Genomic DNA, 112,669 nt, shown 5'->3' on the forward strand with positions numbered 1-112,669 from the left:
TTCGGATCATAGACCGGCCAGCTGGCCATGCCGAGGATCTCGCCGGTATGCACGTCCGTGACGAGACCCACGGCGCCCTTCGGCGTGAACTCGTGGACCGCCTTCCAGAGTTCGTCCTCGAGCGCCCCCTGCACCCGCAGGTCGATGGACAGCGGGATCTGCCCGCCGGCGGCGGCGCGGATGTCTTCGTTCAGCGCCGCCTCGGCGCCCGAGATGCCCTCGCCGCCCGCATCCGAGAAGCCGACGATGTGGGCCGCGGACGGTCCCAGCGGATAGACCCGGCGCTGCTCGGGCTCGAAGCTGACGCCGGGCAGGCCCAGACCATGGACCTTGTTGCGCTCTTCGGGCGTCAGGGCGCCCAGCACGAAGATGCGGCGATTGCCCCTCAGCGCCCGCTCCAGCCGGTTGGCGTCCAGGTTCGGCAGGGCCGCCAGCAGCGAGCGCCGGGTCTCCTCGGGCTCCCAGATCTCGCGCGGATCGATGTAGAGGCCGTAGTGCAGCAGGTCGGCCGCCAGCAGCATGCCGTTGCGGTCGACGAGGTCGGCCCGCGTCGTGGCCGCCGGCGCGATGCGCCCGTCGGTCTTGGCCGCGTCCGAGAATAGCGCAGCGCGCGTGGCCCCGATCGCCAGGGTCACGAAGCCCAGCGAGAACAGCGCCAGGACGAAGAAGATGCGCAGGCGGGTGTCGTCCTCGGCCTTGCCGGAGGCGCGGGCGCGCTCGAAGGCATGCTCCAGCCCCCAGACCCGCGCCGACAGCCAGCGCGACAAGGGCGCCCGCAGCGAGGGCTGCCCGAGGCTCATCGTCCCGCCTCGGCCACGCGGAGGGGAGCGGCTTCCGGCGGCGGCGGCGGCGGCACGCCCGGCACGGCGTCGCCGCCGTTGACCATCGCAGCCACCACGGAGACCGCCTTGTCCTTCTTCGGCGGTCCGGCGCGGGCCAGGTCGATGATCTGCTCCGGCGTCGCCTCGCGGCTGGCCGTCACCGGCTCCAGCTTCAGATAGCCGACGGACAGGCGCTCGATACGGCCGGGTTGCTCCAGGTGGGCGACCTCGGCCTGCAGCAGACGGATGCGGGTCTTTTCGGTCTTGATCTGACGCTCGATGGTGGCGATCTCGGCGCGCTCGCGGCCAGCCATCGTCTTGGCGAGATAGACGCCCACGATGATCATCACCAGCAGGCCCACGCCCACCAGATCCACCAGACGGAAGCCGCGAATCCTCCGGCTCAGCAGGCTCATGCCGCATCCCTCCAGACCGGCGCATCGGTGCGCACGGCCGCTCTCAGCTTCGCCGAACGGGCTCGGGGATTGGCCGCCACCTCCGCCTCCGACGGGCCTCGGGCGCCGTTGAAGAGGAGCTGGAAGCTCGGCGCCGGGCCCTTTTCGACCGGCGGCGCGTGGCGCGATCCCGCCGGCGTTCTACCCGCTCGCACCTGCAGGAAACTCTTCACGATTCTGTCTTCCAGCGAATGGAACGTGACGACGCAGAGGCGTCCGCCCGCCTTCAGCACGCGCTCGGCGGCGGCGAGACCGGCCTCCAGCTCGGCAAGCTCCTCGTTCACCGCGATGCGGAGGCCCTGGAAGGCCCGCGTCGCCGGGTGGATCTTGGCGCCCCGCCGGCCGCCCAGCGCCTTCTCGATGAACTCGGCGAGTTCCAGGGTGCGGCTGAACGGCTGCTCTTCGCGGCGCTTGGCGATCGCCCGCGCGATCCGACGGCTCTCCCGTTCCTCGCCGTAGACGAAGAAGATCCGCGCCAGCTCCGCCGGATCGGCGGTGTTGACCAAATCGGCGGCGGTCGGCCCCGCATCGCCCATTCGCATGTCCAGCGGCCCGTCCTGCATGAACGAGAAGCCGCGCTCCGGCTGATCGATCTGCATGGAGGAGACGCCGATATCCAGGACGACGCCGTCGACGGCCGTATCGCCCAGCGCATCGCCCATCTCAGAGAAGCGGGCTTCCACAAGCCGGAAGCGGTCCTGGGGCAGACCGTCGGTGAAGCGCTTCACGGTCGGATCACGGTCGAAGGCGACCACGCCGGCGCCCGACGCCAGGATGGCCCGGGTGTAGCCGCCCGCGCCGAAGGTGCCGTCGACGATCGTTTGGCCGGGCGCAGGGGCGAGCGCGTCCACGACCTCGTTCAACAGGACGGGGACGTGCGGAGCGGTCATCCGGCGGCGCCCAGCTTGGCGGCCCGTTGCTGGGCGCGCAGTTCGGCCAGGCCTTGCCGGGCGAGCTCGCGCTGCGCGGCCCGATGGGCGTTGAAGGCTTCGCGTTCCCAGATCTGGAAGCGGTCGCCGAGGCCGACGATCACCACCCAGTCGGTCAGCCCGAACATGTCGCAGAGGCTCTCCGGGAGCGTGATGCGACCGGCCGTGTCGAACGAGAGCCTGGCCATTCCACCCAGCACCGAGGTCTCGAGAGCCGAGCGCAGGGGGTCGCCGAACTCCAGCTCCTCGATGACGCCGTTGTAGCGGTCGAACAGGGCCTTGCCGCCGCCTTCGATGCAGTCGGCCTCGATGGAGGGGAAGCAGAACACGCCGTCGAAGGGACCGGCGGCAAGCGCGCGGAATTCCTGCGGCACGACGATGCGCCGCTTGGCGTCCAGCTGCTTCTCGAAGGTCGAGAGAAACATCTCGCCCCAGGTCCCCTGCCACTCTCGCCTGAACCCGCAGGGCCGCCCCAACGCAGCTTTTGGTTAGCGAGACGTTGATTGGGGTATCATGGGATCAATTGGGATACAATGACTCTGGATGACTATTTCGGGCCAATTCAGGCGCTGCCGAGGTCAGTATGGTTAACGATTTCTACTTATCCACAGAACATACCTGGAACGACTAGCCTTCGGGTGAGCCGCACGCCGGCCCGGTGTCATGCGGGCCCAATCCAGCGCGTCGGATCGCCTGAGAAAGGGGCTCGGCATTGTGAGGCGAGACGGATCAGACGGCCTGTAAGCCGGGTTCTGTGCCGCCCTTGCGGGCGCGGCGATCATTCCTCTGGACCGCCCCTCGCGGGACGGTTCTCGCGACCAACCCGGATCCCTCGGGCCGACGACGGCCCTGCCGGATTTCTCCGGCGCAGGATCCCTATTCGGTCTTGCTCCTGGCGGGGCTTGCCGTGCGGCCTCTGTTACCAGCGACCCGGTGGGCTCTTACCCCACCCTTTCACCCTTACCTCCGCAAGCGGAGGCGGTTTGCTTTCTGTGGCGCTATCCCTGGGGTCGCCCCCGGCGGGCGTTACCCGCCGCCATGCCGTCGTGGAGCCCGGACTTTCCTCGAGCCCCGAAAGGCCCGCGACCGCCCGGCCGTCTGATCCGCACGGAAAGTGGGCGCTTGGCCCCTTGGGGTCAACCTGGCAGTCGCAGCAGGGCGATCAGCCGGGCGCGCGTCTCGCCGTCGGCGACGCCGTCGAACCGCTCGGGCCGCCAGTGCCGTTGGAAGGCGCTGACCACCGTCGCGGTGTCCTTGTCGAACTTGCCGGACGGCGGCAGGTCGTAGCCCAGCCGCGTCAGGCCCGCCTGCAGGGCGAAAACGGCCGCGCCCTCCTCGCCCTCGCCGATGGCCGCGCCGGGCGCGGCCGGCGCTTCCGCCCACAGGCCGTGGCCCGCCTCCGCTAGCCGCTTCCACGGGAACAGCTCACCGGGGTCGATCTTGCGGTCCGGCGCGATGTCCGAATGGCCGACGATGCGGGCGTCTTCGATCATCCAACGCGTGCGGATGTCGGCGACCAGCGCGACCACCGCCTCGATCTGGGCGTCGGGGAACGGGCGGTAGCCGAACTCGTGGCCGGGGTTGACGATCTCGATGCCGACCGACGTGTCGTTGAGGTTGCGCTGCCCCTTCCAAAACGAGACGCCGGCGTGCCACGCGCGCCGCTCCTCGGGCACGAGCCGGAAGATCCGGCCGTCCTCTTCCACGAGATAGTGCGACGAGACCTTCGCTTCAGGATCCCGCAGACGGTCGAGAGCGGCCTCGCCTGTTTCCATGCCGGTGTAGTGCAGGATCAGCGTATCCGGCGGCGCCGTGCGGGCGTTGAAGTTCGGCGACGGCGCCTCGATGAAGGTCATTGCGAGCGGTTCCAGACGGCGAGCAGCAGGGGCATCACCTGATTGCGGCGGAGCGCGATGATCAGGACGCCGGCAAGCGCCAGAGCCGTGCCGACCACCATCCGCGGGCCGAACGGATCGCCCAGCACCGCCACGCCAAGCCCGATGGTGGCCAGCGGGGTCATCAGCGTCAACGGCGAGATCAGCGTCGCCTCATAGCGCTGGATCAGCAGGTAATAGGCCGTGTGTGCGCCCACCGAGACGACGAGCGCCGAATAGACCGCCGCAGCCCAGAACCGCCAGCCCGCCTCCGACGCCGCTCCGAGCGCTCCAGGCTCGAAGATGGTCGACAGCAGCGCCAGCGGCAGCACCGACGAGAGGCCCACCCAGGCCTGGAACTGCAACGGCTTCACGCCTTCCATCTGCTTCATCATCACGGCGCCGAGCGAGCCCGCAAAGGCCGAGGCGACCACGAACATCAGCCCGGTCGACAGCGCAAAGCCATGGGGATCCCACATCACCGCCAGGGCGCCGGTCAGCGTCAGCGCGATGCCCAAGGCGCGGCGCCAGCGGATCTTCTCGCCCAGCATGAGGACGGAGAGCAGCGTCGTGATCGGCACCCCGACCTGCCCCACCACGGCCGCGGCCGATGGAGTGGTCATCTTCAGACCGATGAACAGCAGCGCGAAGTTCCCGCCGCCCATCAGCAGGCAGACGGCGATCATCCTCCACGCGGGGCGCGGCATCGGAAACAGCCAGGGAAACACCGCCAGCGCCACGACGGCGAACCGCACGACGGCATAGAACAGCGGCGGCGCGTCCAGGTAGCTCACGACGTACTTCGAGATGATGTTGTTCGACGCCCAGAGCAGGCAGACGAGCACCAGCAGTCCGAAGTCGCGGAGAGACATCATCTTCGGTTAGGGCGGTGCGCCGCCGGTCGCAACCTCAGTCGGCCTTCGGTCGCACGAAGCGCAGCGCCGTCAGCGTGTCGGAGAAGCCGACCACCTTGTTGTCGACCAGTCCCGCCCCTCTGGCCGCGGCGAGGACATGGATATCCTTCACCGTGGCGGCCTTGCCCTTGCGCGAGACGACCCACAGCGCTCCGCCCGGTCCCAACGACGGAACAAGCTCGGCGATGCGGTCGAGCTCGGCCTGGCTGTCCGCTCCGTAGAAGAGAAGGTCCAGCTCCTTCAACGCCTCGACCGGAACAGCGCCCCGGTCCGCCAGTTCGGCGGTGAAGGTTTCGTCCGTCACTCCAATCACCGCCGCCCGCATTCCCGGCTTAACGCCGATCTTGTCGAGTCTGCCCTTGGGATTGAGGATCGCGTCGGCCCAGCTCTTCGCCTGCCGCTCACCAAGCTCGAAGCGCGAGCCGTCGGCCAGCACCAACTCGGCGCCCTGCGCCTCCACGCCCTTCAGCGCATCGGCGTCGAACACGCGGCGCTCGCGACCGCGGAAGACCAGCTTCGGCGGTTCGTACTGGAGGCGACCCTCGTCCGCGCCGTCGGCGAGGACTGCGCGGACGTGGGCCTCCTTGCCCAAGGCCTCAGGCCGCCTGACCGAGGCTCAGGAACTCGTAGCGGGCGAGGTGATGGTCCACCGAGCCGAACGCGCTGGCGATCATGGTGGCGCGCTTGAAGTAGTGGCCGATCGCCATCTCGTCGGTCATGCCCATGCCGCCGTGCAGCTGGATCGCCTGCTCGCCGACGAACTTGCAGGCCTTGCCGATCTGCACCTTGGCGGCCGAGGCGGCCTTCGCGCGCTCGGCGTCGTCGGCCAGCTTGATGTTGGCCATGTAGGTCATCGAGATCGACTGTTCGAGGTTGATGAACATGTCGACCATGCGGTGCTGCAGCACCTGGAACGAGCTGATCGGCACGCCGAACTGCTTACGCTGCTTGGTGTACTCGACCGTGCCTTCCTGCAGGCGGCGCAGCACGCCGCAGGCCTCGGCGCAGGTCGCGGCGATCGCCTCATCGACCACCTTCTCCACCAGCGGCAAGCCGTTGTCGGCCGGTCCGATCAGGGCGTCGGCGCCCAGCGACACGTTCTCGAAATAGACTTCCGAGGCCAGGAAGCCGTCGACCGTCGGATAATCGCGGGTCGAGACGCCGGCCGCGCCGCGCTCGACGAGGAACACGGACACGCCCTGCGCATCGCGCTGCCCCCCGGCGGTGCGCGCGGTGACGATGAAATGGGTGGCGTACGGCGCGCCGATGACGACCGCCTTGTGCCCGTTCAGGGTCCAGCCGGCGCCGTCCTTCTTCGCCGTGGTCGAAAGGTCGGCCAGGTTGTAGCGGCCCTTCGGCTCGGCGTAGGCGAAGGCGAAGATGTTCTGGCCGCCGATGATGCCGCCGATCAGGTCGGCCGCGCCGGCGTACCCCGAGTGCTTCAGGAAGCCGCCGCCGATCACGACGGTGGGCAGGTAGGGCTCGACGACCAGCGCCTTACCCAGCTCCTCCATCACAACCATGTTCTCGATTGGGCCGCCGCCCAGGCCGCCCAGGTCTTCCGAGAACGGCGCGCCCAGGATGCCCAGCTCCTCGGCGAAGGCCTTCCAGACATCCGGCCGCCAGCCCGGCTCCTTGGCGAGCGCGGCGCGGCGCTTGTCGAAATCGTAGTTGTCGGCCAGGTAGCTCGCGACCGTGTCGCGCAGCATCGACTGTTCTTCGGTGAAGCTGAAATCCATCGGAGAGACGCTTCCTCAGAAAATGTGTGTGTCTGCGAAATTCGGGTGCTGAGCCTTAGAGGCCCAGCACCATCTTGGCGATGATGTTGCGCTGGATCTCGTTGGACCCGCCGTAGATCGAGGTCTTCCGGCCGTTGAAGTACTCGCCGGCCAGGCCGTTCGCGTACTCGGGGCCGACGCCCAGGTTCGAGCCGCGCAGGTCGCGCAGGAACGGCGCGCCGTAGTGGCCCACCGCCTCCAGAGCCAGCTCCTGCAGGCGCTGCTGGATCTCGGTGCCCTTGATCTTCAGGATCGAGCTTTCCGGGCCCGGCCCCTTGCCGCTCGATTCACCCGCCAGCGTACGAAGCTCGGTGAACTCGAGCGCCGTGAGGTCGATCTCCAGCTCGGCCACCTTGCGACGGAAGAAGGCGTCGCCGATCAGCGAGCCGCCGGCGTCGGACGTCTCGGTCGCGGCGATCTTCCGCAGCTTCTCGAGGTTGCGCTTCGAGCGCGCGACGCCGGCGATGCCCGTGCGCTCGTGCGCCAGCAGCGCCTTGGCGCAGGTCCAGCCCTGGTTCTCGTGGAAGATGCGGTTCTCGACCGGCACCTTCACGTTGTCGAGGAAGACGTCGTTGACCTCGTGGCCGCCTTCCAGGGTGATGATCGGGCGCACGGTGATGCCAGGCGTCTTCATGTCGATCAGCAGGAAGGAGATGCCCGACTGCGGCTTGGCGTCCGGGTCGGTGCGGACCAGGAAGAAGCCCCAGTCGGCGTACTGGCCGAGCGTCGTCCACGTCTTCTGGCCGTTGACGATGTAGTATTCCTTGCCGTCGTCCGCGGTGATCCGCTCGGCGCGGGTCTTGAGATTGGCGAGGTCCGAACCGGCGCCCGGCTCGGAGTAGCCCTGACACCACCAGACGTTCCCGTTGTAGATGTCGGGAAGGAACTTCTTCTTCTGCTCGTCCGTGCCGAACGTGTAGATCACCGGCGCCAGCATCGACATGCCGAACGGCAGGATCGGCAGGCAGTCGGCCTTCGCGGTTTCTTCCGACCAGATGTACTTCTGGGTAGGCGTCCAGCCCGTGCCGCCCAGCTCCTTCGGCCAGCCCGGAGCGACCCAGCCCTTCTTCGCCAGCACCTTGTGCCAGAGCAGGTACTCTTCCTTCGTCAGCGGCCGATGCTCGTCCTGCGCCTTGCGCAGCTCGGCCGGATAGTTGTCGCGGATGAAGGCGCGAACCTCTTCGCGGAAGGCGTTTTCTTCGGGCGTGAAGTCGAGGTTCATGGCCGTCTCCCTTACAAGCGTTTGAAGCCGCTTCGACGACCCTATACGCGGCCCTCACCGAGCTGGAAAGATGACGCTAACGTCAACGTAAACGTCCGTCAGTTTCGGCGCGGGAAACCCTGGGGCCCCGTCACGGGTTGCCCGACTTGCCTTCGCCGCAGAAGACGGCCAGACCTCCCGCGCACATGCCCCGCATCGTCACCTACAACGTCCATCGCTGCGTCGGGAACGACCGCCGTCTGGACGTTGCGCGCGTCGCCGCGGTGCTCGCGCAGCTCAACCCCGACATCGTGGCGCTGCAGGAGCTGGATGTCGGCCGCAGACGCACGAACTACGCCGACCAGGCGCATGAGATCGCCGCCCACCTCGAAATGACCTGCCACTTCCATGCCGCGCTGCAGGTGGAAGAGGAACGTTATGGGGACGCCATCCTCACCGCCTATCCGGAGAAGCTGGTGAAGGTGGGGCCCCTGCCGGGCTACGACCGCATGAAGGCGCTGGAACCGCGCGGCGCGCTGTGGGTCGAGGTGGAGATCGACGGCAAGCCCGTCCAGATCATCAACACCCACCTGGGCCTCGTTCCCCGCGAACAGCAGATCCAGGCCGCGCACCTGGCGGGCCCGTCGTGGCTGGACCACCCGCATTGCGGATGGCCGACGATCCTCCTGGGCGACTTCAACGCCACCGCCACGTCCGTGGTCTATCGCACGCTGACGGCGAAGCTGCAGGCCGCCCGCCGTCTGGCGCGCCGCAAGACGCCGACCTCGACCTTCCCGTCGCCGCTGCCCGTCCTGCGGATCGACCACGTGTTCGTCTCGCCGGGGATCGAGGTGCAGGACGTGTTCGCGCCGTTCGATCCCTTGACGCGCGTGGCGTCCGACCACCTGCCGCTGGTGATGGACTTCGAAGTCGCCTAACGCACGGCCGAGCCGCCGGCTCGGGCTTCTCCCTGAGCTCGGGCCTCCTCGAACAACCGCTCGCGCCGCCGCCCCAGCCGCCATGAGTCCGAGACGCCCGTCGGGTCGCCCACGTGATAGGCGGCGATGAACTCCTCGAACGCGGACCGCCGCGACGGATCGACGGGGATCAGACGGCCGTCGCGATTAAGGGTGTCTATGGCCGGGACCAGGCCGCCCAGGCTTGTCCGCGCCTTTGCGATGGTGTCGCCGGTCACCGCCAGGAAATGTCCCACAAGTCGGTCGCGCAGGGCGGAGGCGTGCAGGCGGGCTTCGTCCGTTTCGCAGGGCACGCCGAGCTCGATCTCCGTGTCGAACCCGAACGAGCGGTTGTTCAGGTTCGCCGATCCCACCCGCACGATCCGGTCGTCGAAGATGCTGACCTTCGAGTGCACGATGATGTTCGTGCCGCCTGACGTCTGCGGATAGAAGGCCCGGAAGCGGCCGAAGATGTCGGCGGCGCGCAACCGCCAGATCATGGCCCCGCGCGCACGGTCCATTGTGAGCTGGTCGAACCAGCTCGGCGAACGCCCGGTCGTGATCAGCACCACCTCGGGACCATCCGGTTCGCCCAGACGCGCCGCCAGCGCCTCGGTGACGAGCGGCGAGGTCATGTACTGGTTTTCTAGGTAGATGATGTCCCGCGCCTCGGCGATGCAGCGCAGCGTCAGCGCCTTGATTTCCGACACGGCGGGCGCGCGCTTCCAGGCCGGCTCGGTCCGTGCGATCGCCACCTGCGCGCCGATCAAATGCGGCGGGACGTGATCGGGCCACGGGTCTCCGCCCGCGTCCGGCGGCGGGGCCAGCTCTTCCTTCTCCATCCGCCGCCAACGTTCGCGGAAGTGATCCCCAAAGGCGCCGGCCGCCTCGCCGTCGACCATCATCATCACCTCGTGCCGCGGGGCATGGTAATCTTGGTCCGGCATGATCCGGCGCGGGTCGTGTTCGAGGTGACCCGGCGTATCCCAGCGATCGACCGAGATGTCGCCGCCGCCGCAGAACGCCAGCCGATCGTCGATCACCAGCACCTTCTGGTGATGGCAGGCGCCGAACGGCACCTGGTCGTCCAGGCGGAACTTGATGTTCGTGCCCTCGAACCACTTCCGCGCCTTGTGCGGGAAGAACTGCTGGCTCGCGCTGACCGGCAGGGCGGACTTCCAGATCAGCAGCCGTATGTCGAGTTCCGGCCTGGCTTCGGCCAGCCGCAGCAGGATGCGGCCGACTTCGTCCGGGTCGGCGGGCCCGTCGTATCCGTCCGGGAACAGCCGCGTGCGTGGGTCGAAGCCCCACCCGAGCAGGAGGATCGAGCGGCGCGCCTTCTGCATCGCCTCGAAGGCGGCGGTGAAATAGGCCTCGTTGTCGATCAGGAACGCCACGCGATCCGCCCCCGCCGTGCGCCAGCACGTCTCGCCGGGTGTGAAGATCGTCATCCGCGTCCTTGCCCTGGGCCGTCTGGCCTTCAGCGGCCACGCTCCGGAAGAAGCCCTACGGCTCAGGTGCGGTTCCTTCGGTCGTCACGCAAGACAAAAGCGCGCCGCCGGGGTCATCGGCGACGCGCGAGTTGGAGCCTTGACGGCCTTGGCTGGATTTGGAGCTTGCTCAGCGCTTGGCGATGTCGGCCGGAGCGCCCAGGTAGGTCGAGCACGGACCCGTGAGTTCGGCGGTCAGCCGGGCCTTCCGGTCTTCGCTGCGCGCCTCGCGCTTGGCCCGCTCGAATTCGGTCTCGGCGCGTTCGAAGACGGCGGGCGAACGGGCGCTGCGGGCGGCCTTCAGGTAGGCGTCGATGGAGCTGGTGTCGACGACGCCGGTCAGGGTCGTGGCCAGGCCCTTGCAGCGGCTGGCCTTCAGATACTCCATGTCCGACACGCGCTCCGCGGCGACGGCGGATCCGGCCGACGCGACGGTGGCGGCGGCGATGACGATGGCGGCGAACTTCATGAGACTTCTCCCTAGGAACCTGGGCGAAATCTGTTCCCCCGCACTGCCGAACTCAAATGAACAAGCGGCAATGAATAGTATTATGCGATGAATCTTTAGTAATGATACATCTCACGTCACATGTAACAATAAACAACTTGTAATGAAGACGCCCTCAAGCCAGACATCGAGAATGTCATCGCCGCTGCCGAAGCTCGACGCCGCGGGCGCCAACGCCCTGCTTGAGACCGCCTTCCCAGGCATCGCTCGGACGGGCCCACAGGTCGCCTCGGTCCGACCCGGCCGCGTCAGCGTGGTCATGCCCTACCGCGAGGGCCTGCTGCGCCCCGGCGGCGTGATCTCGGGACCGACGCTGATGAGCCTGGCCGATACGGCGGCCTATGCCCTGGTGCTGGCGCACATTGGCGATCAGCTGATGGCGGTCACGTCGCAGCTCAACATCAGTTTCCTGCGCGGCGCGAAGCCCGGCGACATCACAGCCGAGGCCGAACTGCTCCGTCTGGGACGGCGCCTCGCCATCTGCGACGTGCGGATCTGGACCGAAGGCCCTGAGCGGCTGGCGGCGCAGGCCAACGTCACCTACGCTCTGCCCGGATGAGCCAGCCGCCCGCCCCGATCAAGACGCCGTGCATCAAGGTCTGCGTCGTCGACGGTGAAAGCGGCCTTTGCCTGGGCTGCTATCGGCGGCTGAACGAGGTGGCCGGCTGGGCCCGGCTGAGCGACGCCGAGCGCGAGCAGATCATGGCCGAGCTCCCGTCGCGCCGAGCCCTGATCCGCCCCGAGAAGCTCGGAATCTTCTGACGCGCAATCCGTTCACGGCTTGAAAAGGCTGCGCCCGTAGGCTCCGCCGCCTGGATGGGCCGCATGGCCGTCGCGACGGAAAGCGGACGCGTGTCGACGCTCGCGAGATACAGTCTGGTGGCGATCGTGGCCGGCGTCTCCGCCGCCCTCAGCGCAGGGGCCATGCTCGCCTTCGCGCCGGCGCCCCTGCGTGTCGCGCGGCTGGCGGCCCCCGACTTCCTGATGGAGACCGCAGCGCCCACGCCGTCCGCCGCGGTGCTCAAGGGCGCCGACGGCCACTTCTGGGCCCAGGGCCAGGTCAACGGCGAGCCGGTTCGCTTCCTGGTGGACACCGGCGCCACCGCCGTGGCCCTGACGCCCGCCGATGCGGAGCGGCTGGGTTTCAGGCCTCAGGACCTCGATTACGCCTACCGGGTGACCACCGCCGGCGGCCGCTCGCGCGCCGCGGCCGTCACGCTGTCTTCCGTTTCGGTGGACGGCGCCCGCCTCGACGATGTGGAAGCCCTCGTGATCGAGAAGGGGCTCGACACCTCGCTGCTCGGGATGAGCTACCTAGGCCGCCTCGCCCGCTTCGAGGCCACCCGCGAGGCGCTCTTCCTTCAGCCGTGAGGCCTCGACGACCGCGGCCAGAGCCCGGTCGACGACCTCCAGCCCGGCGCCGACCTTCACGCCCTCCACGGTGAGGATCCGCCGCCACGCCCGCGCGCCGGGCACGCCGTGGAACAAGCCCAGCATGTGCCGGGTCATGGCCGCCAGATGCGCGCCTGCCGCGAGCTCGCGGGCGATGTACGACTTGTAGGTCTCCACCGCTTCGAACGGCCCTATCACCTCGCCATCTCCGAAGATGTGGGCGTCGACCGCGCCCAGCAGGTCGGGCGTTTGATAGGCGGCGCGGCCCAACATCACGCCGTCAACGTGCTGAAGGTGCGCCTCGGCCTCTTCCAACGAGCCGACGCCGCCGTTGATGACGATCGTAAGGTCCGGCCGCTCCCGTTTCAGCCGGTAGACCAGCGGATAGTCGAGCGGCGGGATGTCCCGGTTCTCCTTTGGAGACAGGCCCTTCAGCCAGGCCTTCCGGGCGTGGACGACGAAGGTCGTCACTCCTGCCTTGGCGCAAAGATCCACCAGGGTGAAGAGGCTCTCCTCCGGGTCCTGATCGTCCACCCCGATGCGGCACTTCACGGTCGCGGGGACCTTCACCGCCGCGCCGATCGCGGCCATGCACTCTGCGACCAGCTCGGGCTCGCGCATCAGGCAGGCGCCGAACCGTCCCGACTGCACACGATCGGAAGGACAGCCGACGTTCAGGTTGATCTCGTCGTACCCCTCGGCCTCTCCGATCCGGGCGGCTTGGGCCAGTTCGGCAGGTTCTGACCCGCCGAGCTGAAGCGCCACCGGATGCTCGACCGGATCGTACGCCAGGAGCCGCGTCCGGTCGCCGTGCAGAACCGCGCCCGTGGTCAGCATCTCGGTGTACAGCAGCGCCCGCGTCGACAGCGTCCGGTGCAGGACGCGGCAATGCCGGTCCGTCCAGTCCATCATCGGCGCGACGGATAGCCGATGCGCTTGGTATTCCTGCACTTTTCTCATCGTCTCGGCCGGCCGCGCGCGCATGAGCGTTCGCTTTTACGCGATGACGCGACGTTTTTCGCCCCTTCGTTGACAGGGGAGCGCGCCCGTGAACGCCGCCTCCGGATCGCGGCGCGGTCAGTGCGCCGCTGACGGTCTGGAGATCGAACAGACGAAGCTGCTTGCGTCAGCGGTGTCGCCGGTCCCGCGCCACCAGGCTTTCGCCGGGTAGGCGCACAGGGGCCGCTGCATCGCCACGCCCTTGGCGGGCATGCCGTCGACGTAGCGCGTGCTGATGACCTGACGTGGCGCTGGTGCTCCCTCCACCCAGTCGGCAAGGGCGGCGAAGAGGTCATGCTGCGGTGTTGCGGAAGGCGGCGGGATGGCTGCGCCCGTCGCCGAGTTGAACACATCGGGACCCGGACCGCCGGCGCAGTGCGAAAGCCCAGGCGCCATGAACAGCTGAGCGAAGGTTTGGGCCTGTCCGATGCCGCCGGCGTCGCGCGCGACCCGCTCGTAGAAGGCGACGGTCTGGTCGGGCGGGACGAGGCTGTCGGCCCAGCCGTGGTAGATGATCAGCTTGCCGCCGCGAGCCCGGAAGGCGCGCAAGCTTCCCCGCGTGGCGTCGTTCACGACAGGCCCGAGCGCTGCGTCGACCTTGGCCATGTCGCGCTCGACCTGAAAGCTCGACCAATCCCAGTCCCGGCCCAAGACCCATTTGAACAGGCTCACGAACGGCGGCTGTCCGTTCGGCCGCGACTGCAGGAACTTCCAGTCGAAGAACCCGGTCGCCTCGCTGCCCGGCAGCCAGCCGTGGAACAGCGGCCGACCGGCCGGATCGGTCGGGCCCGAGTAGAACGCCCGGGCCGTCGCCACCTCGGCAGGGGTCAGGCAGTCCGCGCGGTCTCCGTCGCGGCAGGTGAGGACCCCGGGATCGAAACGGCAGGCCTTCGGGTCGCCGATGAACGGGTCGCCGCCGAGACCGCTTCCGGCGGCCGCGCAGCGCGCAAGCGCCGCGTCGCTGAGCAGGCGAAGCTTCACGTCGGAGAGCCGGGCGCCGGGCGACGAATAGGCGGCCAGATCGTTCCACAACACCGCCGCGTGTCCCCAGGTGCGGTTGATGACCGGCGCGCCCACCAGGATCCCGTCGTAGTCCTGCGGATAGTACAACGCCTCGATCAGTCCCTCCTGGCCGCCCGTCGAACAGCCGGTGTAGTAGGCGCGGCGCGCCGGAGCGCCGTAGAACGCCTGGGCGATGGCCTTGCCTGCGACGGTCATGGCGTGGGTCGAACGCCGCCCCCAATCCCGCCACTTCTGCGGCTGGCCGATGAGCGCATCCCCGTCCAGGGGTGTGGCCGGAGCCGTCCCGGTGTCGGTGACCGCCGTGGCGTATCCGCGTCGCAGGCCCGCAGTCATGGGCCCATAGCCGGCCGACAGGACTCCGCCGAAGCCACCATTGCCGTTGCCGTGGAAGACGCCTTGCCAGCCGGAAAGCGGCAGCCAGATCTCGAGGCCGACGTCCGAGCCTGGCGACGTTCGGACCGAGGCCACCACGCGGCAGAAGGCCGGCAGGTCCGGCGCGCGGACCGCTCCCATGCCCGCGAAGCCGCCGGCGGGGATCGTATCGGCGCTCCTGATCACGGTGTCAGGGAGCTTGAGGTCGCGGAGCGCCTCGCAGGAGGCCGCCGCGCTGGGGCTTGCAACCGCCAGCGCCAGCAGGCCTCCCGCCGAAGCGAGCAGGCTGCGGGTCGACGCCCGAAGACGGCGCCTTGGAGATGTCTGCGGGTCCATGGGCTGCTCCATCCCTCCTAAGCCGGTTTCGCCTTCCGCGCGCCTTCCAGCCAGGCCGCCGCCTGGGCCTGGTACCAGGCGACGACGCCAGGGTTCTCGATCCCGTCAAGATTGATCACCTTCGTCACCGGCCAGCCCTGGAACAGGCGCTTGACGGGGAGCTCCTGCTTCTTGCCTGACAGCGTGCGGGGGATTCCAGGGGCCGCGATGAAGGCGTCGGGCACGAACCTCGGCGACAGCGCCTCGCGGATCGCTCCGGTCATCGCCGTCTGGAGCCTGCTGTCGAGAGCGCGACCGGCGCGAGGGACGACGAACATCAGCAGCTTGCTGCCGCCCTCCCCGTCCTCGAGGTCGATCACCAGGCTGTCGGCCACGTCCTCCAGGCTTTCGACGGCGGCGTAGAGTTCCGCCGTCCCCATGCGCAGGCCGTTCCGATTGATCGTCGCATCGCTCCGGCCGCTGATCGAGCAGCTTCCGTCCGCCTCGATCTGCAGCCAGTCCCCGTGCCGCCAGACGCCGGGCCACTCACCGAAGTACGATGTCCGATACCGCTCGCCCTCCTCATCGCCCCAGAAGAACAAAGGCATGCTCGGGAACGGACGGGTGCAGACCAGTTCGCCGACGCGGCCGACCACGGGCCTGCCGTCCTCGTCCCAGGCTTCGACGGCTGCGCCGAGATGCCGGCACTGCAGCCGTCCCGGCGCCGGCGGAAGCTCTCGATTGCCCGAAAGGAAAGCCGCGGCGATGTCCGTGCCGCCCGAGATGTTGCACCACCAGATGTCCGGTCGGCCCAGGGCGGCGAAGGCCGCAGTTCCCCACGCCTGGACCTCGGCCGGAAGGGGCGAGCCCGTGCTGCCCAGCGCGCGTATGGTCCCGAGGTCGCCCATGTCGCCCAGCGAGAGGCCGGCCTTGCGACAATTCGTGAAGAAGGCCGCGCCCGCCCCGAACCAGGTCACGCCATGACGGGAGGCGAACCGCCATAGCCGGCCCCAGTCGGCCTCGTGCCTCGAGCCGCTCGGAGCGCCATCGAACAGGCAGATGGTGGCTCCGCTCAGCAGGCCGCCGACCTGCTGGTTCCACATCACCCACCCGGTCGCGCTGTACCAATGGAACCGTTCTCCAAAGGTGTTCGGCGCATAGCTCGGGCCTATGTCGAGGTGCATGTTGCCGACGCAGCTGGTGATGACGACGCCGCCGTGGCCGTGGACGATAGCCTTGGGTAGGCCTGTCGTTCCGCTGGAATAGAGGATCCATAGCGGATGGCCGAACGGCAGCCACTCGGGCTCGAACGCCGCCACCTCTTCGTCCTCCCGCGCCTGCGCTGCGGCGAAGTCGACCCCGCCCTCGATCTCGGCCTCGCCATGGCCTGTGCCGATGACGAAGACCGCCCGGAGGCTCGGCAACCCGCTTCGGATCTCTTGAATGGTGGTGCTGCGATCCCGCGCCCGACCGCCGTAGTGAACCCCATCGACGGCGATGAGCGCCTTCGGTGTCACCTGCCGAAAGCGGTCGAGCACCGCCGGGGTGCCCATGTCCGGCGAACAGAGCGTCCAGATCGCGCCCAGGCTTGCGCAGGCGAGCATGGCGACCACCGCCTCAGGCGCGTTGGGAAGATAGGCCGCCACCCTGTCTCCGCACCCGACGCCGGCGCGGCGAAGTTCCAGCGCGAGGGATGCGGTGCGCCGCCGAAGCTCGGTCCAGCCCACCTGAACGACCCGGCCGCTCTCGTCCTCCGCGATGATGGCCGGCTGGCCGGCGGCTTCCGCCGCCGCGGCGTGGCGGAAGACCTGCCGGGCGTAGTTGACCTGGGCGCCGTCGAACCAGACGGCGTCCGGCATGGCGCCCGTCACGACCGCGCCGTGCCGGGTCGGCGACTCCAATGCGCCGTACGCCCAGATGCTACGCCAGAAGCCTTCCAGGTCGCTTGTCGACCAGGCCCAAAGCTCAGCGTAGTCGCGGAATTGCAGCCCCCAGGTTTCACCCAACCATTTCCGATAGAGGGCGAGTTGGGGAACGATCTCGGCCCTGTCGCGGCTTTGCATAGTAAGTCCTGTGGAAGGCGTGCTTGTCGGCGCGGCCAAGGGTGCGGATGCGGGCCGCCCGCACCCGCACCGCGGCCCCGGCGGGTGGACGGAGCTCAGCCGGGAGGTGGCTAAGCTGTTCCGTCCCCCGTCAGAACTGGTGGGTTAGCGTGACCCCGTACATGCGCGGCAACCCGAGCGAGCCCGTCACGGCGGCGTTGGCCCCGGACCCCGCAGAGCCCTGGCTCACGTAGCGCTCGTCCGCCACGTTCCGGATCCAGGCCAGGAGCGACCAGGCCCGGTCCGTCGAGGCGAGCTCAAGGGAGCCGTTGAGCAGGCCATAGCCGCCCTGCGAGTTCTGAGGATTGTTGTAGATGTCGAAGTAGGTGCGGCTCTGCCACTTGTAGTCGGCCCGGGCGGTCAGGTTGAGGTTGCCGGAGAGCGGGAAGGTGTACTGGGCGGACACGTTGGACTGCCACCGCGGCGCCTGGGTCAGCGTGTTGCCGCGCAGCTGCTGGGCGCCGGCCGGAAGGGGCTGACCGTCCCGGGTCGCCCCGACGCACGAGGGTGACGTGGGGGCGTTCGGATACAGAGGGTCGTTGTTGCAGAAAAAGCCGAACTCGGCGTCCAGGTAGGTGACCGCACCGGTGAGGCGCAGCCCCTGGATCGGCGTCGCTTCCGCTTCGAACTCCACGCCCTTGATCTTCGCCGCCGTGGAGTTCTCGACACGGGGGAAGCGGACCTGCGTGGCGTCGTTGAGACGGAACACCGTCTGCTGAAGGTTCGTGTAGTCGGCATAGAACCCGGTGAGGCCGAGCCGCAGCCTGCGGTCGAACAGCATGGCCTTCAGGCCCACTTCGTAGTTCCAGACATACTCCGGATTGAACCGGTTCACGGGCATCGAGACGTCGCCCAGGGTGTTGAACCCGCCCGACTTGAAGCCCCGTGAGACGCTGCCGTAGATCAGCGTCTCGTCCGTCGGCGTGTAGTCGAGCACGAAGCGCGGGGTGAAGGCCTTGAACTTGCCGGAGTCCGAGCTGATCCGCGGCGCGCCGCCGACCGAGGAATCCATCTGATAGGATTTGTCGTCGATGGTGTAGCGGCCGCCCACCGTCGCCCGCAGCTTGTCCGTCACCTGATAGCGGAACTGGGCGTAGGCGGCGTAGGAGTCCAGCGTCTCCTCCGGCAGATAGACAAGGTAGTTCTTGAACGTCGCCAGGCTCAGATAGAGCGGCTCACTGGACTCGCCGCGCATATAGAAGGCGCCGGCGACGATGTCCGCACGCTCGCCCAGGTTGGCGGTCAGCGTGAGTTCCTGCGTCACCTGCTTGGCGTAGATGCCGATCAGGTCGAAGCGGGCAGTGTTGTACGGCGTCGCGTCGACGTCGAGGTCGGTCAGGTCGATCTCGTGGTCGATGTAGCCCGTGGTCGAGGTCAGGGTGACGTCCGGCGTGATCTCCCAGGTGGCGACGACCGCGGCGCGGACGCTCTCGACATCCCTGCGGTTCGGTTCGTCGAAGTAGAAGGTGAGATTGTCTGGATCGTTGCGCGGATAGGGATAGCCGGCGGTCTCGACCACCGTCGGCCGGGCCGGGTCTGCACGGCCGAGGATCTGGGCGAAGCCGGGGTCGCTGCGGTCGCGGGTGTAGTCGACCAAGGCGCGGACGCTGAACGTATCGGTCGGCGTGAACAGCAGCTGGCCGCGCACCTCCGCGACGTCGGTGTCGTCGTTGCGCTTGCCGATGAAGGCGTTCTTGAGCCAGCCATCCGCCTCTTCGCGCTGGAACGACAGCCGGCCCGCGAGCTGATCCGAGAACACCCTGTTCACGTGCCCTCTCACGCCCCACCGGGACCGGTTCCCGACGGTGACGCTCAGGCTGCCGTCGTTCTCGTCGGAGGGCGCCTTGCTGTAGATGTTGATGGCGCCGCCCGTGGCGTTGCGGCCAGCGATGGTGCCCTGAGGTCCGCGAAGCACCTCCACACGCTCCAGGTCCAGGAACGCCGGGTTCATCATGAAGTGGTTGAGCAGCGGCACGCCGTCCAACGCGACGGTGACGCCCGACTGGCTGCCGATGTCCTGGCCGGCCTGGCCGATGCCGCGCATGGCGATGAAGACGTTCGTCGACCGCGCGCCGAACTGCAGGCTGGGCGTGAGCTGGACGAGGTCGCCGACTTCCTTCGCCCCGGCCCGCTCGAGCGTCGCTTCGGAGATCGCGGTGATGGCGATCGGGATGTTCTGCAGGCCCTCGGCCCGCTTCTCGGCGGTGACGACCACCTCCTCCAGCGCGGCCTCGTTCCGGCCTTGGGCCAGAGCCACGGCTGGCAAGGCAACGCCGCTCAAGAGCGCCGCGGCGCCCAGGGGCAGCACGCCGGCACGGCGGATCACATTGCGGTTCATTGCACCCTCCCTTCGATCGCACGATCGTTTCGACCCGAAGTCTGAAGCTCCGGTCCCTGAGGTTTTTCGTCGGAGAAGCGGCGAACTCAATCGCCGGTCTGACGCGCCGATTTGGCGTAAGTGACCAGCGCCTGGCGCGCGCAGCCTAGAAGACACGGCGTTCGCTCAGGACGGCGGTCGCGCTCGCCAGCCGCGTGGCGTCGCCACCGTATCGGGCGCGGTAGGCGGACGGGGTCATCCCCGCCCAGGCGGCGAACTGTCGGGAGAAGCTGCCGGGGTCGCTGAACCCCAGGGTCAAGCCGATCTGGGTCACAGGGATGTCGCTGGCCAGCAGATAGGCGCCAGCGAGTTCGCCGCGAAGCCGGGTCCGGATCTCCTGGAAGCAGGCGCCTTCCTGGGAGAGGTTGCGGCGCAGGCGACGCGGGCGCGTCCGCAGCCGCGCGGCGACGGCCTCCACGCTTGGCGACCAGTCGCCGCCGCGATGCAGTTCCAGGAGCGCCTGTTCGGTCCGCTCCCGCCAGCCTGGATCTCCTCCAGGGGTCTCGAACCAGTCCGGCCCGCTGGCGTAGTAGGCCTCGTAGTCTCGCAGTCCGCTGTGCGCCAGCGGGGCCGACAGGTCATTCCAGTCGTAGACAAGGGCGTCCACCGGGGCGTCGAATCTCACCGGGCAGCGGAAGATGGCGAAGCGGTCGAAGCCGTTGTCCTGCGAGGGGCGCGGCCCCTGGATCGAGAGGCCCCGCAACGCCAGCGGCCGCCCGATGAGCCAGCTGAAGAAGTGATAGATCCAGAGGAAGCGGATCCAGACGAGGATTTGCCGGTCGAGCCCTTCGATGGTGTGGTACCCGCAGGTGTGGTGGAGCCCCGCGCCGCGTTCCTCGGTGACGGCGGGACCCGCGTCGGCGGACATGGCGTTCGTGAACCGGATGCTGACCCGCAGCGCCTCGCCGAAGGTGGCGCAGCTCATCAGCGAGATGATCCGCTCCGTCTCAAGGGCCAGGCGGCATCCGTTGGCGAAGAAGCCGAGATAGACGTCGTCCAGGGCGAACTGGCTCTGCCGGACCAGTCGGACGAGGGCGCGGCCGTCGATCTCGCGCGTCCGCTGGCCGTAAACCTCGGGGTCGATGCCGGCCGCGCGCAGGAGGTCGCCCGCGTCCTTCCCGCGGCGCACGGCGCCCTGCAGCAAGGCGCGGACCGCCTCCCCGTCGAGCCCCCGAGCCGCGAACGTCTCGCCCTGCATGGCCTAAGCCTCGCCGCCGCTACGCCGCGGAGCCGGCCGCTTCGCTCACCCTGCGGTGAGCGTGGAGCCACGACACGCAGACGATCGAGATAAGACAGGTGGCCGCCATGTAGCCGGCGACCGCCATGCTGTTCTTCGACGCGGCAAACAGAGCGGTGGCGATCATCGGGGCGAAGCCGCCGCCCAGCAGCACGCCCACCTGATAGCCCAGCGACGCCCCCGAGTACCGCACCTCCGTGGAGAACAGCTCGGCGAACAGCGCCGCCTGCGGACCGTACATCATGGCGACGCAGCACAGCGCGACGGCGATCGCCGCCCCGACGCCGGCCGGCGTGCCGGTCTCCAGCAAGGGGAAGAAGGCGAAGGACCACAGCCCGGTGGCGAGGCAGCCCATCCGGAACAGGCCGTACCGGCCGATGCGGTCCGAGGCGGCGGCGACCACGATCAGCGCGGGGATCATGCAGAGGCTGCCGAACATGACGCCGCCCAGCATCAGGTCGCGGGACAGCCGCAGTTCCGTCGTCCCGTATGAGATCACCCAGGTGATGATCACGTAGAAGCACGCGTTGCTGGCGATGAAGGCGCCGCCCGCGAGGAGGATCCGCCGCCAGCTCGAAGCAATCACCTGGAGGATCGGCGATCGGCTGGCGCCGCGGGCTGGGGCGGCGTCCACCCGTCTCGCCGCCGCGGCCACGAACTCCCGCGACTCCTGGATGCGCGTGTTGACGTAGAGCGCCAGGCCGACGACCACGATGCTCAACAGGAAGGGGATCCGCCAGCCCCACGCCTCGAACGCCTCGCGCCCCATCAGACCGTCGGAGAGGATGAAGGCGATGTTGGCCAGGATCACACCCGACGGCACGCCGATCTGCACGAAGCTGCCGAACAGGCCGCGCCGCCCCTCCGGGGCGTTCTCGATGGCGATCAGGGCGGCGGCCCCCCACTGCCCGCCCACGGCGAACCCTTGAGCGAAACGCAGGGCGATCAGCATCAGCGGCGCCCACATGCCGACGCTGGCGTAGGTGGGCAACAGGCCGACGAGCAGGGTCGAGACGCCCATGATCATGAGGGCCGCCACCAGGGTGGCCTTGCGGCCATAGAGATCGCCGAAATGGCCGAACACCACGCCGCCCAGCGGGCGCGCGATGAAGCCGACGGCAAAGGTGCTGAATGCAGCCAGCTGCGCCACGACCGGCGACAGATCGGGGGAGAAGAAGATGTGCGGAAACACGAGCGCGGCCGCGGTCCCGTAGACGAAGAAGTCGTACCACTCGACGCCTGCGGCCACGGAGGAGGTCAGCGCTAACCTGACGGTCGCGCCGCGTCCCGTCTTCGCGTTGGGAGCTCTCATGTCGTTTCTTCCCTGCGCCGTCCGGTCTTCGCCGGTCGCCGCGCCGAGGATGGAAGAAGCCAAGTCACAGTTTGAGGTCTTTGCCGGACAGATATATGTCTTTGCCGGACAAACGAGGCGGCGCATGGCGAGGACACGAGGGTCGGGCGCCCGCACAGGGCTGGCGGGCGGCGAAATTCCGCCCGCGGGCCGGCCGCTTCGGCGTCCCCTGCCGAACCAGAGGATCTTTGCGCCCTACAAGATCGCCACGCTCATCGACGCGATGGCGCAGCACGGGCTGCGCGACGCGGACGTTCTTGCCGGCACGGGGCTCAGCTTAGGCGACGTCCGGGATCCGCATGCGCTTACCTCGATCCGCCAGTATCTGACGGCGTGCGAGAACGTCGTGCGCGCGGGGGTCGACCCGGGCGTCGGCTACGAGGTCGGGGCGCGGCTGCACCTCTCCGCCTACGGCATGTACGGCTATGCGCTCATGTGCTCGCCGACGATGCGGGACTTCTTCGACTTCGCGGTCCGCTACCATCCGCTCGCTACGCCCATCCAGCAGCTGGGCTGGCGGCGCGACGGAGATCTGGCGATCTGGACCTTCACCGAGGTCTACGCCGACCTCATGAGCGATGATCTGCGCAACTTCCTGCTGCGCCAGCAGATGATGATGACCTCGACCCACATGCGCGACGTCCTGGGCCAGGATGCGCGTCCCATCCGAGCGTCCTTCGGCCTCGCGGACATCGGCCGGTCGGAGGCCGACGAGACGGCGCTCGGCTGCCCCTGCCGTTTCGGCCAGTCCGCGCATGAACTGCACTATTCCGCGAGCACCCTCGACCAGGCGCCCGAACTGGCCAACCGCCTGACCCGCGCGATGCTGGAGGACACGTGTGACCGGCTCGTAGGCCAGGCCAAGATGACAACGGGCGTGGCGGGCGACGTCTATCAGCTGCTGATGCTCGCGCCGAACCGGTCCCCCTCCATGCAGGCGATCGCCCAGCGCCTCGGCATGACGGAGAGGACTCTGCGCCGGCGCCTCGACGAAGCGGGCCATTCCTACGCAAACATCGTGGACGATGTGCGCAGGACGCTGACCCTGGAGTACGTGACCACCACCCGCATCAGCGCCGACGACATCGCATGGAAGGTCGGCTTCAGCGACAGCTCCAATCTGAGGCGAGCGGTGAAGCGCTGGACGGGCCGGACCTTCGCCGAAGTCAGGCGCGGGTGACGCAGCCCTGAAGTGCGCGCACCTCGCCAGCGGCGCGCGCGCCGGACCTCATCGAACGGGTGTTGAAGCGCGAGGCCCGGCCGGTGCGTGCCGGGGCAGCGCCGGCAGGTTGCCGACCATCCCCCGCGGCCGGGCCTTGGCCAGCATCCGCTTGTAGGCGGGCCGCGCCTCTATCCTGGTGCGCCAGGCGTTCACGTTCGGAAACTGATCCTTGTCGACGATGTTCAGCTGCATCGCGAAGTTCAGGGGGAACAGCATCATGATGTCGGCGGTCGAGAATTCCGCCCCGCCGAACCAAGGGTGCTTGGCCAGATAATCCTCGGCGAACTGCACGACCTGCTCGGAATCGACTAACCGCGAGCGCTCGGTCGGCGGCTTGATCATCCAGACCCGATAGTCCGCGATCGCGCGGGAAGCCAGCGAGCCCTCGGCGTAGTGCATCCACATCAGGTGATAGGGATAGTCCGGCGAGTTCAGCGGCGGCGTCAGCCTGCCCGGAGCATGACGATTGACGATGGTGTCGATGATGGCGCCCGACTCGACAAGGACCTGGTCGCCGTACTTCACGGTGGGAAAGACCGGCATCGCCGGGTTGATCCCGCGCAGCGCCGCCGAGGTCGCGGCCATGTCCGCAGGCTTGAACTCGAGCTCGTAAGGCAGCCCCAGCTCTTCCATCAGCCAGACGATCCGCTCTGAGCGACGACCCTCCAGGTGATAGATCGTGATCGGCGGCAGGGCGGTCGCCTTCGCTGCCCGCTGCGGCGCCGCTTCGACCGTCCCCGGGAGCGCCGTGGCCGCCAGTGCGAGCGCCAGCCCCGCGATGAGTGGACGTTTCATGGCGTTTCCCCTTGTTCGTTATCGCCGCTTCGCGCTGTCACCAGTCGGCGATTCTCGGGGGTCTGTCTCGAAGCGCCTGCCGCGCAGCGCCAACCCAGATGCGCACGATGTCACTGCGTCGCCCGCGGGGGCGGCAGGGTGCGCAGGTAGGCGATTATGTCCGCCCGCGCCTGCGCATCGGGAACCGCCAGGACCATGCGGGTTCCGGGTGCGAACGCCTGGGGCGCCGCGAGGAAGGCGTCCAGGTTCTCGAGGGTCCAGGTCTGCCCCGACTTGGCCTTCAGCGCCTCGCTGTAGCCGCCGAAGTCAGCGACGCTGGCGATCGGCCGCTCGACGACGCCGCGAAGCGTCGGTGCGATCGAGACAGTGTGGCAGCCCCGGCATTGGGCGGCGTAAAGCTCGGCGCCCGCCTCTTCATCCCCGACAGGCTCGTCGGCCGCCTGTGCCGGCAAGCTCGCCGCGCCCAGCGCGCTTCCCAGGATAGCCAGGGTCGAGATCGCCATCGTCCGCAAACGACCGGTCATCGTCATTTCCGCCTCCGCATGGCTAGCGGACCTAAACGGAATCCCCTATTGGTGCAAATATCGATTGCATTCGAACGGCAAGTCGCCACGGAGCGGCGGCGGGAGGTTGGCATGTCTAGGTTCAGAGGGGCTTTGGCAGCTGCCTTGAGCGTCGGCGTGGCGACCACGGCCCTGGGGCTCGCGGCGCACACCGCCTGGGCGAAGTCGACACAGACCGCCCAGGGCGACGCAGGCATGATCGTCGCCGCGCGCCGGCTCACGGAGAGCCAATACCGCCACGCCGTTGCCGAGGCTTTTGGTGCGGATGTCCGAATTCAGGGCCGGTTCGAACCGGAGCGTCGCGAAGCTGGCCTACTCGCGGTAGGCAGCGGCCAGCTCTCCATCACCCCATCGGGGTTCGAACAGTATTTCCGGCTGGCCGACAGCATAGCGGGCCAGGCCGTCGCTGACGAACGGCGCGCACGCCTGGGCGACTGCCGTCCAGCGGCGGACAAGGCGCCGGACGAGGCCTGCGCTCGCCGCATCATCGCGCGGGTGGGCGAGCAACTCTTCCGCCGGCCGCTGACCGAGGCCGAGATCGCTGCCCGTGTGCGCACGGCGACGCTCGGCGCCGAACGTACCGGCGACTTCTATGGCGGCGTTGCGCTCGCTCTGAAGAGCCTGTTGGTCGCGCCCGAGTTCCTGTTCCGCATGGAGCGTGCCGAGGCCGATCCCGAGCATTCGGGTCAATACCGGCTGGACGGCTCCAGCAAGGCTTCTCGTCTCTCGTTCCTCTTCTGGGACGCCCCGCCCGACGCCGAGCTCCGCCGCGCGGCCGCATCCGGCGAACTGCACACGGCCGACGGTCTCAACCGTCAGCTCGCCCGCCTGGCGTCGTCACCCCGGCTGCAGGACGGCGCCCGCGCCTTCTTCACCGACATGATGCAGCTCGAGCACTTCGACGGCCTGACGAAGGACTCCAAGGCTTATCCCAAATTCAGCCAGGCCGTCGCCGACAGCGCGCGCGAGCAGACCCTGCGCACGACCGTCGACCTGCTGATCAAGCAAAAGCGGGACTACCGCGAGCTGTTCACCGCCAACTCGACCTACATCAACCGCCACCTTGCGGCGGTGTACCAGGTCCCGTTCACCTCGACCGCCGAATGGACGCCTTTCACCTTCCCCAAGGACGCGGAACGGTCCGGCATCCTGACGGAAGTGACCTTCCTGTCGCTGTTCGCCCACCCGGCGGCCTCCTCGCCCACGCGGCGCGGCGTGAAGCTGCACGAGATCTTCATGTGCGAGCCGACGCCCGATCCTCCGGCCGACGTCGACTTTTCGAAGGTGCAGGCGCTGGAGAACGGCACGGTCCGGACGCGCCTGCTGGCGCACATGGAGAATGAAGGTTGCGCGGCCTGTCACCGGGTGAGCGACCCGGTCGGCCTCGCGCTGGAGCACTTCGACGGCATCGGGCAGCGGCGAACGCTGGAGAACGGCCAGCCCATCGACGTCACCGCCGATCTGAACGGGTTCCGCTTCGCCGGGGCGCAGGGCCTGGGAGCCTACCTCAAGCAACAGCGGAAGATCCCCGCCTGCCTGGTGCGCAACGTCTATGCGTACGGCGTCGGCAAGGCCCCTGACGAACGCGACGAAGACTATCTGGCTGATCAGACGGAGGCGTTTGCCAAGGACGGTTACCGCGTGCCCGAGATGATGGTGCGCGTGGCCGCCAGCCCCGAATTCTTCAAGGTGAAGCTGCCGGCGCGCGCCCGTCCGGCCACGAAGGTGGCCACGGCGGCGGCCGGCGATACGGGAGGGATCCAATGAGCCTGCGCTTCAACCGGCGCTCCCTGCTGCGCGGCGTCCTCGGAGGCGGCGCGGTGACGTTGGGCCTGCCCGCCCTCGACATCTTCCTGGACGATCACGGCCGAGCCTGGGCCGACGGCGCCCGGCTGCCGGTGCGCTTCGGAACCTACTTCTGGGGCCTGGGCCTCACCGACACCCCCGCCGGCGGGACGCGCTGGGTGCCGAAGACGATAGGTCCCGGCTACGAGATCACGCCGGAGCTCGAAGCTCTGCGTCCGGTCAAGGACAAGGTCTCGGTGCTGTCGGGCTTCCGGGTCATCGGCGACGGCCGCCCCAACATCGTCCACTGGACGGGCCACGCCTCCATCCTGTCCGGCGTTGCGCCGGCGGTCACCAATCGGATGGATGCGCCGTCCTTCGACACGCGCATCGCCGACGCGATCGGCGGCGGCGTGCGGTTCAAGGTTCTCGACGCGTCCGCGTCCGGCAAGGTCGTGAGCTATTCGACGCGCACGGGCTCGGCGTTCGCCACCCCCGACGCGACGCCGCTCGACCTCTACACGCGCCTGTTCGGCCCGGGCTTCCAGGACCCGAACAGCCCGAACTGGAAGCCTGACCCGGCGATCATGCTGCAGCAGAGCGTGCTGTCTTCGGTGACGGAGCAGCGCCAGGCGCTGTTGGCCGAGGTGGGCCGGAACGATCAGGTCAAGCTCGACCAGTATTTCACCTCCGTGCGCGAACTGGAGCAGCAGCTCGCGCTCGGCCTCGAACGACCCGAGAAGTGCGAGTCCTGCGTCGTGCCCGCCGCGCCCAAGGCGCCGCCGAAGGGCGCTTCCATCGACGTCGTCAACGCCAACACCAGGACGATGGCCCGGCTGCTGGCGATGGCGCTCGCGTGCAATCAGTCGAAGGTCTTCAACTTCGTGCATACGCCGGGCGCGTCCGAGACCTACGTGCCGGGCGAGACCAAGATCTACCACCAGATCACCCACGACGAGCCCACCGACAGCAGACTCGGCTACCAGATCGAGACCAGCAAGCTGGCGGGCCTCGTCATGCAGGGTCTGGGCGACTTCCTCGCCGAGCTGGACGCCATCAAGGAAGGCGACGGGACGCTGCTCGACCGCAGCCTGGTCATGGCCTTCAGCGACACCGGCTACGCAAAGATTCACTCGATCGAGAACATCCCGATCTTCCTCGCGGGCGGCGCCGGGGGACGCCACAAGGCTGGCCAGCACATCGCCGGCAAGGGGGACGCCGTGACGCGGGTGTCGCTCACCGCCCAGCAGCTCGCCGGCGTGCCAGCCGGCGAGTTTGGAGTCGGGGGCATGCGGACCTCCCGCCCGATCACGGAGCTGATGGCATGAGCTTCGCCCGCACTCTCCGCCTGAGTCTGCTGGCCGGCGCGGTCATCGCGGTTCCGGGGCCGGCCCTGGCCGACTGGACGCGGAGCTTCGTCGTCGAGTGGTACGAACCCGCGATGTACTACGGGGCCAAGAGCGGCACGACCGAGCCGGGCACGGACTGTCCCGCGGGGACCAATCCTGAGCCCGACTGGATCAAGGTCCTCACCGATGCGGGCTACACGCGGGAGCAGGCGCTCTGGCTGCGCGATCCCGCGAATCCGACCCGTAGTCCGGTTCACGGCCAGAATCAGATGGCGTTCCGAGGGGAGGGCCGCGCCAATGTCTACATCAATCCGACTTCGACGCCGGACGGCGGCCTGGTCGGCATCAGCGGCCAGATCGCCGAGGGCCTGGACCTCGACGGCGATCCCCGCACGGGCTTCGTGAGCCCGAGTGGAGCCCCTGGCATCGACAACATGTTCTACAAGACCCTCGGCTGCTGGAAGACCTTCCGGGGTCCCCCGCGGCTGTCGAGCGGGGCGCTCTCCAACAACGACGCCATGCGTGACGGCGCCTGGACGGTGGTGGTCGTGGTCGCAGGCCGCGGCAAGGATCCGATGAACGACGACGACGTCACCGTCGGCTTCTATCCCAGCGGGGACAAGCTGGTGAAGGACGCCATGGGCGGCATCGCCCCGGACTACACCTTCCGCATCCGACCCGAGCCAAAGCTCGAGGCGATCTTCAAGGCCAGGAGCGTGAATGGCCGTATCGTCTCGACGCGAGCCATGGACGAGGTCTGGATGCGCGACGCCGGCGCGGCGCGCGAACTGCAGCTCCTCAAGGCCCGGATCGACCTGACGCTGAAGCCGGATGGCGGGCTCTCCGGCTATGTCGGCGGCTATCGGCCGTGGAAGCCGGTGTACGACGGCTACGTCCGCGCGCGCGGGCCGGTGATCGAGGCGCTGACCTGGGTGAAGCTGCCGGACGTCTACTACGCCCTGCGACGTAACGCCGACTACAGCCCGACGGGCGCCAAGGGCGAGAAGACCCACATCTCCTTCGCTTACCGGTTGGACGCGATCCCTGCGTTCGTCGTCTCGCCGGACGCGGCCCGTCTCGCCCAGGCGACCTCGTACAAGGCGCTGGCGGAGCGGAGCGACACCCGGATGGCCGAGCGGGCGCCGTTCAACGTCGTGGACGGGATCGTCGTCCCCAAGGGCGCCGCCGCCGTCTCGCAGCCCGACAGCGCCCTGCTGCCGCCGCCGAGGACCGCCAGCGGGGCGGGAGCCGCGCCATGAGCCTGCGCCTGCTGCTCGCGGCCGCTGTCCTCGCCGCGCCGACCGCGGCGGGCGCCCAGGCCGTCCCGGCGCTTCCCGAGGCCATGAAGCTGACCCGCATGTCGGGCGTGGGCCTCGTCGTCTCCGACCTGGAGCGGTCCAGGCAGTTCTACACCGACGTCCTGGGCTTCAGGGTCGCCGCCAGGGTCCCCGCCCAAGGTCCAGTCCAGGAATACCTGCTTGGCCTGACCGGCGACATCCGCGCCGATACGCTGGTGGTCATCCGCCAGGGCCAGGTACCGGCCGGAGCGACGGCGTTCGGTCGCGTGATCCTGGTGGCGCCGAACGCCCGCGGCCTGGCCGAGCGCGCCGCGGCGGCGGGCTATAGGCCCTCGCGCATCGTGGATGGGACCAACGTCATCCGCGACCCGGACGGCTATGCCATCGAACTCTATCAACGTCCCGCCGCCCGCTGACACGGCGTCTGGCGGGAAGCCGCCGACGCCGCTATCCTCGGCCAGGATGGACGAGGCCGCGCAGACGACGCTCAGCCGCCAGGCGCTCTACGAGCGGGTCTGGAGCCGGCCGCTCAGCTCAGTGGCGCAGGACTTGGCGCTGAGCAGCAACGGCCTCTCCAAGATATGCGATCGCTTGATGATCCCTTACCCGGGCCGTGGCTACTGGGCGAAGGCGGCGGCGGGCCGCGCGCCGGAACGCCCGCCCCTGCCGCCCACGCCGGAAGGCGTCGAGGAGAGCATCGTGATCGGTGGGGTCCGGCAGGCGTCGCGACGGCAGCGGACGCGCTTCTCGACCGAGCAGCGGCGAGAGCAACTGGTGGACGCCGCCGCCGAGATCATCACCGCCGAGGGCCTGCCGGCGCTCACCATGAAGCGCGTCGCACGGCACGTGGGCATCAGCGAAGCGCAGGCACACAACTACTTCCCGCAACGCAAGGATCTCCTGGTCGCGCTCGCGCGGCGGGAGCTGGCGGCGATGGAAGCGCGACGCCGATCCGAGATCGATCGAGGCCAGGACCGCTACACCAAGATCGCGCTCTCCACGATGGCCTACCTGCGCGAGGCTGCGGGCCGCGGCGCACTCGTCCAGGTCCTGACCCAGTCCGTCGAGGTGCGTCAGGCGCTGCGCCAGGAGCGGGAGGCCACGCAACGGGCCAGTCGCGATCAGGTGATGTCCGGCCTCACCGACACCTATGGGGTTCCGGCCGACACGGCCCGGGTGATGACGACCGTGCTCACCGCGATCTGCCTGCGGGCGGGCCGTCTCGTCGCCAGCGGCAAGATCGATCTGGCCGCAGCCGAGCGCCTGACGTTGGCGATCACCATGACGGGCAACCGGGATCTCATGCGGGCCTACCGCACGACGCCTCCGCGCTGAAAGGTCAGCTCGGCCGGAGCGCCGCCACCGACGAGTCGACCAGCCGGCCAGCCATCTCGCGGGCGCGATCGAGCTGCAGCTCGCCCTGCCAGACCAGCCGCCCCATCTCCTCCGGCATCGCGACTACCATGGAGATGACGGCGATGGCCTCCTTGGGAGGCAAGCGGAGCTCGCGACGGAGCAGACGGCCGAACGTCCGCAGCAGCCGGTCCTGCAGCTTGCGCGCGTCGGGCGCGATGTGGCCCGCCATGAAGCTGTCGCGCAGGATGTAGTGGACGAGCGGCCCGCGGGCCGCCACGTGGCGAAGGTAGAGATCCACGCAGGCGCGGGCTCTCGCCGCCAGGCCGCCTTCAGCCAGCACCTGGTCCAGGCCGTCGGCCTCCAGAGCGGCAAGCTCCTCCAGCAGCACAGCGTTGAAGAGGTCCCACTGCGAGGGGAAATAGCCGTAGACCAGGCCCTTCGAGACGCCCGCCGCGTCGGCCAAGGCCTCCATCGGCAGCGGCAGATGTCCCCGTTCCAGAAGCAATCGCGCGGCGGCCTCGACAAGTTGTCGACGGCGTACTTCCGGCGATAGGCGCTGCCTTGCGGCCACCTGAGTCCTCCAGGTTCGAGGACCTTCTTAGTCGGGTTCGATCGGCGGCGCGACGGCCTACAAAAAGGCGGGCGGCGGGGCGACGCCGCCGCCCGAGCGAGGAACGTCTTCAGAAGCCCTTGGTGATGGAGATCCCGTAAGTGCGGGGCTCGAGCAGGATGACGTTGCGCAACGCGCCCAGGTTCTCGTCGGCGATGTCGAAACCGACGATGGTGTCGTCGTCGAGCAGGTTCTTGGCGAAGAGCTGGATGCTGAGCGCCGCCTCCGGCCGCTCGAAGTTGAGCGTTGCGTTGACGTTTTCCCAGGACCGGATGCGGTCGAAGGGATTGTTGTTGTAGCGCATGAAGCTCTCGGACTGGCGGTAGTAGTCGCCGCGCAGCGTCGCGCCCCAGCCGCCGGGCAGTTCCCAGCTGTACTGGGCGCCCAGCGCCACCGTCCACTTCGGCGCGCCCGGCAGCTTGTTGCCTTCGAGGTTCTGGAGCACGCCCTCGCCCGCTCCGCTGGAGTAGCGGGTGACGCTCGAGTCGTAGGTGTAGACCCCGCTCGTCAGCGCGCTGGCGGTCGCCGGCGCGACGCCGGCGGCCGTAAGCCGCGCCTGCATCGTGGCGGGACCACTGCAGGCGACGCCCGCCAAGACCGCCGCGCCGGCCGGATTGCGCAGCAGGTTGGCGACGCCCTCGGCGTTCAGGATGCAGCCGCCGGTGGTCGCGTTGGCGTAGATGTAGCGCGTGTCGCCGCGGGTCCGGTTGAAGGTGTCGACCACCTCGCCTTCGTCGATCCGGGTGTCCAGATATCCGATGTTGGCGTTCAGCCGCAGGTTCTCGACCGGCTCCCAGATGCTCTCGAGCTCGACGCCCTTGATCGTGGCGTCGATATTCTCGTTGTAGATCGAGCGGTTCACGCTGCGGGCGATCTGGTATCCCTTGTAGTCGTAGTAGAAGCCGGTGAGGTTCAGGATCAGCGCCCCATCCAGCAGGGTGTTCTTGGTGCCGATCTCGTATGCGTTGACGAATTCCGGCTGGAACGACTCCCGCAGGCCAAGGGCGACCACGCCCGGCGGGTTGAAGCCGCCGCCCTTGTAGCCCTTCGAATACGACGCATAGATCAGCGTGCTGTCGGTGAACGACAGGTCCGGCGACCAGTCGACGTTCAGACGGCCGGTCGTCTCCTTGAACCGAACGCGCTGCTCGGCGCCGAAGACCGGACCGCGGCCCGGGGCCAGCAGGGTCGCGCCGGAACCGCGCGTGCGCTTCTTGTCGTCGGTATAGCGAAGGCCGCCGGTCACCCTCAGCGTCTCGGTCGCCTGCCAGTACAGCTCGCCGAAGAGCGCCTTGGACGTCAGGTCGTACTCGGTGAGGCTGATGAAGTAGTTGTGGCCGGTGAAGTCCGGCTCCGAGAGGGGGTCCACGTAGGCCGTCGGGACCAGGATGCGGGTCGCGAGGGTGGTGACGTTCGACGCCGAGTAGGTCGTGCTGCTCGAGCTGTAGTCGAGATGGATGCCGCCGACGTTGAAGTTGATCGGCCCGTCGAAGTCGGACTGGACCCGGAATTCCTGCGTCCACTGCTCGTTGTGGCCGGCGGCGCCCGACTCCGCCTCGAAACGGTCGGCGACCCCGAACTGGCCGTCGGTCAGGGTCCCGGTGGGCGTGAAGCGCGTGATGCCGAACGGGGTGGGCGTGCGCAGGCCGCTGGAGTCGCCACGCGCGTAGTTCTCGTTCTCGGTGTAGCTCGTGAGGGAGGTCAGCGTCAGGCCGGGCGTCGCATCCCAGGCCAGCTCCAGCTGGTAGATATCGGTGCGGGGACGGTAGATCGGGCGACCGCTGACCTCGACCTCGCGCAGGTCGCGCGAAACCGAGCCCCCGGCGTTCGGGTCGGCGCTCCAAAGGCCGATCTGGCGGCCGAGGATGCCTGGGAAGGTCGCGAGCAGGTTCGTGGCGTCATAGACGTCGTCGTCATAGACCGACGCCGGCAGGCAGCCCTGGCTGAGCGCCGCCTGGGCCACGCCCGTGGCGACGCCGCCGACGCTGGTCAGGCCCGGGTCGCGCTTGCACAGCGCCTTGCGGGCGCCGCGGGTGTCGTCCTCGGCGAAGCCCTCCCAGAGGGCGGTGGCGCGGAATGTAGAGGTGGGCTCGAAGGCGAGGGTCGCCCGGCCCGCCCAGATCTGCCGCCCGTCCAGGCGTTGACCGTTCAGCGTGTTCTTCGTGTAGCCGGCGCGGTCCACGCCGAAGGCCGCAAGGCGCAGGGCGAACATGTCGCCGAGGGGCACGTTGACGAAGCCCTGGGCGCGGATCGTGTCGTAATTGGCGATCTCGGCGGTCACCGAGGCGGCGAATTCATCCGACGGCTTATTGGTGATGACATTCACCACGCCGCCCGTGGCGTTCCGGCCATAGAGGGTCCCTTGCGGCCCCCGCAGCACCTCGACACGCTGGACGTCGAAGAACTCGGCGTCGGCGATCCGGTTGGAGGTCAGCGGCGCATTGTTCAGGTGGACGCCGACGCCGTCGTCGCCCGTGCTCGAGATCAGCTGGGCGCCGACGCCGCGGATCTGGAAGTTCGTCCGAAGCGACCGGCGCTGGAACGTCAGATTGGGCACCGAATTGACGAGGTTGCCGACCCCGTCGATCCGCTGTGCGCGCAGCGCCTCCTCGCCATAGGCGGAGACGGCGATCGGCACGTCCTGGATCGACTCCTCACGCTTCTGAGCGGTGACGATCAGTTCGTCGACGACGGATGGCCCTGTCTGGGCGAATGCCGGCGCCGCGAGCGCCAGGACGAAGAACGACGTCGACGCCATGAGCGTGCGCTGCATTGAATCCCCCTATTCGTCTTTGTTGTTCGCGCGCCGAAATGAGAGCATATTGGTTTGATCGTCAATATGCCTCAGCTGCAATATTATCGCCGCTGCCAGAGGCACGCGATTTTCGACGCAAGCTCCCGGAACAGGGGGCGCAAATTCGCTGGTGCTTATGTCAGCAGCACACGGGAGGTCGGAATGCCATATGCCCAGGGCCGCATCATCCACGACGCGGACAGCCACATCATGGAGCCTCCAGGCTGGCTGGTCGCCCATGCCGAGCCCTCGCTCGCCAAGCGACTGACGGAGCGGGCGACGCCTGAGCGGATCCAGGGCCAGGTCGAAAAGGCCATCGCCCGCCGAAACGATCCCGATGCCGTGCGCGCCGCCGCCGAAGCCCCGATCGCTGGCCCGAAGGGCTGGATCGCCTACGGCGCCTTCGATCCCGACGAGCGGGCGTCGGCCCTCGATCAGCTGGGCTTCAGCCGCCAGCTCGTCTTCGCCACCAGTTCGCTCGCGGTGTTCCGCACGTCGAGCACGCCGGAGGTGCTCTATGGCGGCGCGCGGGCGCACAACCGCGCAATGGCCGCCTTCTGTCGTGACCCACGCCTCATTGGCGTCGCCTATGTTCCGCTCGACGATCCGCAAAGGGCGCTGGAGACCGCGGCGGAAGCCATCGATCTCGGCTGCGGAGCGGTCTGGGTCCCGTCGACGCCGGCCGGCCCGCTCTCGCCTGGCCACCCGAAGCTCGACGCATTCTGGCATCTGCTGGCGGACACGCGGACGCCCTTCATGCTGCACATCGGGCCGGGCTCGCGCGTCCTGCCGCCCGAGTACACGAACAACGGCAAGCCGCGCTCGCCGGACCTTCACGGCGGCGGCGAGAACCTCAGGTTCAAGGACTTTGTCGTCCTGCCCTTCTCCGCCCAGATGTTCCTGGCGGCGCTGATCTACGACGGCCTCTTCGACCGCGTCCCCGAGTTGCGCGGCGGCGTCATTGAGTTCGGCGCCGCCTGGGTGCCGGGCTTCCTGCGCCAGCTCGATCTCGGCTACCGCAGCTTCAGCCGGACCGATCCCCTGCTGCAGGGCCTGGCGTTGAAGCCCTCCGACTACATCCGCCGCCACGTGAAGTTCACGCCGTTCCCGGGCGAGGACGCCGGCTGGCTGATCCGCGAGGCCGGCAAGGAGCTCTTCCTGTTCTCAAGCGATTATCCGCACCCGGAAGGCACCAACGATCCGATCGGCCGCTTCGAACGCACGTTCGAAGGGCTCGACGAAGAGGCTCGGGACAGGTTCTATCGCCGCAACTTCGAAGAGATGATGGGGACGCCGATCTAGGCGTCTTTATCGGGGGATCAGTAAGGGGGGAGCGGCGGCGACCGGCAGGCGTCCGCCGTCAGCGTGTGTTGCATGCATCATCGTCACGTCGCCGCAGCGCTTTCGGCGGTGCTCCTGGCCGCATCCGCGCAGCCGCCGCAAGGCGTCGACGACCGCCGCCTGCGGGCGGCCGACCGGACCGCGGAATGGCTGGCCGCGGGCCGCACCTATTCGGAGCAGCGGTTCAGCCCGCTGGCGCAGATCAACACCGACACGGTGAAGGGCCTGGATCTCGCCTGGTACGGCGACGTCGACACGGAGCGTGGGCAGGAGGCGACCCCCATCGTCGTCGATGGCGTGCTCTACGTGACCACCGCCTGGAGCAAGGTGAAGGCGTTCGACGCGGCCACAGGGAAGCCGCTCTGGAGCTATGACCCCAAGGTCGACCCGTCGGTGGGGCAGATCGCCTGCTGCGACGTGGTCAACCGCGGCGTCGCCGCCTGGAACGGCCGCATCTATCTGGGCGCCCTCGACGGACGCCTCATCGCGCTGGACGCCAAGACCGGCCGCGAGGCCTGGTCTGTCGTCACGGTCGACCAGAGCAAGGCCTACACGATCACCGGCGTACCGCGCATCGTCCGCGGCAAGGTCATCATCGGCAACGGCGGCGGCGAGTACAACGCCCGAGGCTACGTCACCGCCTACGACGCGGAGACGGGCAAGCAGCTCTGGCGCTTCTACACCGTCCCGGGGAACCCCGCAGAAGGCTTCGAGACCCCTGAGCTGGCGCGCGCCGCGAAGACCTGGAATGGCGAGTGGTGGAAGCTGGGCGGCGGCGGCACGGTCTGGGACGGCATGGCCTACGACGTGGAGACCGGCCTCTTCTACATCGGCGTCGGCAACGGCACGCCCTGGAACCAGAAGTTCCGCAGCCCGGGCGGCGGAGACAATCTGTTCCTGTCCTCCATCGTCGCGCTCGACCCCGACACAGGCAAGTACCGTTGGCACTACCAGACGACGCCTGGAGAGACCTGGGACTACACGGCCGCCCAGCCGCTCATGGTCGCCACCATCCGGTGGCAGGGCCGGCCCCGCCGCGTCGTGATGCAGGCCCCGAAGAACGGCTTCTTCTATGTGCTGGACGCCAGGACCGGCAAGCTGCTCTCGGCCGAGAAATACGCGCCCGTCGACTGGGCGGAACGGGTCGACATGACGACGGGCCGGCCGATCGAACGTGCGGCGGCGCGATACGACAGGACCGGCCGGCCCGTGATCGTCTCGCCGGGCCCCCTCGGCGCGCACAACTGGCATCCGTGGTCCTACAGCCCGCAGACCGGTCTGGTCTATCTGCCCGTGACGGAGAACAACGGGCCCTACGGCGACACAGCCGAGCTGAAGGTCAATGCGCGGGGTTACAACACCGGCGTCGACGCGGCCGCCGCCCTGCCCCTCTACCGCGCGCCGGGCGCGCCGAAGGGCGGCTCCGTCCGCAGCTATCTGCAGGCCTGGGACCCCGCACGGGCCAAGGAGGTCTGGCGGGCCGAGAACGCCGTCTACGGCTCGAGCGGCGTGATGGCCACGGCGGGCGGGCTTGTCTTCTCCGGCGACCACTCAGGGACCTTCGCGGCTTTCGACGCCGCGACGGGGCGCAAACTCTGGTCCAAGCCGACTCAGGCGAAGATCGTGGCCGCCCCCATGTCGTACGAGATCGGCGGAGCGCAGTACGTCGCCGTCCTGGCCGGCGCGCGGGGGCTGCCGGACGGCCAGGGCCGGACCAGCGCCGTCAGCGCCAACAACTCCCGCCTGCTCGTCTACAAGCTGGGCGGTGCAGCGCGACTACCGACCGACACCTTCAAGGCGGTTCAGGAGAGCACCATCCAGAGCCGCCTGAATCCGCCGCTGCTGACCGGTACGAACGAGCAGGTCATCGATGGCCAGGCCTCCTACGCCCGCGTCTGTTCGGGCTGTCACGGGGCGGGCGCGGTCGCGGACAAGTCCATTCCCGACCTGCGCTATTCGACGACCCTGAACAGCTTCGCCCTCTGGAACGCCGTGGTGACCGACGGATCTCGCGCGGCCCAGGGCATGGCCTCCTTCAGGGACATCCTCGCTCCGGGCGAAGCCGAGACCATCTGGCACTACGTGATCAGCGAGGCCAACAAGGCGAAGGCCGCGGAAGACGTGGCGCGACGGCGATGACGCCAGTCAGACGGTCTTGTCGAAGGCCGAGGCGCCACACGCCGCCAGGCTGATGAGCCCTATGGCAAGCCATTGGGTGAACGTCAGCCGCTCGCCGAGCGCGATCCAGCCGATAAGCGCCGCCACGGCTGGGGCGGAGCTGACCAGCTGCGCGAAGGCGCGGGCCGAAAGACGCTGGAGGGCGAACAGCTCCAGCGTATAGGGCGCCGCGCTGGACAGCACGGCGAGCCCGAGGCCGGCGGTGAGGACGGGCGGCTGCAGGAGCGCCGCCCCCGCCTGAAGGACGCCCAGCGGCGCCGCCGCCACCGTGGCCATGGCCAGGGCGAGGGCCACCGCCTCGCCGCCGCCGCCCTCGCTTGCCACGTCCGCGCCGAGCAGGATGTAGGCGGCCCAGGTGACCGCCGCCCCGCCGGCGAATGCCAGGCCTGCGGGATCGGCGCCGACCGGGCTCACGATCGGCAGCAGCAGGACAAGCCCGGCCGCGGCGAGAAGCGCGAAGGCAAGGTCAACGGGGCGCCGCGACCTCACCAGGGCCACGGCGAGGGGCCCAGTCACCTCGACCGCGACGGCCAGTCCGATGGGGATGCGGGCGAACGCCTCATAGATGAGGATGTTCATCAGCCCAAGGCTCGCCCCGTAGCGCGCAATACTCCGCCACTGGCGCGCGGTTCGTCGCGTCCGCCAGGGCCGCCAGAGGATGCACAGCACGAGCGCGGCGAGGCTGATCCTGAGGGCGCTCACGCCCAGAGGGCCGACGAGGGGAAAGAGCTGCTTGGCGTAGGCCGCGCCGAGGTTCTGGGACACCAAGCCAGCCAGCACGAGCAGCGCCGGGCCAGCGGCCCGGCCCGTAAGGCCGTTGGTCATCGCTCGATCCTGCAACCGCGTCGACGGCCGCGCGGCGTCCGACGGGAACTACTGGTCCGACAGCCGCTTGGCCAGAGGCGCATCGAACGGCTGCGGACGCCCGGCGTCGCGGGCGGCGTCCATCCGCTTCATCGCATCCTGCACGTACCGGATGCCGAGCCACCGGAGCGGCTCCGGCTCCCACGACGGCGACCGACGCTGAGCCAGCGGGAGACGGGCGAGCGGCGTCTCGCGTCCGACGATGAGGCTGGAAAGCAGGCGACCCGCAAGGTTCGTGGTCGAGACCCCGCGCCCCGTGTAGCCGTAGAGGACGCCGAGACGCCGGTCCGGATCGAAGTCGACTGCCGGGTTCCAGTCGCGCGGCACGCCGAGGAAGCCATGCCAGGCGTGGCTGAAATCCACGTCCCGCAGAACGGGGAACCACTCTGCCAGCTGCCGCCGCATATCTGCCGAGGTCTTCTCGAAGGCAGCTTCAGCGCCGTCCGTGGCTGACCCGAACAGGTACGGGGCGCCCCGGCTGCCGTAGAGGATCCGACCGTCTGGAGTTCGGGTCAGATAGTCGACGGTGTGGGCCTGGGAGCCGAGCCCTTCGCCGCCCGCCCAGCCGATCTCCGCCCATTGCGCCTCGCTCAACGGCTTCGTCAGGACGATGCTGGACGACATCGGGACGAGGGCGCGTTCGAACCCCGGCGTCTTTGGAAGGTAGGCTTCGCCGGCCGCCACGACTGCGCGCCTGGCCCGCACCAGGCCCCTGTCCGTCTCGAGCGCGGCGTTCACGCCTTGCCGAAGTCTCCGCACACGGGTCTGTTCGTAGATCACGCCCCCCAGCCGCTCGACGGCCCGAGCCAGGCCGCGGACGAGCTTGGCAGGGTGCACGGCCGCACTCCTGGGGGTGTGCAGACCGCCCTTGATCCCGGTGACACGCACGCGGCTGCGGGCTTCCGCTTCGTCGAGAAGGCGGTTCCCATCTCCGAAGCCGAGGCGTTCGTAGGCGGCATGGGCGGCCCGTACGGCGTCCAGCTGCGCTTCACCGCGGGCGAGGCTGAGGATGCCGTTCATCCGGAAGTCCGCCGCGATATTCTCGGCCTCGCAGACCCGCCGGACCTCATCGACAGTGTCATACATGGCGAGGATCGTTTCGCGGGCCATGTCGGCGCCGTAGCGGGTCTCGAGCGTCGAAGGGTGGAGCGGATAGCGGCTGGAGCACCAGCCGCCGTTGCGGCCGGAGGCGCCGTATCCGCAGATCTCGGCCTCCACGATCGCCACCTCGAGGCCAGGGTTGTCACGGAGCAGGTAGTAGGCGGTCCACAGCCCCGAGTAGCCGCCGCCCAGGATGGCCACGTCGACGGTGACGTCGCCGCCCAGCGGCGGGCGCGGGGTCAGGGGCTCCCCCGCCGTCTCGAGCCAGAAGCTGAGCCCCGGATAATCGCGCTGCACCATCTCAGGGCTGCTCGTCGAACACCACGAAGGTTTTCTTGAGGGTCTTCAGGATGCGCCAGATCCCCCCGGTGTTGGCCGGGAAATACACGGCGTCCCCCGCACGGATGTGAAGCGGTTCCCCGTCGTCGGGCTCAAAGACCGCCTCCCCTTCGATGAAGGTGCAGAACTCGGCCTGCAGCACCTGGCGGCGCCATGTTCCGGGCGAGCACTCCCAGACTCCCGCGCGGGACGCCGCGGCGCCGTTGAAGCTGGTGCTGCGGGTGGCGGCGACCGGTTCCCCGAGCGGGACCTTCACCGGCACGGGCGCGGGCAGCGCCTGCAGGAGGTCGTCGGGGCGGAACGAGACGATCGGCATGGGAAGTCTCCGGTAGGCGATCAGAGCGGCCGCAACACGCGGTCGAGGAAGGTGCGCGTTCGGGCCTCGCGGGGCTGGGTCAGCAGCTCGCGCGCGGGGCCGGCCTCCACGATCTCGCCGCCGTCCATGAACAGCACGCGGTCGGCGACTTCCCGAGCGAAGCCCATCTCGTGGGTGACGATCACCATCGTCATGCCCTCCGCGGCGAGGTCCCGCATGATCCGCAGCACGTCGCCGACCCGCTCGGGATCCAGGGCCGACGTGGGCTCGTCGAAGAGGATGGCCTCAGGCTTCATGGCCAAAGCTCGGGCGATGCCGACCCGCTGCTGCTGTCCGCCGGAGAGCGAGGACGGCATGGCGTCGGCCTTGTCCGCGACGCCCACCTTCGCGAGCAGTTCGCACGCCTCGCCCACGGCCTCGGCTCTGGGGCGACCCCGGGCATGCACCGGGCCTTCGATGACGTTCTCAAGCACCGTCCGGTGCGGGAAAAGATTGAAGCGCTGGAAGACCATGGCGAGCTTGCCGCGCACCTGGGGCAGCGTGCGGGAGCCGACCTCGAGGCCGTCCACGCGGATCACGCCGCCGTCGTGGGCCTCCAGGCCGTTGATGCAGCGGAGTACGGTGGACTTGCCGGATCCCGACGGTCCGATCAGGCACACGACCTCTCCGCGCCCGACCTCGAAGCTGACGTCGCGCAGCACGCGATTGGCGCCGAAGGCCTTGCTGACGTGGGAAACCTCGATCATCGGCGCGCCATCCGTCGCTCGAGTTGATGGACCGCCACCGTCAGCGGCAGGCTCATGGCGAGGTAGAGCAGCGCGATGAGCGTGTAGACGGTCATGTTCTGGAAGGTCGAAACCGCCAGCAACTGACCGGCCCTCGTCAGCTCCGCCACGGTGATCGTCGAGGCGATCGAGGAATCCTTCAGCAGCATGATCGAGGTGTTGCCGAACGGCGGAAGGGCGGTGCGCACCGCCAGCGGCATCATCAGCCGCTGCAGGATCTTCCGCTCGCTCATCCCGAGCGACTGCGCCGCTTCCACCAGGGCCGGATCGACCGACTCGAAGCCGGCGCGGAAGTTCTCCGCCTGATAGACCGAGTAGGCGATCCCGAGACCGATGATGCCCGCCGCGAGCGCATCGAGGCTCAGCCCGAACTCCGGCAGGACGAAGTAGACGTAGAAGAGCTGGACGATGATCGGCACGCCCCGGACGACGTTGATCACCGTGCGGCTGAGCAGACGCACGGGCTTCAGGCGTGAGCGCCCCATCAGCGCCCACATGAGCCCCAGTACGATGCTGAGCAGCAGCGCGCCCACGGTGACCTGCAGGGTGACGAGGACGCCCTTGAGCAGGATCGGCAGGAACTCGACGGCACGCGCCAGGAAGTCTTCCGGCATCACAATCCCCAGGTCCGCACGATCTCGGCGATACGCGTGTCCTTGATCGCGGCGATGGCGGTGTTGAGACGGGCGGCGAGCTCCCGCTCGCCCTTGCGCAGGATCAGGCAGACCTCCTCGCGGGCGCCTGCCGCGAACTCGGGCGCGAGACGCAGGGCCCGGGTGCGGGTGACCCGCAGATAATAGCGGATGATCGGCTCGTCGCCGTAAGCCGCGTCCAGCCGCCCAAGCCGCAGATCGCGCAGGATGTCCGCGAGATTGTCGTAGGTCCGCACGTCGCCGACACCGGCCTCCGCTAGCTGGTCGACGAACCGCGAACCCACCTGGGCGCCGACCCGGCGTCCGTCCAGGCGCGCGAGGTTCGGATAGCGGCCGGCGTCGTCCGCACGCACGACCACGGCCCCGCCGTAGGCGTAGACCGGATCGGTGAAGTCGACGACCGCCTCCCGGGCCGGAGTGCGCAGCATGGCCGCGGCGATCAGGTCGATCTTGCCCACGGTGAGCGAAGGGATCAGCGCCGAGAACGCCGTCACCTGGACCTCCACCGCCAGACCGGCGCGCTCGGCCACCGCCTTGACGATGTCGACCATGGCGCCGGTCAGGGTGTTGGTGCGCACGTCGTAGAAGCTGAACGGCACGCCGGTGGCGGTGGAGCCCACCACCACGCCGCCGGCCCGGCGGGCCTCCGACCGGCGCGTGCAGCCGGCCGTCAGCGCGGAGGCCCCAAGCCCGGCCAGCATGGCTCGCCGGGACCCAGCCGTGCGCAGCGTCATCGCCGGACCGGGTTCATGCCGGCTCCACCTCGAGGCAGAGGGTCTTGGTGTCCACATAGTCGCGCACGCCGTAAAGGGAACCTTCCCGCCCCAGACCGGATTCCTTGACCCCGCCGAACGGCGCGACCTCGGTGGAGATCAGGCCCGTATTGATCCCCACCATTCCGTACTGCAGGGCGCCGCCGACCCGCCAGACCCGCGAACTGTCGCGGGTGAAGACATAGGCGGCGAGACCGGCCGTGGTGTCGTTGGCGAGGGCGATCGCCTCGTCTTCTGTCTCGAACCGGACCAGACCGGCGACGGGGCCGAAGGTTTCTTCCCGACAGAGGAGCGCGCCAGGCGCGACCTCGGCCAGGACCGTCGGCTGGAAGAAGGCGCCGGGGCCCTCGGCAGAACCGCCGCCGGTCAGCACCTTCGCCCCCTGCCGCAGCGCGTCAGCCACGTGGGCCGAGACCTTTTCGCGCGCCCGCGCGTCGATCAGAGGCCCCTGCTCGGTCGGACCCGCCAGGCCGTCGCCCACCCGCAGCGCAGCGGCAGCCTCGGCCAGGCGCGCGGCGAAGGCCTCATAGATCCCGCCCTGCACGTAGAAGCGGTTCGCGCAGACGCAGGTTTGGCCGGTGTTGCGGAACTTGGACGCGATGGCGCCCGCCACGGCCTTGTCCAGGTCCGCGTCGTCGAACACCAGGAACGGCGCGTTGCCGCCGAGTTCGAGGCTCACGCGCTTGACGGTGCCGGCGCAGCGGGCCGCGAGCATTTTCCCGACCGGCGTGGACCCGGTGAAGGTGAACTTGCGCACCCGCGGATCGGTCGTGAGCACCTCGCCGATCTCCGGCGCGTCACCCATGACGATGTTGAGCACGCCGGCGGGCAGGCCCGCCTCTTCCGCCAGCACCGCGAGGGCCAGCGCTGAAAGCGGCGTCAGCTCGGCCGGCTTCAGCACAACGGTGCAGCCGACCGCAAGGGCGGGCCCCACCTTGCGCGTGATCATGGCCGCCGGGAAATTCCAGGGCGTGATCGCCGCAACGACCCCGACAGGTTCGTGCGAGACGACCAGCCGCTTGTCCGCCATGTGGCCGGGAATGGTCACGCCGTAGACCCGCCGCGCCTCTTCCGCGAACCACTCGAGGAACGAGGCGGCATAGGCCACCTCGCCCCGCGCCTCGGCGAGGGGCTTGCCCTGCTCGGCGGTCATCAGGCGCGCCAGGTCCTCGGCGTTCTCGAGGATCAGGCGGTGCCAGGTCTTGAGGATCGCCGCCCGCTCCTTGGCCGGTCGGGCCGCCCAGGCCGGGAACGCCGCGTGCGCCGCAGCCACCGCGGCTTCAGTCTCTGCACGGCCCAGGCGCGGCGGACGGGCCAGGACGCCGCCCGTCGCCGGATTGGTCACGTCGAAAACCTGAGCCGACGAGACCCACGCGCCGTCGATGTACCCCGCCTCGCGCAGGAGGTCGGGCCGGCCGAGCGCGAGGCGCTGGCGCTCGCTCACCATCACCGCGTTCATGCGCCCTGCGGCGCCGCGAGCGCCGCTTCGAGGATGTCCATGCCTTCGTCGATCACCGCGTCCGAGGCGGTCAGGGGCACCAGGATGCGGATGGTTTCGCCGAACTGCCCGCACGACAGGACCACAAGACCCTTCTCCAGAGCGCGCCCGGTCAGGGCCTTGGCTGCGCCGCCGTCAGGCTCGCGGCTGCCATGCGACGCCAGCACGTCGAAGGCGACCATGGCGCCGGGCCCCCGCGGCGGCGACACTGGGATCAGGTCGTTGCGGGTCGTGAAGCTGCGCAGGCGCTCGGTCAGCGCCGCACCGACCGCGTTGGCCCGGGCGACGAGGCCCTCCTCTTCGATGATGTCGAGCACCGCAAGCGCCGCGGCGCAGGCGACCGGCGAGCCGCCGTAGGTGCCGCCCAGCCCGCCGGGCTCGACCCGGTCCATCACGTCCGCGCGGCCGATGACGCCCGACAGAGGGAAGCCGCCGGCCATGGATTTCGCGACGGAGATCAGGTCCGCCTTCACCGAATAGTGCTCCATCGCGAAGAGCTTGCCGGTGCGGGCGAAGCCGGTCTGCACCTCATCGGCGACGAGAAGGATGCCGTGCTGGTCGCACACGTCGCGAAGCGCGGTCATGAGTTCGACGGGCACAGGGTTGAAACCGCCCTCGCCTTGCACCGGCTCGACGATGATGGCGGCGACGCGGTCGGGCGCCACGTCGGCTGCGAACAGGAACTGAAGGGCGCGGAGCGTGTCTTCCAAGGTGACGCCGTAGCGCTCGTTGGGGAACGGCAGGTGGTAGACCTCGGCCGGCGCGGGGCCGAACGCGCGCTTGTAGGGCGCGACCTTGCCCGTGAGGCCCATGGTCAGTTGGGTGCGGCCGTGGAATCCGTTGACGAAGGCGATCACGGCCGACCGGCCCGTCGCCGCGCGTGCGATCTTCACGGTGTTCTCGACCGCCTCGGCGCCCGTCGTGAAGAAGATCGTCTTGGCCGGGCCGTCGATAGGAGCCAGCGCGTTCAGCCGCTCGGCGAGTTCGATGTACGGCGCATACGGAACGATCTGGAACGCGGTGTGCGTATAGAGTTCCAGCTGCCGCTGCACCGCTTCGATGACCCGGGGGTGCCGATGGCCCACGTTGAGCACGGCGATCCCTCCGGCGAAGTCGACGTAGCGGCGGCCATCCGCATCCCACAGCTCGGCGTTCTCGGCGCGTGCAGCATAGACCGCGGTGGCGTTGGCGACGCCCCTCGGAACGGCGGCGACGCGGCGGGCGTGGAGGTCGGCGTTGACGGACACGGGCGTAACTCTTGGTTGCGGAACTGAGGCGAAGGTCGCCAATTCGGCTCCGGGGGCACAGGCGATAACGCGGCCCTGATCGGTGACCGCAAGTCACCCCTGCACGACGGGCGGCTGCGAACGAGAAAGGCGCCCCCGAGAGGAGGCGCCTTTGCGGAGCGGCGGGGGAGGATCGCCGCCCGCGGCGATCAGTACCGGGCCGTGGCCTGGATGCCGATCACCCGCGGCTTGATGGTGTTGCCGGTCCACAGCGGCCCCGCCTGGTAGATCGGGGCGTTGGTGGTCCAGGACACGTTGTTGAGGGCGTTCTCCACGTAGAGCTCGAGCGTCACCTCGGGCGTGACATCGATACCCGCGCGCAGATCCAGCTGGCTGGTGGCGTAGAGCCCCTCGGAGCGGGTGGGGTCGTAAACCGAAGCGATCGGGTTCTGGTAGGGGTACGGCCCGTCGTTCGCCGACTTCGAACTCCATTGGCCGCGCACGAAAGCGTCGCGGCCTGCGACTTCGAAAGCGTACTCCGCGGCCAGGTTAAAGGTCCAAGGCGTGGCGCCCAGGGTCTGGCCGTCGAACACGAGAGGCGCCGTGCCCACGATGATGGTGCTGTCGTAGTAGGCGTCGGTGTAGCCGACCGCGGCGCTCAGGGTCAGCGCGTCGGTCGCGCGCACCGTCACGTTCAGGTCGCCGCCCTTGCTGATGGCCGAGGCGGTGTTCGCCACCAGGCTGAAGGCGCAGGGCAGGCGGATCTGCTGCTGGATGTCGCTCCACTTGGTGTGGAACAGCGAGGCCTGGAAGGAGACGCGCCGGTCGAGGAAGGCGCTCTTCACGCCGATCTCGTAGGTCTTGGTCTTGTCCGAGTCGTAGGTGTTGCCGCCGTCGATGCCGAGCACGGCGAGGTCCGCGGCGCAGATATCCGGGACGGCCTTGTTCACGCCGCCCGTCCGGTAGCCCTTGGCGAAGGACCCGTAGATGAGGATGTCGTCGCTCTGCTGCCACGACAGCGCCACCCGCGGGGTGAACGGCTTCTCGCTGAGCTTGCCCGAGGCCGTCGCGATCCCGCCGGCGTAGGAGACGCCCCGTTCGATGATGTCGAACTTCAGCGTGTCCTTCGAGTACCGCCCGCCGACGCTGAGGGTCAGGTCCGGCACGATCTCGAAGTCGACGTTCCCGAACACCGCCGTGGTCTTCTCGATGGTGTTCTCGTTACCGTAGTAGCGGTGCACCCCGTCCACCATGAACGGCGCCGCCGCCAGCGGCCGGCCGAACTGGATCTGGTAGGCGCGAGGATAGTGCGCCGACGTGATCGGGACGTCCGATTTCAGGGAGGCGCGCGACCGGTAGAGGCCAGCGGTCCAGCGCAGGCGGGCGGACGGATCGGTGCTGTTGAAGCGCAGTTCGTGGGTAGCCAGTCGCTGCTCGGCGACCGGGTTCTGGTAGGTGACCGGACGCTGGCCCGGGATGATCGGGAAGAGCCAGCGCGCGCCGAGCGAGGTGCGGTCGTTGACGTGGGTCGCGTCGTTGAACGCGTTGGACTTACGATAAAGGTAGGAGCTGACGGCCGTCACGGTCACCGGCTCGAACTCGGCCACCACCTTCATCGCCGGCAGGATGAACCGGTCGCTCTGCGGCTGGGCGAACGGCGCATAGCTGATGAACTCGCCGGAGTCCGGATCGGCGACGCCTCGCGGACAGGGGTTGACGGTCGGCGCCAGCGGGATCGCCGCCGGGCAGACGGTGTAGAGCGCCGAGCGATCGTCCTGCTTGACGTTCTGGTAGTAGACGCTGGGCTGGATCGACAGCCAGTCGGTCGGCGCAAAGTTCAGCGCGCCGCGGAAGATCGAGGCGTGGCTGGCGTTGCTGTTGGCCTCACGGTCATTCGGATCCTGCCAGCTCTGCCGATCGATCCAGCCGCCCTCCTCGCGCTGCAGGAAGCTCACGCGGAAGCCCAGCTTGTCGGCGACGATGGGGCCGCCCACCGCGACGCCGGCCTCGTAGCTGGGGTCGCCGTCATCGACGATGCTGGCCCGGGCCCGCGCGTAGACGCTGTAGCTCGTCAGGCTGGGCGTGGGCGTGATGAAGCGGATGGCGCCGCCCTGCGAGCTCGAGCCGAAGAGCGTTCCCTGCGGACCGCGGAGCACCTCGATCCGCTCGAGATCGAAGATGTAGGGCACGGTGCTGCCCGAATAGTTGATCGAGGCGTTGCGGGCCTGGATCGGAGTGTCGTCGATGTACACCGCCGCCGTCGCGGCGCCCGCGGTGGACTCGATCCCGCGGATCGAGATCCGCTGGGTCCGATCCTGCGGGATGTCCACGCCGGGGGTCTGCAGGGCCACGTCGCGCACATCGCGGATCCCGCGCTCGTCCAGCGCTTCCTGGCTGTAAGCGCTGACGCTGATCGGCGCCTTGCTCAGCTGCACCGCCTGCTTGGTCGCGGTGATGACGATCTCTTCGACCTGGGTGGCCGCTTCCTGAGCCGCGGCCGCGCCCGCCGCGCCCAGCGTCGTCCCGGCCAGGGCGACGCCCACCAGCAGGCGACCGCGTCGCGAAACCTTCATCGCCATCCTCTATCCCCTCTCGTATCGGCCCGCGTCTGTGACGTCTCGGCCTTGCAGCCTTGGCCGCACCCTTGCTTGCCCGGGAGCTTCCGCGCCTTTCCCCCGGCTCGGGAGGTGTGAAACACAGCCGAAATGTTGTCGGCCGGTCACCAGCCCCCTCGGAGGCGACCGACAGGGGCAGCCTTCCGACGGGGCGCCGGCGTTGACCGCCCGGCTGGTCCCGACCAGATGTGCGGCATGTTCCTGCGCGTCCTCGCCATCCTGGTCGCCTTGGCCCTGCCCGCCGCGCCCGCCGCAGCCGAAGACGCCGGTCTCATCGGCCGCCTCGTGGGTCGCGCCTTCGTCGTCCCCGACGCGAAAGGCGCGCGCGTGCCCCTCCAGTTCGTCTCCCCGACACAAGGCGTCGTGGAGGTGCGGATCGGCGGCCAGATCACCGATTCCTACCGGATCCGCGCGGACGGTTCCGGCGATCACGTTCTCGCCGCAGCGCCGGATCTCGTATCGTCGGCGACCTTCGCCGCCGAAAGCTGGTCGCGCACCTACAAGGGCCTCACGGTGACCTACGTCCTCAGCGACGACGGCGACCTAGTCGCCCGCTTGAGCGGCGCGGTGGAGGATTGGCAGGCGCCAAGCTCCGTCTATGCCCACAATCCGTCCCATGCGGACCTGGCCCGTCGCCTGCAGGCCGCTGTCGAGCGGGCGCACGAGGAGGCGGACCGCTTTGAAGGGCATGATCACGACCATGGCGAGGCGGCTCAGTAGCCCGCGGACAGGTCGACCACGTCGGCGACGGGTTCTCCGCGCAGCAGACGGCGGAGATTGGCCGCCACCACCACGGCGGCCGTCTCGGGATAGGTGAAGGCCGCCGCGTGCGGGATCACGCGGATGGCCGGGTGACGCCAGAACGGATGCTCCGGCGGCAGGGGTTCGGTGCGGAACACGTCCAATGTCGCGGCCGCGATCCGGCCGGAGTGCAGGGCGGCGATCAGGTCCGCCTCGACGAGATGCGCGCCCCGCCCCACCTGGATCAGGCATGCGCCGTGGGCCAATCGCTCGAAGAGCCGCCCGTTCAGAACGCCTTCGGTGGAGGGCGTCAGCGGCAGGACGCAGACCAGAACCTCACACCCGTCGGCGAAGGCTTCCAGGCCGTCCGCCCCATGGAATGTCTCGACGCCTTCGAGCGTCCTGGGACTCCGCGACCAGCCCCGGACCTGGAACCCGAGGCCGGCCAGGGCGAGGGCGCAGCGTCCGCCCAGTTCGCCGAGGCCCATGATCCCCACCGTGCGCCGCCCGGTCAGCGGCGGCCGGACTGGACGCCACGTCGCGGTCGACTGCTGCTGTTCGTAGAGGTGGACCAGCCGATGGTGGTGGAGTGTCCGCATCACCACGAACTCAACCATGCCATCGGCCAGGCTTGGATCGACCATGCGGACGATGGGCACGTCCGGCAGGGTGACGTCTGCGAGGAGCGCATCGACCCCAGCGCCCAGCGAGAAGATGGCCCGCAGGTTCGGAAAGGTCCGCCAGAACCCGGGCGGGTTGCCCCAGGCGAGGCCGAACATGACCTCGGCGGAATCGCCTCCGTCGGGCCAGAGCCTCAGCTCCACGTCGGGCGCGGCGAGCCGGAGGGCTGCCGCCCAGGCGTCCGTATCGACACCTTCGCACGCGAAGAGCAGCACAGGCTTGCCCACCGGCTAGCTCAGGGTCGCGTCTTGGGCGGCGGCGCGCTCGAGCCAGCGACGGAACTTGAGGATTGCGGGATCACGCCACCGGTCACGCCGGACGCGCAGGGCGTAGCCGCCGAAGCGGATCTCCGGCTCGGCCGGCTGGACCGTGAGCTCGACCAGCTCGCCAGAGGCCAGTTCATCCCCGGCGAGCAGCGCATTGGTGAGCACGACGCCCTGCCCCCGGCGCGCCGCGTCCAGGGTCAGGTGGGCGTGCCACAGCCGCGGCCCGCCCAGCCGTTCGGGAACCGGCACCTGCCGCGCCTTGAGCCAGGCCCGCCATTCGCTGTCGTCGTCCTCATGGAGCAGGGTCTCGTCCAGAAGGGCCTCGGCGGACGCGTCCGCCCCGAGGCGGGCCGCGAGGGCGGGGCTGGCGGCGGGAAACACGATCGGTCGCGCGATCTCCACCGACTGGACGTCGCCGTCCTGCGCCGGAGCCATGTCGCGCACATAGCGGATGTCCGCATCCGCCTCGTGTCGCGCGAAGTCGGGGGCGTGGTCCGTCGGCCGAACCTCCAGATCGAAGCCAGGATGGGCGGCGTTGAAGTCCGGCAGGCGGCGGATGAGCCAGCGGTAGGCGAAGCCCGGGACACTCCAGATCACCAGCCGGCTGTCGTCGCCGCGACGGGTGAGATCGACCGTCGCCCGGCTGATCTCCTCGAGCGCGGCGGAGATCCGGGCGAGGTACTTCGCGCCCTCCGGCGTCAGCCGGCCGCCCTGCTCCCGGTCGATCAGCTTGACGCCCGCCCATTCCTCAAGGGCCCGGAGGTGGCGGCTGACGGCCGCATGGTCGACGCCGAGCTCCTGGGCGGCGCGTCGGATGCCGCCGAGCTGGCCTACTGCCTCGAAGGCTCGCAGCGCCGCGAAAGGCGGCAGGAGGCGCCGGCCCGGCGAGGGCCGTCCCCCAGGTTCCGCCCTTGGGCCTTCACGCGCCATGACGCTCTCTGCCGATTCGAACGTCCGCACGGTCGGTAGATCGGCGGCGCTTGTCAAAGTGCGGCTTGTCGCGGGAGCGGCCTCTTCCGAGAACGCGGGTTCGCTGAGCGACCGCATCAGGCCATGGTGGGGATGACGAAGCTCTGTTCGGCCGTGACCGCTCCGCCCTTGGGCCAGCGTTGGGTGACGGTCTTGGTCCGCGTGTAGAACCGGATGCCGTCCATGCCGTACTGGTTGAGGTCGCCGAAGCCCGACCGCTTCCACCCGCCGAAGGAGTGGTAGGACACCGGCACGGGAATGGGGACGTTGATCCCCACCATGCCCACCTCGACATCCGTAGCGAACTCGCGGGCCGCATCCCCGTCGCGGGTGAAGATGGCCACGCCGTTGCCGTAGGGGTGCCGCGACGCGAGGCCGACCGCCGCCTCCAGGCTCTCCGCCCGCACGATCTGCAGGACCGGCCCGAAGATCTCCTCCTGATAGCTGCGCATGGCGGGTGTAACCCGGTCGAACAGGGTCGGCCCCAGGAAATAGCCCTCCTCATGCCCCTGCAGCTGGAAGCCGCGGCCGTCGATGACGAGCTCGGCGCCCTCGTCCACGCCCATCTGGATGTAGTGCTCGATGCGGGCCTTGTGCGCGGCGCTCACCACGGGTCCGTAGTGGGCCTCCGGATCGGTTGAGACACCGACGCGGAGGCCGGCGATGGCGTCCACGAGGCGGGCCCGCAGCGCGACCGCGGTCGCCTCGCCCACCGGCGTCACCACCGGCAGGGCCATGCAGCGCTCGCCGGCCGAACCGTACGCGGCTCCGAGGATGTCGTTGACGGCCTGGTCCAGGTCGGCGTCGGGCATGACGACGCCGTGGTTCTTGGCGCCGCCCATGCACTGCATGCGCTTCCCCGCGGCCGCGCCGCGGGCATAGACGTACTGGGCGATGTCGGACGACCCGACGAAGCTGACCGCCTTGATGTCCGGGTGGTCCACGAGCGCGTCGACAACCACCTTGTCGCCCTGCACGACATTCAGCACGCCCTTCGGCGCGCCCGCTTCCAGGAGAAGCTCAGCCAGTCGGACGGGGACGGAGGGATCACGCTCGGACGGCTTCAGGATGAAGGCGTTCCCGACGGCGATCGCGGGCGCCAGCATCCAGAGCGGGATCATCGCCGGGAAGTTGAAGGGCGTGATGCCTGCGCAGATCCCCAGCGGCTGGCGCAGCGAATAGACATCGATGCCGGGCCCGGCCCCGACCGTGTACTCGCCCTTGAGCAGGTGCGGGGCGCCACAGACGAACTCGACCACGTCCAGTCCGCGCTGGATGTCGCCCTTGGCGTCGGACACCACCTTGCCATGCTCGGACGCGAGCAGTTCGGCGAGACTGTCCATCTCGGCTTCGATCAGCCGCTTGAACTCGAACATCACGCGGGCGCGCCGCTGGGGGTTGAGGGTGGCCCAGGCGGGTTGCGCCTCCCGAGCGGCGGCCACCGCCCGGCTCACGATATCGGCGTCGCCGAGAACCACTTCGGCCTGAGGCCGGCCAAGGTTCGGATCGAAGACCGGCTGGCGGCGGGCGCCGCCGTCCACCGACGCGCCCCCGATGTGGTGGAGGATGGTTCGCACTGTGAAATCTCCGCGCGGCAGCGATCCCCATCCCTGCGGGCATGGGAACGCTGGTTGCCTTGAAGGGTGGGTGGTCGCCGTTCGGCCTAGCGGGCGTAGGCGACCTTGCCGTCGAGGATGGTCATGTCGACGGCGATATCGCCGAGCTTGTCTTTCGCCGCCGTGAGCGGATCCTCCGCCAGAACGACGAAGTCGGCCACCTTGCCCACCTCGATCGAGCCGAAGTCCTTCTCGAGGAAGTTCGCTTCGGCGCTCCAGATGGTGAACATCCGGATGCCGTCCATCACGCTGATCGCTTCCTCGGGTTGGACGATCGTCCCGAACTTGGTGTCGCGGTTCACCGCCCGCTCGATCGAGAACATCGGATAGGTCGCGAAATTCTGCGTCCCGATGGTGTCCACGCCGCCGGCGGGATGGAAGCCGCGCTCGATGATCGTCTTCATCGGGAAGAACTTCACGTCCGGTTCGCGCACGTTCACGTCGGTGAGGCGCCAGAGGAAAGCCACCTGCGGCGAGATGATCACGTTGTTGCGCTTCATGCGCTGCAGCCGCTCTTCGGTGCGGGCCGGATCCTGAACGAGGAAATGTGCGAAATGCTCGATGCGGAGGCGAGCGTCCGGCCGGGGCGCGGCCTTCTGCGCCGCCTCGTAGGCGGTCAGCACCATGTCCTGCGCGCGGTCGCCGTTGGCGTGGACCTCGACCTGCCAGCCGTTGCGATAGGCGCGCAGCACCAGCTTGTTCAGGGTGTCCTGATCGTAGTTCACGCCGCCGGTGTTGTTCGGCATCCAGGTCGTGCCGGAGCCGTTCCAGAACGGCTTGTAGACCGCCGCGGTGGTGCCCCACACGCCATCGGCGAAGAACTTCACCGCACCGAAGCGCAGCCAGTCGTCGCCCAGCCCGGTCGTCACCCCTGACGCTTCGACCACGTCCAGCATCTTGGGATCGCGGACGAAGTAGTTCATGCGGACCCGCGTCGGCAGCCTGCCTTCCTTGCGCAGGTCCTGCATCGCCCGGTAGGCCGTGGTCGTCGACAGGTCCGAAACCGTGGTGACGCCCTTCTTCAGATAGAAGTCGTCGAGGATATCGCGGACCGCTTCCTTCAGCTCGGGATAGGTGAACGCGTCCTGCGCCGGCCAGGGCGCCGGCGCATCGCGCACGATGTAGACTTCGCCGTTCGGCAGGCGCTCGTAGCGGCCCGAGTGCCCCGGGCCCGGATCGGGCCAGTCCTTGGTCATCCCCATGACCTGGGCGGCCTTGTGGTTGATCAGGGAGTCGTGCGCGCTCCAGATCAGGCGAACGGGATTGTCCGGGAACGCGGCGTCAAGTTGGGCTCGCGTGGGCATCACCTGGTTGTACGTGCCCTGCCCCACCAGCCAGGCTCCGGGCGCCAGCTTCGCCTGGGCCTTCTTGAGCTCTGCGATGATCGCCTTGCCATCCTTCAGCGGCGGGGCCTGGATCTTCACGTAGCGGGCCTCCACGCCCGCCATCCCTTCGACATGCGAGTGCGCGTCGATGAAGCCCGGCAGCACCGCCCGGCCCTTCAGGTCGATGACCTTAGTCTGGGGACCACGCCATCCGGAGACGTCGCCGACCGCCACGATGCGGTTGCCCTTGACCGCCACGGCGTCCGCCACGGTCTCCTTGGGATCGACGGTGATGACCTTGCCGTTGAGCAGGACCAGATCCGCGACCTGCATTTCGGCGGCCCGGCCCGGGCCCGCCGCGGCCAAGGTCATGGCTCCTGCCATCCCAACCAGAATGCGGTTCGCCGTGTTCATGCCGACTCTCCTTCACGCCGATACCAGCGGATGGGCCTTCGCCTGCCAAGGTGTGAACCAGGGCCAGGCCGGTGACCGCCGATCACCAGCAAGCCCTTTGAACCTGCGTCGCGCGAGTATCATCCAAGCGTCACCGGTATGTCGTACAGCCTGTCGATAGTCCCTGGAGCGCATCGCAGCGCACGTGACCGAATTCACTGGACCGGAGGCGGTTCGACAGTGCGCTACGGCATCGTCCGGGAAGCTCCAGGCCTGCCGCCGGCCGCCGTCCAGCGGCAGGCGCTCGAGGCGGCGACCTGCGACGTGGTTCTGCATGAGGGACAGGCGACGCCTGAGGCCCAGCGCCGTCTGGCCCGTCTGCTCTTCGGTCTCAGGGCGGGCGACGAGGTCGTGGTCCACAGCCTGGACGCGTTTCAGCGCTCCACCGGCGACCTCGCCCGGCTGATCCGCAACCTCCTGGAGCTCGGCGTCACGTTGGCGGTCGTCGGCGACGACCCGAACGGGGCCGTGCTCGGCCCCTCCGACGCGAACCTGAAGGTGTTCTCCCTGCTGGCGGAACACGAGACGCGGCGTCCGACGCGAGCGCTCGCCGGCGGCTCTACGCTCAAGAGCGGCAGCCGCAATCCGCTGTCGAAGTACCAGCTCGACTACGCGCGGAAGCTCTATCGTGAGGGCGCCTCGCTGCGCGCGATTGGACTGCTCTTCCAGGTTTCCCCGCGGGAGATCTGGGACGTCATCGGCGACTGAGCCGCCGCCCCGCGAGCGAGGCGGCGGCGAACCCCTGGTCAGAACTTGGTGCTGGCCGAAAGGCTGAACACGCGCCCGAGCCGATACCGGTTCAGATAGACGCGATTGTCGCCCTCGCTCTGGTATTCCTTGTACTTGCGACCGGTCAGGTTGCGGGCCTCGAACTTCAGCTCCACCTCCCGCCCGGCCAGTTCGATGCCCTGCCGGGCCACGAAGTCGACGCGCAGGCCGGGGTACTCGAAGATGTCCGGCTGGCCGGTGTTCGCCAGGCCGCGGCTCGTGACCCGCTTGCTCGCATAGTTGATGAGCAGGGTCTGCTGCGACAGGCTCTCGCGATCCTCCAGGCTGAACTCGACGTTGGCCATGTGCTCCGATTGGCCGGTCAGCGGCGCGCCGTCGCGGAAGAAGTCGGTGGCCAGCGTCGAGCTCGAGGCGAAAACGGCGACGGGATCGTCCGCCGAGACCTTCAGCTCCGACTTCGAGTACGTGTAGTTGCCGCCGACCAGGAGGCGCCGAGCGGACCAGAAATCGCCGCCCAGGAAGTCGAGCTCGTAGTACTTCTGCACCTCGACCTCGACGCCGTAGAGGTCTGCCGACGGCGCGTTTGCGAAGCTGGTGGTGAACGACTCGCCCGAGACGAACGACTCGATGGGCTTGTCGATGTTCTTGTAGAAGCCGGCCGCCGAGAACCGCTGTTCCGAGCCGAAGTACCACTCATAGCGGAGCTCGGCGTTGGTCAGCTCGCTGTCCTGGAGCAGCGGGTTGCCGCGATACATGCGATTGCTGTCGGGGTCGAAGTAGAACTGGTAGATCAGCTCCCGGAACTGCGGCCGGGCGAGGGTCTTCGACACGTTCGCCCGAAGCTGCATGGCAGGCCGCAGCTCCCAGGTCAGAGTGGCAGCCGGCAGCCAGTAGCCATTGTCGAGGCTGGTGGAGGCCGTCGAGGCGCCGGGCGTCGTGAACACCTGGATTGGCGCCACCGCTTCCTCGGCCGTCTCGTAGCGGACGCCCACGTCGAATTTCAGCGTGTCCAGCAGCCGCCCGTCGGCCTTCACGTAACCAGCGTGGGTCTTCAGCGTGGCCAGGAACGCCGGCGTGCCCTCGTTGGTCTCCACCAGTTCCACGCCGAAGTTCTCGATGATCGACGGCTGCAGCAGCAGGTCGGGCCGGAACATGTCGACGCCGCCGGGGAAGGTGTTCGGCGCCTGGAACTGGAAGTCGCGGCGCGCGCTGGTTCGCCGGGTGTCGCCGTAGGCGTAGCCCGCCGTGACCGCGAGGTCGGGCGAGACGCGGTAGGAGACGTCCACGCCGCCCGACCACAGCCGCTCGTCGAGGTCGGAGAAGCTGACCGTCGCATCGCCGTTATTGCCGTTGTTCAGGCGGTTGACGAAGTACTGGCCGAACGGGTCGGAGGCCACATTGGTGCGGACGTACTCGAACGACAGTTCGAACGGCGCCTTGCGCTTGGTCTTCGCGTAGCTGCCCCGGACGTCGATGCTCAGCGCGTCGGTCGGCCTGAACTCGCCCACCACCTGGGTGTCGATGAGCTGGCGTTCGTACCAAGCGGTGTCCTGCTGCATGTAGTCGACCTCGGTGCCGTGGCGATTGCCGAGGCCGAGGCGGGCATGCTTGTCGGTGTCGTGGATGTAGACATTGGTCCAGCGGACCTTGTTCTGGTTCGTCTCGCCGAATTCGTAGGCCAGCCCGAACAGCCCGTTGACGATGATCCGGTTGTCGGTCGTCACCCGCCGGAAGTCCGACTCCAGGTCGGAGAGGTCGTTGGACAGCGAGTTCTGGTTCACCGAGTCGCGCGTCTGCCACTTGTTGCTGTAGCCCGCCGCGGCGATCACGCCGAGGTTGCCGCTCTCCAGCTCAAAGGAGCGGGCGCCGGCGGCGTTCACGGAGAAGTTCGGCGGCAGGTCGCCCCAACGCTGCAGCACGGCGTTGCGGCCGTTGACCAGCTGGCTGGCGATCGGCGCGGTGTCGACCTTGCCCGAGCTGATCCGCTCGCCGCTCGCGACGAATGCCGCCAGGGCCGAGGGGATGTCGCGGTTCCCGTTGTCGTAGCCCGTCCAGTCGGTCTTGCTGCCGTAGTAGGTGTAGCCGAGCTGGCCGGTTGTCTCGGTGTCGGCCGAGATCGAGGCGCCGATGCTTAGGAAGCCTTCCTGAGGAATGGACCGCGTGGTGAGGTTGATCACGCCGCCGCCGAACTCGCCGGGAAAGTTGGGCGAGTAGCTCTTCTGGACGAGCGCCGAGGAGACGATGCTGCTGGGGAACAGGTCCAGCGGCACGACCCGCTTCAGCGGCTCCGGGCTGGGCAGCGGCGAGCCGTTGAGAAGCGCCAGCGAGTAGCGGTCGCCGAGTCCGCGGACATAGACGTAGCCGCTGCCGACGAGGCTGAGGCCGGACAGGTGCGTCAGGGCGCCGGCGATGTTGCCTTCGCCGCTCCGCTGGATGTCTTCGGTGGAGAGCACCGACAGCACCTGCGAGCCGGCCTGGACGACGTTGGCGCGTCGGCCGACGACCACGATCTCAGAGACGCCGGGAACGGAGACCTCCGTCTCCTCCTGCGCGCCCGGTGCGCGCCGGGCCGCCTCATCGGCCGCGCTCGCCGCCGTTTCGGCCGACGCGAGCGGCGCGGCCTGTTCCGCGCCGTAGGCCAACGCCGGCGCGCTCAGCGCCGTGGTGAACAGGAGGATGGAAGTAAGCCGCCGCGTGATCATCTCCGGCCCCTCGGGAATTCGTTCTGGTGAAAAAGGGGGGCCGCCGTTCCCGGCCGCCCCCCACAATCCGACGTCGTCGGCAGCGGATCAGTTGGTCGGCAGGGAGGTGCAGGCGCCCGAGTTGCCCGAGCCGAAGTTCGCGGTGCCGCTGTTGCAGGTCCAACCGCTGAACCAGGTGTCGCTGCTGGATGAGGCGGCGCCGATGTAGTTCACCGCCGAGAAGAAGCTGGCCAGCGTCGTCGGGTTGAAGGCGACGATGCCGCTCTCGTTGGAGCCGTTCACGAACCCGCTCACCAGCGTCGAGGTGAAGTCGTCGCGGTTATTGTTCGAGCCGGCGCCGAAGGCCGCGGCCACCTGGGCGGCGGTCAGACTGCCCGTGCCGATGTACTTGGTCGCGTTGCAGCTCAGCACCGTCGAGCGCGCGGTCAGGGTCACGGGCGTGGCGCCCGAGCCGTTCATGCGGATGCACTCGTTGTTCGGGCTGATCAGGATGCTGTTGACCAGCGTCACGTCCGAGTTGCCGCGATAGAGCGCCGAGGCCTGGTCGTTCGCCTCGTTGCTGCTGCTGACCTGCGGCTGGATCATGGTCAGGTTCGACAGCTGCAGCTTGGTGCGCGGCGTGTCGGTCTCGAAGCCGTTGCTGTCGATCTCGTTCAGCGCATCGCCCGCGCCGGGACGCTGGATCAGCAGGCCGAACTGGACGTTCATCCGCGCGCCGGTGTCGACGTCGAGGCTGTCGTCGTCGGCGCCGACGGCGATGTAGTGCTTCAGGTTGGGCGAGCCGCCGAACCATTCCGAGCCGTCATCCGAGCTGTTGAAGCTCATGATGTGGTCGAGTTGGGTGCCGCTGCCGACGCCCTCGCCGGTCAGCGACTGGAGCTCCACGTTGGCGCCCAGCACATAGCCCGAGAAGCGGATCTGGACGTACGACATGCGGCCGCTGTTGTCGGCGTCGTTCGCGCCGCCGAAGCGGGCCGGGTCCGCCGCGCCTTCCGTCTGGCGTTCGCAGGTGCCGGCAGCCACGGAGCCGGTGGTGCAGTCGGTCACCCGGCCGCGGCCCATCAGCACCACGCCGCCCCACTGGCCCTGCGAGGCGTCGGTGTTGAGGCCCAGCACGTTGTCACGGCTGGTGAAGATGATCGGCTGTGTCTGGGTCCCGACGGCGTTGATCTTGTTCCCGCGGTTCACCGCCAGCCAGGACTGTCCGGTGCCGCCGAAGACGATCACGCCCGGATCGATCGTCAGCGTGACATTGGTGTCGGAGGCGCTGGCGGTGAAGCCGCCGTCCGTGCCGACGTCCACGCGACCGGACAGCTGATAAAGCAGGCCCGGCACCTTCGTCAGGCGGATCGACCGGTTGATGCGCGACGGCAGGGTGCAGACGCGCCACGTGCCCGTCGGGCCGGTGATGGTCCCGTCGTCCTTCAGGCCTTGCGGATCGTCGATGGTGGGGCAGCCCGACGCCGGCGTGACCGTGCCCCCGCCATTGTTGCCGCCATTGTTGCCGCCGTTGTTGCCGCCGCCCGGGTTGTTGATCGTGACGTTGCCGCCCGTCCCGGGCGAGGCGATGTCATCCGCGCCGCAGCCGGCGAGCGCCAGGGCGCCCAGCGAGGCCATCACAAACAGACCGATCTTCTTACCGGACATTTCTCTCTCCCGCGCGAGGCGCCAAGTTCATGCGTGCATGCGGAGAGATCTCGGAGGTATTCCCCGGACCCATGCCCCGCCATCCGGCGAAGCTCTTAGGCGCGATCCGTGACGACCACCTGACGTCGCCATGACAGATCTGTCACAGTTCGGCGCTATCCCTCGGTTCGACTTCAGAGGGCCGCACAGGCGCACGTTCCCGAGGTTGAGGCCGGTTCGGTCCGCCGGGGAGATCAGGCGCCTGCGAGCCCGTAATCCGGGAGCAGCGGGATGGCGGGACTTCCACCGCGGGCAGTGATTCTGACGGCGCTCGCGGGCGCGTTGCTGGCGGCGACCCCTGCGGGGGCGCAGGTGCTCGAGATCGGCGACGACGGCGCCGTCACCACCTATTCCGGGCCCGCGATCCACACCGCGCAAGGCGCCGAGTCCATCGTTCAGGAAACGCGCCCCGCGGTCCGCGGCAAGGCGCCGCACGACATCGCTCGGTTGATCGCCGAGTCGTCCGCACGCCACGCCGTGCCGGTCGCGCTCGCCGAGGCGGTGGCCTGGCAGGAGTCTCGATTCAACCATGCCGCCGTGTCGCCGAAGGGCGCGCGCGGCGTCATGCAGCTGTCACCAACAACCGCTAGCGACCTCGGCGTGGATCCGTCCGATCTCAGAGCAAACATCGAGGGCGGCGTGGCTTACCTCGCGAAGCAGATGAGGACGTTCGGCGACGTTCGGCTGGCCCTGGCCGCCTACAACGCCGGACCCGGCGCGGTCCAACGCTACGGCGGCGTGCCGCCCTACGCGGAAACACAGACCTATGTGCGCGCCATCCTGGCGCGTCTGGCGGCCAGTCCGGGCGCCGGCGCCGCGCGCTGAGTGAGGCCGATGAAGAAGCTCCTTTCGTTCACCGCCCTGGCCGCCGCCGCGGCCGCTCCGGCGCATGCCCAGTCGGCGGATCCCGCGGGATCCTCGCCGCTCATCGCCGCCCTCAACTGGGTGCAGGGCACCCTGCTGGGCAACCTCGCCACCACCGCCGCGGTGATCGCCATCGCGGTGATCGGCTACCTGATGCTGACGGGCCGGTTCGACTGGCGGCGCGGCATCGTCGTGCTGGTCGGCATCTTCATCATCTTCGGCGCGGTAACGATCGTCGGCGGCATCCGCGGCCTGGCGCAGGGGCTCTGACGGCATGACCCGGCTCGCGGCCGACCCCGTGTTCGCGGCGCTGACGCGGCCGCAGATGATCGGCGGCGTCACATATCCTTATGCGGTGCTCAACCTAGTCATCACGGCCGAAGCCTTCCTGGTCACGCGCTCCTTCTGGGCGCTGCTGATCGCGGTCGTGATCCACGCCGTGGGGTACGTCGGCTCGCTGCGCGAGCCGCGCTTCTTCGACCTTTGGATCACACGGCTGCGGAGCTGTCCGCGGGTGCGCAACTTCGGCTTCTGGCGCGGGAACTCCTACCAGCCATGACCGCGACTTTCCTCACCACCGGGGCCGGCAAGGCGCTTGCCCCACGCGAGGCGTCGGTGGGCAGCCGCCTGCCTTACCTGGCGCATGCGGACGACGTCACGCTGCGAACGCGGGACGGCATGCTGGTGCAGACGCTGCACCTGGCGGGCTTTCCCTTCGAGACCGCGCCGGACGAGGAGCTGAACTACCGCAAGGCCATCCGCGAGACGGTGCTGCGCGGCGCGGCGAGTTCGCGGCTCGCCATCTACCACCACGTGATCCGTCGGCGGGTGACTCCCGCCTTCCCTCCGGCGCCCGAGGAGCCGTTCTGCGCCGCCCTCGACGCACGGTGGCGCGAGCAACTCGCCGAGCGCCGGCTCTTCGTGAACGACATCTTCCTGACGCTCGTGCTGCGGCCCACCCAGGGCGGCGCCGGTCTGGTCGAGCGGCTGATGAAGGGACCCCGCACCCGGCACGCCGATATCGCCCGCGACCTGCGCGACCTGCATGCGACCCGGGAGGCCTTCGCTGCGGCGCTGTCGCCCTACGGCGCACGCACGCTGGGGCTCTACAGCGGCCCCGGCGGAGCGCGGCGCTCCGAGCCCGCCGAATTCCTCAGCCTGATCCTCAACGGCGACTTGCGGCCGGTTCTGGAGCCTGCCGGCGATCTGGGCCAGGCCATCGCCACGCGGCGCCTCAGCTTCGGCCTCGACGCGATGGAGTTCGGCCCAGCCGCCGGCCCCGCCGCCTTCGGGGCGATGGTGTCCCTCAAGGACTATCCCGCGCGCACGGCGCCGGGCCTGCTCGACGGCGTGCTGCGCCTGCCGATGGAAATGGTGCTGACCGAAAGCTTCGCCTTCGTGGATCGGCAGGTCGCCCTGGACAGGATGGGTCTGGCGCTGCGCCGCCTGAAGGCCGCCGAGGACGACGCCTTCAGCCTCCGCGCCGAACTCGCCCAGGCGCGCGACGACGTCGGCGCCGGTCGCGCAGCCTACGGCGAACATCACCTGACGATCCTGGCCAAGGCGGACACCCTGGACGAGCTCGACGCCCAGGTCGCCGAGATCCAGTCGTCGCTCGCCGAGACCGGCGCGGTGGCGGTCCGCGAGGACGTGAACCTGGAGCCGGCCTTCTGGGCCCAGTTCCCCGCCAACTTCGGGTTCATCGGCCGCAAGGCGCTGATCTCGGCCGGAAACTTCGCGGGGCTCGCCAGCTTCCACAATCATCCGACCGGCCAGGCGGAGGGCAATCACTGGGGGCCCGCCATCGCCGTCCTAGAGACCACGGCGTTCGGGCCCTACCACTTCAACTTCCACAACGCCGACCTGGGCAACTTCACGCTCATCGGCCCGTCCGGCTCCGGCAAGACCGTCCTGCTGACCTTCCTGCTCGCCCAGGCGGAGCGTCTGAAGCCGCGGATCGCCTACTTCGACAAGGACCGCGGCGCCGAGCCCTTCATCCGCGCAATCGGCGGCCGCTACGACGTCATCTCGCCGGGCGAGCCGACCGGCTTCAATCCGCTGGCCCTCGCCGACACGCCGGCCAACAGGGCCTTCCTTGCCGAATGGGTCGCGCAGCTCCTGACCAGCGGCGGAGAAACGCTCGACAGTGAGGATCGGCTGATGATCGCCGACGCCGTCGACGCCAACTTCGCCCAGCCGCCCGGCCACCGCCGCATCCGCTACCTGCGCGAACTCTTCCGTGGCGCGCGGCGCCCGCACGCCGGCGACCTCGCCGCGCGTCTCGCCCCCTGGTGTGACGACGGCGAACACGCCTGGCTGTTCGACAACGCCGCCGACCAGCTCGATGTCGAGACCCGGATCCTGGGCTTCGACATGACGCGCCTGCTGGACGCGCCAGTCATCCGCATCCCGGCGATGATGTACCTGTTCCACCGCCTGGAGCAGCGCCTGGACGGCAATCCGGCAATGTTCATCGTCGATGAGGGCTGGAAGGTCCTGGACGACCCGGTGTTCGTCCGCCGCATCAAGGATTGGGAGAAGACCATCCGGAAGCGGAACGGGCTCGTGGGGTTCTGCACCCAGAGCGCTTCCGACGCGCTCGACAGCCGCATCGCCTCGGCGATCATCGAGCAGGCGGCGACGCAGATCTTCTTCCCGAACGCTCGGGCCAAGGCCTCGGATTATGTGGACGGCTTCGGCCTGACCGAGCACGAGTTCGAACTGGTCCGCACCTTGCCGGACACGTCGCGATGCTTCCTCATCAAGCGGGGCGACCACAGCGTCGTCGCGCGTCTCGACCTGGCGGGCCTCTCCGGCGAGCTGGCGGTGCTGGCCGGCACCGAACGGGCGGTTCGCCGGCTCGACGCCCTGCGCGAGGAGGTCGGGGACGAACCCGCGGCATGGCTGCCCGCCTTCATGGCCGGCAAGGAGGTCCGCGAAGGACGGAGCGCGGCATGAGCGGCGCCTGTCCTGCCGTGGTGGACGCCGGCGTCGTGCGCGGCGTGCTGGCCACCATCGACTGCCAGACCAAGGTCTATGCTCAGGGCGGCTACCTGGCCCTCGCAAGCTCGCCCGTCTTCCAGGCGGCGATCACGGCGCTGCTCACCATCTACGTGGCCCTGATCGGCTACCGGATGCTGTTCGCGCGCGGCGCCGCGCGGATCTCAGACGCTCCGGTCATCGCCCTGAAGATCGGCGCGATCCTGGCCCTGACCACCAGTTGGGCGACCTTCCAGACGCTGGTGTTCGACGTCGCCGACCGCGCGCCGGTCGAGATCGCCGCGCTCGTCGCCCAGCCTTTTCAGGACAACGGCGGCTCGAGCTTCGCCGCCTCCCCCATCGATGGGCTTCAGACGGCCTACGGCGAGTTCAGCAAGACCGCCGCCGCCTATGGCAGGATCGCCGGCCCCGAAGCCAAGGGCTATTCCAGCCCGCAGGCCGCAGCGGCCGAGAGTTCGGCGGCGGCCTCGGGCGTGATCTTCCTGGCCAGCGCGGGCGTCATCTCCGCCGCGACGATCGCCATCGGCGTGCTGACCGCCATAGGGCCGCTGTTCATCGCCCTGGCGCTCATTCCGGTCACGCGCGGCCTGTTCGTCGGCTGGGTGCGGGCGCTGGTCGCCGCGGCTCTCGTGCCGCTGGTCGCCTGGACGCTCATCATCCTCATGCTGGCCGTGCTGGAGCCCTGGATCGCCCTGCTCGCCCAGCAGCGCATCGGGCAGAAGCTTGATCCGCAAACCGCGATGAGCGCGGCGGCCCTCGTCTTCGTATTCGCCGCCGGCCAGGCCGCGCTGGTCATCGGGGCGTGCGTCATGGCCTTCGGCTTCCGGCTGCCCAGCCCGGGCCGCGCATCCGCCATCCCGGGCGGAACCCAGGCTGGACCGTCCGCCGCCGAGGCTCCCGCGATCCCGCCGCCGTCGCGCGCCGAACAGCTCGCGCTCAACCTCCAGCGCGACCATGCCCAGGCAGCCACCCGCAGCCGAGCCGGAGAGGCGGCCGCGGCCGCCGCCGCCGGGGCGCAGCGGGCTGTCTCCGTCACTATGGCCGAAGCCCCTCGCCTGGGCGACGGCTACCGCCGTCCAACCGTCACCGCCCGCCGCGCGGGAGCTGCAAGATGACCCGACTTCCCGTCCTGGCCGCCGCCGTCGTGCTGCTGGCCGCTCAGTCCGCTGGCGCGGTCGTGCCGCGACCGGGCCCCGGCGACCCGCGCATCCACGTTGTGCCTTACGCGCCTGAGGATGTCGTGGAGCTGCGCGTCGCCCTCGGCTATCAGCTCGCCGTCGAGTTCGATCCCGCAGAGCGTATCGAGAACGTCGCCATCGGGGACTCCCTGGGCTGGCAGGTGACGCCGAACAAGCGGGCCAACCTGCTGTTCCTCAAGCCGATGGGCGCGCGGCCCGCGACGAACATGACGGTCGTCACGAACCTCCGCCGCTACAACTTCGAACTGTCCGTCCGCGGACGCTCGGCCGCCAAGGGCGCGCCGTTCACGGTGCGCTTCCTCTACGCGCCGCCCGCCGTCGCGCTGGTGGCGGAGCCGCCGCCGCCCGCGCCGCCCGAGGAGCGCAACGTCGCCTATTCCTACCAGGGATCGACCAAGAACCTGCCGATCAAGGTCTTCGACGACGGGCTCGACACCTACTTCGCCTTTCGCGCCGATGAGGACCTCCCTGCCGTCTTCGCCATCGAGGCCGATGGCGGCGAGGCGGTGGTCAACACCCGGCAGCGCGACGGCTACGTCGTCGTCGACCGGGTCGTCCGCGGCTTCGTCCTGCGGCGCGGCGACGAGGTGACCCGCATCTACAACGACGGCTTCCGGGTGCAGGAAGCCAGCGCGCTGCAAGAGCGCAAGAAGGACCCGTGGTGGCGGCGATGAAGCGCAAGAACCAGACCCAGGCTCCAGCCGAACTCAGCCCCGTCTTCGCCCGAGCCGGCGCCCTGCCCCGCGTACAGGCCCCCGACTCCCCGTGGACTGTATGGGTGGGCGTCGGCGGCGCGGCCTTGCTGGGCGTCCTGGTCTTCAACGGCCTCAGCAGCGGCCGCGAGGCTCACGCACAGACGCCGGCTCCGCCAGCCCCGAAGGCCGCGCCAGCGCCAGCCTCACCGCCGCCGCCACCTCCCGCCGCGCCCTCGCCGCAGTCGGCCGCCCCGCTCTACGCGCCGGCCCCGGCCATGCCGCAGCCGAATCCAGAGGAAGCCCACTGGCGCTCGCCCACGGTGGTGGTGGATTTTGGCGGCCAAGCGGCGGCCCAGACCGTGCAACTCGCCCAGGCCGACACGGCGGCCGCGCCCGGCGCTGGCGCCGCGGCCCAGCCGCCCATGTCCGCCGACGAGCGCTTCGCCGCCCGCCTGACCGGCAGCCTTGGTGATGTCGCCCGCGCGGGTCAGATGCGCGACCTCGGCCGAATGATCCCCGAAGGGACGGTGATCGCCGCCGTGCTGGAAACCGCCATCAACTCCGATGTGCCGGGCTCGGTGCGGGGCGTCGTCAGCCGCGACGTGCGCAGCTTCGACGGCAGCCGTGTGCTGATCCCCCGCGGCTCCAAGCTGATCGGCGAGTACAAGAGCGCCGTCGCGGCCGGCCAGTCTCGCGCCTTCGTCGTCTGGTCGCGGGTGATCAGCCCCGCCGGCGTCAGCATCGACATCGGCTCGCCGGCCACCGATCGGCTGGGCCGCGGCGGCCTCACCGGCGACGTCGACCGGCATTTCTTCCAGCGCTTCGGCGCCGGCATCCTGCTCACCGTCCTTCAGGCGGGCACGACGGCGCTGGCCTCGAACGGCGACAGCAGCAACACCCTGATCATCGGCGCGCCGACCTCGGCGGTGTCGGTCGGCCAGACGGCGCTGCAGCAGCAGGTGAATATCCCCGACACCATCAAGGTCGCCCAGGGCGTGCCGGTGCAGGTCCTGGTGGCCCGCGACCTCGACTTCTCGGGCGTCGTGCGATGACGGCGAACGTCTATCTCTCTGCGTACCTGGCGCCCCTGTCGCCCTGGCTGTCCAGGCCCGACGTGACCGACGTTCTGATCAACCGGCCAGGCGAAATCTGGGTCGAAACAGCGGGCGGAGGCATATGCCGCGAACCCGCGGACCAACTCGACGAGCAGGCCCTGCAGCGTCTCGCCCGGCAGATCGCGGCCGCTAGCCATCAGGGCGTAAACCGCGAGCAGCCTCTCCTCTCGGCCACCTTGCCTGACGGCGCCCGAGTCCAGGTGGTGGCCCCGCCCGCCACGCGCGGCGGGGTGGCCATGGCCGTGCGCAAGCACCTCATCTCGGACATGAGCGTCGCGGACCTGGCGCGGGACGGCCTTTTCGAGGCCGCAGCGCGGATCGATCGCAGCCGTGAGGCGGAGGCCGACGCCGAGCTGAAGACGATGCTGGACGCTGGCGAGACCGGCGCCTTCCTTGCGGCCGCCGTCGCGCGGCGCAAGACCATCGTGATCTCGGGCGGCACGGGCAGCGGCAAGACCACCCTGCTGAACGCCCTGGTGAAGGAGATCGACCGCGGCGAGCGGCTGGTGGTCATCGAGGATGCGCCCGAGATCCGTCTGGACCATCCGAACAGCGTGGGCCTCGTCGCCGTGCGCGGCGAACTCGGCGAGGCCCGGGTGGACGCCGACGCCTTGCTGGCCGCCTCCCTCCGCCTCCGGCCCGACCGCATCATGCTGGGCGAGCTCCGCGGCAAGGAGGCGTTTGCGTTCCTCCGGGCGGTGAACAGCGGCCATCCCGGCTCAATCACGACCGTCCATGCCGACAGTCCCGCGGGCGCCTTGGACCAGATCGCGCTGCTGGCGCTGACTTCAGGCGTCGACCTGGGCTGGGACAAGGTCCAGACCTACGTCCGGCGGGTGATCGACGTGGTCGTGCAGATCGAGCGGACCGACGGCCTGCGCCGCGTGACGGACGTCTTGTTCCAGCCGCGCTAGCGGGTGGGACGGGCCGACCGCCCGCCCCGCGGCAGCGGAACGCTCGCGGCTGAGATCGCGGCTTGCGCCGCCGGATCGAGGGACGGCTCGGCGCCTAAAGCCGCGTAGTAGCCTCTGAGATCGCCGGCGAAGGGCCAGTCCGAGGCGGCAAGGAAGCGCGACGCGCCGATCCTCTTCAAGAGGAGCGAGAACGCCGCGCGGTCCGCTGCGCTCGTCTCCGGACGGTAGACCTGCGCCAGGTCGAACCACAGGTTGCGGGCGAGGCGGGGGTTGCGTTCGACCGCATCGGCGAAGGCTCCAAGCGCGCCCAGCGTCTGGGGGTCGATGCCGCCCCACCCGGCGGAATGGGCGATGACCACGGGAACGCCCCGCGCCTCCGGCAACACCTCGCGGATGAAGGTCTCGGCGTCGGCGCGGCCGTAATCCGCTGCGCCGGTGCGCATGTGGATCATGATCGCGAAACGCGCCTTCGATGCCGCGCGGAACACCGCCTTCAGGCGGGCGATGTCCGCTGGCGAGCGAAGGTCGACGCCGGAGTTCGTGAGATGCAGCTTGATCCCCGCGGCGGCTGGATCGCGCCGCCAGGCCGCGATCTCGCTGAGCGCGGTGTCGGTCAGCGGATTGACGCCGATGAAGGCGGTCAGCCGATCGGGGTGCGCCCGCGCCTCGCCCACGGTGAAGGCGTTGGCGGCGTGCACGCGCTGGGGCGCATCGGCGGGAACCGGTCCCATCAAGGCGCTCTCGGCAAGATAGCCCGTCGAAAGCAGCCAGCCCCGCCGGATGCCCGCCGCGTCGAGGGCGGCCAGTGCGTCCGCGGTGGCGAGAGGCTGCACGAAGCGGGCGTCGCACGGCTGCTTGCGGTAAGGACTTGCGCAATAGGCCGGCAGCATCTCGAGGATGGCCGGGGAATGGACGTGCATGTGGTGGTCGGTCGTCACCGGCCCCGGGCCGGCGTGCGCCAGGGTGGACATGGCCGCGGTCCAGACGACGACGGCGCTCAGCAAGCGGCGCATGGGCGTTTCCACGTTCGAGCAGGATCGAAAAGGCGGAGCGCGACGGGCCGTGGGGGCGGCCCGCCGCGCTCCACGAACTACTCGACGGTCTCGCCGAGCAGGTTCTTCCGCCAGAACTGCAGGACCGTCCAGAAGTGGTAGTCCTCGTTCTCCTTCTTCTGGAAGATATGCCCCTCGTTGGTCGCGAGCATGTGGCCGACCGTGCCGCCGTGGCTGCGGATCGCCTTGATGACCTGGTCGGCCTCGGACGGCGGGACGCGCGGATCGTTGCCCCCCGTCGCCACGAGCATCGGGATCTTGACCCGGTCGATCGACGTCAGCGGAGAGATCTCCTGCAGCTTGGCGCGCTGCTTCGGATCGCGCTCGTCCCCGTACTCCACACGCCGCAGGTCGCGACGGTAGGCCTGGGTGTTTTCCAGGAAGGTGACGAAGTTGGAGATCGCGACGGTGCAGCTCGCGCCCTTGAGCCGATCGCCGTAGCGGATGGCCACGGCGTAGCACATGTAGCCGCCGTACGAGAGCCCCGAGACGCCGAAGCGCGAGGCGTCCAGCGCGGGGTCCTGCGCCAGGGCGTCGTAGAACGGCCCGATGTCCTTGACCGAGTCCTCGCGCTTGAACGGTCCGTTGTCGAGGTTGACGAACCGCTTGCCGAAGCCGGAGGAGCCGCGGACGTTCGGCATGAAGACCGCAACGCCCAATTCGTTGATCAGATAGTTCCAAGAGCCGATGAAGTCGGGCCGGACCTGGCCCTCCGGCCCGCCGTGGATGTCCATCACCAGCGGCCGCTTACCCGGGAACTTCGCCGGATCGGGCCGGTAGAGGAATCCCGACACGGTCTCGCCGTCGAAGCTCTTCACCTCGATCAGCTTGGGCTCGACGTTCTTCTCGGGATCGAGGCCGCCGCTCTCGCTGCGGGTCCAACGGGTGACCGTGAGAGTCTTCGGGTCGATCGAGAATGCGTCTCCAGGCACGCGAGCCGACGAAAGGCTGAGGCCGATGTCGCCCCAGGGGGCGATCTGGATGGTGTCGCCGATGCTCCATTGCAGAACCCCGGCCGGCAACCCATCGACGTTGCGTGTCGCCCCCGTCGCCGTGTTCATGACGCGCAGCCGCGTCACACCGGCCTCGTTGATCGCATAGGCGATGAAGCTGCCGTCAGGCGAGATTGCGAAGTCGCTGACGTCCCACTTGGGCTCCTTGCTCACCGGGGTAAACCTGCCCGTCTTCCGGTCAAGCTTGCCGAGGCGGAGGAAGTCGGAGTCCTTGTCCGAGGTTGTCCAGACCGTCCCGTCCGGCGCATAGCGAGCGCCCGGATACGCAACCTGCGCCTTGGCGTCGGTGATCCGGGTCAGCTTGCCGCTCGCGACGTCCAGTTCGTAGAGGATCGTCTGGTTGATCGACGTGCGGTTCGACACCAGGGCGGTGCGGCCGTCTTCCGAGAAATCCGAGATGCTCCAGCCCCCGCCCGTCACCTGGGCGACCAGGCGCTCGCTTCCGGGTTTCGTGGGATCGGCGACATAGAGGTCCATGTCCGCGCCGTTGCGGCGGCTCGAGGCGTAGCCGATCAGCTTGCCGTCCGGGCTCCAGGCGCCGAACCAGTTGCGGCTCTTGCCATCGGTAAGCAGGTGCAGCCGGCCGTCCTTCAGGGTGTAGAGCTGGTAGAACTCGCCGCCGCCGACGTCCTTCTGCACGACCGTCGTCGCGCCGTCGGGCGACAGCGCCGCGAACATGATCGGCTCATCCTCGAAGCTCACCTGCCGCCGGTCGCCATAGGGCGCCTGGACGATATGCAGCTGCTCCGTCGCGCCGAAGCGCGTTTTGATCAGCATCGATCGATCGGCGGCGTTCCAGCCGAGGAACGCCGCTCGGCGCGCCTGCAGATAGGGTCGCGTCGCGTCGGCCAGAGACTCGGGAACGGACGGCAGGCCGTCGGCGACGACGGCCGCCGGCGGCTTGACCGCGGCCACGGCTGGGGCCGCTGCGCCGAGCATCAGCGCCAACGCCAGGGAAAGGCGGATGTGCATGGGGATTGCCTTGAGGGGGTAAGCCGCGGGCCGCTCGCAGCGAGCGGCCCGCAGGAAGCCTAGAACGCGACGCGGGCGCCGACCGTGAAGTAGCGGCCGATCACGTCGTAGTACGGCGAGTAGAGCGACCCGGGCGGCGGGTCCTTGTCGAACAAGTTGGTGACGGCGCCATACAGCTCCACGTCGTGGCCGCTGATGTTCTGGAGCCGGGCGTTCACCCCCACGTCGAAGTAGGTATAGGCGTCGATCTCGTTGTTCACGATGTTGATCGTCTTGTTGTACTCGCCCTTCGAGATGTAGCGCGCGCGGACGTAGCCGCCGTACATCTCACCCTTCCAGTCGACGCTGCCCATCACGCGCAGCTTGGGCACGCCCAGGCCGAAGGAGTAGCCCTGCGACCGGACGTATTCGATGACGCTGATGCCGTCGTCGGTGGTGAGGCTGTTGACCCACGTCCCGACGAGCCGGAGCTGCAACTGGCCCGACCCGCCTTCGAACAGCGCGTCCACCGGCGTCCGGTAGGACACCTCGGCGTCGATGCCGTCGGTCTTGTACTTGGACAGGTTCACATAGGTCGAACGCGTGCGGATCAGGTTGCCCGCGGCGTCGCGATCCACCTTGTCGCAAAGGGCGGTGTTGCCGTTGAAGCAGCGGGTGACCAGGTCCTGCGGCGCGATCGTCGTGATGACGTCGTCGATCTTGATGTCGAAGTAGTCGACCGAGATGTTCAGCCCCGAGACCTGCGGCGGTTGCCAGGTGACGCCGAGGGTCAGCGTGTCGGCGGTCTCCGGCGTCAGGCCGGGATTGCCGCCGCCGTTGTTCAGCACATAGACCGTCTGGCCCTTCACCGGGTCGTTGATGTTGTTGTAGCCGGTCGTGGTGGTGGTGAAGAGCTCGGTGAGGTTGGCCGAGCGGATGTCGCGCGAAAGCGTGATCCGGCCGCGGAAGCCCTCGAAGAACTCGTTGGTGGCGCCGACCTTCCACGACCAGATCGAGCCGGTCGTATCGTAGTCCGAGATCCGCGCCGCGGCGTTGAGGTCCAGCTTCCGCAGGAGCGGCACGTCGGCCACAACGGGGATGAGGATTTCGCCGAAGGCTTCCTTCACCGTGAACTCGCCGGCCATCGCCGAGAAGCTGAAGGTAGTGAAGGCCTTGGCGGTGTCGAGCGCGCCGACCGTCTGCTTGACCTGCTCCTTACGCGCCTCGACGCCCACGGCGATCGAGACATCGCCCGCTGGTAGCGCGAAGGGCTCGCCGCGGAGGCTCACGCCGCCGACGTCCAGCTTCGTCGTGGCGCGCTGCTGCGGGGTGCCGGTGACGTAGTCGATGGCCGCCTGAGAGGGCGCGCCGAGACCGAACAGGTTGATCGGAACGCAGTTGGTCTGGGGATTGGTCAGAGCGATCCGGCAGATCGGCTGCCCCGTCGTCGGGCTGATCACCGAATCCACCGCGTTGGCGAATTCCTGGCGAAGCTGGAAGCCGGGCGTGTCGATGTTGTTCTCGAACTCGCCGTGGCTGTAGTAGGCGCTCCAGCGCCAGGCTTCGTCGGCGAACGAGCCGTCGAGGGCCAGCGAGACCTGGGTGTTGACCCGCTCGAAGTCGATCTGACCGTAGGATAGGTCGGAGTTGAACCGGCCCATGGTGAAGCTGGTCTGGCCGGCGGCGGCCAAGGCGTTGCGCACTTCCGAGGACAGGAAGGCGTTGTCGCTCTTGATCGTCAGGTTGCCGCGGTTGTGGTCGCCGAACCAGATGTAGTTGTTCCACATCCGCGACCGCAGCACATCGGCCGTGAACTTCAGGTTGTCGCTGATGTCGTAGGTGGCGGCGGCCATCAGCGCGTAGCGACGCTGCGGCGTCACGAGCGGGCTGAGATCGTCGTTCGAAGGTCCTTCCCCGCCGATCATCGATGTGCCGACGACGGTTCCGTAGTTGAAGTTGCGCAGAGAGCCGTCCGGATTGAAGGCCTTGCCAGCGAGCACCCCGGACATGATCAGGCCGCCGTAGGCCGCGTTCGAGAAGCCCACGTCGCCGACGTTGATGAAGGCGCCGGCCCCGTTGGAGACTTGGGACCAGCGGCCGACGTTCTTCCGCGAGTTCTTCGGGATGACGCCGTCGTTGTCGAGATATTCGCCGCCGACCACCACGTGGCCGCGACCTCCGGCGAAGGACAGCCCGTAGGCGCCCTCGAGGCGCACCTCGGCCGCGTCGTCACGCGAGGAGATGCCGTACTGGGCGCCGAGCTTGCCGCCGTCCAACTCGCGATTGATGCTGATGTTCACGACGCCGGCCACGGCGCCCGAGCCCCAGGCGGCCGAGGCGCCGCCGGTGACGACGTCGACGCCCTTGATGAGCACGGTCGGGATGGTGTTGAGGTCGTTCTCGCTGCTGAAGCGGCGACCGTCGAGCAGCACCAGCGTGCGGCTGATGCCGAGCCCGCGGAGGTCCAGCGGCGCATTGCCTGCGCCGGTGTTGGTGCCCGTCGTCTGCGGCGAGGTGGTGGCCCGGAACTGCGGCAGATCGTTCAGGGCGGCGGCCACGTTCGGACGCGCGCCGACCAGCAGCTCTTCCGGAGTGACGTGCACGGTGGGCGTCGGAGCCTCGAAGCCGGCCACGTCGATGCGCGACGCGGTGACCACGACGGCCTCGACCTCGCTGGGTTCGGCCTTCGTCTGGGCGAGCGCGCCCGAGGCATAGACAGCAGCGAGCAGCGCCGGCGTGAGGCTGCAGCCCATCAGCAGGCGCGAACGCCCGCGGCGAGAGTTAGACATGTGATATCCCCTTTTTCGTTACGCGAGCGACAGCTGTGTTCGGCTTGGCGCCACGGACGCGATCTGCTGCCGCGCTTCGTCGATGAGGCTCATGCGCGACGGCTTCGCCGCGCCGGGCTGCGCTCCGGCCGTCCTTGCCCCCGCTGTCCTCGTGCCTGAGAGATTCAGGCGCCGCAGCGCCCTTGCTCCTTCGGCGAGGTTGGCGCGCCAACCTGCTTTCCAGCGTCAGTCCGTGCTCTGCGGTCCGTTTGCCTGAGCGTTTCCGGGGCGGTTGCGCCTTCGGCGTCGGGTCGAACCCAAATCTCTCCCGCAAGAGCAGGGGCGAGTAAGTTTGGCCCCAGCGGTCCTGTCAAAGCCCAACCAGGCGACCATCTCATTCCGGCACGAAGCGGAATCCAGGCACAATCTTGCGATCGCCACGCGGAGACCTCGCCTCAGGATTGAACCGCGGAGACTCCCGGCGGCGGTCTGACAGGTCGGTGACAGACTCCGCGCGGCGGCAGCTGCCGCCGCATTCTGCGTCACGGCTCCTGATTGCCTGCAAGCTGTGCTCAAGGCGCCACAGTTTTAGGCGCCCTGGAACGTCAAGCGGACGACGAGCCCCCGGCGTCGGCGGTTCGCGATCTCCATCTCGGCTCCGAAGGCTTCGGCGAGCGTCCGCACGATCGCAAGGCCCAGGCCGGCGCCGACCGTGCCGGCCGAACCTGCCCCGCGGTAGAACCGCTCGAACAGGCGCTCGAGCTCGGCAGGCCGCATCCCCGGCCCGCGGTCCCAGATCACCGCGCACGGTCGTCCATCGGCCGCCCTGCACAAGCGGACGAACACCAGGCCGCCGCCATAGACCGCGCCGTTCGACAGCAGATTGCGGAGCATCTCCTCGACCAGCACCGGATCTCCGCGGACGTGAAGTCCGTCGCGCAGATCGCGCACCCGCACCTCGGCGCGTGGGTTGGCCCGCATCACCTCCACCGCGGCCTGGCGAGCCGCGGCGTCCAGCCTGGCGACGCCCGCATCGGCCGCCGCCTCCGCCCTCGCGAGCGCCAGCAACTGCCGGAGCACCACGTTGAGGCGGCCGGACGCATCCCGGGAGTCCTGCACCAGCGCCCGCGCCTCCACGCCCCCCAGCTTGCCCTTGGCCAGCAGGGCGAGGTTCGCGGTGATGACGGACAAGGGCGTGCGCAGCTGGTGCGACGCATCCGCCGCGAACCGCTCCAGGCCGGTCGCCGAGCGTTCCAGGTTGGCCAGCAGGCTGTTGTAGGCCCTGACCACCGGAGCCACCTCGCTCGGGACTCCGTCCAGGGAGGCCGGCGCATAGCTGGCCCGCAGGTCCTGCGAGCGGCGCGTCAGTTCGGCGGCGAGCCGGCGCAGCGGACGCAGGCTCCAGACCGTCGCTGGCCAGATCAGCAGCGCCGCGCCACCGACCAGGCAGACCGGCAGGGCGATCAGACCCAGCAGCAGCTCGCGGACGCTGGCGCGCCGGGAGTCCAGGCTCTGAGCCACGGCCACCGAAACGGGCGCATCAAGGCCCGGCGCCTCGACCCAGGTTTCGGCCACGCGAACCGGCATGCCGAGCATCTCGCCGTCCCCAAAGACGACGGCGTCAACCCGCGCATGAGGGAGCCGCGGCAGCTCGCCATAGCCGGTGACCACGCGGCCGCGATGGCGCACGCCGTAGAAGACGGCGTCTCGTTCCGGCCCGTCCAGAAGGCCCAACGACCAAGGGGACAGCTGGACGCTCGGGCGTCCGTCCCTGACGCTCACCTGCTCCGCGATGGCCATCACGGACGCGGCCAGCAGCCGGTCGGAGTTGCGTTCCACGACCCGTTGCGCGAGCACCGCGCCGCCCGCCGCCAGCGCGACCGCCAGCAGCGCCAGCGGAAGCACCTGGGCCAGCAGCAGCCGGAGCGCCAGACTGGACGGCGGCCTCAAGGATCCAGCCTGTAGCCCACGCCGCGCAGGGTGCGCAGGCGCGGTCCGTCGGGCGCCAGCTTGCGCCGCAAGCGACCGACGTGGACATCCAGGACGTTCGGCGAAATGGCCGTCTCGTCGGGGAACATCTCGGCCACGAGCTGTTCGCGCGTGACGACCCTGCTCGGCCGCGTCGCCAGCACCTTGAGGGCCGCCCACTCCCGCGGGCGCAGGTCCAGCGGCCGCCCCGCGACCGCCGCGCTGCCCGCCTGCAGGTCGCACGTCAGAGGCCCCACCGTGAGGACATTGGCGGCGGCGCCCCCCTTCCGCCGGACGACGGCCCGCACCCGGGCCACCAGTTCCTCCGGCTCGAACGGCTTCAGCACGTAGTCGTCCGCCCCCATGTCCAGGCCGGCGATGCGGTCGGGCACCGCGTCCCGCGCCGTCAAGACGACGATCGGCAGGTCCGACCCGCTGCGCCGGATGCGTGCGAGGATCTCGAAGCCGTCGATATCCGGCAGACCGATGTCCAGTATCAGCGCGTCGAACGTGGACGCGGCCGCCTCGGCCAGGGCTTCCGCGCCCGTGGCGGCCCAATGCGGCTCGTGGCCAGCCCCCGACAGGGACGCAGCGAGGGACCGCCAGAGCGGCGCGTCGTCCTCGACAACTAGGATCTTCATGGCGATGCTTGGGCCGAGGCGGAAACGGGGGAGCGACCTTGGCCATCGGAGCGCAGCCCGCCGTGGGGGTCAAGCCGACCCGCCGCGGGCTCCTGATGACGCTTCCCGCGCTGGGGCTGGGCGGCTGCGGCATGGCCGACGAGGGCTGGACAGCCCGCGCCGCACGGCGCGAGGGCGAAGTGGTAATCTACGCCAACAACGACGTGGCCGGCGCGGTGGCCGAAGGATTCGAGCGCCGACACCCCGGTGTGAAGGTCCGCTTCCGCGAGCTGAACTCGGTCGGAGTCCGCGACGCCGTCATCGCCGAAGACCGCTCGGGGAAGCCCATCGCCGACATCGCCTGGAGCACGGCGATGGACCTGCAGGTGAAGCTCGTGAACGACGGCTACGCCCAGCCAGTGCATCTGGCTGAAGCCGCTGCTTTCCCGCGGTGGGCGGTCTGGCGGAATCGGGGCTTTGCAGTGACCGCCGAGCCGGTCGGTTTCGCCTACAACGGGCGTCTTCTGGGCGAGGTCCCCAGGAGCCACGCCGCCCTGCTTCTGAGCTTGCAGCGGGACCCGTCGGCCTGGCGCGGCAAGCTCGCCCTCTATGATCCGGAGAAGAGCGCCGTCGGGTTCATGTACATGTCCGCCGACACGCAGATCTATCCTCAGGGCTGGGAGCTGCTCGAAGCGATCGCCCGGTCGCGGCCGGGGCTCTATGTGCCGGGCGGCGCCATCATGCGGCGCCTATCGAGCGGCGAGCACCTGCTGGCCTACAACATGACGCTCACCTACGCCGACTGGTGGGCCCGCAACCGCGACGCCAGCATCCGCTTCCTGGCGCCGTCCGACTATCATCTCGTCATCTCAAGCGTGGCCTTCATCCCCCGCGCCGCGCCCCATCCTCACGCAGCCCGGCTGTTCCTCGCCTACCTGCTTTCCGCGGAAGGGCAGGAAAAGTTGCGGCTGGGCCGGTTGCGCCCGTTGCGTGGATACACGGGGGCCGAATCGCCCGGGGCGCGGCACATCCGGGTCGGTCCGGGCCTCCTTGCCAACCTCGACGAGATGCGGCGAACGAGCATGCTCGAGCGTTGGCGCGACGCCCTCCAGTCCCAGCCGGGTAGCGGAAGCGCCGTGGGATCTGACTAGAATTGGCCGACATCGCCTTGGAGCACGCATGACCAAACTGATCCTGAGCGTCACCGGCAGCGACCGGCCGGGGCTGACCGAGGCGCTGGCGGCGGCCGTGCTGGCGGCAGGCGGCAACTGGCTGGAGAGCCATCTGAGCCGGTTAGGCGGCCTCTACGTCGGCTCGGTGCTTGTGGAGGTCGCGGGCGGCGGGGCCGAGGCGCTGCGCCAGGCGGTGGGCGAGGTGGACGGTCGAGGTCTCGAAGTGCGCGTCGCCGCGGCCCTTGAGGCGCCGACGCCGGAACACGGCGATGTCCTGGCGCTCGACGTCGTTGGGCAGGACCGGCCAGGGATCGTCCATCAGGTGACCCGGGCGCTGACCGCCATCGGCGTCAACATCGAGTCCTTCGACACACGGCTGAGCGTCGAGGCTCATTCGGGAGCGCCGCTGTTCCACCTGGACGCCCGAGTGCGGCTGCCGGCCGGGGTGGACGCGGGCCGTGTCCAGGGGGCCCTGGAGGCGATCTCGGCCGAGATCATGGTCGACATCGCGGTTTCTCCGGCCTAGGCACCTCATCGCCTTTCGGGGCGACGACCCGTTCAGAAGCGAGACGTTCATGATCACCACCGGCGACCACCTGCGCCAGGCGCGCGAGGCCATGGGCTGGTCGCCGGCCGACCTCGCCCGCGCGCTGCGGTTCCAGGAGAACCACGGCGCGAGCCGCATCCTGGAGATGGAGTCGGGGAAGCGCCAACTTACCGGTCCGGTGACGGTCGCGGTGGAGGCGCTGCTGCGTGGCTTCCTGCCCGACGGCTTCGAGCCTCCCCCACGCTAGGCGGGGCGGCGGGCGCTCCCGCGCCGCGCGATTGGCCGACGTTACGCCAAAGGCGCGTGCGCACGTCCGCTTGGGAGCCTATAAGCGTCCTGACCGTTGAAGCGTCACAGTAACGATCGCGAGGGCCTTTGCCCCATTCCTCCCTCCTGCGCCTGACCGAGCTCGAGCTCGACGCCCTGACCGAACTGATCAACGTCGGCGTCGGTCGCGCGGCCGCCAACCTCGCGACCATGTGCGGCGAGCCGGTGACGCTGTCGGTGCCGGCGGTCTCCACGGTGACGCCCGAGCAGGCGGCGGAGATGGTCGGCGGGGTGCGCGGCGGGAAGATGATCGCCATCGAGCAGGACTATGCCGGCGACGTCTACGGGCGGGCGATGCTGATCTTCCCGGAATCCAATAGCCTGCAGCTGGTCCAGGCGGTCTCAGGCGACACGACGCCGCCGGAAGAGCTCGCGACCATCGCGCCGGAAGCGCTGATGGAGACGGGCAACGTCGTCCTGCAGGCCTGCCTCGGCACCATCGCCAACATGCTGCACCGGAACCTGGACATCAGCACGCCCAAGCTGGTGGAAGGGCCGGCGCGCGAACTGTTCCCGCGGGTGTCCCGGGACGCCGTGCTCTTCGTCTACATCAACTTCTCGCTCCGGGGTCGCCGCATCCGCGGCTACATCGCCCTGCTCATGGAACTCGCTGCGCTCACGGCGCTCAAGCGCCTGGTGGCCGAGTTCGTGGCGCGCGAGACCGAGTAGTCAGCGCCGGATCATCGCCCGTACCCGACGGGCCAGCACGTTCGTCGCGAAGGGCTTGGCGATCAGCTCGATCCCCGGCTCCAGGAAGTCGGCGCGGCGACCGGCCTCGCCCGCATAGCCGCTGATGAGCAACACCGGCAGCTCCGGGCGCGCGGCGCGGATGCGCCCAGCGAGCGCGCGGCCATCCAAACCCGGAAGGCCGACATCGCTGATCACCAGGTCTAGCCGCTGCTCCGAGGCCACCACCTTCAGCGCAGCCTCCGCGCCGGACGCCTCGACGGGCGCGTAGCCCAGCTCTCGCAGCAGTTCGAGGAGCACCGGCCGCACCGCTGGATCGTCCTCCACCACCAGAACGGCCTCGCCCGAGCCCAGCGGCGTCTCAGCCTCCGGGGCTGCCTCGACCGGCTCCTCGTCGCCCAGATTGCGCGGCAGGCGAAGCCGCACCCTGGTCCCTCGCCCAAGGTCGCTCTCGATGCTGACGTCGCCGCCCGACTGGCGGGCGAAACCGAACACCATGGAGAGGCCGAGGCCGGTGCCCTGGCCCATCGGCTTGGTGGTGAAGAACGGGTCGAACACCCTCGCCAGCACCTCCGCAGACATGCCCGCGCCGGTGTCGCCCACGTTCAGCTGCACGTACTCGCCCGGCGGCAGCTCGCCCACAGCTTCGGCGAGCCGGACATTCTCCGTCGCGATGGTGAGCCGCCCGCCATCGGGCATGGCGTCGCGAGCGTTGATCGCCAGGTTGAGGAGCGCGTTCTCCAGCTGGTTGGCGTCGATCGCCGTGCGCCACAGGTCCGGCGCGAGGCGGACGGCAAGTTCGACCCGTTCTCCCAGCGTGCGACGCAGCAGGTCCTCCATCGATGCGACCAGGACGTTGGCGTCGACGGACTTGGGATCCAGCGTCTGCTGGCGGGAGAACGCGAGCAGACGGTGCGTCAGGGCCGCCGCCCGCTCGGCGGAAGCGATCGCCCCGGTGATGAACTTCTCGGCGTCAGCGACCCTGCCACTGGCGAGCCGACGCTGCACCATATCGAGCCCGCCGAGGATGCCGGTGAGCATGTTGTTGAAGTCGTGGGCGATGCCGCCGGTGAGCTGGCCGACCGCCTCCATCTTCTGGCTCTGGCGGAGCTGCTGCTCGAGCTGCTTGCGCTCGGTCACGTCGCGGCCGACGGCGTAGAACGCCTCGCCCTGCGGAATGACCGTCCAGTTGACCCACCGCCACGCGCCATCCTTGCCGCGCATGCGCGCGTCGAAGTCCTCCAGCGAGACGGCCCCGCCCCCAGACCAGGCCTCGCTCGCGGCCGCCAGGTCGTCGGGCTCGACGAAGTCACGGAAGCTGCGTCCGACGACTTCGGCCTCGTCGTAGCCCAGCACACCGGTCCAAGCCGGGTTCACGGCCCGATAGACACCGTCCTGGCCCACGACGCCGAACAGGTCGCGGGATGTGTTCCAGAGCCGGTCGCGCTCCTGGGTCCGCGCCTCCACCCTTTGCTCGAGCGTCTGGGCGAGCTCTCGCAGCCGCGCCTCGGCCGTCTTGGCGGCGGTGATGTCGTAGACCGCGCCGATGATCGTGGGCTCCGCCGCGTCGCTGGCCGGCCGGCGCTCGCCCTGGACCGCAAGCCAGCGGAGCTGGCCGTCATCGGCCCTGCGTATGCGCACCTCCGTGCGGAAGGTCTCGCCGCCTGCCGCCGACCCGCCGATCAGAGGCGGATCGCCAGGCTCCATGAGGGCGTTGATCGTGCGCACGGGCAGGCTGGCGGCGACGCGCAGCCCCAGCAGCCGGCAGAACTCGTCCGAGACGTCGACGGTCCCGAAGCCTTCCACGAACTCGAAGGTCCCCACCCCGCCCGCGCTCTGAGCGATGCGCAGGCGCTCCTCCGCCCGCTTCTGCTCGGTGACGTCGGTGAGGATGCCGGTGAAGGTCCGCGGGCGCCGGTCCGCGCGGTGTTTGGCCCGACCCCGGGCGCTGACCCACCGAACCCCCTCGTCGGAGACGATGCGAAAGTCCCGCGCGAAAACCTCTGCGCCTTGCGCGACGCCCGCCACGGCGATCCTCAAACGCAGCCGATCGTCGGGATGAACGCGGCCATAGACCTCGGCGGCGGGCACGCCGTGACGCGCCGTCTCCGGCGGGAGTTTCAGCAGGGCGGCGAAGCGAGCGTCGCCTTGCACCCGCTCGCCAACCAGGTCCCAGGCCCAGAGGCCGAGGGCGCCCGTCAGCGGCGGCGACAGCTCCACGTCCTTCTCGGCGCCGGAACCGCTCACCGCATCAGGCCCCGTCGGCGGCAGGCGCGCCGACCACCCGAGCGATGAACTCTCCGATCAAGGTCTTAAGCGCGTCCAGCGAAGGCAAGTCCATCAGGACGGCGATGTAACCCCGCACGTCACGCTCGCTGATCGCGAAATTGATGTAGAGGAACAGCACCACGCCGTCCGACGCAGGCGCCTCGTCGAGCTGGAACAGCCTGGCGCCCTCGCCCCGAAGAACGCCCGGCAAGGACATGTCGAGCGGCCGTTGCAGCATGTTCGCCATCGTGGCGAGGCAGTTGTTCAGGACGACGTTGCCGGTCTCGGCGAGCGCCTCGTCTTCGAACGCCCGCATCTCCGGATCGCTCAGCTCGTCCCCGGTGACCGCTCGCACCAGGGCCAGGCTGTTGGCTTCGGGGAAGATGAGCAGCGCGCGGCCTGAAAAGGCGCCGGTGAAGTCCTGCCGCACCGCCACCAGGTCGCCGATCTCGCGCTCGGCCATCAGCGTGACCGCCTCTCGACGGCTGACCACCTCCACCGACGGCACAGAGAGGAACACCTGGCGATCCACCATCTGCCGCAGGCTCGCGGCCGCGCGGCTGACACCGATGTTCACCAGCTCGGTGAGGGCGTCGATCTCGAGATCGTTCAGGTAGGCGGGCGCGGCGCTCATCCGCCCGCCTGGCGCAGCTTGAGCGCCGCCCCGGAAAGGAAGCCGCGCAGCCCGTCTTCCGTGATCGGCTTCGGCACGAAGGTGGCGCCGGCGGCGCGGGCGCGGCCGATCACCTCGTCCTGCACGTTGGCGGTCGCCAGGGCGATCGGCATGTCCGGATAGCTGGCCCGGAGTTCCTCGGCCAGTTCCAGGCCGTTCCGGCCGGGCATGTTGAAGTCGAGCACGACAACGTCGACGGCGTTCGCCGCGAACACAGCCAGCGCTTCGTCGGCATTGCCGGCCTCCAGCCTGGTCCACTCGGGCTGCAGCGCCGCCACGGCCTTGCCCACCACGATCCGGGCAAGCTTGCTGTCGTCGACAATGAGGACAGTCGTCAAATCGCTACTCCTTCGTCCCCTCGCGCCCCTCGGCGGAAGGCTTATCATTTGTATCGTCCACGCCGACGCTTGTCGCCTCGACGCTGGTCAAGGCCGGCAGCAGGCGATCGCGCAGGAACGCATCGTCCGGCGCGCCTCGGATCGCCGGCCGCCAGGCCAGCAACACCTGCGCGACCGCGGCGTGCAGAGCCGTGCAACGCGAGACGTCGACAGCCTGGACACCGCCCGACATGAGGCCGGCCAGGATCTCGGCTTGCTCAACGCGGCAGGCGCCTTCCAGGATCGCGACATCGCCGTCCCGCCGCACCGTCATCCGATCAGCTCCGGCACGTCCAGCACCATCAGAACGCGGCCGTCGCCCATCAGGCTGCTGCCGAGCAGCCCCGGCACCCGGGCCAGCACGCCGGTCAACGGTCGCAGCGGCGCCTCGATGCGCTCGCCGAAGCCGTCCACGCTCACCGCCGCGAGCTCCTCGCCGGACTCAACGATCATCACCTGCAGTTCGTCGGCATCCCTTCCACTCGTGGCGACCTCTGCGCGCTCCATCTTGAGCAGGTCCGCCAGAGCGATCAGCGGCGCCGGCCGCCCGCGCCACACCAGCGCGCGCCCGGCGCGCACCGGCGTCAGTTGCGCCTGTCCGACGCGCGTCGCGGCCAAGACGCTCTCCAACGGAACGCCGAACGTCTCGCCTCCGGCCTCCACCATCATCAATCGCGCCAGCCGCACGCGCACCGGAAGCCGAACGAGGAAGCGCGCTCCGCGTCCACGGGCGCTGTGGACTTCGACCCGGCCGCCCAAGGCCGCGACCCTGGCGCGGACCGCATCCAGCCCCACGCCGCGTCCCGAGAGGTCGGTCACGGCCGCCGCAGTCGAGAAGCCAGGCCGGAAGATGAGGTCCGCCGCCGCGGCGTCGGACATCGCGCCCAACTCCTCTGAGGAGGCGAGCCCCCTGGCGGCCGCGGTCTCGCGCAGCCGAGCCATGTCGAGGCCCCGCCCGTCGTCGGCCAACTCGATGACCACCTCGTCGCCCGAGACCATCGCCGCCAGGCGAATGACGGCCGGGACAGGCTTTCCCGCCGCGCGGCGCTCGCTCGGCGCCTCGACGCCATGATCGAGAGCGTTGCGCAGGAGGTGCAGCAGCGGCTCGTAAAGGCCGTCGGCGATGCTCTTGTCGACCTCGACGCCATCGCCGCCCAGCACCAGTTCCACCGACTTGCCAAGCCCGGCCGCGGTCTGCCGCACGATGGGCGGGAAGCGGCGGAAGAGCGGGGCCAGGGGCACGAGCCGCATCCGGCCGATGCTCTCGTGCAGGCGCGCCACGCGGCGGTCGAGGTCCGCCTGGGCCGCGGCCAGGCTGCGCGCCAGCGCGGGCGGCGCCCAATGCGCCGCCTCGCCCATCAGGTGGTTGAGCGCGTTCTTGGCGACGACTAGGTCGTCGGCCGCCGCCGCGAGGGCGTCGACGCGCGCCGCATCGACCCTCAACGCGCGCGCGGCCCCCTCGGTATTGGGCCGCGGCTCGGCGGGGGCCGCGGGGACCGTCGTTTCGACCAACTCGACCTGGTCGGCGACGAAGCGGAAGGCGGCCTGCACCGCCGGCAACGGCGCGCCGCTGAGGCCGGCCAGGACCAGGTTGCACGTGAAAGGATCGTAGGTCTCCGCCCCCCCGAACGGCGTGCGGGCTGCGAGCTCGAGGCGCATCAGGTCGGGAACCGCGCGCACGACCGCCACGGGATCGTCTCCCGCGAAGTAGGAGTCCGCCGCAGGCGTGTACCGGAAGGCTACGAGCGGCCCGGCGAGCCCCTGGCCGCGTTCGCGCAGCGCGTGAACCCAGTCGGCATCGGGCGCCGCGGCCGCCGCGGCCTGTGGGGCTCCCCCGCCCAGGACTTCGCTCCCCAGGTCTCGGACCAGGCCCTTCGCGGTAGCGTCCTGCGGCAGTTCACCCCGCGCGGCGATGCTCTCCACCCACGCCGCCGTCTGGTCCACGGCCGCCAGCAATGCCCGCGCGAGGGCCGCGTCGATCGCGCGCTCGCCGCGGCGAAGCTCGCTCAGCCGATCCTCAGCGGCGTGGAAGACCTCGCCCATGGCCGCGAAGCCGATCAGGCCAGCCGAGCCCTTGAGCGTGTGCGTCGCCCGGAACAGGCTCTCCAGCGCGGCGGTGTCCAACGGCGAGCGCTCCAGGTCCGCAAGGTCCTGCGCCGCCTGGTCGAGGAGCTCGCGGGCCTCCTCCACGAAGGCCGACAGCAGGTCGTCGATCATGCGCCGTCCTCCGGACGCTGGTACACGACCCCGTCCTTGAAGCGCCGCACCGTGAAGCGGTCCGAGATCCGCGTCATCGACTCGCTGTGGCCGAGGCAGAGGAAACCGCCGGGCTGAAGGGCGGTGTAGAGATTGTCCGCAGCCCGGGCGCGCGCAGCCTCGTCGAAGTAGATAAGGACGTTGCGGCAGAAGATGACTTCGAACCGGCCGTGGGGCGAGAGCGTCGAGCCCTCCATCAGGTTCGCGGGCGTGAAGCTCACCGACTCCTTCAGGTCGCCGATGATCTCGCGCAGGCCCTGCCCCCGCGGTTCGAAGTAGGCCTCGGAGACGCTCTGCGGCAGGCGGCTGAGGGCGCGTTCGCCGTAGAGGCCCGCGCGAGCCGCGTCGAGCGCGGCGGTGTCGATGTCGGAGCCGGCGATCTCGACGTTGTAGGCGTCGACCATCGGCCAGTTCTCCAGCAGCCAGATGGCGATCGAATACGCCTCCTCCCCGGTGGAGCAGGGCAGCGACCAGATGCGGATCTTGTCGCCCGGGCCCTTGCGCCGGACGATCTCGGGCAGCAGGTCCGTCGACAGGCAGCGGAGCTGGTGCTCCTCCCGGTAGAAGTAGGTCTCGTTGACGGTGAAGGCGTTGATGAAGGCCGCAAGCTCGGCCGCGTTGCTGCGCACGAGGCTGAAGTAGCTGGGGAACTGGGTCTCGCCGACGGCGCGCATCCGGTCGGCCAGCCGGCGTTCGACGTAGTAGCGCTTGCTCTCGCCGTACACCATGCCGGTGCGGTCGTAGAGATAGCGACAGAACCGCTCCAGATCGTTGGGGGAGAGCGGGGCCTGGCTCATCGGGGCGCCACCGCTGCGCGCAGAGTGTGGGCGAGCGCGTCGAGGGGTGCGACAACGCTGGCGCCCCCCGCCCGGACAAGCTCGCCGGGCATGCCCCAGACGACCGCCGTCTCCTCCGCCTCGGCGCAGGTCCAGCCGCCGTCGGCCCGGAGTTGCGCCAGGCTGGCGGCGCCGTCCGAGCCCATGCCGGTCATCAGCACGGCCGCGATCCGTTCCGCCGCGAGCACGGCGCGCGCGCTCTCGACCAGGCGGTCCACGCTCGGGTGCCATCGATAGGCGGCGTCGGCCGGCGCTGCGAGCGCGAGGAGCTCCCGGCCGCGCCGGGTTACAATGACGTCGGCGTCTCCCCGGCCGATATAGACGCACCCGGCCCGAAGCGGCGTCGGCCCCACGACCTCGACCACATCCAGCGCACAGAGGCCGTCCAGCCGCCGCGCCAGAGCGCCGGTGAAGGCGCGCGGCATGTGCTGGGCCACCACGATCGGCCAGGGGAAGTCGGCGGGGAGCGGTTCCAGCAGGGCGTCGAGCGCGGGCGGGCCGCCGGTCGAGCAGCCGACGAGGACCAGGCCTTCAGCCTCGGAGGGCTCCGCCAGGGCGGAGGGCACGTACGCCGGCTTCGTCGGTCTGGATTTCCCCCGACCCGCCGAGGCGCTGCGCGCCGGCATCGAAAGGCGGCGGATCCGCTCGGTCAGCCTGTGAGTTCGCCGAAGGCGTGCGCCAGCGGCGTTCCGGACGGTCTCCACGAGGCCAGGCGCGAAGGCGTCGCTCTCCAGCGAGAGCGCCCGAGCCGGCTTGGCCATGACGTCCACCGCGCCAAGGGCCAGCGCCTCCACCGTCTCGGAGGCGCCTTCGGCGGTGAGGGACGACAGGATGACGACCGGCGTCGGTCGCTCCACCATGATCTGGTCGAGGCACGAGAGGCCGTCCAGGCGCGGCATCTGGATGTCGAGGGTGATGACGTCGGGCGCGAAGGTCTTGAGCGCCTCGAGCGCCTCCACGCCGTCACGCGCGAGCGCCACCTCGAAGTCGCCGGCTTCGCGGAACAGGTCCCCCAGCACGCGGCGCACCAGGGCGGAATCGTCGACGACCAGCAGGCGGATCACGAGGCTGCCGGCGCCTCGCGCAGTAGATCGGCCAGAAGGTCCGCCTCGGCCTTTTCCAGCAGCGCCTGGGGATCGACCAGCAACAGCACCCGGCCGTCCGCCTCCAGGCGGGCGATGCGGTCGAACACGCCGCCAACGCCGGTCAGGTCAGGCGCCTTGCCGAGCCGGTCTTGCGCGACCTCGAGGATTTCCGTGACCGCGTCCACGGCGAAGCCGACGACGAGTTCGCCGACCCGGCAGACCACCACCCGCGGCCGGCTGACCGCCCCTTCCGTCCCGAGTCCAAACCGCTGACGCTGGGAGATCACCGGGATCACAGCCCCGCGCAAGCTCATGACGCCCGACACGTAGGCCGGCGCGCGCGGCAGCCGGGTCAGCGTGTCCGGCAGACGAACCACCTCCTCGACGGCCGCGATCGGCAGGCCGTAGGTCTCATCACCCAGGGCGAACACCAGGAGACGTTCGACAGCCGCCGGCGCGCTCCGGTTCGTCGTCTCCATGGCCTTGGCCCTCCGACCATCTTCCAGGATCTGCGCGACGCTTTCGTCGCGGAACAGTCGTTCGGGCGCGAGGACCGAGACCAGGCCGCCGCCAGGCAGGCGAAGCATGGCGTCTATGTGCGCCTCTCCCGCTCCGCGATTTAGAACCCGCGGCACTGGACCGATCGCATCGGGCGGCGCCCTGAGGATCGCGGTGAGCCGGTCGACCACCAGGCCGATCCGCGCCTCGCCCAGCACGGCCACGATCACCCTGGAGGCCGGCCCGAGGGGCTGCGTCTCAAGGCCAAGCAGGTTGCCCGTCGAGACGAGCGGCAACAGCGCTCCGCGCAGGGCCATGACGCCCACCATCGCTCCGTCGGTGCGCGGCAGCGCGGCCACGTCGGCCGGCAGCGCCATGACCTCACGCGCCTGCTCCAGCGGCAAGGCGTAAGGTTGTCCCGCCAGCTCGAAGCCCAGGAGGGCCACGTCGGTCGCGCTTGCCGGACCTTCCTGCGTGGGCGCCGGCGCGGCGGCTGGACGGGCCTCGCGCGTCCGGGTCAGGCCGGCGAACTCCGCCTGCAGCAGCGCCTCGAGCGGCAGCACCCGCGCTTCGCCGTCGCCGGCAAGCATCAGCGCGCCCGGCTCGGCCGAACCCGCGGCCAGGCCGGTCACCTCGTCGACGGCCAAGCTGATCGGCGGCGTGCCGTTCAGCACCACCAGGCGCGAGGCGGAGCCCGCCTGGCCTTGGGTCTCCAGCACCACGTCCAGGGCGATCACCGGCAACACCTGGCCGCGAAGGCTGGTCACGCCGGCGAGGGCCCGCGGCGCATGCGGCACACGCGTCACCTTCGGGCGGCGCACGACTTCCACGACCTCTCCGGCCGCGACCGCGAGGCGCCGGCCGCCGACCCGGAAGGTCAGGAGCGCCCGATCGGGCGACATGCGGCTCAGGCCTCCGCCGTCTGGAGGGCGTCGGCGAGTTCGGCGATTTCTTCGATGGCTGCAGCCAGGTCCTCGGCGCCCTGCGCCTGCTGCCGCGCGGCGGCGGCGCACTCGGCGGCGGCCCCCCCGGCTTCCTCGGCGGCGGCGGCGATCTGCTGGCTTCCGGCGGCGACCTCCGCGACCGAGCGCAGGATCCCGTCAGCGCCCTTCAGCGTCTCCTCGGCCGCCTGGCGCACGACCTCGATCTCGGAGGTGACAACGCCCAAGCGCTCGACGATGGCCGCGTTCTTGGCCACCTCCGCTTCGACAGCCGCCGCGGACTGGTCGAGATCGCGGCGCACGGCGGCGATCTGTGTGTGCAGCACCCGGACGACGTCCTTCACCCGGTCGGCGTTCTCCGCCGACTCCCGGGCCAAGGACCGGATATCTCCGGAAACGTTGGCGAAACCGGCACCCGCCTCGCCCGCGCGCGCCGCCTCGACCGCGCCGGAGACGGCGAGCATCGTCGTCTGCACTGCTATGAGCGCGATGGCGTCGACCAGCTTGTCGATGCGACGGCCGGCTTCTTCGAGGGCTGCGGCACGCGCCGAGCCCGCGCGGGTGTCGCTCAGCGCGGAGCCGACGCCCTTCATCATGGTCTCGATGGCGTTGCGGCTGTCCGCCAGCCGGCGCTGGACGTCGCCCACGGTCTCGAGCGCGCTCTCCGCCACCTCCCGGGTCCGCGCGGCGGAGCGTTCGATCTGCGCCATGGCGGCGCTGGCCTGCTGGGTCGCCGACGCCTGGCTCTGGGCCCCGCGGCTGATCTGGTCGATAGCCACCAGGATCTCGGCCGCCGCGGACGAGAGCTCCTGCACCGCCGCGGAGAGTTCCTCCGCGGCCGCCCCGACCTCCTGGACGCGCACCGCGGCGGCGTCCCCCGCCTGCAGCGCCTCGGCCATCTCGGCCAGCGCATGCGCGGTACGGTCGCTCTCCTCCAGCGCGCCGGCCTGTTGCTGGACAGCCCGCTGGGCTTCAGCGGCGGCCGCGGACTGCTGTTCGGCGGCGCTCGAGATCGTCTCCGCCCCCCGCTGCGCTTCGCGCGCCGCGGCGTCCGCCTCGACGGCAGCCAGCAGGATATCCTGCGCGCCGTCGACGAGCGTGGTCATCTCCTCACGGATTTCGACGAGAATCTTGGAGACCGCCGCGCCGGCGGCAGCCTCGCTACTGGCGCCCGCAGCAGCGTCGCGTATCTGCTGGGCCAGGGCCCGAACCTCGTCCAGGATCTCCCCAGCCAGCGCTTCGACTTCGCGGGATCGGCGCTCGGCCGTTTCGGCGAGAGCGCGCACCTCGTCGGCCACTACGGCAAAGCCGCGACCTTGGTCGCCGGCCCTCGCCGCTTCAAGCGCGGCGTTGAGCGCCAGGAGATTGGTCTGGTCCGACATCTCGGCCACGGCGACGGTGATCTCGCCGATAGCGGCAGCCTGACCCTCGAGGCTGGCCACGATCTCGACAGAGGCGAGTTGCCGCTGGGCGTTGGCTTGCACGGCGCCGACCGAGGCCTCGGTCTGGGTAGCGGTCTCGACGATCAGGGTCTGCAAGGTTTCGGTCCGGCGGCGCGCCGTCTCGGCGCGCTCCCGGGCCTGCGCGAAAGCGACCGCCAGCGCGTTCACCGCCTCCAGCGACTGATGGCTCGCGCCCGCGGCTTCCTCGGCGGCGCTGGAGATCTGCTCCAGCGAGCGGCGGAGTTCTTCGGCGGCCGATGCTGCCTCGGCGACGCCGCTCGCCAGTTCCTGCGTCGCCGCGCCTATCCGTTCGGCGGCGTTCTGCGGCCGCGCGGGTCGTGGCTTCCGCCGCACCGGCGCCGGGATCGGCGGCTCGGCCGCCGCATCCGCAGCGCCCTTCGTAGTCCGCTTGGCCAAGGTCGCGCGCTTGACGAGCGCCATGTCGATCCCCCCCCCCCCGCGCCCGCGGCGCCGATAATGAACGCGCGAGAACGCGCGGCCCCAAGTCCGCGCACCAAGCCCCTCCGTCACCGGAAACACAAGCTTGGCCATAAGGTTCCAGATGAAGCTGCTGTTTACCCGATCGCCGCCGCGCGCGGGAGACGGCGTCCGTCCGGCCGCTCAAGAGCGCCGCCGCTCCGGCCCCTTGTACTCGAGGTCCATTCGCCGCCGGCGGTCCGGGCCCACATAGCTGTCGCACGTCACGAAACCCCGGGCCTGGTAGATCAGACGATGGAGCCGGTCGTAGAGCCTTCGGGCGGTGAATGGCTTGGCCAGGAACTCGTTCACCCCGCTGTCCCGCGCTTCCGCAACCGCCTTTGCCGACGCATGGCCGGTCAACACCAACACCGGCAGGAAGGCCAGCGGACTGCGACGGAGCTGTCGGACCAATGCGAACCCGTCTCCGTCCGGCAGCTTCCGGTCCACCACCATCAGGTCGAAGGACTCCTGGTCCAGCCAATCCAAGGCCGCCTTGATGGTCTCCGCGGTGCGGACGTTGGTGCAGCCCCAGCTGGCGAGCACCGCGCGGACGATGGTCCCCATCTCGCGGTTGTCCTCGACCAGGAGGACGCGGATACGGCGGAGGTCCATACCCCGTCAGGCCGCGGCGAACGAGCGGGCGAGCAGACCCGAGGCCCTGTCAGGACGAGGAAGCACTCTCACCATGAGAAGGATGTAGGACCACCCTGGATCAAGGGCCACGGCCCGCGGGTTGTGCGCCGCAACTCACACGCCTAGTGCGTCTCGAAGGCGGACCAGTCCGTCGCCGCCGCGCCTTCGCGGATGCGCGACAGCATCTCCGCGGCTTCCGCCGTCTCGGGCGTTGGACAATCCAGCGACTGCAGCAGGGTCTCCAGGCCAAAATGGCGCGCCAGACCACGGAGGCGATGCAGGCGCGCTTCGAGCCGCTCGGCGTCCTCGGCCGCGACCGCATCGCCCAGAGCTTGCAATTCGATCTCGACGGCCGGGCGGACCTCGCGCAGCAGGGCGTCGCCCTCGGGTCCGAGCTGTCGGCGCAGCTCGGCCGCGCGCACGCCGTCGCGGCCGACGAACCCTGCGGCTCGGAAGACCGCGGCGGGAATCACGGGCGCCAAGCTGCGGAGATCGGCGATCCCAAGCGGCTTCTGCAGAAGCTGGTCGACGCCGGCCTCGCGGGCCTGCGCCTCGAGCGCCGTATCGAGGCTCGCGGTCATCAGCACGCAGCGCGGCCGCCCGCCGCCCGCCCCGGCGAGCGCGCGCGCCACGTCCAGGCCGGTGGCCCCCGGCATTCGCTGGTCCAGCAGCACCAGGTCGAAGGCGTCCTCGGCCAAGGCGGCCTGCGCCGCTTGTCCGTCGGCGACGGCCCGCACGTAGCAGCCCTCGCGACGCAGCAGCTCCGCCAGAACATGGCGACTGAGGTCGGTGTCCTCGGCCAGCAGCACGCGCACGCCCATGAGTTCGCGCCCAGCGCGGATGTTCGCCGCCGGCGCCGCCGCGGGAGCCGCGATCTCAAGCTCGAACGCCTTGCCGCCGTTTGGAGACGCGGCGACCCGCAGGTCTCCGCCCATGGCCCGGGCCAGGTGGCGACCCAGGAACAGGCCAAGACCCAGTCCGCCGTTATCCGCCTCGCGGCCGCCGCGATCGAAGGGTTCGAAGATGCGCAACACCTCGGCGTCGCTCAACGGCGCGCCCTCGTCGCTCACCTGGAACAGCAGCCGGTCCGTCGCGCCCGCGAGGCGTCGCACGCTCACCGTCACCCGGCCTGCGCCGTGTCGCAGCGCGTTGGCGACGAGATTGCCCAGCACCTGCCGCACGCGCCCCTCGTCGCCAGCCACCCACAGCGGTTCGGACAGCCCCTCGACTACCAGATCGCGTCCGGTCGCCCGCGCCGTAGGTTGGTGCAGCGCCGCGACGGAGGCAGCGGCGGCCGCCGCATCGAACGGCGCCCGGGCGACCGACAGCACGCCCCCTTCGAGCGCCCCCAGGTCGGTCAGGTCGCCCACCACCTCGGCCAGATGGATCAGCGCGCGCCGCAGCGTCTCCACATCCACGGTCTCGCCCGGCCCGGCGGCCAGGTCCAGGAGCCCCAGGGCGCCCTGCAGCGGCGTGCGCAGCTCGTGGCCGACGGCGGCCAGCAGCCGGGACTTCGCGCGGTTGGCGCGTTCGGCCGCGTCCCGCGCGACGTCCAGCTCGCGCGCGTGCTCGGCGTGCTGGCGCTCGAGCGCCGCCACCTGGCTCTCCAGGGCCTCCGAAGCGCGAACCGGCGCGAGGCCGAAACGCGTCTCCACCAGCCCGTGCGCTCCCTGCGCGCGCCACGCCGCGATCGCCGTGGCGCGCCAGGTAAGCGACGCCGCGAGGTCGTCCAGCGCCTCAGCGCCTTCGGCGGCGGCGGCGGCGACGAGGCCTTCCTCGAGCCGGCAACGCGAGGCGCAAGCCGCCGACACCGCTTGCGCATAAGCCTTGAGCGCGGCGCGACGCCGACCTCGGACCCGGAGCGACTCGGCCTCGAGCAGGCGCCACCGGTGCAGGAAATCGTTGGGGTTCAGCCGGGCCAGCCGACGCAAGTTCCAGAGCGCCAGCCCCGGAGGCCGTCTTCCGGTGCGGTAGAGCGCCAGGCCCGTGGCGAAGGTCCAGATCTGCGTCTGGGCCTGGAAAGGGGCGGCTCTGAACTTCGGCCAAGGCCGGTCGGCCATGGCGGCCACCCGCCCATACTCGCCATAGGCGACGCCCAGCAGAGCCTCCAAGGCCGCGATGCCGCGAGCGGTGTTGGCGAGGCCCGCCGTTTCCAGCTCGCGTGCCGAGCCGGAGCCGTCGAGATGTTCGCCGTGCAGGCGCCAGCCGTTGGGCCCGCCGTCCTGCAGTTGCTGGATCATCTGCCGGAGCGCGCGCACGTGCGGAATGGTTGGCGTATCACTCAGTCGCTCGGCCGCGCGCACGGCTTCGTCCCCAAGGCGCGCCGCCTCCTGCAAGCTGTCGTCGCTGAAGAGGCTGTCCAGAACGCGGTCGCGGTTGCCATAGACAGCGACCGCGAGATCGCCCTCGGCATAGGCCAGGCTCGCCATCTCCTCGCCGCGGGAGCGGGTCTCGGGCCGCGGCTTCACGAACACATGGCCGAAGTTCATGGAGTACTGCTTGGCGATGGCCCTGAGCGGCTGGCCGGGCGCCTGCAGGCGATCGGCCGCCGAGGCCCATTCCGCGGCGCGACGGTACTGGCCGAAGGCGCTGGCGATCAGCGCCATGGTTCCGGCGCCGGCCGCCGTGCCGAAGATCACCGGGACTGAGAGGAAGCGCATGACCAGCACCACCACCAGCAACGGCTCCCGCTCGAACAGGAGCGAGCCGATGCCGTTCATCGCTCGGATCATCGGCGCCTCGACGGCGAGGGCCTCCGGCGGCAGCGGCCTCGTCGCCTTGCGCGGATCGAGGGTGAACACCCGAGACACGGCGCGGACAAGGTTGGGCACCGTCACCCGGCGGGGTAGGACGATGCCGACCCTGGCCAGCACTTCCGAGGCGACCTCCAGCGCCGCCTCAAGGTCGCCGGACACGCGCCGCGCGAAAACGCGCATCTCGTCGGCGGCCGCCTGTTCGGCCGGCGTCGCCGCCAGGCCGCGGGCCGCGTCCGCCTGCCGGCAAGCCTCGGCGTGATCGCCGCGGCTGATCGCGGCCGAGGCCGCCTCGGTCAGGAGTTCGTAGGTCTCGCCGGTGGTGCGCGCTGCCTCCAGGCCGGCGTGCACGCAGGCTTCGGCGGCCGCGCGATCGCCGACCTGTCGCGCCGCCAAGGCGCCGACGGCGAATGCGTCCCGCCACCAGGCTAGGTCGTCGACCGACGCCAGTCCGCCTTCGATGCGGCGCATCAGCATCGTCATGCCGCGCTCGCCCTGACCCGGGGCCGCGCCGGATCGGCGCAGCGCCTCGGCCAGCGCCCCCGCGCAGTCGGAGCGATGGTCCGGCGCCAGGCCGTCCAGAACCGCCGCGCGCAGCCGGTCGTGGACGTAGCGCACCTTGGGTCCGTCGCGATGGACAATGCCGAGCCCAGCCAGAGCGTCGGCGGCGGCGGCGGCTTCGCTCGGCTCCAGGCCCGCTGCGCACGCGAGGTCCGCCACGTCGGCGTCGTCGCCGTAGACGGCCAGCGTCCGGGCCAGCGCGAAAGCCCGCGGCTCGAGTTCGGCGGCCTGCCGCACCAGCGACGGCGCGGCAGAGCCGGCCAGCGCATGGCGCGCCCTGACAGCATCGAGCCGCCATCGGCCGCCAGAGAGGGCGAGCGCGGTCGGGGCCAGGATGCGGACGGAGCTCACCAGATCGAACGGCATGCCGGCGGCCGGTCCCAGGAAGCCCACGACGCCCTCCGCCGCGCCGGCGCGGGCGCCCAGCAGTTCGCGCGCCAGGACCAGCTGCGCCGTCGGCGACAGGGGACCGAGCTCGACCACAGCCGCGGCCGCCGGGGGCGCGCTGAATTGCTCCTCATCCCGCTCCGTCGCCAGCAGGCGCGTCAGCGTCAGGGCGGGCTCCGCGAGTATGCGGGCGTAGAGCCGCTGCGCCTGCGGTCCAGCGCGTCCCCAGTCGTCGATCAGCAGCAGCACCGGGGCGCCGAAGCCCTCCAGCCACCGCAGGGCACGGATAACCGCCTGAATCAGCCGTTCGTCGGCCCGTTCCGCGGTGAGTGGGCCAAGGGTGCGCGCCGGCGCCAGGGTCCGCAGGACGCCCGCGCCGAGGGCGGCGAGGACAGGCGCATTGTCGCCCAGAGCCCGCCGAAGGTCCTCGACCCCCGCCATCGGATCGAAGAGCTGGTCGAGCCCGGCGTTCAGAGCCTCCTCCAAAGCGCACATCAGCGGGTCGAGGTCGCGAGCCGCCTGGCCCTGCGCGTGCTTGCCCGTACCCGTCAGGCTGCCGGCCTCCCGCGCCTCCGCAAGGACCCGCTGCATCAGCGCCGTCTTGCCGGCGCCCCCCGGGCCGCGCACGATCAGGCAGCGTGCGCCGCCTTCCCCCAACGCCAGGCGCAGGGCGGCCAGCTCGACCTCTCGGCCGTGGAGCTGCGCCGGCGGCTGCAGCGGATCTGTCGCGGGACGCGGGGCCATGGTCGTCGACCGTGATCGCCCGCCCGGCCGCAGAGCGGCATCTCCCGTTTGGGGGAGCCTGACCATCAATCCGGTCGCACCGGCACGCCCAGCCGATAACCGAAGCCGGGAGCCGTGACGATAAGCGCCGTCTCTCCGGGGGCCGGCAACTTGCGTCGCAGACGGCTGACAAGGGCGTCCACGGAGCGCAAATCGCCCTCGCCTCGCGCCACCGCTTCGCTCAGGGCTTCGCGCGAGACGATCTTGCCGCCGGCCTCGGCCAGCTTGTGCAGCAGGTCGAACTCTCCGCGTGTGAGCGCCACCTCTGCGCCCTCAGCCTCCACGCGCCGCCGCGCCACATCCAAGAGCACGGGCCCGAGGCGCAGCCGGGCGCCGCCCACCGCGGTGCGCCGACGCGCCACGCTGCCCACGCGCGCGGCCAACTCGTCGAGGTGCACGGGCTTGGTCAGATAGTCGTCGGCGCCGTCGTTCAGAGCCGTGATGCGCGTCGTCACCTCGCCTCGCTCGCTGACCACGATGACCCCGCACTCGCCGTTCTCGCGAAGCTCCCGGGCGTAGCTCAGGCCGTCCTCGTCCGGCAGGCCCAGGTCCAGCAGGACGATATCGGCTCGCTCCTGGCGCAGCGCGGCGCGGCACGCCTCCACGCAACTCGCCGGCCGCACCTGATGGCCTCGCTGAGCCAGGAAGCTCACCAGCGTGGCTCGCGTCAGAGGCTCGTCCTCGACAACCACGATACGCAACGCGCCTGACACCTGCCCTCGCCCCCCACGAGCGGCGGTCCGAGCGGACGCTACCTCGCCCGCCGGACCCCCGAACGATCTCGTTCGCCGAACGCGTTCCTGTCAACACGCTGTTCATGGGCCGCCGGCCGCCGGCGCGGAATCCTCGCGTCGCTGCAGGTCGTTCGGGGAAACCGCATGTCGATCCACTTCCCACGGCCGGCGATGGCCGGAAGCACAGCGTGGACGCAGCTTGCGGCCGCCTTCGAGAGCGCGCCGCACGAGCCGAACGGCTGGGCGGAGGCCCTGGAGGTGCTCATGGAGGCCACGGGCCTGCGCGCGGCGCGCGTCCTGGCCCTACAGGCCGGCGACCGGTGGGCCATCGCAGAGCGGGGTTCGGCGGGCGACCTGCCGCACAAGCTCCTGCTCAGTCTCGTCCGCGACCCGCTGCCCGAAGTGCAGATCACGGTGGCCGGCGCGCCCGCCGCCGTCGAGCGCGCCGGCGCGGCGCTCGCCGCCCTGGCCTCCGTCATCGGCCAGGCCGCACGCACCCAGTTCACGGTTGAGGCCGAGGCGATCCGCCTCGCCATCGCCATGCTGCGCCGCGCCGGACTGCAGCCGTTGGTCTGCGGTCCCGACGGCGCCCTGCTGCACGAGGGAGGGCCGCAGGTGCTGCGGGATGGGCCGCTGCGGGTCGCCAACGGGCGGGTCTGCGCGGCGCCGGCCGACGAGGCGGCCCTCAGGGCGGCCCTGCGCGACGCCGTCGTGCTCGGACGCGACCACGTCCTGCTGCTAGGCCGCGACAGCGAGGCGCCCGCGGTGGTCGACGTGCTGCCGGCCCTGACCGGGGCCGCGCGCGCCTTGCGGCCGCACGCCCTGGTGCTGCTGCGCGGCAGGACGACAGACGCCCGTGAGCGAGCCCCGATCCTGAAGCAGCTCTACGGCCTCACGACCGCCGAGGCTTCGGTCGCCCTTGCCGTCACCCAAGGCACGCCGCTGGGCGAGATTGCCGTTCGCAGGGGCGTCGCGGCGTCCACCGTCCGGGCGCAGGTCAAGACCATCCTGGCCAAAGTAGGCGTCGGCCGGCAGGTCGAACTGGTTCACCGCCTCGCCGCCGTCTGCTGAGGCCGCGCCGCGGCGGGGCAATGCTCCACGGCGGGCGTGAAGATGTTGCCCACGATGACGCCGCCCCGGCCGTCGGGCGCGCCGACCGAGACCGACGAGAGGCCCACGGGCGGCTCGCGCCTGAGCTCCGCCATGCCCGACTGATAGACGATCGTGGGGGTCTTCTGCGGCAACGCGATGCGCGCCACGCGTCCTGGCGACGGGATCCGATCCGACCCGGCATGGCGCAGGAGAGCCAGACCGTTGTTGTGCGCGCCGATCCACAGCGCGCCTTCCGCATCGAATGTCAGGTTGTCGGGACCGGGACCCACGTCCAGTTCGCCGACGCGTCGCAGGTCGCCGGCCTCGAGATCCTCTAGGATCTGCACATAGCCCAGCGCGCTCTCGGCCACGTAGAGTCGGCGGTCGGGCGAGAGCGCAATGCCGTTGGCCAGCGCGAAGCCCCGCGCCACCACCTTCGCCTTGCCGTCGCGGACGCGGACGACAGAGCCGCCGCGCCAGCCGGTGATGTCCTCGATCCGCTCCCAGGGGCTTGGTCGGAACCACCCAATGCGCGGGACGTCGTGGTCGTTGGTGGCGAAGAAGCTGGCGGGCCCGGTGGCGGCGATATCGTTCGGCCGGTGCAGCTCGTCCCAGGCGCCGCCCTCGCCCGTCTGCTCGAGTCGGCCGCCCTCCCCGAGCCGGTAGATCTCGACCCGCGACGGAGCGGCCAGGGGATGGTTGATCACGAAGAGGCGGGCCTCGCCGTCGGGCCCGATCCACAGATCGATGCCGTGCGGCTGGAAGTCGGCCGGCGCGACCGGCGTCACGTCCGTCCGCCGCAGTTCTCCGCGAGCGTCGAAGTCGAGGCGATAGATCGCGCCGCGTGCGGGGAGCTTCCGGGCTGCCCGCGTGCGCCAGTCCGAAGCCGAGACGAAGACGCCGCCGCGCGGATCCACGGCGATATCTTCGGGTCCGCCCGCAGGCGTCGCGATCCGCCGGCAGGGTCCGCCGATGGCCTGCGAACTGTCGAAGAGCCCGCCCGAGCGCCAGACGGCGCAGCCGGACGAGAGCATCGCCGCCGCCGTCACCGCCGCGATCGTCGCGACCCTCCGCAGCCAGGATCTCGCCCCCACGCTCATGCTCCCCTCAGTGGCCGCCTTCCACCCACGGCACGCCGGCGGCGCGGAAAGCCTCCGCCAGAGCCTCCTCCAGGTCCAGCGCCTCCCAACGGCGCATGGGATTCAGGTGCGAAACCAGCGCCGGCAGCAGGCGCACGCCGAAGCGCCTGACCGCCCCGCTCGCCTTGTAGCCCTGCTTGTGCTGGTCGAAGCGCCAGTCGGGATCGCGCGCGGTCTGCCCCACATAGAGGCCGAACGGATCGAGGCCACGGTCCGGGTTGCGCAGCAGAACCACATAGACGGATTGCGCGGCGCCGCGGGCCCCGCGCGTCGTCGCCTTCAGGCTGTGCGCCGCGCGTTCTGCCCGCGCGATCCACTCCGGTCCCCCGATCATGGCCGCATCGTACCCGTCGCGGCCGGGTACGTCAGCGCTCGGGCTGAGGACCGAAGCCGCCTTCCGGATAGGGCATGATCATGCGGCCGTCCGGCGCTGCGGTGAAGGTCGTCTGGGTCGGATAGGCGAACTCCACGCCTTCTGCGCGGAACCGGCGCAGGATCGCGAGCCCGATCCGGTGGCGAACCGCGTAGACCTCATCCCAATCGGGGCGGAAGACGTCGTACTCGACCTCGAAGTCCAGCGCGCTTGCGCCGAAGTTCACGAAGCCCGCCCGCACGAACACCCCGCCCTCGGCCTCGACGATCTCCCGCAGGATGTCGGGTATCCGCTCCGCCAGGGCCGGCGCCGTCTGGTAGATCACGCCGATGGCGAACTTCAGCCGTCGATGATCCAGCGTCTGGAAACTGGTGATCTCCTTCTGGAGCAGGTTCGCATTGGACACGATCTTCCGCTCGCCGGTGACAGCCCGCAGGCGCGTGCTCTTCAGGCCGATCCGCTCCACGGTGGCGGTGCTGGTGTCGTAGGCGATGGTCTCGCCCACGCGGAACGGCTTGTCGAAGATGATCGAAAGCGCTGCGAACAGGTCCGAGAAGATGCCTTGCGCCGCGAGGCCGATGGCGATGCCGCCGATGCCGAGGCCGGCCACCAGGGCGGTGACGTTCACCCCGACATTGTCCAGCACCACGATGGCCGCGACGGCGAAAATGGCGACGGTCACCAGCAGGCGGATGATGCCGGTGGCGTTGGCGAGGGTCTCGCTCTGGCCTTCCTCCGCCGTGCGCCGCTCGATCAGGCCCAGCACCACTTCGCGGATCCACACCGCGGCCTGGAAGACGGCGACGATGGTGAACAGGAAGGTGATGGTCTGAGCCACCGGCGCCGGGGGATTGGCGTAGCCGCCGACCAGCCGCGCCGAGACGAGGATGAGGAAGAGCTGGCTGGTCTTGCTGGCCGCCCGGCCGAGCAGCGCCCGGAAGCCGAGCGGCGCCGTGGCCCGATCGCGAAGCCGGCTCATCAGGCTGCGAGCCACACCTAGCGCCAGATAGATCACCAGGCCGGCGGCCAGCGCGATCAGGATCTGCGTCCCATGCGCCTGCACCCACACGACCAGATCGCGCCAGATCTGCTCGGGCGAGACGTTCAGCTTGGGCGCGACGACGACGGCCTTCTGGGCGGCGGTTGTGGCGGCCTCGCGGGTCGGCATGGGTCCTCCGGACGTGTCCAGGCAGGGCCACTAGACCAGTTCAGCCCCTGGACCAAAGCCCTGATCGCCGGCGCAAGCGAGGCTGGCGCCGCTCCGATCAGCGCGCGCCGGGCTCGCGGAGCCGCAGCATCGCCGCCAGCGCGCCGACGCCCAACCAATCGCCCAGCACCGGACTGAGGCCCACCCCGACCAGGGGCGTCGGGAAAGCGCCGAGGAACGGCATCACGGCGCCGAGCAGGAAGTATACGCTGAGCGCGACCGCGGCGGCCCGGACGTCAGGTTCACGCGGTCGGCCGAAGGTTGCTGGCGTCAGGGCCGATGCAACAAGCGCCGCGAGCGCGACGGCCGCGACGGCCGGCGAGACGCCGTAGGCGAGCCAAAGTATCTCCTCGACCTCCGGCACTGGCGCCAAGGGGTCGGGCCTCAGCCAGCCGATCGCTGCCACCGCCGCGGCCAAGGTGGCGACGCCCCGCCGGACTGCCGCGCCGCGCCCTGTTCTCAAGGACAGGACGACGAGGGCCGCGCCAAAGGCGGTGGCCTGGGAAGCGTCGGGCTGCCAGACCAGCAAGGCTAGGCAGGCGAGCGCGGCCAGCCACGGCCAAAGCCGGCAGCCAGACACCGCGACAGCGACCACAGCCGCCGGCGCGATAAGCATGGCCACGTTGATGGTGAGCGGCCCCAGCGCGATCCAACGATGCACGCCGAGCTGACCCGCGCCGACCAGGGTGGCGCCGATGCCGATCGTGGTTGCGACAAGGACCGCGCCGAAGAACCGCGGACCTGCCCAGCGCCCGATCGCAACCGCCGCCGCCGCGCCGATCACCCACGCCACGAGGTTGCGGGCCCAGACGCCCGGCGCGATTCCATGCTGGGCGCAGACCCAGGCGCCGAGCGCCACGGCGATCAGCGACAGCCCCCCAAAGACCAGCAGCAGCTTGTGGGCGGGCCTCATGCCGCGCTCACGGCTCGCCACGGGCGTACTGCCGGGCGCCGAAGAGGATCGAGCGCTGCTCGTCCGAGAGCCCCGAAAGCCCGCCCTCGATGGTCTCCTTTCGGAGGTCCGAGCGGCCGACGTCCATGCCGCGCTGCACGGCCGGCCGGGCGCCGATCTCCCTCGCCCATCGGGCCAGATTCGGCAGTTCTTCGGGCCGCAACTCGATCTGCCGAAGCACGTAGGGATAGGTCGCGATGTCGGCCACGGTGTAGTCGGCGCCGGCCAGGAAGCGGCTCTCCGCCAGACGCTCATCCAGCACCTTCAGCAGACGCCTCACCTCGTTGGCGTAGCGCTCGATGGCGTAGGGGTGCTTGTCCTTGGCATAGAAGCTGAAGTGGGCGTTCTGCCCGAACATCGGCCCCACGCCCGCCATCTGGAACATCAGCCACTGATGGCAGATCGCGCGCGCCCGGGGCTCCACCGGCACGAAGGCGCCGTGCTTTTCGCCCAGGTACCAGAGGATCGCCCCCGACTCCGCCAGCACCAGCTCGCCGCCGGGCCCATCCGGATCGACGATGACCGGCTGCTTGTTGTTGGGGTTGAGCTTGAGGAAGTCGGGCTTGAACTGGTCGCCCGCCAGGATGTCCACCAGCCGGTATTCGTAATCCAGGCCCAGTTCCTCGAGCAGGATCGCGACCTTGCGGCCGTTGGGCGTGGGCCCGCCGTAGAAGGTGATCATGCGGCGTCCTCCCGAGCTTCGCGTGACAGGTTTTCCGCCATCCGCCGCAGCACGCGCAGGGTGGTGTGGAGCTCTTCGGCGCTGATGCCGTCTGCGGCGATCGCGTTGATGCGGCTGGCGATCGGCATCAGCTCGCCCTTCAGACCGTCGGCCTTGGGCGAAAGATGGACGTTGAGCTTGCGCCGATCCTCGGCGTTCCGGCGGCGATCGATCAACCCGGCCTTGGCCATGGCGTTCAGGGTCGTCACCGCCGTGGGCTCGGTCACGTTGTTGAGCTGCGACAGCCGCTTCTGGGTGGCGCCGTTCTCCTGCCACAGGGCGCGCAGGAACCCCCAGAACCCGGCGGTGATGCCGTGGGGCGCGAGCTGCTCGTTCAGCGCCCGCTCGAACGCGCGGTGGCAACGGCGGACCTGGAAGCCCAGGCTCTCTTCGGGTTTCAGCTCCATCAGATCTTGAACGCTTCGAAGGTCTCGGGCGCGAAGAGCTCCTCGACCGAGAGCCTTCGCTTCGAAAGCCCCTGCTCGTGATGGTAGCGAAGGAAGGTGTCGAGCACCGCCCGGTTTTCCGCGACGCCATAGGGCCACCAGTTCGGCCCAAGCACCGAGACCGCCTCTTCGACCGCCGCCACCTGCCAGGGCAGCATGGAGATCATCGCCGAGGTGACGCGCAGGTTCTCGTAGGCGATGGCCTGGGCCGCCTCGAAGGCCTTCAGGAGCGAGCGGGCGATCCAGCGGTTCTCTTCATAGACATCGCGGCGCAGGGCGATCACGTGCATCGGCGGAAAGAAGCCGGTGCGCCGGAAGTAGTCCTTCTCCACCTCCAGGAAGTTCGGGAACAGCCGCTTCACGTCTTGCGGCCGCGAGTAGAAGGTCGAGGGCGTGCGGGCCGTGTGCAGGGCGTCGATCTCGCCGTCGGCCAGCATCTGCGACAGCGTCCTGTCCGCCGGGATCGGCGTCACCCTGAACTGTGGCGGCAACGAGAGCTTCAGCTTCTCGTCCCGGCCGGGCTCCTCCTCGCCGCCGGTGAAATATTCCACGCTCGCCGGATCGACGCCGTACTCGTCCGACAGGATCCCGCGGATCCAGACCGGCGCCGTCATCTGGTACTCGGGCACCCCGATCCGCTTGCCCACCAGATCCTTCGGCTCGCAAATCCCGCTCTTCGCCGAGACGAAGATGCAGGAATGCCGGAAGAACCGGGACGGGAAGACCGGGATCGCCACGAACGCCGGGTCGTCCTTCTGCAGCGAGACGCAATAGGACGACAGCGACATCTCGGAGGCGTCGAACTCCCGCCCGCGCAGCATGCGGAAGAAGGTCTCCTCGACGTGCAGCGGCAGGAGGTTGAGCTCGATCCCCTCGGGTCTCACCCGGCCATCGGCCAGCGCCCGTGTCCGATCGTAGTCCCAGCAGGCCAGGGTCAGGGCCAAACGGCTCATCAGGTTCCTCCCAGGGCGATCTCGCGCCCCTCTTCGCTCGATCGGACGATGGCAAGGCAGACCGCCAGGTTCGCCTCGCCCCAGGCGGCGTCGTGGAGCGGCGGCCGCCCCTCGACGATCGCATCCCACAGTTCGTCCACGACGCCCTGCCGCGGCACGGCCGGCGGCGGCAGCGGGAGGGTTTCCCGCGCCTCGCCATAGACCTCGACACCGTGGGCCGTCGGCCTCAGGTCCGCGCCATCGCAACTCGCGAGCACGAAGCCGAAGTGCTCGTGGCCGATGCGCTCGAACTCCGCGGCGGGCGCGGCGCCATAGGAGCGCAGCCGCTTCAGGTCGGCCTCGTCGGCTTCGCCCAGCCTGCGCCGAGCGGCCCCGTAGTCCGAAGCCGTCCGCAACTGGCCAAGTTCGCCCGTCCAATCCATCAGGGCGTCGGTGTCGAAGCGGCCGTAGCCTGAGTAGGTGAGCTGGGCCGAGACGCCGTTTTCGAACTCCAGCAGCGCCTGCCATGCGCCGGCCCCGCCGCGCGCGGCGTCCCAGCCCTGCACCTGCGCCCGCACCCGAGCGACCCGAGCGCCCGCCAGGCGCATCGCCACGTCGACCTGGTGCGCGGCCTGGCTGAGCACCGCGCCAGCCTGCCGCTCCTCGGCCGTCCGCGGCCGATACATGAAGTCCGTGAAGGTCATCAGCGTCAGCATCCGCAGCCGTCCGTAGCCGCCGCCGGCGATGAGATCGGCCGTCTTCGCGATCGGCAGGTCGTAGCCGTGGCTGGGGCCCACCAGCAGGATGACGCCCGCCGCCTCCGCCGCCAGCCGCATCGCCCGGCAGTCCTCGAGACTCAACGCCATCGGTTTCTCGACCAGGACGTGTTTGCCGGCCCGCGCCGCCGCGATCGCCTGTTCGGCGTGCAGTCCGTGGGGCGAAGCCACGTAGACGGCGTCCACGTCAGGATCGGCCAGCAACGCCCCGGCGTCGGCATAGGCCCGCCCGCCGAACTCGGCCTCGAACGCCGCCTGCGCTTCCCGTCGGGGGTCCGCCGCCGCGGTCAGCCGCACGCGTGGATCGGCGAACATCGCGCGGCTCAGAACGAACCCGCGGGAAAGCCCAATGACCCCGAAACGGAGAATGCGGTCCGCCATGCGCCCCCTTACGCCCGCTGGACTCCGCGGACACCGGCTGATTAAATACTTCGAGTTCTAAGTTCTTTGCAACGACGGCGCCGAACCGCTCCATGAGACCAGCCGACAACGACCTCCTCTGCCGCGTCGAAGGCGACGCCCCCATGGGCAGGATCATGCGCCAGCATTGGCTGCCCGTCTGCATGAGTGAAGAGCTCGAGGCCGACGGAGCGCCGGTGAAAAGCCGTCTCGTGGGCGTGGATCTGGTCGCCTTCCGCGACACGGCCGGCAAGGTCGGGGTGCTGGACGAGCGCTGTCCCCACCGCGGCGCCTCGCTCGCGTTCGGCCGCAACGAGGACTGTGGCCTGCGCTGTCTCTACCACGGCTGGAAGTTCGCCACCGACGGCGAGATCGTCGACATGGCGTCCGAGCCCGCCGACAGCCGCATGCGGAACCTGCGCGCCCGCGCCTATCCCGCGCACGAGGCCGGCGGCTTCGTCTGGGCGTGGCTGGGCGACCCCGAGGCGGTCCGACCGTTCGAGACGCCGGCCTGGGCGCCGACGCCCACGACCAAGATCGCCATCGTCAAGATGCACGCGGCTTGCAACTGGGCCCAGGTGCTGGAGGGCTCGATCGATAGCGCCCACTCGTCCAGCCTGCACTCGACCAACATGCCCACGGCCGAGGTCGAAGGCTCCACGGCCACCGAGACCGCCTGGTTGCGCCCGTCCAACGACAAGGCCCCGCGGCTGGAGGCAGAGGTCACGGACTACGGCTTCCACTACGCGGCGCTCCGCCGGCCGATCCGCGATCCCGAGACCCACGTCTACGTGCGCAGCACGGTCTTCATCGCACCGTTCACCGTGCTGATCCCGCCGAACGACAAGTACAACCTGGCCCAGATGCTGGTCCCGATCGATGACGAGAACTGTATGTTCTACTGGATCGCCTGGCATCCGACCGGCGGCATCGGCCAGGACGCGTGGCGGAGATTCTGCGCCGCCGTTCCGGGCGTCGACCTGAACCCCGACTGGACCAAGAAGCGCAACCTCCAGAACAACTTTCTGCAGGATCGCGCCGCGATGGCGGCGGGCGACTTCACCGGCATCGAAGGCATCCCGGCCCAGGACATGGCCATGTGGGAGAGCATGGGCCCGATCGCCGACCGTTCCGAAGACCACCTCGGCTCGTCCGACGTCGCCATCATCCAGTTCCGCCGCCAGATGGTGGCGGCCGCCAAGGCCGTGCAAAAGGGCGAACCCGCCATCGGCACGACCTCGAAGTCCCGTCAGGTCGACCTGGCCTCGTTCGAGGGCGTGGTGCCGAAGACCGCCGACTGGCGGACGTTCACGACGCGGAACGCCCGCCAGGCCGAACCGGCCGAGTAGAGACCTCTTCCCGGCCCGGGCGGGCGCCGCCGGCCGCTTACATCTTCCAGGTCAGCGTCACGCCGTAGGTCCTGGGCGGGGTGTAGGGCACGAGCGTCTGACGGTAGAGGCCGAAGTAGGTGACGTAGGTCGCCACCAGCTCGTCCGACAGGTTCTTGCCCCAGACGGCCACTTCCCAGCGGTCGTCCGGCGAGCTCAGGGCCACTCGGCCATCCCAGTTGATGTAGCCCTGCTGCTTCTGCTGCGGGGTGTTCGAAGCCTCGAAATACATCTTCGACTGGTTCGAGTAGTCCACCCGCGCCAGCAGGCTCCAGCCGCCGGCAAGCTCCGTGTCGTACTGCACGCCGATGTTGATCTTATCCTCGGGCGAGCGCGGCAGGCGGTTGCCGCTGTAGTTGTTCTGGGCCCCGTTGGCGAAGCTCTCGAACTTGGCGTTGAGCCAGGCGTAGCTGCCGTCGATCTGGAAGCCGTCGAAGGGCCGCACCACGAACTCCAGCTCGGCGCCTTCGATCTTCGCCGTCGCGGCGTTGCCCACCACGACGCAGCAGAGCGGCACCAGCTGGCTGACCTGCAGGTCCTTGTAGTCTGTCTTGAAGAGGGCGAGGTTGAGCCGAAGGCGGTTCGCCAGCCACTGGGTCTTGGCCCCGACCTCGTAGCTCCAGGCAAACTCCGGGTCGTACGGCGTCGACTGGCTGGCCGCCGTGCCTGCCGTCCCCTGGAAGCCGCCGCTCTTGAACCCGCGCGCCGCCGAGGCATAGACCAGCACCTGGTCCATGGGCTTCCAATCCAGGGCGAACCGGGGCGTGAACGCGTGCCACTTCTCCTCGGCGCGGACGTCGTAGTCGGCGCCCAGCGGCGGCGGCTGGCCAGGGCCGCTGATCTTGCGGCCGATGAAGTGGCCTTCCTTCTCTTCCCACGTCATCCGCGCGCCGACGGTGGCGGTCAGCTCGGGCAGGATGTCGTAGCTGAGCTGGCCGAACAGCGCGGTGCTCTTGGAGTCCACGGCCTGCGGATAGGTGGCGAAGCCGGTCTGGGCCGGCGCTGGGAACTGCTGGAGCAGCCACGCCGTGCGGTTGATATCCTCGGTCAGGAAATAGGCCCCGACCTGGCCGCGCAGCCGCTCGTCCAGCAGGTCGAAGGCCAGTCGGAACTCCTGGCTGAACTGCTGGTCCTTCTCATAACCGGTCTCGGTGGACTCGATCTGAGCGGGCGGGTTCACCGGATTGGAGAAGAACGGCGTGACGTAGTTCAGCTTCACGTCGCGATAGCCGGTCAACGACGTCAGCGTCCCAAAGGGCGTCTGCCAGTTCACCTCGGCCCGGTAGGTCTTCAGCAGCCGGCGCATGACGCCGTCGGTGTAGGCGTTCATCACCCGTGGGTCGGGGTTGACGCCGACGCAGTGGATTCCGCCCTGGAAGGTGGTGTCGCAGATGTTGTCGCGAGGATTGCCTCTCTGGTCCTGATCGGCCACGTCGTACGACAGCACGACGTCGAGGGCGTCTGACGGCGCATAGCGCAGCGCGGCATGCAGGCTTTTCAGGTCCTCGTTGTTCACGTGGTTGCCTGTGGTCTCGTTCAGCTCATAGCCGTCACGCTTCTTGATCGAGACGCCGCCGGCGACGGAGAGCGTGTCGCTGATCGGCAAGTTGCCGCGGACGTTGATCGCCCGCCGGTCGTAGTTGCCAAGCTGGCCCTGGATGCGCAGCGCCGGGTCCCTGCCCGGCTTGCGGGTGACGAACTGCACCAGGCCGCCGATCGTGTTCTTGCCGAACAGAGTGCCCTGCGGGCCGCGCAGCACTTCCACCCGCTCCAGATCCAGAGCGTCCAGGTCGGGCGTGCCGCCGCGACCGGCGTAGACCCCGTCCACGAAGACCACCACAGACGGGTCGCCGCCGGCGTTCTGGCTGATGCCCTGCGCCGATCCGATGCCGCGGATGGCGAAATTCTGCTGGATCGGGTCGACCTTGCCCATGCTGAAGCCAGGCGTGCGGATGGCGACGTCGTCCAGCGTCTCGACGTTCGAACGCTCCAGCGCCGCGGCGCTGAAGGCGGTGACCGCCACCGGCGCGTCTTGAAGGTTCTCCTCGACCCGCTGGGCGGTGACGACGATCTCCTCGACCTCGGCGCCGCTCTGGGCGAAGGCGGGCGCCGCAGCCCCCAGGACAGCCGCCATCGCAGCCGCGGAAACGCCATACGCAAGACGCGTGGTCATAGCACTCCTCCCCGATTGCGCCCCGTCGCACGAAGACCCGGGGCATTCTGTTGGGAGGAAGCTACACCGGATTACATAGAATACTAAGTGTTTCTACGCGGCTTCGAGCAGGCTCGCCATCTGCCGCCGCGCGGGCTTGAGCGCCAGGGACAGCAGCAGCACGCCCAGGGACAGCGAGATCACCGTCGTCACCGCGAGCGACACGCCGACCATCTGCGGGCCGCCGAACAGGTGCTCGGTCATCCACGCCGTCCAGGTGGGCGCAAGTCCCAGGCCGATCATGTTGGCTATGGTCAGGTAGAGGGCCGCCACCTGTCCGCGCATGCGGTTCGGCGTCAACGCCTGGATCGCGGCGGCCTGAAGCCCGCCGTAGATGCTGCCGAAGAACAGCGCCACGATGAACAGCGCCGCCGCCGCGAGGGGGGCCGGCGCCAGATAGGCCCCGACGAACAGCGGGGCCTGGATGACCGCCGACCAGAGCGACACCCGGATGGGCGCATCGTAGGCGCCCTTGGCGGCCAGCCGGTCTGAGATCGCCCCGCCGCTGAGAACGCCGAGCGTGCCGAACAGCGCAAAGCCGATGCCGTAGATCACGCCCACACCGGCCGGCGAGAAGCCGTGCACGCGCATGAAGTAAGCCGGCCCCCAGACGTTGAACGCGTAGCCCGCGATGACGATCGAGGCGAAACCCGCGAAGAGCGGTCCGAAGACCCGCTTATGGGACCAGAGATAGCCGACCACCTCCGAAATCCTGGGCGCCGTCGAGGTCGCCTCCCCGCGCTCGAGGCGGCGTGCAGGCTCGCGTACGGTCAGCGCGATCACCAGGGCCACGACCAGGCCCGGCAGGCCCACCACCAGGAACGGGATCTTCCAGGCCGCCACCTGGCCCACCACCGGCAGCACCGGGTGGGCCGTCGTCGCCCATTGCACCACGAGCCCGCCGACCAGCATGGCGAGGCCTCCGCCCAGGGTCACGCCGCAGGAATAGATGCCCATGGCGAACCCGAGCCGCTTCGGCGTGAAGTAGTCGGGGATGATCGAATAGGCCGCCGGGGACAGCGTCGCCTCGCCGACGCCCACCGCCATGCGGGCGAAGAACAGACGCCAGAAGCTGGTGGCCAGGCCGCAGAACACGGTCGCCACGCTCCACAGGGCGATGCCGATCGCGATGAGGTTGCGCCGGCCGCGCGTATCCACCCACCGGCCGAACGGCAGGCCCAGCAGGGTGTAGAAGGCGGCGAAGGCGAAGCCGACCAGCAGGCTGATCTGCGTCTCGCTCAGGCCCAGGTCCTTGCGGATCGGGTCGATCACCAAGCTGAGCAGCGTACGATCGATGAACGAGAACATGTAGGCGACCATCAGGACGCCCACGACATAGAACCCGTAGGCCTCGCTCGGCGGCTGCGGCGTGCTTCCGGACGTCTGGCCTTCGGGTGGGGTCATCTGCCGGATTCTCACGCTACGATTTGCTTAGGTGTCGAAGCGATTTGCCGTCAGGCCCGGGCAAGGTGTCAACGGTTTTGACAATCCAGGTGAAGCGCTCCACTGGAATCGCAGACGAATTTTCGTTCGGACCTTGGGGCAGGCGTAACGGTGGCGGCGCAGGAAAATCGGAAACCTCTGCTGCTGGCGCTGCTGCAGGCGTTCTACTGGTGCGACGAGAGCCTGCAGAACTACCTTCGCTCACGCGGCTGGCCCGAGGTCACGCGGCCCCAGTCCATGGTGATGTCCAACATCGTCCTCGGCGTGAACCGGCCGTCCGACATCGCCCGCAACATGGGCATCAGCCGCCAGGCGATCCACGCCACCATCAACCAGATGGTCGAGAGCGGCGTCGTCGCCCTCGCCGACGATCCGGTGAACCGGCGGGTGAAGATCGTCACGCCGACGAAGCTGGGCGAGACCATGCGGTTCGACGCCCAGCAGGCGATGGTCATCCAGACCGAGGAACTCATCGCCCGCATCGGCGAGGAGGACTACCGGCACCTCACCCGCATCCTGAACCGCGCGTGGGGCCCCGCCGTCACCTTCGGCCCCGGGCTCGCCGGTTCAGACGCCTGAGAGCCGCTTCACGCAAGCATTTTAGAAGTCGACCGCGTCTCAGAACTTGTATTCCAGAGTGACGCGCACATTCCGCGGTTCGCCGTAGATGTAGCCGGCGAACCAGGCATTGTTGCTGAAGTAGGTCTTGTCGAAGACGTTGTTGACGTTGACCTGGGCCGATACCCGCTCATTGATCTGGTATTCGGCCATCAGCCCGACGATCGCGTACGCAGGCTGGCCAACCCGTTCGACAGCCCCCGTCCCCGGGTTCGTCGCGACCTGAGGCGGACGGCTTTCCCAGCGCAGTGAGCCGCCGACCCGCAGGCCTCGGACCACATCCTGCAGGTCGTACACCGTGGCGAGCTTCAGCATCTGGCGCGGGTGGTGCGCGACGACATCGGCCCCGTCAGCGTCCTCGGCGTCGTAGTCGGTCCAGCCGAGGTTGATCTCCCACTGCGGGGTGATCTGCCCGGAGACTTCGATCTCGTACCCTTCGGACACCTTCCCCTTCGCAGCGCGCGAGGCCGGGGTCGTTGTGCCCGGCACGAAGAAGCCCGGATCGGGAACGGCGAAGTTGTTCTGCTCGACGCGGAAAACGGCCGCCGACGCCAACAGCCGCCCGCCGAGGAATTCGGCCTTCAGGCCGGCCTCGTAGGCGTCGCCTTCCAAGGGATCCAGGTAGTCGCCGTTGCGGTCGCGCGCCGTCTGATTCTTGAAGATGCTGGTGTAGCTGGCGTAGGCGGAGATCGCCTCGGTCAGGTCGTAGACGACGCCGGCGTACGGCGTGAAGATGCCGTCGTGCGAGATGGTGTAGGCCGCGGGCGTATAGACGGCGACCTCCTCCTTGCGCTTGTAGCTGCTGAGGCGGCCGCCGAGGATCACCTTCAGGTCGTCGGTCAGGTTGAAGCGTCCGGCGGAATATACGGCCAGCTGCTCGGTCACGCCCTTGTCGGACATTTCGTAGCGCGGCCCCCACGCAGGCTCAGGGTAGGACGCGCCCGTCCAGGTGAGGAAGTTCGGCGCCGGGCCCCATCCGGGCGTCGGGTCGCGGTTGGTCCATCCGCCGCGCAGATGGTTGTACATGGCGCCCGCGACGAGCTCGTGATCGCGACCGAACAGACGGAAGGGCCCCTGCGCCATCAGGCGCGCGTTCCACTGCCGCGGCCGACTGTCGTACCAGTAGCCGCCGGCCTCCATCCCTAGGCCCGTCACGGCGTTGGGATAGCCGGAGATCCAGAGCAGCTTCGAGTTCTCGACCTGGCGGTGATAGCCGAGATCGGCCCGCAGCGACCAGCCGTTGGCGAAGCCATGCTTGAGCATGACGAAGGCGGTCTGGTCCTCGGTGTCCCACTGGTTCCAGTCCGTCCCCGTGGTCTTCGAGCGGCGCCAATCGGTGCGCGTCCCATCGCTGAACCAGTAGGGCAGCTGGCCCCACATCACGCCGCTGCGCTCGTCCCGCTGATAGGCCCCGCCGATGCTGAGGGTGGTGCGCTCGCTCAGGTCCGCGTCGACGACGCCGTAGAAGACGTAGCCCTGCGTCTCCTCCAGGTCGACGAAGGCGTCTTGGGTATAAGCTTGCGCAACGATCCGGCCGCGGACCGTGCCGGCGGAGTTGAGTGCGAACGAGACGTCGCCCGTGGCCGCGAAGCGATCCCACGTTCCGGCTTCCAGGCGGAGGCTCCCGGTGAGTTCGGCGCTGTCAGCATGCTTGCGGATGAGATTGATCGAGGCCGACGGCTCGCCCGCGCCGTTGAGCAGGCCGGTCGCGCCGCGCACGATCTCGACCCGCTCGTAGATGGCCGTCGAGGTCTCGTCGAAGCCGACATTCCCGGTCTGGAAGGGCGCGCCATCGATCTGGAAGTTGGTGATCTCGAAGCCGCGGGCCGAAAGGGTGTTCCGGCCCCGATCGACCGCCTTGGCCGAGATCCCCGTGGCGAAGGCCAGAACGTCCGAGACGGTGGAAAGCGCCTGGTCCTCGATCTGCTGCTCGGTGATGGCCATGATCGACTGCGGCGTCTCGCGCGGCGTCAGTTCCAGCCCGATGGCCGCGTCGGTCGACTTGTCGGCGTGGCCATAGACCACCAGCTCCTCGACCGCGGCGTCCTGGGCCATCGCCGGCGAAGCCATCGCGCAGCCCACAGCCCCCGCAAGCAGCCACCCCTTCAAGTTCATCTCGAAACCTCCGCCCCGCATCCACTCAGGAGCCGTCCCTCGGCTCAGCTTCAGCGGCACTAATCCTCGCTAATCGCAATTGCAACTCATTTTCATCTAGGAAGAAGGTTGTCGAGGCTGCCGGCCGAGGGAGGCGTTCAATCGGCGCTCAGCCGCGCCTGTACCGTGACCGCCGCAGCGACCAGCGCCGCGGCGATCGTCAGCGTCGTCGTCCAGACCAGCACCGCCATGGTGGGCGGATCTGCGGCCAGGCAGGCGGCGAAGGCGCCGGCCTGCAGGGCGCCGCCTCCGATGCGCAGTCCGATCCGCACCAAGCCTGAGGGCGGCCGGCGCCGGGCGATCTGCCGCCAGTGCGCGTCCAGCGATAAGGCGAACGCCGCCATCCCGGCGATCGCCAGGACCAGGGCCAGGCCGTGGAAGGCGCCGTCGCTCACCGCCTACTCCGCAGCCTGAAGGTCGTAGGCCGCTGGCCGCGTCGCGGCCGGAACGTCGGCTTTGCGCCGCTGGAGGCGCCACGCGGCCCAGGCCGCCACCGTCCCGCCGACGATCAGCACGAGGTCGACGCCCGCGACCGGCCAGTAGCCCGCCGACACCGTCGCTGCGAGGTGATCTCCGGTCGTGACCCAGTTCGCCACGGCCGCGGCGATGGCCAGCCCGGCCGCGGCCCAGCACTGCTCGGCCCAGGCCGGATTGTTCCGCCCCACGGCCACAGGCCGCGAGCGTGCAAGGGCGTGGGCCAGGGCGGCCAGCCAGGCGCCCCAGAACACGAGCCTCTGCATGAGACTATGGTCCGGCAGGTCGGTCGGCAGCAGGCGGTTGGCCAGCATGACCGCGCCCGTGGCCACCAGCATGCCGGTCACCGTGGTCACCGCCAGCGCACTCACCACCCATGCGCCGGAGGCGCCGGCGGCGGCGTGCTTCTTCTTCCGCTTCTCGACGTAGAACAGGAAGCCCGTGGCCATGCAGGCGCAGCCCGTAAGACCCGAGGCGAAGAGCAGCCAGCGCAGCGTCCAGTGTTTGAAGAACTGGAAGTGCAGCCCGTAGAAGAAGTCGTAGGTCGCTTCGACGAAGCCGGCCCTCGGCTCCACATAGACCAGCCGCCCGGTGTCGCCGTCGAAGTAGAGGGTTTCCGGATTGGCGACGCGGTCGACGCTGTCGCGGCTGATGCCGACATAGGCGTTGGCGTCCCCGAGATGCACCACTTCCACCGCGCCGACGCGTCCGCCCACCCCCTCAGCCGCCCAACGGGCCTCCGCCTGACGCATCATGGCGTCCACCGAGGCCAGGCCGCCTGGCCTGTGCGCGGCTTCCTCGGCCAGGCGGGTCGAGGCGATCGAGGCCGAGGCCTGCGCGTCGGACCAGTCGCGCATAAGCAGCTGGCCGCTGGGCAGGTAGATGTTCGCGAAGATGAAGAGGCCCGACAGCGTGATCACGAACAGGAACGGCAGTGCGAGCACGCCGGTCATATTGTGCAGGTCGAGCGTGGACCGCAGCCGAGCCTTGTCCGGCCGGAACGTGAAGAATTCCCGGAAGATGCGCCGGTGCATGACCACGCCCGAGACCAGCGCCGCCAGCATGCCCAGCCCCGCCGCGCCGACGATCCAATAGCCGACGCCCTTCCAATGCAGGGTCAGGGCATAGTGCATCGGGAAGAAGAAACCCGTCCCCAGAGCAAGGCGCTCCTCGAGTTCGGGCGGCAGGCGCTTGCCGGTCCGGGGGTCTATGATGGCGTGGCCGAACGCGTGGACGTGATCGACGTTCGGGTTCCTGGGCCGGTTCGGCAGGTCGTAGGTCGTGTAGACGTTCAGCATGGAGTCGCGGTGACCCATGCTCACGAACACCTGCGTCGCCTGCAGGGGCTCGCCGGGCGGCGCAGGCCCCACCACCTCGCCGGCGGCACGCCGCAGATCCGCCGGATCGGGCCGTACGCCCGCGATCATCGGCGCGATCACCCGGTCGAACGAAGGCAGCGGCTGGGCCGCCCCACGACTCTCGGGGATGCTCCAGCGATCGATCTCGCGATCGAAGACCGACAGCGAGCCGAAGAAGAAGCAGGCCATCAGCACGAAGCCGAGCACCAGGCCCAGCCAGGTGTGCATGTAGGCCATCGCTTGACGGAAGGTTTCCCGCATCGCCGCCGCCCTCAGCCCATCGCCGTTCGTGCGAGCGCCCAGGCGGCCACGCCCATGCTCGTTCCTCCGCCGCCCAGGACCAGCCACGGACGCCAAGAGCTCCGAGGTACGTAGGCCCAGCAGACAGCCGCCAGGAGCACCAGGAATCCGAGCATCCAGGACAACAGCCGGGCGTCGTCGAAGGACATCCCGGAGGCGGTCAGCCCGAACGTCGCCAGCGCCACGAAGCCGCACGCGAACCACCATCCGCCGAACAGCGCCGCGAGATGCCGGCTGGCCGCCGGCAAGGCCGCTCGTATGGCGGGCCAGAGCCGTGAACCGGGGCGGCGGAGGTCGGCGATATCGGTCACGCGGGCGGGGCCATGTTGCGAACAATTCGCATTCTTAAATGGGTGAGCGACG

96 protein-coding genes, 1 other RNA gene and 1 riboswitch (1 of these 98 running past the window's edge) are annotated in these 112,669 nt (G+C 69.5%); of the genes, 29 read left to right on the forward strand and 68 right to left on the reverse strand.

The annotated features are described in order from the left end of the window. The 10 genes from ACO2Q0_RS03700 to ACO2Q0_RS03745 all read right to left on the reverse strand — a co-directional run. A protein-coding gene (locus ACO2Q0_RS03700) for a peptidoglycan D,D-transpeptidase FtsI family protein (RefSeq protein ID WP_423350122.1) crosses the window boundary here: on the reverse strand, positions 1–800 show its start. 943 nt of this gene lie to the left of the window's left edge; the window shows 800 of its 1,743 coding nt (coding positions 1–800); the start codon lies at positions 798–800; its stop codon lies off the left edge, out of view. After that, the gene (gene ftsL, locus ACO2Q0_RS03705) at positions 797–1,237 is read right to left on the reverse strand and encodes a cell division protein FtsL (protein WP_423350123.1); all 441 of its coding nucleotides are present in this window, start codon (positions 1,235–1,237) and stop codon (positions 797–799) included. Before ftsL ends, ACO2Q0_RS03700 begins: the two co-directional genes overlap by 4 nt. Then, positions 1,234–2,166 carry a 16S rRNA (cytosine(1402)-N(4))-methyltransferase RsmH gene (gene rsmH, locus ACO2Q0_RS03710; protein ID WP_423350124.1) on the reverse strand — a complete coding sequence of 311 codons (933 nt, stop codon included), beginning with the start codon at positions 2,164–2,166 and terminating at the stop codon, positions 1,234–1,236. The genes ftsL and rsmH overlap by 4 nt, the downstream gene beginning before the upstream one ends. Continuing rightward, the gene (locus ACO2Q0_RS03715; protein WP_423350125.1) at positions 2,163–2,630 is read right to left on the reverse strand and encodes a division/cell wall cluster transcriptional repressor MraZ; all 468 of its coding nucleotides are present in this window, start codon (positions 2,628–2,630) and stop codon (positions 2,163–2,165) included. The genes rsmH and ACO2Q0_RS03715 overlap by 4 nt, the downstream gene beginning before the upstream one ends. A gap of 300 nt (positions 2,631–2,930) precedes the next feature. Continuing rightward, positions 2,931–3,307, reverse strand: an RNA gene (rnpB, locus tag ACO2Q0_RS03720) — RNase P RNA component class A. 34 nt (positions 3,308–3,341) lie between these two features. Further along, positions 3,342–4,061, reverse strand: a complete 720-nt coding sequence (locus ACO2Q0_RS03725; protein WP_423350126.1) for an N-acetylmuramoyl-L-alanine amidase — start codon at positions 4,059–4,061, stop codon at positions 3,342–3,344. After that, entirely contained in the window at positions 4,058–4,951 is an 894-nt protein-coding gene (locus tag ACO2Q0_RS03730; protein WP_423350127.1) for a DMT family transporter, read from the reverse strand. Before ACO2Q0_RS03730 ends, ACO2Q0_RS03725 begins: the two co-directional genes overlap by 4 nt. Before the next feature lie 37 nt (positions 4,952–4,988). Next, positions 4,989–5,585, reverse strand: coding sequence for a DUF3052 domain-containing protein (locus ACO2Q0_RS03735; protein ID WP_423350128.1), 597 nt, complete (start codon positions 5,583–5,585; stop codon positions 4,989–4,991). Between the two features lie 4 nt (positions 5,586–5,589). After that, positions 5,590–6,732: an acyl-CoA dehydrogenase family protein gene (locus ACO2Q0_RS03740; RefSeq protein WP_423350129.1), complete on the reverse strand. Its 1,143-nt coding sequence runs from the start codon at positions 6,730–6,732 to the stop codon at positions 5,590–5,592. Between the two features lie 55 nt (positions 6,733–6,787). Next, entirely contained in the window at positions 6,788–7,993 is a 1,206-nt protein-coding gene (locus ACO2Q0_RS03745) for an acyl-CoA dehydrogenase family protein (RefSeq protein WP_423350130.1), read from the reverse strand. 185 nt (positions 7,994–8,178) lie between these two features. On the opposite strand from ACO2Q0_RS03745, the gene ACO2Q0_RS03750 reads away from it, so the two are divergent. Beyond that, positions 8,179–8,910: an endonuclease/exonuclease/phosphatase family protein gene (locus tag ACO2Q0_RS03750; RefSeq protein ID WP_423350131.1), complete on the forward strand. Its 732-nt coding sequence runs from the start codon at positions 8,179–8,181 to the stop codon at positions 8,908–8,910. Here ACO2Q0_RS03750 and ACO2Q0_RS03755 read toward each other — a convergent pair. Together ACO2Q0_RS03755 and ACO2Q0_RS03760 are read right to left on the reverse strand one after the other, a co-directional pair. Next, complete coding sequence (locus tag ACO2Q0_RS03755; RefSeq protein WP_423350132.1) at positions 8,907–10,379, reverse strand: phospholipase D-like domain-containing protein; 1,473 nt, start codon at positions 10,377–10,379, stop codon at positions 8,907–8,909. The two genes, ACO2Q0_RS03750 and ACO2Q0_RS03755, sit on opposite strands and share 4 nt — an antisense overlap. A 169-nt stretch (positions 10,380–10,548) precedes the next feature. Beyond that, the gene (locus ACO2Q0_RS03760; RefSeq protein WP_423350133.1) at positions 10,549–10,887 is read right to left on the reverse strand and encodes a hypothetical protein; all 339 of its coding nucleotides are present in this window, start codon (positions 10,885–10,887) and stop codon (positions 10,549–10,551) included. Between the two features lie 172 nt (positions 10,888–11,059). Between ACO2Q0_RS03760 and ACO2Q0_RS03765 the strand changes: the two genes are divergently transcribed. From ACO2Q0_RS03765 to ACO2Q0_RS03775, 3 genes are read left to right on the forward strand one after another with little or no spacing between them, the layout of a single operon-like run. Next, positions 11,060–11,485 carry a PaaI family thioesterase gene (locus tag ACO2Q0_RS03765; RefSeq protein ID WP_423350134.1) on the forward strand — a complete coding sequence of 142 codons (426 nt, stop codon included), beginning with the start codon at positions 11,060–11,062 and terminating at the stop codon, positions 11,483–11,485. Further along, complete coding sequence (locus ACO2Q0_RS03770) at positions 11,482–11,688, forward strand: DUF1289 domain-containing protein (protein WP_423350135.1); 207 nt, start codon at positions 11,482–11,484, stop codon at positions 11,686–11,688. Before ACO2Q0_RS03765 ends, ACO2Q0_RS03770 begins: the two co-directional genes overlap by 4 nt. 54 nt (positions 11,689–11,742) lie before the next feature. After that, the gene (locus ACO2Q0_RS03775; protein ID WP_423350136.1) at positions 11,743–12,297 is read left to right on the forward strand and encodes a TIGR02281 family clan AA aspartic protease; all 555 of its coding nucleotides are present in this window, start codon (positions 11,743–11,745) and stop codon (positions 12,295–12,297) included. Here the strand turns inward: ACO2Q0_RS03775 and dusA are convergent. The 6 genes from dusA to ACO2Q0_RS03805 all read right to left on the reverse strand — a co-directional run bounded on the left by dusA (position 12,241) and on the right by ACO2Q0_RS03805 (position 22,055). Next, positions 12,241–13,278, reverse strand: coding sequence for a tRNA dihydrouridine(20/20a) synthase DusA (dusA, locus tag ACO2Q0_RS03780; protein WP_423350137.1), 1,038 nt, complete (start codon positions 13,276–13,278; stop codon positions 12,241–12,243). The genes ACO2Q0_RS03775 and dusA overlap by 57 nt on opposite strands. A gap of 117 nt (positions 13,279–13,395) precedes the next feature. After that, positions 13,396–15,060, reverse strand: coding sequence for a tannase/feruloyl esterase family alpha/beta hydrolase (locus ACO2Q0_RS03785; RefSeq protein WP_423350138.1), 1,665 nt, complete (start codon positions 15,058–15,060; stop codon positions 13,396–13,398). A gap of 5 nt (positions 15,061–15,065) precedes the next feature. After that, a complete protein-coding gene (locus tag ACO2Q0_RS03790) occupies positions 15,066–17,090 on the reverse strand; it encodes an acetoacetate--CoA ligase (RefSeq protein WP_423350139.1) in 2,025 nt (674 codons plus the stop codon). Between the two features lie 130 nt (positions 17,091–17,220). Further along, positions 17,221–19,467: a TonB-dependent receptor gene (locus tag ACO2Q0_RS03795; RefSeq protein ID WP_423350140.1), complete on the reverse strand. Its 2,247-nt coding sequence runs from the start codon at positions 19,465–19,467 to the stop codon at positions 17,221–17,223. Between the two features lie 145 nt (positions 19,468–19,612). Continuing rightward, positions 19,613–20,704, reverse strand: a complete 1,092-nt coding sequence (locus tag ACO2Q0_RS03800; protein WP_423350141.1) for an AraC family transcriptional regulator ligand-binding domain-containing protein — start codon at positions 20,702–20,704, stop codon at positions 19,613–19,615. 19 nt (positions 20,705–20,723) lie between these two features. Then, on the reverse strand, positions 20,724–22,055 hold the full coding sequence (locus tag ACO2Q0_RS03805) for an MFS transporter (RefSeq protein WP_423350142.1): 1,332 nt from the start codon (positions 22,053–22,055) through the stop codon (positions 20,724–20,726). Between the two features lie 124 nt (positions 22,056–22,179). Between ACO2Q0_RS03805 and ACO2Q0_RS03810 the strand changes: the two genes are divergently transcribed. After that, positions 22,180–23,274, forward strand: a complete 1,095-nt coding sequence (locus ACO2Q0_RS03810; RefSeq protein ID WP_423350143.1) for an AraC family transcriptional regulator — start codon at positions 22,180–22,182, stop codon at positions 23,272–23,274. A gap of 48 nt (positions 23,275–23,322) precedes the next feature. On the opposite strand, the gene ACO2Q0_RS03815 is transcribed toward ACO2Q0_RS03810, so the two are convergent. Together ACO2Q0_RS03815 and ACO2Q0_RS03820 are read right to left on the reverse strand one after the other, a co-directional pair. Then, complete coding sequence (locus ACO2Q0_RS03815; protein WP_423350144.1) at positions 23,323–24,111, reverse strand: glutathione S-transferase family protein; 789 nt, start codon at positions 24,109–24,111, stop codon at positions 23,323–23,325. Positions 24,112–24,221: 110 nt separating this feature from the next. Continuing rightward, the gene (locus ACO2Q0_RS03820) at positions 24,222–24,635 is read right to left on the reverse strand and encodes a c-type cytochrome (RefSeq protein ID WP_423350145.1); all 414 of its coding nucleotides are present in this window, start codon (positions 24,633–24,635) and stop codon (positions 24,222–24,224) included. A 156-nt stretch (positions 24,636–24,791) separates the two neighbouring features. Between ACO2Q0_RS03820 and ACO2Q0_RS03825 the strand changes: the two genes are divergently transcribed. From ACO2Q0_RS03825 to ACO2Q0_RS03845, 5 genes are read left to right on the forward strand one after another with little or no spacing between them, the layout of a single operon-like run. Further along, a complete protein-coding gene (locus ACO2Q0_RS03825; protein ID WP_423350146.1) occupies positions 24,792–26,441 on the forward strand; it encodes a DUF1592 domain-containing protein in 1,650 nt (549 codons plus the stop codon). Beyond that, the gene (locus ACO2Q0_RS03830; protein WP_423350147.1) at positions 26,438–27,787 is read left to right on the forward strand and encodes a DUF1552 domain-containing protein; all 1,350 of its coding nucleotides are present in this window, start codon (positions 26,438–26,440) and stop codon (positions 27,785–27,787) included. The genes ACO2Q0_RS03825 and ACO2Q0_RS03830 overlap by 4 nt, the downstream gene beginning before the upstream one ends. After that, positions 27,784–29,067, forward strand: a complete 1,284-nt coding sequence (locus ACO2Q0_RS03835) for a hypothetical protein (RefSeq protein ID WP_423350148.1) — start codon at positions 27,784–27,786, stop codon at positions 29,065–29,067. The genes ACO2Q0_RS03830 and ACO2Q0_RS03835 overlap by 4 nt, the downstream gene beginning before the upstream one ends. Further along, on the forward strand, positions 29,064–29,522 hold the full coding sequence (locus tag ACO2Q0_RS03840; protein ID WP_423350149.1) for a VOC family protein: 459 nt from the start codon (positions 29,064–29,066) through the stop codon (positions 29,520–29,522). The genes ACO2Q0_RS03835 and ACO2Q0_RS03840 overlap by 4 nt, the downstream gene beginning before the upstream one ends. A gap of 46 nt (positions 29,523–29,568) precedes the next feature. Next, entirely contained in the window at positions 29,569–30,441 is an 873-nt protein-coding gene (locus tag ACO2Q0_RS03845; protein WP_423350150.1) for a TetR/AcrR family transcriptional regulator, read from the forward strand. A 4-nt stretch (positions 30,442–30,445) separates the two neighbouring features. Here ACO2Q0_RS03845 and ACO2Q0_RS03850 read toward each other — a convergent pair whose 3' ends face one another. Both ACO2Q0_RS03850 and ACO2Q0_RS03855 read right to left on the reverse strand, forming a co-directional pair. Further along, the gene (locus ACO2Q0_RS03850) at positions 30,446–31,033 is read right to left on the reverse strand and encodes a TetR/AcrR family transcriptional regulator (protein ID WP_423350151.1); all 588 of its coding nucleotides are present in this window, start codon (positions 31,031–31,033) and stop codon (positions 30,446–30,448) included. Positions 31,034–31,142: 109 nt separating this feature from the next. Continuing rightward, on the reverse strand, positions 31,143–33,845 hold the full coding sequence (locus tag ACO2Q0_RS03855; protein ID WP_423350152.1) for a TonB-dependent receptor: 2,703 nt from the start codon (positions 33,843–33,845) through the stop codon (positions 31,143–31,145). A gap of 183 nt (positions 33,846–34,028) precedes the next feature. Between ACO2Q0_RS03855 and ACO2Q0_RS03860 the strand changes: the two genes are divergently transcribed. Continuing rightward, on the forward strand, positions 34,029–35,168 hold the full coding sequence (locus ACO2Q0_RS03860) for an amidohydrolase family protein (protein WP_423350153.1): 1,140 nt from the start codon (positions 34,029–34,031) through the stop codon (positions 35,166–35,168). 72 nt (positions 35,169–35,240) lie between these two features. Continuing rightward, complete coding sequence (locus tag ACO2Q0_RS03865; protein WP_423350154.1) at positions 35,241–37,346, forward strand: PQQ-dependent dehydrogenase, methanol/ethanol family; 2,106 nt, start codon at positions 35,241–35,243, stop codon at positions 37,344–37,346. Between the two features lie 6 nt (positions 37,347–37,352). Here ACO2Q0_RS03865 and ACO2Q0_RS03870 read toward each other — a convergent pair whose 3' ends face one another. From ACO2Q0_RS03870 to ACO2Q0_RS03910, 9 genes are all read right to left on the reverse strand, one after another. After that, entirely contained in the window at positions 37,353–38,210 is an 858-nt protein-coding gene (locus tag ACO2Q0_RS03870; protein WP_423350155.1) for an EamA family transporter, read from the reverse strand. Between the two features lie 48 nt (positions 38,211–38,258). After that, positions 38,259–39,647, reverse strand: a complete 1,389-nt coding sequence (locus tag ACO2Q0_RS03875; protein WP_423350156.1) for an NAD(P)/FAD-dependent oxidoreductase — start codon at positions 39,645–39,647, stop codon at positions 38,259–38,261. Positions 39,648–39,651: 4 nt separating this feature from the next. After that, on the reverse strand, positions 39,652–40,005 hold the full coding sequence (locus ACO2Q0_RS03880) for a cupin domain-containing protein (protein ID WP_423350157.1): 354 nt from the start codon (positions 40,003–40,005) through the stop codon (positions 39,652–39,654). A gap of 20 nt (positions 40,006–40,025) precedes the next feature. Next, entirely contained in the window at positions 40,026–40,751 is a 726-nt protein-coding gene (locus ACO2Q0_RS03885) for an amino acid ABC transporter ATP-binding protein (protein WP_423350158.1), read from the reverse strand. Beyond that, the gene (locus ACO2Q0_RS03890; protein ID WP_423350159.1) at positions 40,748–41,404 is read right to left on the reverse strand and encodes an amino acid ABC transporter permease; all 657 of its coding nucleotides are present in this window, start codon (positions 41,402–41,404) and stop codon (positions 40,748–40,750) included. The genes ACO2Q0_RS03885 and ACO2Q0_RS03890 overlap by 4 nt, the downstream gene beginning before the upstream one ends. Next, complete coding sequence (locus ACO2Q0_RS03895) at positions 41,404–42,177, reverse strand: substrate-binding periplasmic protein (protein WP_423350160.1); 774 nt, start codon at positions 42,175–42,177, stop codon at positions 41,404–41,406. Before ACO2Q0_RS03895 ends, ACO2Q0_RS03890 begins: the two co-directional genes overlap by 1 nt. A 13-nt stretch (positions 42,178–42,190) precedes the next feature. Then, positions 42,191–43,675, reverse strand: coding sequence for an NAD-dependent succinate-semialdehyde dehydrogenase (locus tag ACO2Q0_RS03900; RefSeq protein WP_423350161.1), 1,485 nt, complete (start codon positions 43,673–43,675; stop codon positions 42,191–42,193). After that, entirely contained in the window at positions 43,672–44,961 is a 1,290-nt protein-coding gene (gabT, locus tag ACO2Q0_RS03905; RefSeq protein WP_423350162.1) for a 4-aminobutyrate--2-oxoglutarate transaminase, read from the reverse strand. Before gabT ends, ACO2Q0_RS03900 begins: the two co-directional genes overlap by 4 nt. 188 nt (positions 44,962–45,149) lie before the next feature. Then, complete coding sequence (locus ACO2Q0_RS03910; protein ID WP_423350163.1) at positions 45,150–47,519, reverse strand: TonB-dependent receptor; 2,370 nt, start codon at positions 47,517–47,519, stop codon at positions 45,150–45,152. A gap of 231 nt (positions 47,520–47,750) precedes the next feature. On the opposite strand from ACO2Q0_RS03910, the gene ACO2Q0_RS03915 reads away from it, so the two are divergent. Next, positions 47,751–48,275 carry a hypothetical protein gene (locus ACO2Q0_RS03915; RefSeq protein ID WP_423350164.1) on the forward strand — a complete coding sequence of 175 codons (525 nt, stop codon included), beginning with the start codon at positions 47,751–47,753 and terminating at the stop codon, positions 48,273–48,275. Here ACO2Q0_RS03915 and ACO2Q0_RS03920 read toward each other — a convergent pair. The 4 genes from ACO2Q0_RS03920 to ACO2Q0_RS03935 all read right to left on the reverse strand — a co-directional run bounded on the left by ACO2Q0_RS03920 (position 48,269) and on the right by ACO2Q0_RS03935 (position 53,567). Beyond that, positions 48,269–49,204, reverse strand: coding sequence for a 2-hydroxyacid dehydrogenase (locus ACO2Q0_RS03920; protein WP_423350165.1), 936 nt, complete (start codon positions 49,202–49,204; stop codon positions 48,269–48,271). The genes ACO2Q0_RS03915 and ACO2Q0_RS03920 overlap by 7 nt on opposite strands. Before the next feature lie 3 nt (positions 49,205–49,207). After that, positions 49,208–50,203, reverse strand: coding sequence for a LysR substrate-binding domain-containing protein (locus tag ACO2Q0_RS03925; RefSeq protein ID WP_423350166.1), 996 nt, complete (start codon positions 50,201–50,203; stop codon positions 49,208–49,210). An 86-nt stretch (positions 50,204–50,289) separates the two neighbouring features. Next, a complete protein-coding gene (locus tag ACO2Q0_RS03930; RefSeq protein WP_423350167.1) occupies positions 50,290–51,789 on the reverse strand; it encodes a CoA-acylating methylmalonate-semialdehyde dehydrogenase in 1,500 nt (499 codons plus the stop codon). A gap of 86 nt (positions 51,790–51,875) precedes the next feature. Further along, positions 51,876–53,567: an amidohydrolase gene (locus tag ACO2Q0_RS03935; RefSeq protein ID WP_423350168.1), complete on the reverse strand. Its 1,692-nt coding sequence runs from the start codon at positions 53,565–53,567 to the stop codon at positions 51,876–51,878. A gap of 219 nt (positions 53,568–53,786) precedes the next feature. Here ACO2Q0_RS03935 and ACO2Q0_RS03940 point away from each other — a divergent pair, with 219 nt between their 5' ends. Continuing rightward, a complete protein-coding gene (locus tag ACO2Q0_RS03940; RefSeq protein WP_423350169.1) occupies positions 53,787–54,314 on the forward strand; it encodes a recombinase family protein in 528 nt (175 codons plus the stop codon). A gap of 38 nt (positions 54,315–54,352) precedes the next feature. Here ACO2Q0_RS03940 and ACO2Q0_RS03945 read toward each other — a convergent pair whose 3' ends face one another. Further along, entirely contained in the window at positions 54,353–57,037 is a 2,685-nt protein-coding gene (locus ACO2Q0_RS03945) for a TonB-dependent receptor domain-containing protein (protein ID WP_423350170.1), read from the reverse strand. 87 nt (positions 57,038–57,124) lie between these two features. Next, positions 57,125–58,684, reverse strand: a complete 1,560-nt coding sequence (locus ACO2Q0_RS03950; protein ID WP_423350171.1) for a hypothetical protein — start codon at positions 58,682–58,684, stop codon at positions 57,125–57,127. Positions 58,685–58,954: 270 nt separating this feature from the next. Here ACO2Q0_RS03950 and ACO2Q0_RS03955 point away from each other — a divergent pair, with 270 nt between their 5' ends. Genes ACO2Q0_RS03955 through virB11 form a run of 8 tightly spaced genes read left to right on the forward strand, consistent with a single transcriptional unit; the run spans position 58,955 to position 66,510 of the window. Then, a complete protein-coding gene (locus tag ACO2Q0_RS03955) occupies positions 58,955–59,548 on the forward strand; it encodes a lytic transglycosylase domain-containing protein (protein ID WP_423350172.1) in 594 nt (197 codons plus the stop codon). A gap of 9 nt (positions 59,549–59,557) precedes the next feature. Continuing rightward, positions 59,558–59,857 (forward strand): TrbC/VirB2 family protein, encoded by a 300-nt coding sequence (locus ACO2Q0_RS03960; protein WP_423350173.1) that lies wholly within the window; start codon positions 59,558–59,560, stop codon positions 59,855–59,857. Between the two features lie 4 nt (positions 59,858–59,861). Beyond that, complete coding sequence (locus tag ACO2Q0_RS03965) at positions 59,862–60,146, forward strand: type IV secretion system protein VirB3 (protein WP_423350174.1); 285 nt, start codon at positions 59,862–59,864, stop codon at positions 60,144–60,146. Then, positions 60,143–62,545, forward strand: a complete 2,403-nt coding sequence (locus ACO2Q0_RS03970) for a VirB4 family type IV secretion/conjugal transfer ATPase (protein WP_423350175.1) — start codon at positions 60,143–60,145, stop codon at positions 62,543–62,545. The genes ACO2Q0_RS03965 and ACO2Q0_RS03970 overlap by 4 nt, the downstream gene beginning before the upstream one ends. Next, positions 62,542–63,702, forward strand: coding sequence for a type IV secretion system protein (locus ACO2Q0_RS03975; RefSeq protein WP_423350176.1), 1,161 nt, complete (start codon positions 62,542–62,544; stop codon positions 63,700–63,702). Before ACO2Q0_RS03970 ends, ACO2Q0_RS03975 begins: the two co-directional genes overlap by 4 nt. Further along, entirely contained in the window at positions 63,699–64,460 is a 762-nt protein-coding gene (locus ACO2Q0_RS03980; RefSeq protein WP_423350177.1) for a TrbG/VirB9 family P-type conjugative transfer protein, read from the forward strand. The genes ACO2Q0_RS03975 and ACO2Q0_RS03980 overlap by 4 nt, the downstream gene beginning before the upstream one ends. After that, positions 64,457–65,533 carry a TrbI/VirB10 family protein gene (locus ACO2Q0_RS03985; protein WP_423350522.1) on the forward strand — a complete coding sequence of 359 codons (1,077 nt, stop codon included), beginning with the start codon at positions 64,457–64,459 and terminating at the stop codon, positions 65,531–65,533. The genes ACO2Q0_RS03980 and ACO2Q0_RS03985 overlap by 4 nt, the downstream gene beginning before the upstream one ends. Beyond that, positions 65,530–66,510: a P-type DNA transfer ATPase VirB11 gene (virB11, locus tag ACO2Q0_RS03990; RefSeq protein WP_423350178.1), complete on the forward strand. Its 981-nt coding sequence runs from the start codon at positions 65,530–65,532 to the stop codon at positions 66,508–66,510. The genes ACO2Q0_RS03985 and virB11 overlap by 4 nt, the downstream gene beginning before the upstream one ends. Here the strand turns inward: virB11 and ACO2Q0_RS03995 are convergent. The 5 genes from ACO2Q0_RS03995 to ACO2Q0_RS04015 form a co-directional block, all read right to left on the reverse strand. Continuing rightward, positions 66,507–67,523, reverse strand: coding sequence for an amidohydrolase family protein (locus ACO2Q0_RS03995; protein ID WP_423350179.1), 1,017 nt, complete (start codon positions 67,521–67,523; stop codon positions 66,507–66,509). The genes virB11 and ACO2Q0_RS03995 overlap by 4 nt on opposite strands. Positions 67,524–67,600: 77 nt before the next feature. After that, positions 67,601–69,547, reverse strand: coding sequence for a prolyl oligopeptidase family serine peptidase (locus ACO2Q0_RS04000; protein WP_423350180.1), 1,947 nt, complete (start codon positions 69,545–69,547; stop codon positions 67,601–67,603). A gap of 59 nt (positions 69,548–69,606) precedes the next feature. After that, the gene (locus ACO2Q0_RS04005; protein WP_423350181.1) at positions 69,607–72,315 is read right to left on the reverse strand and encodes a TonB-dependent receptor domain-containing protein; all 2,709 of its coding nucleotides are present in this window, start codon (positions 72,313–72,315) and stop codon (positions 69,607–69,609) included. Positions 72,316–72,448: 133 nt separating this feature from the next. Beyond that, a riboswitch (glycine riboswitch) is annotated at positions 72,449–72,548 on the reverse strand. Positions 72,549–72,882: 334 nt separating this feature from the next. Next, the gene (locus tag ACO2Q0_RS04010; RefSeq protein ID WP_423350182.1) at positions 72,883–74,244 is read right to left on the reverse strand and encodes a sensor histidine kinase; all 1,362 of its coding nucleotides are present in this window, start codon (positions 74,242–74,244) and stop codon (positions 72,883–72,885) included. Next, entirely contained in the window at positions 74,241–74,903 is a 663-nt protein-coding gene (locus tag ACO2Q0_RS04015) for a response regulator (protein WP_423350183.1), read from the reverse strand. The genes ACO2Q0_RS04010 and ACO2Q0_RS04015 overlap by 4 nt, the downstream gene beginning before the upstream one ends. A 38-nt stretch (positions 74,904–74,941) precedes the next feature. Here ACO2Q0_RS04015 and ACO2Q0_RS04020 point away from each other — a divergent pair, with 38 nt between their 5' ends. The 4 genes from ACO2Q0_RS04020 (at position 74,942) to ACO2Q0_RS04035 (ending at position 77,597) form a co-directional block, all read left to right on the forward strand. Further along, a complete protein-coding gene (locus tag ACO2Q0_RS04020) occupies positions 74,942–76,033 on the forward strand; it encodes an ABC transporter substrate-binding protein (RefSeq protein WP_423350184.1) in 1,092 nt (363 codons plus the stop codon). Positions 76,034–76,061: 28 nt separating this feature from the next. Then, positions 76,062–76,580 carry a glycine cleavage system protein R gene (locus ACO2Q0_RS04025; RefSeq protein ID WP_423350185.1) on the forward strand — a complete coding sequence of 173 codons (519 nt, stop codon included), beginning with the start codon at positions 76,062–76,064 and terminating at the stop codon, positions 76,578–76,580. A gap of 49 nt (positions 76,581–76,629) precedes the next feature. Next, positions 76,630–76,848 carry a helix-turn-helix domain-containing protein gene (locus tag ACO2Q0_RS04030; RefSeq protein ID WP_423350186.1) on the forward strand — a complete coding sequence of 73 codons (219 nt, stop codon included), beginning with the start codon at positions 76,630–76,632 and terminating at the stop codon, positions 76,846–76,848. Between the two features lie 128 nt (positions 76,849–76,976). Beyond that, a complete protein-coding gene (locus ACO2Q0_RS04035; protein WP_423350187.1) occupies positions 76,977–77,597 on the forward strand; it encodes a chemotaxis protein CheX in 621 nt (206 codons plus the stop codon). Here ACO2Q0_RS04035 and ACO2Q0_RS04040 read toward each other — a convergent pair whose 3' ends face one another. The 12 genes from ACO2Q0_RS04040 to ACO2Q0_RS04095 form a co-directional block, all read right to left on the reverse strand. Further along, a complete protein-coding gene (locus ACO2Q0_RS04040) occupies positions 77,598–79,862 on the reverse strand; it encodes a PAS domain S-box protein (RefSeq protein WP_423350188.1) in 2,265 nt (754 codons plus the stop codon). Between the two features lie 4 nt (positions 79,863–79,866). After that, positions 79,867–80,517, reverse strand: coding sequence for a chemotaxis protein CheX (locus ACO2Q0_RS04045; protein ID WP_423350189.1), 651 nt, complete (start codon positions 80,515–80,517; stop codon positions 79,867–79,869). Continuing rightward, entirely contained in the window at positions 80,514–80,894 is a 381-nt protein-coding gene (locus ACO2Q0_RS04050) for a response regulator transcription factor (protein ID WP_423350190.1), read from the reverse strand. Before ACO2Q0_RS04050 ends, ACO2Q0_RS04045 begins: the two co-directional genes overlap by 4 nt. Before the next feature lie 4 nt (positions 80,895–80,898). Next, positions 80,899–81,207: a hypothetical protein gene (locus tag ACO2Q0_RS04055; RefSeq protein WP_423350191.1), complete on the reverse strand. Its 309-nt coding sequence runs from the start codon at positions 81,205–81,207 to the stop codon at positions 80,899–80,901. Next, complete coding sequence (locus ACO2Q0_RS04060; RefSeq protein ID WP_423350192.1) at positions 81,204–83,150, reverse strand: chemotaxis protein CheA; 1,947 nt, start codon at positions 83,148–83,150, stop codon at positions 81,204–81,206. The genes ACO2Q0_RS04055 and ACO2Q0_RS04060 overlap by 4 nt, the downstream gene beginning before the upstream one ends. Next, a complete protein-coding gene (locus ACO2Q0_RS04065; RefSeq protein ID WP_423350193.1) occupies positions 83,147–83,986 on the reverse strand; it encodes a CheR family methyltransferase in 840 nt (279 codons plus the stop codon). The genes ACO2Q0_RS04060 and ACO2Q0_RS04065 overlap by 4 nt, the downstream gene beginning before the upstream one ends. Beyond that, positions 83,983–85,089, reverse strand: a complete 1,107-nt coding sequence (cheB, locus tag ACO2Q0_RS04070; protein ID WP_423350194.1) for a chemotaxis-specific protein-glutamate methyltransferase CheB — start codon at positions 85,087–85,089, stop codon at positions 83,983–83,985. Before cheB ends, ACO2Q0_RS04065 begins: the two co-directional genes overlap by 4 nt. After that, the gene (locus ACO2Q0_RS04075; protein ID WP_423350195.1) at positions 85,086–86,510 is read right to left on the reverse strand and encodes a chemotaxis protein CheW; all 1,425 of its coding nucleotides are present in this window, start codon (positions 86,508–86,510) and stop codon (positions 85,086–85,088) included. The genes cheB and ACO2Q0_RS04075 overlap by 4 nt, the downstream gene beginning before the upstream one ends. Positions 86,511–86,515: 5 nt before the next feature. Continuing rightward, complete coding sequence (locus tag ACO2Q0_RS04080) at positions 86,516–88,432, reverse strand: methyl-accepting chemotaxis protein (RefSeq protein ID WP_423350196.1); 1,917 nt, start codon at positions 88,430–88,432, stop codon at positions 86,516–86,518. A 180-nt stretch (positions 88,433–88,612) separates the two neighbouring features. Further along, positions 88,613–89,083 (reverse strand): response regulator, encoded by a 471-nt coding sequence (locus ACO2Q0_RS04085; protein WP_423350197.1) that lies wholly within the window; start codon positions 89,081–89,083, stop codon positions 88,613–88,615. A gap of 143 nt (positions 89,084–89,226) precedes the next feature. Next, positions 89,227–93,549: an ATP-binding protein gene (locus tag ACO2Q0_RS04090; protein ID WP_423350198.1), complete on the reverse strand. Its 4,323-nt coding sequence runs from the start codon at positions 93,547–93,549 to the stop codon at positions 89,227–89,229. Positions 93,550–93,614: 65 nt separating this feature from the next. After that, positions 93,615–94,280, reverse strand: coding sequence for a response regulator transcription factor (locus tag ACO2Q0_RS04095; RefSeq protein WP_423350523.1), 666 nt, complete (start codon positions 94,278–94,280; stop codon positions 93,615–93,617). Between the two features lie 186 nt (positions 94,281–94,466). Between ACO2Q0_RS04095 and ACO2Q0_RS04100 the strand changes: the two genes are divergently transcribed. Further along, positions 94,467–95,393 (forward strand): helix-turn-helix transcriptional regulator, encoded by a 927-nt coding sequence (locus tag ACO2Q0_RS04100; protein ID WP_423350199.1) that lies wholly within the window; start codon positions 94,467–94,469, stop codon positions 95,391–95,393. Here ACO2Q0_RS04100 and ACO2Q0_RS04105 read toward each other — a convergent pair. From ACO2Q0_RS04105 to ACO2Q0_RS04140, 8 genes are all read right to left on the reverse strand, one after another. After that, complete coding sequence (locus ACO2Q0_RS04105) at positions 95,369–96,508, reverse strand: SMP-30/gluconolactonase/LRE family protein (protein WP_423350200.1); 1,140 nt, start codon at positions 96,506–96,508, stop codon at positions 95,369–95,371. The genes ACO2Q0_RS04100 and ACO2Q0_RS04105 overlap by 25 nt on opposite strands. Before the next feature lie 13 nt (positions 96,509–96,521). Next, positions 96,522–96,887 (reverse strand): hypothetical protein, encoded by a 366-nt coding sequence (locus ACO2Q0_RS04110; protein WP_423350201.1) that lies wholly within the window; start codon positions 96,885–96,887, stop codon positions 96,522–96,524. Between the two features lie 31 nt (positions 96,888–96,918). Next, positions 96,919–98,094: a mechanosensitive ion channel family protein gene (locus ACO2Q0_RS04115; RefSeq protein WP_423350202.1), complete on the reverse strand. Its 1,176-nt coding sequence runs from the start codon at positions 98,092–98,094 to the stop codon at positions 96,919–96,921. Between the two features lie 97 nt (positions 98,095–98,191). Continuing rightward, on the reverse strand, positions 98,192–99,046 hold the full coding sequence (locus ACO2Q0_RS04120) for a hypothetical protein (RefSeq protein WP_423350203.1): 855 nt from the start codon (positions 99,044–99,046) through the stop codon (positions 98,192–98,194). A gap of 7 nt (positions 99,047–99,053) precedes the next feature. Continuing rightward, positions 99,054–99,767, reverse strand: a complete 714-nt coding sequence (locus ACO2Q0_RS04125; RefSeq protein WP_423350204.1) for a glutathione S-transferase family protein — start codon at positions 99,765–99,767, stop codon at positions 99,054–99,056. Beyond that, the gene (locus ACO2Q0_RS04130; RefSeq protein ID WP_423350205.1) at positions 99,764–100,213 is read right to left on the reverse strand and encodes a MarR family winged helix-turn-helix transcriptional regulator; all 450 of its coding nucleotides are present in this window, start codon (positions 100,211–100,213) and stop codon (positions 99,764–99,766) included. Before ACO2Q0_RS04130 ends, ACO2Q0_RS04125 begins: the two co-directional genes overlap by 4 nt. Next, positions 100,213–101,205, reverse strand: a complete 993-nt coding sequence (locus ACO2Q0_RS04135) for an ABC transporter substrate-binding protein (protein WP_423350206.1) — start codon at positions 101,203–101,205, stop codon at positions 100,213–100,215. The genes ACO2Q0_RS04130 and ACO2Q0_RS04135 overlap by 1 nt, the downstream gene beginning before the upstream one ends. Continuing rightward, a complete protein-coding gene (locus tag ACO2Q0_RS04140) occupies positions 101,205–102,341 on the reverse strand; it encodes a Gfo/Idh/MocA family protein (RefSeq protein ID WP_423350207.1) in 1,137 nt (378 codons plus the stop codon). Before ACO2Q0_RS04140 ends, ACO2Q0_RS04135 begins: the two co-directional genes overlap by 1 nt. 92 nt (positions 102,342–102,433) lie before the next feature. Here ACO2Q0_RS04140 and ACO2Q0_RS04145 point away from each other — a divergent pair, with 92 nt between their 5' ends. Beyond that, positions 102,434–103,708: a Rieske 2Fe-2S domain-containing protein gene (locus ACO2Q0_RS04145; RefSeq protein WP_423350208.1), complete on the forward strand. Its 1,275-nt coding sequence runs from the start codon at positions 102,434–102,436 to the stop codon at positions 103,706–103,708. A gap of 37 nt (positions 103,709–103,745) precedes the next feature. Here the strand turns inward: ACO2Q0_RS04145 and ACO2Q0_RS04150 are convergent, their stop codons facing one another. Both ACO2Q0_RS04150 and ACO2Q0_RS04155 read right to left on the reverse strand, forming a co-directional pair. Then, positions 103,746–105,920, reverse strand: a complete 2,175-nt coding sequence (locus tag ACO2Q0_RS04150; RefSeq protein ID WP_423350209.1) for a TonB-dependent receptor — start codon at positions 105,918–105,920, stop codon at positions 103,746–103,748. A 93-nt stretch (positions 105,921–106,013) separates the two neighbouring features. After that, positions 106,014–107,363 carry a spinster family MFS transporter gene (locus tag ACO2Q0_RS04155; protein ID WP_423350210.1) on the reverse strand — a complete coding sequence of 450 codons (1,350 nt, stop codon included), beginning with the start codon at positions 107,361–107,363 and terminating at the stop codon, positions 106,014–106,016. A 150-nt stretch (positions 107,364–107,513) separates the two neighbouring features. On the opposite strand from ACO2Q0_RS04155, the gene ACO2Q0_RS04160 reads away from it, so the two are divergent. Beyond that, entirely contained in the window at positions 107,514–107,981 is a 468-nt protein-coding gene (locus ACO2Q0_RS04160) for a MarR family winged helix-turn-helix transcriptional regulator (RefSeq protein WP_423350211.1), read from the forward strand. A gap of 39 nt (positions 107,982–108,020) precedes the next feature. Here the strand turns inward: ACO2Q0_RS04160 and ACO2Q0_RS04165 are convergent, their stop codons facing one another. The 4 genes from ACO2Q0_RS04165 to ACO2Q0_RS04180 form a co-directional block, all read right to left on the reverse strand. Next, a complete protein-coding gene (locus ACO2Q0_RS04165) occupies positions 108,021–110,135 on the reverse strand; it encodes a TonB-dependent siderophore receptor (protein ID WP_423350212.1) in 2,115 nt (704 codons plus the stop codon). Positions 110,136–110,272: 137 nt separating this feature from the next. Then, complete coding sequence (locus ACO2Q0_RS04170; protein ID WP_423350213.1) at positions 110,273–110,569, reverse strand: DUF3325 family protein; 297 nt, start codon at positions 110,567–110,569, stop codon at positions 110,273–110,275. A gap of 3 nt (positions 110,570–110,572) precedes the next feature. Next, a complete protein-coding gene (locus ACO2Q0_RS04175) occupies positions 110,573–112,267 on the reverse strand; it encodes a PepSY-associated TM helix domain-containing protein (RefSeq protein WP_423350214.1) in 1,695 nt (564 codons plus the stop codon). 11 nt (positions 112,268–112,278) lie between these two features. Then, entirely contained in the window at positions 112,279–112,617 is a 339-nt protein-coding gene (locus tag ACO2Q0_RS04180; protein WP_423350215.1) for a hypothetical protein, read from the reverse strand. Between the last annotated feature and the right edge of the window lie 52 nt (positions 112,618–112,669).

This window comes from Phenylobacterium sp. VNQ135 (genome assembly GCF_049445735.1).
Taxonomy (GTDB): Bacteria; Pseudomonadota; Alphaproteobacteria; order Caulobacterales; family Caulobacteraceae; genus Phenylobacterium.

What these genes read in the sequence shown, in the direction of transcription:
- ftsL (WP_423350123.1), bottom strand. Translation starts at nt 1,237, where the DNA reads ATGAGCCTGCTGAGCCGGAGGATTCGCGGCTTCCGTCTGGTGGATCTG.
- rsmH (WP_423350124.1), bottom strand. Translation starts at nt 2,166, where the DNA reads ATGACCGCTCCGCACGTCCCCGTCCTGTTGAACGAGGTCGTGGACGCG.
- ACO2Q0_RS03715 (WP_423350125.1), bottom strand. Translation starts at nt 2,630, where the DNA reads ATGTTTCTCTCGACCTTCGAGAAGCAGCTGGACGCCAAGCGGCGCATC.
- ACO2Q0_RS03725 (WP_423350126.1), bottom strand. Translation starts at nt 4,061, where the DNA reads ATGACCTTCATCGAGGCGCCGTCGCCGAACTTCAACGCCCGCACGGCG.
- ACO2Q0_RS03730 (WP_423350127.1), bottom strand. Translation starts at nt 4,951, where the DNA reads ATGTCTCTCCGCGACTTCGGACTGCTGGTGCTCGTCTGCCTGCTCTGG.
- ACO2Q0_RS03740 (WP_423350129.1), bottom strand. Translation starts at nt 6,732, where the DNA reads ATGGATTTCAGCTTCACCGAAGAACAGTCGATGCTGCGCGACACGGTC.
- ACO2Q0_RS03745 (WP_423350130.1), bottom strand. Translation starts at nt 7,993, where the DNA reads ATGAACCTCGACTTCACGCCCGAAGAAAACGCCTTCCGCGAAGAGGTT.
- ACO2Q0_RS03750 (WP_423350131.1), top strand. Translation starts at nt 8,179, where the DNA reads ATGCCCCGCATCGTCACCTACAACGTCCATCGCTGCGTCGGGAACGAC.
- ACO2Q0_RS03755 (WP_423350132.1), bottom strand. Translation starts at nt 10,379, where the DNA reads ATGACGATCTTCACACCCGGCGAGACGTGCTGGCGCACGGCGGGGGCG.
- ACO2Q0_RS03760 (WP_423350133.1), bottom strand. Translation starts at nt 10,887, where the DNA reads ATGAAGTTCGCCGCCATCGTCATCGCCGCCGCCACCGTCGCGTCGGCC.
- ACO2Q0_RS03765 (WP_423350134.1), top strand. Translation starts at nt 11,060, where the DNA reads ATGTCATCGCCGCTGCCGAAGCTCGACGCCGCGGGCGCCAACGCCCTG.
- ACO2Q0_RS03770 (WP_423350135.1), top strand. Translation starts at nt 11,482, where the DNA reads ATGAGCCAGCCGCCCGCCCCGATCAAGACGCCGTGCATCAAGGTCTGC.
- ACO2Q0_RS03775 (WP_423350136.1), top strand. Translation starts at nt 11,743, where the DNA reads ATGGGCCGCATGGCCGTCGCGACGGAAAGCGGACGCGTGTCGACGCTC.
- dusA (WP_423350137.1), bottom strand. Translation starts at nt 13,278, where the DNA reads ATGAGAAAAGTGCAGGAATACCAAGCGCATCGGCTATCCGTCGCGCCG.
- ACO2Q0_RS03785 (WP_423350138.1), bottom strand. Translation starts at nt 15,060, where the DNA reads ATGGAGCAGCCCATGGACCCGCAGACATCTCCAAGGCGCCGTCTTCGG.
- ACO2Q0_RS03790 (WP_423350139.1), bottom strand. Translation starts at nt 17,090, where the DNA reads ATGCAAAGCCGCGACAGGGCCGAGATCGTTCCCCAACTCGCCCTCTAT.
- ACO2Q0_RS03795 (WP_423350140.1), bottom strand. Translation starts at nt 19,467, where the DNA reads ATGAACCGCAATGTGATCCGCCGTGCCGGCGTGCTGCCCCTGGGCGCC.
- ACO2Q0_RS03800 (WP_423350141.1), bottom strand. Translation starts at nt 20,704, where the DNA reads ATGCAGGGCGAGACGTTCGCGGCTCGGGGGCTCGACGGGGAGGCGGTC.
- ACO2Q0_RS03805 (WP_423350142.1), bottom strand. Translation starts at nt 22,055, where the DNA reads ATGAGAGCTCCCAACGCGAAGACGGGACGCGGCGCGACCGTCAGGTTA.
- ACO2Q0_RS03810 (WP_423350143.1), top strand. Translation starts at nt 22,180, where the DNA reads ATGGCGAGGACACGAGGGTCGGGCGCCCGCACAGGGCTGGCGGGCGGC.
- ACO2Q0_RS03815 (WP_423350144.1), bottom strand. Translation starts at nt 24,111, where the DNA reads ATGAAACGTCCACTCATCGCGGGGCTGGCGCTCGCACTGGCGGCCACG.
- ACO2Q0_RS03820 (WP_423350145.1), bottom strand. Translation starts at nt 24,635, where the DNA reads ATGACCGGTCGTTTGCGGACGATGGCGATCTCGACCCTGGCTATCCTG.
- ACO2Q0_RS03830 (WP_423350147.1), top strand. Translation starts at nt 26,438, where the DNA reads ATGAGCCTGCGCTTCAACCGGCGCTCCCTGCTGCGCGGCGTCCTCGGA.
- ACO2Q0_RS03835 (WP_423350148.1), top strand. Translation starts at nt 27,784, where the DNA reads ATGAGCTTCGCCCGCACTCTCCGCCTGAGTCTGCTGGCCGGCGCGGTC.
- ACO2Q0_RS03840 (WP_423350149.1), top strand. Translation starts at nt 29,064, where the DNA reads ATGAGCCTGCGCCTGCTGCTCGCGGCCGCTGTCCTCGCCGCGCCGACC.
- ACO2Q0_RS03845 (WP_423350150.1), top strand. Translation starts at nt 29,569, where the DNA reads ATGGACGAGGCCGCGCAGACGACGCTCAGCCGCCAGGCGCTCTACGAG.
- ACO2Q0_RS03855 (WP_423350152.1), bottom strand. Translation starts at nt 33,845, where the DNA reads ATGCAGCGCACGCTCATGGCGTCGACGTCGTTCTTCGTCCTGGCGCTC.
- ACO2Q0_RS03860 (WP_423350153.1), top strand. Translation starts at nt 34,029, where the DNA reads ATGCCATATGCCCAGGGCCGCATCATCCACGACGCGGACAGCCACATC.
- ACO2Q0_RS03865 (WP_423350154.1), top strand. Translation starts at nt 35,241, where the DNA reads ATGCATCATCGTCACGTCGCCGCAGCGCTTTCGGCGGTGCTCCTGGCC.
- ACO2Q0_RS03870 (WP_423350155.1), bottom strand. Translation starts at nt 38,210, where the DNA reads ATGACCAACGGCCTTACGGGCCGGGCCGCTGGCCCGGCGCTGCTCGTG.
- ACO2Q0_RS03880 (WP_423350157.1), bottom strand. Translation starts at nt 40,005, where the DNA reads ATGCCGATCGTCTCGTTCCGCCCCGACGACCTCCTGCAGGCGCTGCCC.
- ACO2Q0_RS03885 (WP_423350158.1), bottom strand. Translation starts at nt 40,751, where the DNA reads ATGATCGAGGTTTCCCACGTCAGCAAGGCCTTCGGCGCCAATCGCGTG.
- ACO2Q0_RS03890 (WP_423350159.1), bottom strand. Translation starts at nt 41,404, where the DNA reads ATGCCGGAAGACTTCCTGGCGCGTGCCGTCGAGTTCCTGCCGATCCTG.
- ACO2Q0_RS03895 (WP_423350160.1), bottom strand. Translation starts at nt 42,177, where the DNA reads ATGACGCTGCGCACGGCTGGGTCCCGGCGAGCCATGCTGGCCGGGCTT.
- ACO2Q0_RS03900 (WP_423350161.1), bottom strand. Translation starts at nt 43,675, where the DNA reads ATGAACGCGGTGATGGTGAGCGAGCGCCAGCGCCTCGCGCTCGGCCGG.
- ACO2Q0_RS03910 (WP_423350163.1), bottom strand. Translation starts at nt 47,519, where the DNA reads ATGGCGATGAAGGTTTCGCGACGCGGTCGCCTGCTGGTGGGCGTCGCC.
- ACO2Q0_RS03915 (WP_423350164.1), top strand. Translation starts at nt 47,751, where the DNA reads ATGTTCCTGCGCGTCCTCGCCATCCTGGTCGCCTTGGCCCTGCCCGCC.
- ACO2Q0_RS03935 (WP_423350168.1), bottom strand. Translation starts at nt 53,567, where the DNA reads ATGAACACGGCGAACCGCATTCTGGTTGGGATGGCAGGAGCCATGACC.
- ACO2Q0_RS03945 (WP_423350170.1), bottom strand. Translation starts at nt 57,037, where the DNA reads ATGATCACGCGGCGGCTTACTTCCATCCTCCTGTTCACCACGGCGCTG.
- ACO2Q0_RS03950 (WP_423350171.1), bottom strand. Translation starts at nt 58,684, where the DNA reads ATGTCCGGTAAGAAGATCGGTCTGTTTGTGATGGCCTCGCTGGGCGCC.
- ACO2Q0_RS03955 (WP_423350172.1), top strand. Translation starts at nt 58,955, where the DNA reads ATGGCGGGACTTCCACCGCGGGCAGTGATTCTGACGGCGCTCGCGGGC.
- ACO2Q0_RS03960 (WP_423350173.1), top strand. Translation starts at nt 59,558, where the DNA reads ATGAAGAAGCTCCTTTCGTTCACCGCCCTGGCCGCCGCCGCGGCCGCT.
- ACO2Q0_RS03965 (WP_423350174.1), top strand. Translation starts at nt 59,862, where the DNA reads ATGACCCGGCTCGCGGCCGACCCCGTGTTCGCGGCGCTGACGCGGCCG.
- ACO2Q0_RS03970 (WP_423350175.1), top strand. Translation starts at nt 60,143, where the DNA reads ATGACCGCGACTTTCCTCACCACCGGGGCCGGCAAGGCGCTTGCCCCA.
- ACO2Q0_RS03975 (WP_423350176.1), top strand. Translation starts at nt 62,542, where the DNA reads ATGAGCGGCGCCTGTCCTGCCGTGGTGGACGCCGGCGTCGTGCGCGGC.
- ACO2Q0_RS03980 (WP_423350177.1), top strand. Translation starts at nt 63,699, where the DNA reads ATGACCCGACTTCCCGTCCTGGCCGCCGCCGTCGTGCTGCTGGCCGCT.
- ACO2Q0_RS03985 (WP_423350522.1), top strand. Translation starts at nt 64,457, where the DNA reads ATGAAGCGCAAGAACCAGACCCAGGCTCCAGCCGAACTCAGCCCCGTC.
- virB11 (WP_423350178.1), top strand. Translation starts at nt 65,530, where the DNA reads ATGACGGCGAACGTCTATCTCTCTGCGTACCTGGCGCCCCTGTCGCCC.
- ACO2Q0_RS03995 (WP_423350179.1), bottom strand. Translation starts at nt 67,523, where the DNA reads ATGCGCCGCTTGCTGAGCGCCGTCGTCGTCTGGACCGCGGCCATGTCC.
- ACO2Q0_RS04000 (WP_423350180.1), bottom strand. Translation starts at nt 69,547, where the DNA reads ATGCACATCCGCCTTTCCCTGGCGTTGGCGCTGATGCTCGGCGCAGCG.
- ACO2Q0_RS04005 (WP_423350181.1), bottom strand. Translation starts at nt 72,315, where the DNA reads ATGTCTAACTCTCGCCGCGGGCGTTCGCGCCTGCTGATGGGCTGCAGC.
- ACO2Q0_RS04015 (WP_423350183.1), bottom strand. Translation starts at nt 74,903, where the DNA reads ATGAAGATCCTAGTTGTCGAGGACGACGCGCCGCTCTGGCGGTCCCTC.
- ACO2Q0_RS04025 (WP_423350185.1), top strand. Translation starts at nt 76,062, where the DNA reads ATGACCAAACTGATCCTGAGCGTCACCGGCAGCGACCGGCCGGGGCTG.
- ACO2Q0_RS04030 (WP_423350186.1), top strand. Translation starts at nt 76,630, where the DNA reads ATGATCACCACCGGCGACCACCTGCGCCAGGCGCGCGAGGCCATGGGC.
- ACO2Q0_RS04045 (WP_423350189.1), bottom strand. Translation starts at nt 80,517, where the DNA reads ATGAGCGCCGCGCCCGCCTACCTGAACGATCTCGAGATCGACGCCCTC.
- ACO2Q0_RS04055 (WP_423350191.1), bottom strand. Translation starts at nt 81,207, where the DNA reads ATGACGGTGCGGCGGGACGGCGATGTCGCGATCCTGGAAGGCGCCTGC.
- ACO2Q0_RS04060 (WP_423350192.1), bottom strand. Translation starts at nt 83,150, where the DNA reads ATGATCGACGACCTGCTGTCGGCCTTCGTGGAGGAGGCCCGCGAGCTC.
- ACO2Q0_RS04065 (WP_423350193.1), bottom strand. Translation starts at nt 83,986, where the DNA reads ATGAGCCAGGCCCCGCTCTCCCCCAACGATCTGGAGCGGTTCTGTCGC.
- ACO2Q0_RS04075 (WP_423350195.1), bottom strand. Translation starts at nt 86,510, where the DNA reads ATGTCGCCCGATCGGGCGCTCCTGACCTTCCGGGTCGGCGGCCGGCGC.
- ACO2Q0_RS04080 (WP_423350196.1), bottom strand. Translation starts at nt 88,432, where the DNA reads ATGGCGCTCGTCAAGCGCGCGACCTTGGCCAAGCGGACTACGAAGGGC.
- ACO2Q0_RS04085 (WP_423350197.1), bottom strand. Translation starts at nt 89,083, where the DNA reads ATGGACCTCCGCCGTATCCGCGTCCTCCTGGTCGAGGACAACCGCGAG.
- ACO2Q0_RS04090 (WP_423350198.1), bottom strand. Translation starts at nt 93,549, where the DNA reads ATGGCCCCGCGTCCCGCGACAGATCCGCTGCAGCCGCCGGCGCAGCTC.
- ACO2Q0_RS04100 (WP_423350199.1), top strand. Translation starts at nt 94,467, where the DNA reads ATGTCGATCCACTTCCCACGGCCGGCGATGGCCGGAAGCACAGCGTGG.
- ACO2Q0_RS04110 (WP_423350201.1), bottom strand. Translation starts at nt 96,887, where the DNA reads ATGATCGGGGGACCGGAGTGGATCGCGCGGGCAGAACGCGCGGCGCAC.
- ACO2Q0_RS04115 (WP_423350202.1), bottom strand. Translation starts at nt 98,094, where the DNA reads ATGCCGACCCGCGAGGCCGCCACAACCGCCGCCCAGAAGGCCGTCGTC.
- ACO2Q0_RS04120 (WP_423350203.1), bottom strand. Translation starts at nt 99,046, where the DNA reads ATGAGGCCCGCCCACAAGCTGCTGCTGGTCTTTGGGGGGCTGTCGCTG.
- ACO2Q0_RS04125 (WP_423350204.1), bottom strand. Translation starts at nt 99,767, where the DNA reads ATGATCACCTTCTACGGCGGGCCCACGCCCAACGGCCGCAAGGTCGCG.
- ACO2Q0_RS04130 (WP_423350205.1), bottom strand. Translation starts at nt 100,213, where the DNA reads ATGGAGCTGAAACCCGAAGAGAGCCTGGGCTTCCAGGTCCGCCGTTGC.
- ACO2Q0_RS04135 (WP_423350206.1), bottom strand. Translation starts at nt 101,205, where the DNA reads ATGAGCCGTTTGGCCCTGACCCTGGCCTGCTGGGACTACGATCGGACA.
- ACO2Q0_RS04140 (WP_423350207.1), bottom strand. Translation starts at nt 102,341, where the DNA reads ATGGCGGACCGCATTCTCCGTTTCGGGGTCATTGGGCTTTCCCGCGGG.
- ACO2Q0_RS04145 (WP_423350208.1), top strand. Translation starts at nt 102,434, where the DNA reads ATGAGACCAGCCGACAACGACCTCCTCTGCCGCGTCGAAGGCGACGCC.
- ACO2Q0_RS04150 (WP_423350209.1), bottom strand. Translation starts at nt 105,920, where the DNA reads ATGACCACGCGTCTTGCGTATGGCGTTTCCGCGGCTGCGATGGCGGCT.
- ACO2Q0_RS04155 (WP_423350210.1), bottom strand. Translation starts at nt 107,363, where the DNA reads ATGACCCCACCCGAAGGCCAGACGTCCGGAAGCACGCCGCAGCCGCCG.
- ACO2Q0_RS04165 (WP_423350212.1), bottom strand. Translation starts at nt 110,135, where the DNA reads ATGAACTTGAAGGGGTGGCTGCTTGCGGGGGCTGTGGGCTGCGCGATG.
- ACO2Q0_RS04175 (WP_423350214.1), bottom strand. Translation starts at nt 112,267, where the DNA reads ATGCGGGAAACCTTCCGTCAAGCGATGGCCTACATGCACACCTGGCTG.